The organism is Paenibacillus sp. OAE614 (genome assembly GCF_040546645.1).
In the GTDB taxonomy this organism is placed as follows: domain Bacteria; phylum Bacillota; class Bacilli; order Paenibacillales; family Paenibacillaceae; genus Paenibacillus_AQ; species Paenibacillus_AQ favisporus.
Genome location: NZ_JBEPOD010000001.1, coordinates 5,199,655 through 5,314,997, shown reverse-complemented (window position 1 = coordinate 5,314,997; position 115,343 = coordinate 5,199,655). Strand labels below are relative to the sequence as shown.

The window sequence follows — 115,343 nt, the reverse complement described above, 5'->3', positions numbered from 1 at the left end:
AACGGTTATGCCGACGGCACGTTTGGGCCAAGCCGGCTCATTACCCGGGCCGAAATGGCGGCGATGACCGTCAGGGCGTTCGGTACCGGAACACCGGGCGGTGCGGGAAGTTTGAATTTTGCCGACCGCGGTCAAATTCCGGCCTGGGCCAAGCCGTATATCGCATCAGCGGTGGAGAAAGGAGTCATGCATGGAAGAGCGGGCAGCCTGTTCGCCCCGAACGCGCACGCAACGCGGGCTGAAGCGGTTGCCGTGATCCTGTCGGTGCTTGAGCAGCGATAAGTGCTGCCGCGAGTCCGTTCAGTGCTTGCTGCAGGCTCATCAATGCCTGCCGTCTGTCATTTTAAATGGCTCGGATATACCGAAAAATGTCCATTTCCAGCCCCATATCCAAATTTTTAATCCATGGAAATAAAAAGCTATTAAAAAACTGAAACACTTTTGGATACATTTATGCTATAATGATGAAAACAATGTAAGTTGCATGAAAAAAATAAAAATAAATGAATATGGATCTTCGGGGTAAGGTGAAATTCCTGACCGGCGGTGAGCGTCTCTTCTTGTGGTGAAGACGGCGTCAAGCCCGCGACTCGCAGCTTTAGCAATAAGGCGGCGACTGACCTGGTGGAAATCCAGGGCCGACGGTAAAGTCCGGATGGGAGAAGATCAAAGAATAGGCATGTGCGAAATTTTGACATTTCCGCAAGCTTATTTGATCAACCCCCGATGTGTCGATTGATGTCGATCTCGGGGGTTTTCCAATGTTGACTCCGTATTCAGGGATAGGGGAACTGGAGTATGGAAAATGTAAGCAGCAATATCAAGGTCCGGCCCGCGGTAAGCGGGAAGGCCGAACGCAGCAAATCCGGCTTTTGGCTGGTCGTGCTGGGTGCAGCATTGTGGGGAGCGGATCCGCTGTTCCGGATCATTTTGCTCAAAGAACATATGACGGCAACGCAGATCGTGCTCATCGAGCATATTTTGCTGGTGCTGTTCGTCGCACCGATGCTGTGGAAACATCGGAGCGAGTTGAAAGGCCTGAAACTGCGCCATATCGGCGCGCTGCTCTTCCTGTCGTGGGGCGGCTCAGCGATTGCAACCATCCTGTTTACGCAGGGTCTGTCTTCCGGGAACTTGAACGCAGTCGTTCTGCTGCAGAAGCTGCAGCCGATCTTCGCCATTCTTATGGCCAAACTGCTGCTGCGTGAGAAGCTTCCGAAGCATTTCACCTGGCTGTTCATCGTGGCGCTGGCCGGAACGTATTTGTTGACCTTCGGCTTCACGTTTCCGTTCGGGCATGTAAATGATTTCGTCAAGGTCGGCAGCTTGTTCTCGCTGGGTGCCGCGGCACTGTGGGGCGGTTCCACGGTCATGGGTCGTTTGATGGTCGGAAAAATGGAGTATGAGACGGTGACTTCGCTGCGTTTCATCTTGGCGCTGCCTTTGCTGATCGGGATTACCATCAATCAGGGAGATCCTTGGCAGGTGCATACCGACGGGGGAACGCTGGCTGCAGTGTCGATCAACATGCTGGGGCAGGCGCTTCTGCCGGGACTGTTCAGCTTGATGGTGTACTATAAAGGGCTGACGACGACGAAAGCATCGGTGGCGACGCTGGCGGAACTGAGCTTCCCGATGGTGAGCGTGCTGATCAACTGGATCGTATTTCATCAGGTCGTGACGCCAACACAAGCGGTCGGATTTATCCTGATCTGGGCGGCGCTGTTCGCAATTTCCCGCAAGAGCGCGGCTTAAAGCTTACAAGCCAGTCCAGGATTTAAAGACGCAATTTCATATAGGTTTGAAAAGCGGTTCCTGCTGGTGGCAGGGGCCGTTTTTTGTTTGGAAGGGAAGGGCAAACCGTGCGAAGGATTTCAGTAACTTTTTTTCAGCACATTTAAAAAATAAATCAGTCATCATTTCCAAGCGATCCCTCATACATTTTACGGAAAGCGCTTGCAGAACACGTTTTAGCCGCATGAGTCCGTCAGCCCGCGCCGTACTTTTTCGTGAAGGGTATGCGGTTTCCTCGGAATGAAGAGGTTTGGTTTCTTCGGACCATGGGGCACGAACCTTCCGATCTGAAGACGTGAAATCTGCATCACGCTTGCATGTATATAAAATGAGCTAAAGGCGAAGTGCTGTCCCTGTCTTAGTTCAATTTATGTAGATGTGAATTGGAGGAAATGGGGGAGTTTACATGAAGCTGAAATTAGCTTCCAAGCCGCTCATGGCCCTTTTCGTGGCGGCGACCGTGATGATCGCGGGCTGCCAGACCGTGCAGCCGCCTTCCGCAACGGGAACGACAACGCCGCCGGCGCAAGGGGAAACCAAGCCGGCTGATCAGGGAGAAAAAGCAACGGAGCCCTCGACGACCGAGCCCGCGGCGAACCAGCCGGCAACGAGCGGAGACGCCAAAGAAACGCCGAGAAATGAAACCCTTTACATTAACGGAATTCAATGGGGGCCGCCATCCAACTTTAACCTGCTGAGCGGCAATCCGGCCTTCCCGATCAACTATGGTAACTCGAGAGAGCTGGTCTACGAGACGCTGTTCATGATCAACCAGCTGGACGGCAAGCTGGAGCCGCTGCTCGGCACCAAATACGAGTGGACCGACGACATGACATTGCATATCGAGCTGAATAAAGACGCCAAGTGGAGCGACGGCCAGCCGTTTACGTCCGATGACGTCGTGTACACCTACCAGCTCGGCAAAAAATACGACATCAACTGGAGCAACTACTGGGCCTACATTGCGGATGTCACAGCGGACGGCCCGAATGCGGTCAAGATCATGCTGAACAAAGACAACCCGAACCGCTTGACGGTGCTTGACAGCATCGAGCTGATCCCGATGATGCCCAAGCATATCTGGGAAGAAATCGAGAAGAAGTCAAACAACGATCTGGCGACGATCCGCAAGGAAGTCAACGCCAATCCGGTAGCCACCGGCCCTTACAAAATCTACTTCTACAACGACCAGAAAATCACGATTGTGCGCGACGACAATTACTGGGGCAAGTCGCTCTTCGGCAAGCTGCCTGCTCCGAAATATATTACGCACGTCATCTACAAGGATAACGCCGCCGGCGATTTGGCCTTCAAGAGCGGACAGGTGGACGTCTCCCAGCAGTTCATCCCGCAGGTATGGAACATGTGGAAGAACGGCGCTCCGATCAAGACCTATCTGAAAGACGCACCTTATTATGTACCGGGCTCCATGCCGTCGATCTTCTTTAATTTCTCGAAAAAAGGGCTGGATAACCCGGACGTCCGCCGCGCGATCGCGATGAGCATCGATTACAAGAAAATTTCCGACCTCGCGATGAGCGGCTACTCTGCCGCGATGCAGCCGTCCCTGACGCTGAACACGGACGCGGAGTCCAAATACGTCGATCAGGCAGCGATCAAATCGCTGCAGTGGACGACCGACGTCAAGGCGGCCAACGAGCTGCTCGACAGCATCGGCGCCAAAAAAGGCAAGGACGGCATCCGCGTGCTGAACGGTACCCGCCTCGGGCCATTTGAAGTGGAATGCCCGTACGGCTGGTCCGACTGGAATGCGGCGCTGGAGATCGTGGCCCAGAGCGCCAAAGCGATCGGCATCGAAATCCGCACGAAGTTCCCGGAAGCGCCGGTATGGACAAACGACCTGCAAACCGGCAAGTTCGACATCATCATGAACACGCCTGCGGGCGGCGTCAATCCGAGCCAGCCGTGGAGCAGAGCGCATGACATCATGTATTCCAAGGAAGTGGCTCCGCTCGGCGAAATGGCGTTCTGGAACTGGGGCCGTTACAAAAACGACAAGGCCGACCAAATTATCGACAAAATTCCGAGCGTCACCGATCAGGCCGAACTCAAAGCCTTGTACACGGATTTGACGAAAATCTGGCTGACCGACATTCCGTCCATTCCGCTCATGTACCGTCCGTGGGTGTTCCATACGGTCAATGAATCGGTATGGAAAGGCTTCCCCGTCGACGGAGACGGAAGCAACATTCCTCCGCAAATCGCCATGGACGGGGCGGGCATCCGGGCGCTGTACCAGATCCACAACTAAGCCCAAGGAAGCGGCCTGCATGGGAGGCTCCCGGCACTGCCGGAGCGCCATGCGGGCCCTCTTTTCCAAGACGCATCCACCGCCGATCCAAAGATCAAGGGAGGGACCTTCTTGAATGCCTATGCCAAATATTTCGTAAAAAAGTTGTTCTGGTACCTGGTGACGCTCGTCATTGCCGTTTCCCTGAATTTTTTCCTTCCGCGCATGATCGAGGGGAACCCCGTCGCCATGATCGTCTCACAGATGACCAAAGGGATGACGGACAGCGATACGATCAAACGGGTCTACGAGACGTTCATTCAGGAGTTTGGTGTTGACAAGCCGCTCTGGCAGCAGTTTCTGATCTATGTCCAAAACCTGTTTACCGGCAACCTCGGCACCTCGTTCGGCCTGTATCCGAAAAAGGTGACGGACATCCTGGCTTCGGCGGTGCCGTGGACGATCGGCCTGCAGCTGCCGGCGATTCTGGTAGGCTGGATTCTGGGCAACGTGCTCGGAGCCGTGGCTGCCTATAAAAAAGGCGTGTTCGACAAGGTGATTTTTCCGGTAGCCCTGTTCGTGAACTCGATTCCCTTTTTTACGCTGGCCATCATCATGCTGTACGTATTCGCCCTGACGCTGGGGTGGTTCCCGCTGTCCGGAGGGTATGATTTTCAAATGATTCCGCAGCTCAGCTTCGAATTTATCGGCTCGGTTATCCGCCATCATACGCTGCCGTTTCTCTCGATCGTGCTTGTCACCATCGGGGGCCAGGCGATCGGGATGCGGGAGATGTCCATTTACGAGCTGAATGCCGACTATGTGCTGTACAGCAAGCTGCTCGGGATCCGCGATTCGCGCATCTCCAGATACGTATTCCGGAACGCCATGCTTCCCCAAATTACCGGATTGGCCTTGTCCATCGGCACGATGGTAGGCGGTTCGCTCATCTGCGAAATCGTGTTCAGCTACCCGGGCATCGGCACCTGGCTGTTTACGGCCATCCGTCAGCTCGATTATCCGCTCATTTCCGGCTGTACGCTGCTGATCGCGCTCTCTGTTCTGCTGGCTAACTTTACGATTGATATCATTTACGGTTTTATCGATCCGCGGATCAAAGCCTCGCAAATGGAGGACCAGTAATATGAAAAACTCCTTCAACATTCTCATCAAGTCCCCAAAATTCATGTTGGGGGCGGGAATATTCATCGTTATGCTGGCGCTGGTGCTCATCTTCCCGATGATCAACAAAAAAGATCCGCTGGAGATGATCGCCCTGGCGTTTCAGCCGCCGAGTTCGCAGCTGTGGCTCGGTTCGGACAATTTCGGGCGGGATCTGTTCCTGGAGCTGATGTACGGCATCCAGACCTCGATCCGGGTCGGTCTCATCGCAGGCGTGTTCGCCACGGCCATCGGCCTCATTATCGGCCTCGCTTCCGGCTACATCGGCGGCATCGTGGATAATTTGCTGACGTCGATCACGAATATTTTTATCGTCATTCCGTCGTTTATTATTCTGATCCTCATCTCGGTCAGCATCAACTCGCGCAGCTCGCTCGTGACGGCGATCATTATCGGCATCACCAGCTGGCCGTGGACGGCCCGGGCCGTCCGGGCGCAGACCAGCTCGCTCCGCAACCGGGACCATGTTCATATCGCCAAAATTTCCGGACACAGCACGCCCCGGATCATCGTTTTTGAAATTTTGCCCTACATCGCGTCCTATGTCGTGATGGCGTTCGTGCTGCAGACCGCGTCCGGCATCCTGTCGGAGGCCTCCATTTCGATGCTGGGGCTGGGGCCGTACAACACGATCTCCCTCGGCATCATCATGAACTGGGCGCTCGTCTTCGAGGCACCGGTGGCGGGGGCATGGTGGGCGTTTATCCCCGCGGCGCTGTCAATCGCGCTGATCACGTTCTCGTTGTATATGATGAACACGGGCATGGACGAAATTTTTAATCCGAAAATAAGGAGCTAGGCCGATGACTACAAACATTCTGGAAGTTAGCGGACTGAAAACCTATTATAAAACCCGGCTTAAGGAAAAAGTGTTTGCCGTCGACGGCGTCGATTTCGTGCTGGAAGAAGGAAAGACGCTCGGCATCGCCGGCGAATCCGGCTGCGGCAAGTCGACGCTGGCGCTGAGCCTGATGGGATTTTATTTTCCGCCGCTCCATTACGGCAGCGGTTCGATCCAAATCCACGGCCGCGACATTATGAAGCTGAGCAAGGAGCAGCTGCGCACGCAAATTTCCGGGCGGGAAATCGCGTATATTCCCCAGGCCGCCATGAATGCCCTCAATCCGACGCTGCGGATCATCCGCTTTATTGAGGATATTATGAAGGAGCACCGGCCAGAGCTCACCAAGAAACAGGTGTGGGACATGGCCGTGGAGCGGTTTGAAACGCTTAATCTGTCGCCCAAGGTGCTGCGTTCCTATCCGAACGAGCTCTCCGGAGGAATGAAGCAGCGGACGGTCATTGCGATTTCCACCATTCTGAATCCGAAGGTGCTGATCGCCGATGAACCGACGTCCGCGCTGGACGTGACGTCGCAGAAGGCCGTCATCAAGCTGATGAAGGACCTGCTCGACAAGCAGTTCATCCGCTCGCTGGTATTCATCACGCATGAGCTGCCGCTCTTGTACCACGTCACCGACGACATTATGGTCATGTACGCGGGAGAAATCGTGGAGCGCGGCACGGCCGAGCAGATGATCTTTGATCCGCTTCATCCGTATACGAAAAAGCTGATGGGTTCCATCATCGTTCCGGAGGAGGGGATGAAGGGGCACAAGCTGGCGGCCATTCCGGGCACGCCGCCGAATTTGAAGCATGTGCCCGCCGGCTGCCGGTTTGCCGAGCGGTGCTCTTACGCCCAGGATATTTGCAGGGAAAACAATGTGGCGGTGCAGGAAGTGGACGGCCGCCAGTACCGGTGCCATTTTGACACAGGAACGCTGAAGGAGTGGTATGCGAATGAGCAGTCGTGACCTGTTGATCCGCGGCAGAGGCATTACGAAAGTATTCGGGTACGGGGCGGCCAAAACGACGGCGGTCGATACGGTGGACTTCGATTTTCATAAAGGCGAAATCATTTCCATCGTGGGCGAGAGCGGCAGCGGCAAAACCACCCTTGCCAAAATCATCATGGGTCTCTTAAAGGAGTCGGGGGGCAGCATCGATTACAAAGGACAACCGAGAGTGCTCCGCCGCCATGCTGACCGGAAAAAGTACTGGAAAGACATTCAGGCGATTTTTCAGGACCCGTTCTCGTCCTTTAACCTGTTCCAGCGGGTAGAGAAGCTGCTGCTCAGCTGCATCCGGCTGCAGGGGCTGAAGCTTACCAAGGATGAGCAGTTCAATAAAATGAAAGAGGCCTGCTCTTTCGTCAACCTGAAGTTCGAGGAGCTGTACAACAAGTATCCATTTGAGCTGTCCGGCGGGCAGATGCAGCGGCTCATGATCGCCCGGATTTTTATGCTTCACCCGAAGGTGCTGATCGCGGATGAGCCCACCTCAATGGTCGACGCCTGCTCCCGGTCCACCATTCTCGACATGCTGCTGAAGCTGAGGGATGAGAACGAGATGACGATTATTTTCATCACGCACGACGTTGGGCTCGCCTATTACGTGAGCGACACGATCTACATCATGGAGAAGGGCCAAATCGTCGAGAGGGGACCGGCCGAGGACATTATTCTGAACCCGCAGCACGCCTATACGAGGCAGCTGATCAGCGACGTGCCGAAAATCCATACGGCCTGGGATTTGGGCTAGGTTACATCGGCGCCGTGTAGCGGCCGCCTTCCTGCACGACGCGAAATGCGCCGCCGTCCTGCTGCAGCACGGCCAGGTTCGATCCTTCCGCGCCCCACCATTCATATCCAAGCGTATAGCCAGGCCCGGAACGGGTGACAAATAAGACGTAGAACAGCTGCGGGTCCATCTGCCCGCCGTCGTCGACGCGCCAGGTGGAGCTCGGGTCATCCGTTCCTTCAAAATCGCGAAACAGCAGCGTATCCGGGGTGATCAGCACGAGGCTGGCCAGCGGCTTGCCGCCATCCTTGTCGTACTGGACGATACCCAGCTGCACGTCAGGATCGATTTGTCCGATAAGCCCCTGGCTGTGGATGTTCCGGCCTTTGGCTTGCTTGATCCGGGCCGTTGCCTCTTCGGGCAGGCTTCCCTCCGCATGCTCCACCTGCAGAAATTCATGCCCTGCAAAAGCGTCTTTTTGTGCGAGAACGACGCCTGCGTCCGGATCCGCTGGAGTTACCGGGGAAGAGAGGCGGAACAAATCGCCTTCATCATGGTCGAAATTGTACCGGCTCTGCCTGCCGTTATCCTGATCCGACCGGGCCTGATGCTTCGTGAAGCGGATGTCGGCCAGCTCACCCGGCGCGATGACCGCTTGTGTAAACTGCTCCCGTGGTGTTTGCTGCTTGCCTTCCGGGTCGGCTCAAGAATCCTGCTGCCGGCGGCGTCCAAATAGCCGAACATCAGCTGGGAAGACTGCAGCCGCCCTGGAGTTTCTGCTTTGGCTTCGCCGTCGTGGCTGCTTGAAGGCTGATGGCTCCCGGCATCAGGGGTGGAAGCAGGGGGATCAGCTGCGGTGGCGGGAGGTTTTTCGTTGATTCCCTCCGTGGAATTCACGGTTCCGGCAGGCATTGGGTCAGCCGGTGGTGTGTTATCCGCCGAAGGCTTGTGGCTTTCGCAGCCCGTGGCGATACAGATGGACAGCAGCAGGATGCCGGCGATTTTTTTCAAATTCAATCACTTCCTTTCCGAAGCTTGGTGTGCTGGATGTTTCATCCACGCGGTTTACAGATCGCACGGATTGTTTTAAAATAAAGACGATTACAAGTTGTATACAAGTATACTTGGAGGCAGAGGCAGGTTAGAGCACAGCACAATCAAACTGGAAGCGTTTCTTTTTCGGAGAACCATAGGTCTTCGTGGTAAAAGACGCATTCCGGTTCTTCGTTGTTGCATGGTTCTTTTGAAAAACGGAAAAAATCGGATTGCGGCACACGGCTGCCGGTCAAAAGGTTGAGTGTTGAGGTCTGCGGCTGAGGCAGGCTTCCGGAGAGCAGGTCCCTAACCATGGATGCGGCGGTCGGTTGTATGATAGAATCGGTAGCGTACGTCATTGTACATACATTGATTTAGGAGAGTTGTCTCATGCTGCGTTATCCTTCATCCTGGCTGCAGGGTGTTTCCTTGGGAGAGTCGATCGCATCCGAGCTGAGGCTGCAGATTATCAGCGGCCGGATCAAGCCGGGTGAAATTATTTCAGAGAACCGGGTGGCCGCCGATTTCGGGACAAGCCGTTCCCCCGTCAGAGAAGCCTTGAAATCGCTCTCGAGCGAAGGGCTGATCCGGCTCGAACGGATGGGTGCCGTCGTCGTCGGACTGAGCCTGACCGATATTGTTGAATTGTACGATGTCCGCTTCCTGATCGAGAGCTTCGTTCAGCAGCGGCTGGCCAAGATGGACCGGGATCAGCTGCTGGTTACGCTGCGCCGGATCGTTGACCGGATGGAGCTTGCGGTAAAGCATCAGGACGCCGTCGAATTCTCGTATCAGGACTTGTCCTTTCACGAGGCGATTATTGCGGCAGCGGACCATAAGCGCATTTTGCATTTATGGAACAGCATCCGGCCGATCGTGATGACCGTCATGCTGATTACGACGGAAGAGATTTTTTCCAAAGGGGAAGCGAAGCTCGGGTCCGTGATCGGCAAGCATCAGAAAATTATGGACGGTCTGGCCTCCGGCGACGAGGACGAAATCCAGAAGCTTGTACAGGAGTATTTCGCCGATTCGCGCCAGACGCTGCACCGCAGCCTGACGGATTTTTAAAGCGCTTCGTCCGGCCTTTCATTCTGTTGTATGAACCAAAAGGGGCTGCTTGCGGGCAGCTTCCGCCTCATGTTGTCGACAAGTATGCAAGTATTTAAAATCAAAGCTTGGAATAATGGGTATCATATGTGAAAAACATCATGTACGAACAAAAGGAGGACAACCCATGTCCAGTATATTCGGTATGAGCCATAATTGGACGCTCATTGTGTGGACACTGATCGCCATTGCATTTCTTATTGTGTTTATTGCCAAATTCAAGTGGAATCCGTTTGTGACCTTGCTGTTGTCCGCCCTGCTGCTCGGATTCCTGACCGGCATGAAATCGATGGATATTATCGATTCCGTGACCAAGGGGCTTGGCGGCACGCTCGGAACGATTGCGATCGTCATCGGTCTCGGCACGATGCTGGGCAAAATGATGGCCGAATCCGGCGGCGCCGAGCAGATCGCCACAACCCTCGTGAACCGGTTCGGAGAGAAACGCGTTCACTGGGCGATGATGATCGTCGGCTTTATCGTAGGAATCCCGGTATTTTTTGAGGTCGGCGTCATCCTGCTGATCCCGATTATTTTTACCGTCGCCCGTAAAACGAAAATGTCACTGCTGCAAATCGGTATTCCGATTCTGGCCGGTCTGTCCACCGTACACGGACTTGTGCCGCCGCATCCGGCCCCGATGATCGCCATTGATGCCTATCAGGCGAATTTGGGGAAAACGATTTTGTACTCCCTGATTGTAGGCATTCCGACAGCGATCGTGGCCGGACCGCTCTTTGGTAAATGGATCGGCAGACGCATCCAGGTCGAGCCGCCTGCTGAGCTGGCGGAGCAGTTCTCCAGCAGCAGCACGCGCAAGCTTCCTGGCTTCGGCATTACGCTGCTGACGATTCTGATGCCGGTTATCCTGATGCTGATCGGTTCGATCGCCTCGATCGTTGACCCGGATGCTTCGAGCGGTTTTACGCTGTTCTGCGAATTTATCGGTAACGAAATTATTGCGCTTCTGATTTCGGTCGTGTTTTCTTTCTTCTCCCTTGGCTTCGCCAGAGGATTTACGAAAGAACAAATATCCAAGTTTACGAGCGAATGTCTGGCGCCGACAGCCACGATCATTCTGATCATCGGCGGCGGCGGGGCGTTCAAGCAGGTGCTCATTAACAGCGGCGTAGGTGACGCCATTGCCCAAATCGCAACTTCGGCTCACATCAACATTATTTTGTTTGCATGGTTCGTTGCCGCACTCATCCGTGTTGCAACCGGTTCCGCCACCGTGGCCATGACCACGACTGCGGGGATCGTCGCACCGGTGCTTGCCTTGAGCCCGGCAGCCAATGTCGAGCTCGTCGTGCTGGCGACCGGAGCTGGCTCGCTCGTCCTGTCGCATGTCAACGACGCCGGCTTCTGGATGGTCAAGGAATTCTTTAACATGTCCGTTCCGCAGACGCTGAAATCCTGGACTGTCATGGAAACGCTGTTGTCGATCGTTGCATTGATTATCATCCTGGTGCTCAGTCTGGTAGTATAAGGATATGTCTAGTGAAGAAGAAAGAAGGTTGAAACATGAGCAGTAATATGATGATCGGAATCGATATTGGAACGACGAGCACCAAGGCCGTTCTGTTCGAAGAAAACGGAAAGGTTGTGGCCAAGGGAAGTGAAGGCTATCCGCTGCTGACACCGACATCGTCCATCGCCGAGCAGGATCCGGATCTGATATTTACGGCCGTGATCCATTCGGTCAAGCAGGTGATGGATACAAGCGGAATTCGCCCGGAGCAGGTGATGTTCGTCTCGTTCAGCTCGGCCATGCACAGCGTCATTCCGGTCGGCCAGGACGGGAAGCCGCTGATGAACTGCATTACGTGGGCGGATAACCGCAGCGCGAAATGGTCCGAAGTATTGAAGAACGATATGAACGGACATGAAATTTATCTGCGCACAGGTACGCCGATCCATCCGATGTCCCCGCTGACCAAATTGATGTGGCTGCGTCATGACAATCCGGACATTTTCGAAAAGACGTCCAAGTTTATCTCGATCAAGGAGTACGTATTCGCCAAGCTGTTCAACAGGTACGTCGTCGACCATTCGATAGCCTCCTGCACGGGCCTTATGAACCTGAACAAGCTGGATTGGGACGAGGAGGCGCTGCAGGTTGCCGGTATTACGCCAAGCCAGCTGTCCGAGCTTGTTCCGACTACTTACCGCATGGATGGGCTGGATAAGACGTTTGCCGCCGAGATGGGGCTCGATCCATCCACGCCGTTTATCGTAGGCGCGAGCGACGGCGTGTTGTCCAATCTGGGCGTCAATGCGATCGAGCCTGGTGTCGTTGCCGCCACCATCGGTACCAGCGGAGCAATCCGCACCGTGGTCGATCATCCGGCGACGGATCCGAAGGGCCGCATTTTCTGCTACGCCCTGACGGAGAAGCTGTGGGTGATCGGCGGTCCCGTCAACAACGGCGGCATGCTGTTCCAATGGGTACATGATGAACTGGCCGCATCCGAGATCGAGACTGCCAAGCGTCTCGGTATCGATTCGTACGACTTGCTGACACGGATTGCGGAACAGGTGAAACCGGGATCCGACGGGCTGTTGTTCCACCCTTATTTGACCGGGGAGCGCGCACCGCTCTGGAACCCCGACGCCCGCGGATCGTTCTTCGGCCTGACGATGCACCACCGCAAGGAGCATATGATCCGCGCCGTCCTTGAAGGCGTCATTTTCAACTTATATACCGTACTGCTGGCGATGGAGGAACGCATCGGGCGTCCGGCCAAAATCCACGCGACCGGCGGTTTTTCCCGTTCCCCGCTGTGGCGCCAAATGATGGCCGACATCTTCGATCAGGAAGTTGTCGTGCCGGAGAGCTTCGAGAGCTCCTGCCTGGGCGCCGTCGTGCTCGGCCTGTATGCCATGGGCAAAGCCGATTCGCTGAGTGTCGTCTCCGGCATGGTCGGATCAACGCATCAGCATACGCCGGTGAAGGAGAACGCACAGATTTACCATCAGCTGCTGCCGATCTTTATTAAAATTTCACGCAACCTGGAAGAGGAATATAAGGCGATCGCCGATTTTCAGCGCAGCCTGTTCTAATCCAAAAGAATGCCTGTACAGCGTTTGAAACTGCTGTGCAGGCTTTTTTTGAATAAATATAGTTTACAACAGAACATATATTCGCTAATCTGGATATGGGGGTATTTTCCATTATGATACCGCCCTTACATGATCACAAGGGGATGTGTAACCATGGACCAACAAACGATGGGTATGCAGACAGAACCGAAGAAGCTGTTGGGGAAAACGATTCAAGTCAGGCTTGTCTCGGACCTGAAGCAATCGCAGTTATATTACCGGGATAGGCTCGGATGCCAAGTGGATGATTGGGGGCATGCTGAACGGGACGGTATGATTTTTATTCTGCAGCAGGCGGCCTCGCCCGAGGATGTTAAACCGAATGCGGTTTCCGCCAAACGAAGGGACTACCCTACAGAATGGCATGGGCCGGAGTATGGGTGGGATACGTTTGTACATATGGAATGGGAAGATCTGGACATCTACCTTGAAGAAGTGCGCAGCAGAGGCGCGAACGTGGCGATCGAACCGCATACCGGTTCGCACGGAGGCTTTGCATTCAAGAACGCCTGCCTTCTTGACCCGGATGGCTACAGCATCGTCCTTGGAGCGATGCGCAAAGCATAGTCTTTCCGTCGAACAAATGGCCACAGCGACTTTATAACTAAGGAGGGGCTTCATTCATGGCGTCGATGAATACAACGAATCATCAACCCGAAGGAATGAAAACAGTAAATCCCTATTTAATGGTGGAACAGGTGCAGCGTTTGGTTGAATTCATAGAATCGGTGTTCAATGGAAAACTAAAGTATAAACTCGACAGACCGGATGGATCTGTGATGCATGCTGAGATTGCACTCGGGGATTCCGTTATTATGGCTGGTGAGCCCAATGCAGATTTTGGTGCTTTTCCAGCTTCGCTGTATGTGTATGTTGCCGACTGTGACAGTGTCTATGAGCGAGCCATTCGGAATGGAGCCATATCGGTGATGGTTCCGGCCGATATGAAGCATGCCGGTGAGAGGTACGGCGGGGTCAAGGACCCCTTCGGAAACATCTGGTGGATTGCCACCCATGTTGAAGATTTGACCCCCGAGGAGCAGGCCAAGCGGATTCGGGAGATGTATAAGTAACTGCAACCAGGTGTCAATGGATTTGTCAGAGCGGTGTTTAGCAGCAGCTATAATGAACAAATTTGGTCTGGTCCTTATCAGCTTACCTTGACAAAGACTTTTCTGAAGCGTGAAATCTGCGTCCGTACACTTGGAGCTGCAGCCTCCTCCCTATTCGTTTGAAATCGCCTCATGCATACTGGCGAAGGATCTCCCGCGCCTGCTCACGAATCCCTTCTACAAGCTCGCGCGGCTCGATGACTTTAACGGTAGTACCCAGTTGAAAAAAGTAGCCGGTCACGAATTCCAACTCGCGCTGATCGATGACACTTTCAATGTAACCTTCATCCGGGCTAACCTCCACGATATAAGGCTCCAGCCATGGCTGGCTGCGGCACTGTCTCAAGCCTTCACGGGTCAGTTCTACATATAAACGGACGGGCGACTCCGGCGTCAGTGCCATGCTGCGGTTGAGCCAGTCCGGCAGTTCCATCTGTGGCTCAAACGCTTGCTTCGTTTGCTCCATGGACACGATCCGGTCTGTACGAAACAGCCGGATTTCGCCATGAGCCTGATCGAACGCGGGCATGTACCAGAAGCCGTCGCTGGCGTAAATACCGATCGGAGCCACTTCCCTCACTGTATTTTCCAGCTTCGACACATATTCGATTTTAAGCAGCCGGTGCGCGGCGGCCGCCTCGATGATTTCCTTTAGAAATGGAGACGAGACGGTCCTTTTTTGATTCCAAAAGGTGATTACCGAATCCAGGCCGTCTATTTTTCTTTTCGTATCGTCAGGCAGGCTTGCGTACAGCTTCCGGGAGACGGAATCGATATGAATATCAAAAGGAAGCGATTGATAGTACTTCAATGCCTGAAAAGCAAAAAAGATAGCAAATGCTTCTTCTTCATTAAACATGATCGGCGGCAGTGTCCGGTTGGGGAGTGCCCGGTAACCACCGCTTCTTCCTGGTTCCGTATAAAGCGGGACGCCCATATCGGCAATATCCGTAAGATAGCGGTGCGCCGTTCGGACAGAAATGCCAAATTCATTCGCGACATCCTGAGCGGTAAAACTGCGTTTGGCATTGACATACAGGATTAAATCAAACAGTAATTTGGCTTTGCTCACAAAAGCTCCTCCTCTTCACTTAACCATGACAGTTTCTGGCATGGTTTTAGCATATACTATTTTATACAAATCGCAAGAGGAGGAATCCACATGATCAAAGAAGATGACATTCGCGTCGTCGGCGGAAGAGAAAAAAATCTGAAGGGAGTTCATGTGACGATCCCCAAAAAGCAGATTACGGTATTTGTAGGCGTATCCGGCTCCGGCAAATCGGCGCTTGTTTTCGATACGATCGCAGCGGAGTCGCAGCGGCAATTCAACGAATCGTACTCCAGCTTCATCCGCAACCGGCTCCCTCATTATGGGCAACCGGAGGTGGATGCCATTGAGCATTTGCCGGCGGTGATCGTCATGAATCAAAAAAGGATCGGCGGGAATGCGAGATCTACCGTCGGCACGGTCACGGATATTTATGCGCTGCTGCGGTTGTTGTTTTCCCGGATCGGTACTCCTTTCGTCGGGTATTCCGACGTGTTTTCCTTTAACAACCCCCAGGGCATGTGCCCGGACTGCGAAGGCTTGGGGAAAGTGAAAGACATCAACGTCGGCCGGTTGATCGATAGGGAAAAATCGCTTAACGAGGGGGCTATTCTGTTCCCGACCTTCATGCCCGGCGACGTCAGGTGGAAAAGGTACGTGTGCACCGGCCTGTTCGATAACGACAAAAAGCTGAAGGATTATACGGATGAGGAGATGGATACGCTGCTCCATAAAAGCGGGTTCAAGCCGCCAAATCCAACGGAGGGGTGGCCGCCGACGTCTCTCTATGAAGGGGTCATTCCGCGCATTAAACGTACTTATCTATATAAGGATTCGAGAGATGCTAAAAGATATCAGGAGGCGATTGACCGCATCGTGAGCGAGAAGCTGTGCGCTTCATGCCGCGGCGGCCGCCTGAACCCACGCGTGTTGTCCTGTAAAATTAACGGAAAAAGCATCGCCGATTGTGCGGGTATGCAGGTTAGCGAGCTTATCAGGTTTATACGTTCCATCCGCGAGCCTGAAGTGCAGACGGTGACGGACGAAATCGTCAAGCGCCTTGGCAATTTGCTGGCGGTAGGCCTTGGCTATTTAAGCATGAATCGCGAAACACCAAGCCTGTCGGGCGGTGAATCGCAGCGGATCAAGATGGTGCGTCAGCTCGGCAGCAGCTTATCCGATTTGCTGTATATTTTTGACGAGCCCAGCATTGGACTCCATCCGCATGATGTCAACACCATCAACCGATTGCTTAAGCAGCTGCGGGATAAAGGCAACACCGTTCTGATTGTCGAGCATGATCCGGATGTGATCGAGATTGCTGACTATATTGTTGAAATGGGGCCGCGTGCCGGAACCCACGGTGGAGAGGTCGTATTTCAGGGGAGCTTTCATGAGCTGTTGTCATCCCCGACATTAACTGCGGGGTACTTAAACCGGAGCCTTGACTTCAAAAGGGAGGTCAGGAAGCCTGGCGGTTGGCTCGTCATCGAGCATGCGACTATGAATAATCTCAAAGATATTAGCGTTCGAATTCCGGGCGGCGTGATGACCGTTGTTACCGGAGTAGCGGGATCCGGAAAAAGCACGTTGATTCGTCAGGTTCTTCCGAGGTACTACCCCGAGGCGATTTTCATTGACCAAGGCGCGATCCACGCCTCCAACCGGTCCAATCTGGCCACCTATACGGACATCTTCGACACGATCAGAACTTTGTTCGCCAAGGAAAACCGCGTCAACGCTTCGCTGTTCAGCTTCAACTCCGAAGGGGCTTGTCCCCACTGTAAGGGCTTGGGGATCATATCTACCGATCTCGCCTTTATGGATACGGTCTCCAGCATCTGCGAAGCATGCGAAGGAAAGCGTTATACAGAACAGGTGCTGTCCTATCGGTTCCGCGGGAAAAGCATCAGCGACGTTCTGGCCATGACCGTGGAGGATGCGCTCAACGTGTTTCATGAAAAAGAAATTGAAACGCCGCTCAAAAGACTGAAGGAAGTAGGTCTCGGTTATTTGACCTTAGGACAACCTCTGAGTACGTTATCAGGAGGTGAATTGCAGCGGGCCAAGCTGGCCGCGGAGCTGGAGGGAGAAGGGACCCTGTATGTCCTGGACGAGCCGACCACCGGACTGCATATGTCTGATGTCGAGCTCCTGATCGGCCTCATGAACCGCCTCGTGGAGCGGGGCAGCACCTTGATCGTGATCGAGCACAATTTGCAGGTGATCCGTCAGGCTGACTGGATGATCGACCTCGGCCCTGGGGCCGGAGAAGAAGGCGGCCAGGTGATGTTTGAAGGCATACCGAAAGATAGTATCGATTGCAGCGCCTCGATCACTGGAAGGTATTTAGGGCTTTAGCGAGGATGCTTGGTTCAAAGGACGTTTGTTTCAAATGTACCGGAGAAAATTTACGGTGTAAGGGGATCCCGACGATTCTACGAATTGTCGGGATTTTTTTAGCCGGGCTTTTTAGTCGATAGACTATTTATCTTTTAGGTCTGTTTCTTATGCCAGTTGCACCAGGAGGAAAAGGGGATTGAGGCGTAAAGTTTACGTGCCGCCTTTGAATTCGTGTTGTGACCACCCAATAAAATCCCAAACAACACGAATTTAACAGCGGCTGAAGCCCAATGCCCGTTCCTCCCACGCGCTAAAAGTCGAAGTCCAGGCATCTCCACATCTCAGGTCTACCCGAGCCGAATTCAAAGCGGCTGAAGCCCATGCCCGCTCCTCCCACTCGCTAAAAGTTGAAGTCACGGCCTGTTCCACGCGCTAAAAGTCGAAGTCATGGCCCGTTCCCACGCATCAAAAGTCGAAGTCCGGGTACATTCATCCCCGCATCGTCCATCCTAAGTCCATGCGTTCCCCCTCAAAATTGGGTATATACATTCCAAGAGATTATTCATCCGTTGAACATAAAGGAGGTGCTCCTTATCCTGGCCGCTCATTGCCGCCCAAGGCACAGGGTAAGGAAATGCTGTGGAAATTGTGAAAATCATATTCGTTGTTCTGCTCATCGCATTAACCGCGTTCTTCGTCGCCTCCGAATATTCGGTGATCCGGGTCAGAGTGTCCCGCATTAACCAATTGGTGACCGAAGGCAATAAAAATGCCCGCGCGGTCAAACATATCATTTCCCGCCTGGACGAGTTTCTGTCCGCCTGCCAGCTCGGAACGACGCTGACCTCGATGGCTCTCGGCTGGCTGGGGGAATCCACCGTGGAGCGAATGATCCATCCGCTGTTTGAGCTCATGCATACGCCCGAGTCGGTGGAGAGCATCGTGTCGTTCATTATCGCCTTTTTGATACTGACCTACTTTGAAGTTGTGATCGGGGAACTCGTGCCGAAAAGCTTTGCGATCCAGATCGCTGAACCGATGGCATTGTTTTTCGCCCGTCCGCTGATTATTTTTTACAAAATCACGTATCCCTTCAACTGGATTCTGAGCCGTTCCTCGCGCGTCATTACCGGCATTTTCGGGGTTAAGCCCATATCGGAGGAAGACGCTGCATTAAGCGAAGCTGAGCTCCGTTTTGCGCTCACCGAAGGGTATCGCAGCGGCGAAATTACGCCGACCGAGTACCGCTACCTTAACAACGTCTTTGATTTCGACGAACGGGACGCACGGGAAATCATGGTGCCGCGGACTTCCATCCGTTACGTCTCCCACGATGCGACGGTCCGGGATGTCCTGGATGTCATCGAGAGCAAAACGTTCAATTACCTGCCGGTTGCGGTAGATGGAGATAAGGATCGCGTAACCGGGATTATCCACGTCAAAGAAATGCTGCACCAAGTCGTCCGGCGCGTAACCGGCGAAGACGAGAAGATTACGCCTTTTATCCGTCCGGTTCTGCAGGTGATAGAAACCGTTCAGGCGAGAGATTTGCTTGCTCAGATGCAGAAGGCGGGCATCAATATGGCGGTGCTGATGGACGAGTACGGGGGAACGTCGGGTTTGGTCACGATGGAGGATATCCTGGAGGAGATTGTGGGAGATATTCCTTCGGGCTCCGGCGGCCCGCAGCCAGCGGGATCTCTGCTGATCACGAAGCTAGAGGACAACCGCTACCGCTTTCAGCCGCAAGCCCTCATCCATGAAGTGAACAAAAAGCTGGGGACCAATATCCCGGCGGGGGACGAAGTGTACACGATCGGCGGCTGGCTGCTGTCGCAAAAGTTCGATCTTGCCGAAGGGGACGTCATCCGGCAGGACGACTGCGAATTTGCCATTCGGCGCATGGAAGGACCGATGATCCGGGAGATCGAGGTCGTTAAGCACGAACCCGAGCCGGAGCTGCCGGAAGCAGGGGAGGACTAACGGTTTGAGTTTAGGAGCTCTATACAGTGGTGAGTGGTGAGCTTGGGAGTGACGAAGACAAACGTAAGAGGGCCTTTCGGGACAGCCGGAGGCCCTTTCTTGCTCTAATAACCCTCATACACTTCTCGCACCATCTCCCCCAGCCGCTCATACGCGGCCGGACTTGCCGTATACACCATCAGCTGCAAATCCGGACTCCCCGAAGGCTGGAGGTTGATATACTCGAATTCCAGCAGGCCGATCCCGGCAACCTCCCACCGTTTGTAACAATCCGATGCCTGGCTGATGTCCTGGCGGCCCCAGTAGAACCGGAACGGTTCACTCGTTTCCAGCAGCTCCTGAATAAGCGCCTGCACATCGGGGTCTCCCGGGTAGCGGGCACAATCCGCCCGGAACCTTGCAATCATGACCTGCACCTTCTCGTCCCGCTCCGCTTCGTTCATGCGCCGGGTGGATTCAGTCAGGAACCGTATCAGCCAGTTTGGCCTGGCGGTATGGTCTGTGAACACGGGCAGATCGAATACGAGCTCGGCGGCGCGGTTCCATACGAGCAGATCCCATTTTCGGTCTATGACCAGCGCCGGATTCGGGTCTAGAGACCGGACTGTTCTCTCCAGCCCGGCAGGCAGGAGCGGTGCTTCATTCGTTCCCGCGGAATCCTGCGCTTTGACAAGTCGATGCAGATACTGCCGTTCATATTCATTCAGATTTAATGCCCGGGCCAGGCTGTCCAGCACCTGGTCGGACGGATTTGTCTGCCTGCCCTGCTCGAGAGCGGTATACCATGAGATACCGATATGCGCGAGCTGAGCCACTTCTTCGCGGCGGAGTCCCGGGGTCCGGCGCCTGCCCAGTGAGGGTAAACCCACATCCGATGGATGCAGCTGCTCCCGGCGTGCGCGCAAAAACGCGCCCAATGTGAATCCGGCCGATGCTTCATTCATGCAGCAAAACCTCCTTATCCTGACACTGCCAATGGTACGTTACGCACAGGAGGGCAGCGCTTTTTTGAATGATTCATAATGTTGGAGAACGACCTTCCGGATGCCTAGCTGGATGTATCGATCCGGGATAGGGCCCGGCGGCGTTACGACTGTAAGGAGGAATCAAGCATATGATCATGATTACCGGAGGGATGGGTTTCATCGGCCTCCATGCCGCCCGCGCCCTCCTTGATCTCGGCGAAGACGTTATCATTACCCGTTATCGGGAGGACCGCCTGCCGTCTTTTCTTGTCCCCTATTTGAACAAAAGGCTGTTTATCGAGACGGTGGACGTGCTTCAAGCGGAATCCCTGCTGGGAGCAGGAAAAAAGCACGCGGTCACCGGGCTTATGCATCTGGCGTCTCCCCGTATGAACGTGCCGCCCGCAGAGGGGACGCAGCAAACCGTGCAAAGCCTGCTCCATGTTCTGGAGTGCGGCAGCCGGTTAGAGGTGAGACGTGTCGTCCTAGCCAGTTCCATCGCGGTCTACGCGGGAGTGGAGATGCCGCTGTGGCGGGAGGGCGACGCTTTGCCGGTACAGGCTCCCTATCCGATGACGGCTTACAAGAAAGTGGCGGAGACGATAGGCGATTTTTATTCCCGGCAAGCCGGACTAGAGGTGGTCAGCGCTCGCTTTTCCGCCTTCGGCCCGCTGGCCCGCGGACTGTACTTCCTGCCGGCCCAGGCCGTTCACGCGGCCGTTAATGGCTTACCGCTGTCGTCTTATTTGCGGGGAGGACTGCTCCCCTACGAAGAAGAAGGCATGGACGTGGCCTATGTCACGGACACGGCTGAGGCGCTGGCCCGGCTGCAGACGGCCCCGTCTCTGGCCCATTCCGTCTACAACATCGGAACCGGGCAGGTAACGACCCATAAACAGATGGTCGAAGCCATTCTGCGGGTCGTACCGGACGCGATACTGGAACTGCGCCCAGGGAAGGGAGACGGACCGCAGTATCCCGCTATGGACATTTCCCGGATTTATGAGGAGCTGGGATGGCAGCCCCGATATACCCTGGACCTTGCGATTGCCGAATATGCTGCTTGGTTAAGGGAGGGTAACCCTTTTTAATCCCATAGATGTATCTATATTATATCGACGCAAAGGAGTCATGACATGAAAATTTTGATAACGGGAGCAACCGGCCGCGTTGGGAGCCGCCTGGTGCCGCGGCTGTTGGATCAAGGCTATTCCGTCAGTGTACTGGTCCGTAATCCGGAGCTTGCCCGGGACCTTCAGCGGCGAGGCGCTGAAATCATGACCGGCGATCTGCTGCAACGGCAAACGTTAAGGGAGGCTGTTACGCACAAAGATGCCATTGTCCATCTTGCGGCTGCATTCCGCGGAGTTGCCCCCGAGGTATCCCGTGCCGTGAATATGGAGGGGACGATCGCTTTGGCTGATGCGGCACTGGCTGCAGGTGTTCCGCGCTTCATTTATGCGAGTACCAACTTGGTGTACGGGCCTGGGACGGACGAACGGTATTTTAATGAAGCGGATCTTCCTGATCCCGCCGGTCCTTATCCGCTCACCAAAGCCGCTGCCGAACGCGAGTTGTTGCAGCTTCACCGCAGCCGGGGGCTGGGACTGTGCATACTCCGCCTGGCCTTTGTCTACGGAGACGGGGACCCTCACCTGGAGGAGGGGATGCGGTGGTTCCGGAACTGGCATCCGGCCCAGCGGATTCATTTGGTGCATCATGCGGATGTGGCGCAGGCCGTCATGTTGGGGATCCAATCGTCCCGGGCGAAGGGGCAGATTTTTAATGTGGCGGATGACCAGCCGGTCTCGGCGGAGGAAGTCTTGAGCATGCACAACGAGACGATGCCGGCGGATGCGTTGAGCCGAACTGTGGATCCTTCATGGCTGCAGCTTGTTGATACGGCCAAAATCCGTGAGCAGTTATTGTTTAGGCCCAATTACCCTTCGCTGTACCGTGCGCTGAATGAAGGGGCCCTTTAGTGCATGCCCCGCTTCCCCATCCCCTCGGCTTGCAATCCTCTTTTTTTGCCTATACAATAAAATTGTATTGTTATTGGAGAAATTAACCTCCATTATTTACGATTTGGGAATTTATCTCCTAAAATAAGTGCAGGTTAATAACCGCGAACCGGCTTAAAAGAGGAAGGGGAAGATACAAGTGTCCATGGTGCAGGAAATGGGAAAGACCCTGCTGAGCATCCGCAGCCATCTGAACGGACTGACGAAAACCGAGCAGAAGGTGGCCCAGTACATTTTGGAGCATGCCCAGGATATTATCTATGAATCGGTGACAGAGCTCGCCGAGAAGGCGGATGTCGGGGAAACGACGGTGCTCCGCTTCTGCCGCAAGCTGAAGTTTCAAGGCTTCCAGGACTTCAAGCTGTCTTTGGCGCAGGATCTGGTGAAGCCGACGGACCATATTCATAAAGAGATTTCCGAGGATGACGACGCGGTCACGCTCAGCCAGAAAATTATCGGTACGCACATCCAGACCCTCGACCAGACGCGCGAGCTGATCAATGGGGAGCAGCTGAGCAAGGCGATTGAGTGCCTGCTAAGCGCATCGTCCATCCACTTTTTTGGAGTGGGGTCCTCGGGCCTGACGGCGATGCAGGGGGCTCACAGCTTTGCCCGGATCGGCAAGCGGAGTACGGCGGTCGCGGATACCCATTTTCAGGCGATGGGCGCTTCGCTTATGACGAGCAGCGACGTAGCCGTAGGCTTGTCCATTTCGGGCAGCACCAAGGATACGATCGACAATTTGAATTTGGCGAAAAAGGCGGGCGCCCGCATTATTGCCATTACGAGCAACGCCCGTTCCCCGATTACGAAGGTGGCAGACATCGTATTGATCATGGTAGGCCGGGAGAATCCGCTTCAGGGAAGCTCTTTGTCGGCGAAAATGTCCCAGCTGGCCGTCATCGACATGCTGAACGTCGCTGTATCTTTGCGAATGAAGGATGAAGCGCTGAAGTACCGGGAGATCACGGCCAAAGCGACATCGGATAAATTGTACTAACCGGAAATAAAGGAGGGGATGAGGATGCCCGAGGTACCAGATCATCTCGATGATGGCTTGTCCATCCTGTTTATCGGCTTTAATCCCAGCCTGCAGTCCGGAGAAACCGGGCATCATTACGCTAACCCGCGGAACAATTTTTACCGTATTTTGCACCGCTCGGGGCTGACGCCGAGACTGTACGATGCTTCGGAGGACCAGGACCTTCTGAAGCTCGGCTACGGTTTCACAAATATTGTGGCAAGACCGACCCGGGGCGTAGACGATATCGAACGGCAGGAGTACGCGGAGGGAAGGGAGATTCTCCGGGGAAAACTGCGGCAGTACCTGCCGCGGATCGCCTGTTTTGTCGGCAAAGGCGTGTACACGGAATACAGCCGGCGCTCCAAGGTGGATTGGGGATTTCAGCCAGACCCCGTCATCCCGGAAATCCATGAGTTTGTGGCCCCCAGCTCAAGCGGGCTCGTGCGGATGCCGATGGAGGAGATCGTCGGAATCTACCGCCGGCTGGCGGAGTTTATAGAGAAGCAGGGATCCTGACTTGCACATACCCATCGAAGCAGGCGAGGCTCATTGGAAGCCCTGCTTTTTTGCGTTCAAAACCTGCGGGTAACGAGACAAATGTACATGAGAGGACACAGATAGTTCCCATTGTCCTTTCATCTACATATAAGTAGAATAAGGTGCTGAGCGTGAAGACAGCCGGCACAGCCTTTACAGCGTGACACCTCAGATAATGGAGGATTTCCAATATGTCCAAAAGGAACCTCACCACAAGGAGACTCACCAAAAGGAATGACGCCAAAAGAAAGCTTCGTCCGAAAAAGAGGCGCAGGCAGTCCGCAGAAGATCAAAAACTGAACCAACTCGCGTATACCTCGTCATTTCTTGTCGTCATTGCTTTAATTATAAAATTGATCAATATCGCGTTCTACAGTTAAAGGTCGTTTGTCCTCCGTACTTAAATTCACTAATTTACTAAACGAATTGAATCGATGCCGAATTAATGATACTCTCGAATTGGGTAATCGTGAAGCAGCTCTGTGATGAAGCTATTTTGCGGGGCTGCTTGCGGTATTGTCGTACATGATCTGACTCCAGCACATAATCGCATCATTAGAAGGCGGCATGTTCGAAATGGCCTGAAAGGAGAACGCATAAACCTTGAAGATTATTCTTGTTGATGACGAATATCTCGCTTTGAAGAAAATGGAACGGCTCCTGCAGTCGCTGGAAGGCGTAAATCTGGAGCCGCTGAATGTCCGAGCCTTCCAAAGCCCTCTTCAAGCGCTGGATGCAGCGGCGGAGGACGCCCCGGACCTTGCCTTCCTGGATATCGATATGCCGGAAATGACGGGTTTTGAGCTGGCTGACCGCTTGCTCGCCATGTATCCTGGTCTGGAGATTGTGTTTGTAACGGCCTATCAGGAGTTTGCTATAAAAGCTTTTGAGATTAACGCGCTGGACTATTTACTAAAACCGATTCATCCCGATAGACTGGCTGTCACGATGAAACGGGTGGCTTCCTCACCGCCGGCGGGTGCCCCTACGGAAGAGGGCCGGTCCGTAAACCATATGATGCTTTGCTGCCTGAAAAACCTGCACTTTCGATCCGCCGACGGTAAGCTCCATTCTTTTTCCTGGAGAACCCTGAAAGCACCGGAGCTGTTTGCGTACCTGATCTATTACCGGAATAAAACCGTAAGCAAGCAAACCCTGATCGACCTGTTATGGCCGGATTTTAACCTGAAGAGAGCGACAACCCAGCTTCACACGGCCATCTATCAAATTAGGAAAACGATTAAAACGAGCGGCATTGATCTACATATCAAGTTTCAGGATGAAGGGTACCGGCTTGAATTCGGAAATGTGACACTGGATATCGAGGAATGGGAAAAAGATCTGCGCAGCGCCTCGCCAGTGGCGCCTGAAAGCCTTCCGGAGCATATCGCCATCATGGATAAGTACCCTGGGGATTTTCTGGATGAACACGGGTACGGGTGGGCAGAGCTCGAACAAGAGCGGACCCGGCTGCTCTGGTTTGACCATGCGAAGAGAATCGCCGAATGCTGTGCTGGCCTCGAACAGCATGCGGAAGCTATCGGATTGTATCAGGAAATGATCCGAAAAATGCCTTACAGGGAAGAGGGGTACGAAGGATTAATGAAGCTGTATGCCTCCCTCAATCAACGGGTCGGAGTCCGCCGGCTGTTCCAGCAGATGACATCGGTTTTCTTGGAAGACTACGATATGGCTCCCAGTAAAGAGATCTCAGCCTGGTTCGAGGCGTGGGAGAAGGAACGCGTGCATGAGAAGGAAGAAGCAGACGTCCAATAAAGAGAGTTTAAACGTGAACTTCCGCTGTTAAGGGAAATAATTTGCGGGCTTTTGTTTTGTGGAAGCTATGTCTACGGTCTTGTATAATACTTGTTCTTTTATGAGAATCTCCTTGATTTCTGCGTTCGACATTGTACTATATTTGAGCAACGTTTCCTTGAGAATGCGCGTAACTTCCATGGATCCTCCTCAAATATCTTTATCTCTGACATATCGGTCCCAAATCTCGGGTTCCACGATATGAAGTATATGTTTGTATTATACAAAGTAGAAATGAACTTTATCTGAATATAGCATGGGAATGAAGAAGAAAACGGGTGCTGGAATAAGCATCCGTTTGTTTTTTAGAAAAGCCTAAGTGTGCTAAAGGTCTGTTTTTTATCCATATTCAGAATTTATCCAGTCCGTTATGGTTTAATCGGGGTATGTTGGGTATCAGTATATTAATGCCTGCTCCGCCGTCTCTGCGGCGAGAAGACAAATAAAAGGTTATGTGGTGATCATATGAAACTATCCGACAAACAAATGGAAGCGCTAAGCATGGCGCAACAACATGGCGGGCGGCTGCAACGCTGGAAGCATGGCGGGTATTGGACTTATGAGAGGGAGCCGGACGACTTCCGGAACCTATCGAAGCCGGGGTGGTATTGTACGACCAATACCGTTTTTGCGCTCGTTCGGCGGGGGCTTGTGAAAATGGACCACTGGGAGAGCTGCACGCTTACACCGGAACCGAAACGCGTCTTATTTGCAGGGATGGTCTGGGAAGAGAAATCCGGGAAGAAAAGCGGGTGACCACCGATTAAGATCAAACTATGGGCAGGCATCATGATTGCACTGGGCGCAGCCCTGTTCGGGTTCAGGAAGAAACAAGCAGCCCAAAAGCAGTTGTAGAATGAAGCGAATAGATTGGTGAAGGTTTCAAAAGTAGTAAGCAAGCAGCCTGCCGCATAAACGGCAGGCTGCTTTTTCATCTAAGACTCCAGCGGAGCGGATGGATCAATTCCGGAGAAACGACGTGGTAACAGCGATTGAAGGAATGAGCCGTTTGCGCAGCGGGCTTACGGGTTTGCCCCAAGCTCACATCGTTCCGCTCTGAGACGCGCCGCGTTTGTTCCGGGCCTTCCATTTGGATTCCCCGACAAGATAGACGCCGAGCGGCGTATGCATGAGGAGCCAAGTGATCAGCCAGGAGACGGCCAGCGCAGCACCCCCGCCTGCCCAGGTGAGCAGGTGATAGGCGATCGGGCCGCTCGTCATGACAAAATGCCGCCACAAGATCAAAAAGTAGGGATGAATAAAGTAAATGCCGAAGGCGCAGGATCCGAGGGAAAACAGTACTTTTTGAAGTCGAGGTTTCCCTTCCAGGACTTGAACGGACAGCACCAAAAATACACACGCAATGCTGCAGTAGGCGTAATCCGTTATAAAGTTGATGTTGGATAGAAAAGGCTGGCGAATCCAATGGGGGTTGGCCAGCTGCAGCCATTTTTGCACGATAAAGAGGATTGCGGATCCCAGAAACAGAGCCGTCCACCGGTAGTTCCATTTCGGGGTTTCATCAGAAGACACGCCCTTTAACCGTTCGGCCATGTAAGCACCCAAAAAGAAATAAACGATGTAGGTCATCACGAAGGTCCCGGTTTTATGCATATGAAGCACGTAATAATTCAGCAGATAGAAGGCGATTTGCAGCAGGGCCCCCACGAGTATGGGATGCCGCCGGACCTGCCCTATCTTTTGAAACAACAGCGATAGGAGAGGAAACAGCACATAAAACTGGGCGATGATGATCATGAAATACAGATGGTCATAGCTGCCGCCAAGCGGCAAGCCTTTAAGAAATTTGCGGAGACCGTCTGAGAATGAAATATGCTGGATATACGACAGATAAGTGGAGTAATACACGGACCAGAACAAGTAAGGCAGCAGAATCCGCTTTAAGCGTTTCCAATAAAAAAGAAGCCAATTGCCCTGAACGCCGCCGTCATAACGGTAGAACAGGACGAGCGAGCTCAAAAACAGAAACGCCGGTACGGCAAATTGAGAAGCCGCATTCAGGATAAAATAGAGCGGGTACACGGTGGAATCCATGGACAGAAAGGCTACCGGATAGGATGTCACATGGATGGTGACTACAGCCAAAATGGCAATGCCGCGCAAGAGATCCAAATAGGTGATCCTCTGTTTTTGGGCCAATACTTTGTTCGCCTCCACTGGAACGTTATTGTATTAGAACACTTGGTCGAGCCAATGGTTAGATTCGATTCTGCATAAAAACATTCCTTTTTTAACAGAAAAAAATAATACAATTAAAAAAGGCTTTCCTGACCCTTAGGATCAGAAAAGCCTTTGATATATCTTAGCTCAAGCTGAGCTTCTTACCATCCCCACAGCATCGTGAAGAGCGTGCCGAAGATCGTAACCAGTCCGACGAACAAAGCATACGCAATGTTGAAGTACAGCGTCTTTTTGTTGTCGGTCTCGCCGATGTGCATGAACAGCACGAGCTGCAGCGACGCCTGGATGAGCGCACATACGATCAGGATCCAGAGTCCGGCGGTCGGGTTCAAATCCCAGAACACCACGCCCAGTCCAACCACTGAAAGGATCAGCGAGAAGATGTATCCGATCACGTGCCGTATTGGAAATAAACGTGCCATTTTACATCAGTCCTTTCATGTAGACAAAGCTGAAGATGAAGATCCAGACAACGTCCAGGAAGTGCCAGTACAGCGAGAAGATGAACGATTTATTCGCCGTCTCATCCGTAAAGCCTTGACGGCCGACCTGAATCAGGATGCCGGCGCCCCAGAGAATACCCATCGTCACGTGAAGACCGTGAGTACCGAGCAGGACGAACAAGCTGGACAGGAACGCGCTCGTTTGCAGCGTAGCGCCTTCGTGAACGTAGTTGACGAACTCGGTGATCTCAATGCCCAGGAACCCGAGGCCCATGAGCAGCGTGATGACGAAAAAGATCATCATCGGCTTCTTCAGATTGAGGCGCATGGCGTGAATGCCAAGGCCGCAGGTGAAACTACTGGTCAGGAGCAGGAACGTCTCCCAAATGACGCCGTTCAGTTCGAACAGCTCACTCCCCGAAGGGCCGCTCCCCGTCCGGTTCCACAAGGTGAAATAGACGGCGAACAGCGTGGAGAAGAGGGCGATCTCTGCCCCGAGGAAGAGCCAGAACCCGAAGATCTTGTTGCTGTTCTCTTCCGTTCTATACTCGAGTGGCAGTGAATCATTTATTTTCATACGGAATCACCCCGCAATTTCTGTTCAGTAGCGGCAATTTCCTCCGGTGGGATGTGGTAGCCGTGGTCTCGTTCGAAGGAACGGAGGGCCAGCATTACCACGACAGCAATACCTGCGATGATCGCCGGAATGAACCAGCTGAATACCAGGAAAAAGCCAAGGAAAAACATAATGACGCCGAGAATGAACGGTTGACCGCTGTTGTTAGGCATATGAATCGGTTCGTAAGGGCCTTCCTCGTAGAGAGGCACCCCGTTGACTTTCGCTTCCCACAGTGCATCCATGGATTTGACGTTAGGTACCTTGGCGAAGTTGTACACCGGCACAGGGCTTGGCGTACTCCATTCCAGCGTACGTGCATCCCATGGATCTCCGTTTTCGTCGCGAGGGCTGTAACGGAAGCTCCAGTAGAAGTTGTAGCACAGAACGACAAAGCCGATGGCCAGGATAAAGGCACCGATCGTAGCCACCATATTCAGCGGGCCAAAGCCGGTGTCGGCCGAATACGTGTACATCCGGCGCGTCATGCCGCTCAGTCCAAGGAAGAACAGTGGCAGGAAGGCCGTATTGAAGCCGACGACGATGAGCCAGAAGGCGGTCTTGCCGAGCTTCTCGTTCAGACGGAAACCGAAAATTTTCGGGAACCAGAAGTACATGCCGGCCAGAACCCCGAAGACGGTACCCGGAATCAATACATAGTGGAAGTGGGCAACCAGGAACATCGTATTATGGTACTGGTAGTCCGCGCTGGCCATGGCCAGCATGACGCCGGTCACGCCGCCGATCGTAAAGATCGGAATAAAGGCCATGGCGTACAGCATCGGTGTCGTGAACGAAATCTTACCTTTTTGCAAGGTAAACAGCCAGTTGAATATTTTGACGCCGGTCGGTACGGCAATCGCCATCGTTGTGATGGAGAAGAAGCCGTTGACCATAACGCCCGCGCCCATCGTATAGAAGTGGTGAGCCCATACGATAAAGGACAGGAGCGAGATGACCACCATACTGGCAACCATCGATTTATAACCGTACAAATTCTTTTTCGAGAACGTGGAAATAATATCACTGAAAATACCAAAGGCCGGCAAAATAACGATATATACTTCAGGGTGTCCCCATACCCAGAACAGGTTGGCCCAGAGCATATCCATACCGCCGTTCGCCATCGTAAAGAACTGGCTGCCGAAGATGCGGTCGAACATCATCAGGGCAAGGGCAACGGTCAGAACCGGGAATGCGAACAGGATGATAACGTTCGTAATCAGGACGGACCAGGTAAACATCGGCATGCGCATCAGTTTCATGCCTGGCGCACGCATTTTCAGAATCGTTACGATAAAGTTGACACCGGTCATCAGCGTACCGATACCGGAAATCTGAAGAGCCAGAGAGTAGAAGTTGTTACCTACAGTCGGGCTGAAATCCAAGCTCGCCAGCGGGAAGTAAGCGGTCCAGCCGGCATCCGGCGATCCCCCGATGACGAAGGAAATGTTGAACAGCATCGCTCCGAAGAAGAACATCCAGAAGCTGACGGCGTTCAGTCTAGGGAAAGCTACGTCGCGCGCCCCGATTTGCAGCGGAACGACAACGTTCATAAGTCCGATAACGAACGGCATCGCCATGAACAGGATCATGATAACGCCGTGCGTTGTAAAGATTTCGTTATAGTGCTGCGCATCCAGAAACTTCATTTCCGGAGCCGCGAGCTGCGTACGCATCAGCAGGGCGTCAACCCCGCCGCGGAACAGCATGATGAGTGCGGACAGGATGTACATGACCCCGATCCGCTTATGGTCAACCGTTGTGAGCCATTCGCGCCACAGATAGCCCCACTTTTTAAAATAGGTCAGGCCGATCAGGATGGCGAGGGAAACGACGACGATACTGACCATGGCAGCATAGATCATCGGCTCACCGGTAACAAAAAATTCGTCCCATTTCATGCAGGTAGGTCTCCTTTCCAGTAGATGTTAGTTTCCATGTTCCATGGACCCCATATCTTCCATATTGCTCATATCCGAATGATCCATCGTTTCCGAGCCGGAATCTTTGTCACTGCTGCCGCTGCCGTGATGTCCTTCGGACATATCCATTTCAGGCGGCGGGTTGAACCCGAGGTGCGTGGAAGAGAAGGATTCCCGTCCAACGTAGGAGGTTTTCAGCAGCGCGTTAAATTTGTCCTCGGTTAATTGAGGCGCGGTTTTCTTCACGTCGTCGACCCATTTGCTGAAGTCTCCGGCGCTCATAGACTGTACCTCAAACTCCATCTGCGCATAGCCTTTACCGGAGAAGTTGGAGTTGCGTCCCATGAAGGAACCCGGTGTGTCGGCCAGCAGGTGAAGCGTGTTGACCATGTCGCTCATGGCGTACTTCTGTCCGCCAAGCTGCGGCACCCAGAAGCTCGTAATCGGTCCGTAAGAATACAGGCGGAACTCGATCGGCCGGTTTGTAGGAATATTCACATAGTTCACCGTTTCAACGCCTTCTTCAGGGTAACTGAAGTGCCATTTCCAGTTGGACGATGCGGCATAGATAACAAGCGGCTTCTGATCCTCGTAACCGGCAGGAACACTTTCCACCGCACTGGTCGTTTTGACCGTGACAACCGATAGAATGGCCACAATGATAACCGGAATCGCAATCCAGGTGAACTCGAGCCATTTGTTACCTTCTATATGAGGCGGGATATAATCGTCACTGGTTTTGCTTGCCCGGTATTTGGTCAGCATGATGATGTACAAGATGTAAACAACAATCAAGACGAAAGCCATCATCAGGATGGAGAAAATAATCGTGCTGGATTGTGTTTTTGCCTGCGGACCTTTCGGATCTAGCACGATGAGTGACGACGAGTCGCATCCGCTAAGCAGCAACATGATGGATACAAATAAACCAAAAAATAACCATCTTTTTTTCTTCACAGTGAGCTCCTTTCTAGCGTTACATGTAGCTGAATTGGTCTAAAATAATGAACCTTATAGCCATAGCTTAGTAATCCGGGGGAACGAAAACAAATGCAACAAAAGTAATAAATGTAAATCATTTACAGATATTCTGTGAACATCTTCACATGATTTTTAAAAAAACCTCAAATTGTGCGAAAAATCACTGTAATCGCTGAAAATCGGGGATTTTCATTTTTGTTCAAAATTGCACAAGGCTTTGTCAATGTTGCCAGTTTCGTCACAATTGAAAGGGCTTATCATAAGCCGTTAACCGGATTTTTCCCTGCTGGAACAACGGCTAAGGCGCCCGAAACGCCCGCTGTATGGTACAATATGAGGGCTAATGCGGGCAGCAGCCGGCATGTGATCGCGGACAGGCAGATGGGGGAGAACAAGAAAATGGGTGAACAACGAGCGGTATTTTTTGACGTGGACGATACGCTGTATGACCATCTGGAACCGCTGCGGCAGGCGCTCGATCGCTTGATATCGCCGCCGGACGGCTTTCCTTATGAACAAGTATACCACCGGTTCCGGCATTACAGCGACTTGCTGTCGGCCCGGCATGGACATGTGAATGATCCAGCGAATGCGGGGGATCTGGAGGACATGCGCGAGCAGCGGATTCAGCTGGCCCTTGCGGAGTTCGGCATCGACGTGGACCGGGAGCAGGCGGCTGCGATTCAGGCGGCCTATTTGGAGGGGCAGTTCGACATTCGCCTGTTCCCGGGGGCGCAGGAGCTGATCCGGGAGCTCCAGGAGCGAGGCGATGTGGTCGGCGTGATCACCAATGGACCGAAGGAACACCAAATGAACAAAGTCCGTGCGCTTAGGCTGGACAAGCTGGTAGGCTTGGACCGGGTATTTGTGTCCGGAGCGGTGGGCATGGACAAGCCGGATCCTCGGCTGTTCCGCCATGTCAATGAGGTGACGGCAACGGAACCTGGGGCAAGCTGGTACATCGGCGACTCCTGGAACAACGACGTCATCGGCGCGCTGGAGGCGGGGTGGACATCTGTCTGGTTTAACCATCGGATGGTCGAGCCGTTTGCGACCGGACATCAGCCCCATCATATTCTGGGGGGCTACGGGGAGCTGAGATCCGTTCTGCTGGGCGGTTAGCGGGTGGTTGGCTGTTTTCATGAAAAAAAGGGTGCCTGCATCCATCGGGGATGTGCAGGCACCCTTTATTTTGGAAATCGATAAGCATGGCTGCCGTGTATCGCGCCTTGAATGGAGCCGAATAACGTTCGCGCGGCGCAGTCATGGTCGTATTTATTCCGGCGGGAGCGGCGGAGTTCCCGCCGGAGGTCCCGGTGGGGCTTCGGGATCGGCCCCTTTGCGTTTGTACAAAATTCGGGAAACGGCGATCCCGGCGACGCCCAGTCCGATGAACAGGATCGCCCGCACGGCCAGCGACACGCCCGGCAGGTCGAAGAAAATGACCTTGAGCAGCGTGATCAGCAGGACGATCAGGCCGGCCAGGCGGACCATCGATTTACGCACCATGACGCCGTAAATAATAACGATGATCGCATAGAGCGCGTATTCGGCCGACAGGATCAAATGCTGAAGGTCGAACGACAGATTCCGCGTCAGAACCGAGGTTACTTCCGTCAGGAAGACGATGGACAGCAGCGCGGCGGACCACATCAGAATATCCGGTACTTTCCGCTGCCATTCTTCGGCCATATGTCTGCGGAGGACCGCCGACAAGCCTGCCAGGCTGGCCAGGAGCGCGATCCAGGACAGCGTTTCGATCGACAGGATCTCGTGAATGATCAGCTGCAGAATGCCGAGTCCCCCAAACAAATACAGGATGGCGGACGTGAGCTGCTGCATCCGGCTTCTCAGCAGGATGCCGAGGCCGAGTCCCAGGGACGCCTCGATCAGGACAGACAGCGGCAGTGCCTCCCGGCTGACGATTTCAACCAGCCAAAGGAGCCAGGCGCAGGTCGCGATCGCCATGTATTCGTGGGGAAGCCGGGCGCTCATCACCCGCCAGAGGGCGATCAGGCTGTAAATGACGGCCCAGATGATCAACATCATCGACTCGGGACCGGGGCCGCCCGCCTGATTGTACAAAGCGTAAATCCACAGCACGACCAGCCCGAAGCCGGTCATGAGCGATACCGTCTCGTCTACGCGGTGGCGGTACGGACGAACCAGCGAGAGGACGAGCAGCAGGGCGTGCTGCAGGAATACCGCGCCGAGGAAGACATGCCGGCTGCCTTCGAAATCGCCCGCCATATACAGAATCATCAGCGGCAGATGCAGCACGCCGATGGACACGAAGTAGGCGGCGCGGTAAGCATAACGGATCGACAGCGCCGTCATCGCCAGGGAAAAGACGAGCTCGAAACCTGCGGCGATCCAGGCGTTCGGCTCCGTGGATTTCACCAGGAACGGAATGAGATAACCGCCGACGGTCATGATAATCACGAGTGTCTGGGAGCGGCGCCTTACGGCGGTCCACACCCCCAGGGCGATGGACAAGATATATAATAGGAAAGCTAACCAGGACGGAATCAATTCATATAGATGATGTGCCGCAAAAAAGGTCAGCATGAGCACGGCGACGGAGCCGCCGAGCAGCACCTGCGCCAATCCTTCCCGCTGCGCCCGGACCTGCCGCTCCCCGAAGAAGTACATGGCGCCGGCGGCAACCAGGCCGAGGAGGCAGCGTACCGGCTGCGTCAGATACCCCGCCGACACGGCGGCGATAAAGCCCCACAGGACGCCGAGCAGCAGCACGACGATAAACACGCGCGGCAGCCATACCCGGGCGATGGCATGCTCCCAGTCTACGGGCGGCTTAGGCGGCTTGGGCGGCCGCTGGGCCTGCGGCCCGGCGGGACGGGGCTGGCCATAATACGGCCCTTGGCCCGGCTGGCCTTGGTTCGGGCCCGCCTGCGCCGGGTAACCTGCGGTTCCCGGCTGGCCCGGATACGGCCCCATGCCGGGACCTCCAGGGTACCCCGGCACTCCCGGCCGCCCAGGCATCGGCTGCTGGCCTGGATGCCCCTGGTAAGGCTGTGCCCCAGGCGGGTTCGGGTATGCAGCGCCCGGTGCCTGCGGCTGCACCGGCCGCTGAGCCTGGGCTCCCGGATTCACCGGGTGCTGCCGAGGATCACCCATACCCGGCCTCTCCCGTCTAAGTTCGTTCAGCTCCAGCTCCATCGCTTTCATTTTCGCTTCGAGCTGCTCAATCCTTCTTTCCAAATCCAATAGCTGTTCACCCCTAAAAATTCCATAATTATGTATTTAACCGAGATGGTACTAATATAACACATCTCGGCTGGAACAAGAGCCATAATATGGGTGGACATGGGTAAACAGGACGGCATTCCACTAAGCTTAAGGCTTGGTGGCTTGGATGACGGCCGAAACAATGTAATCCTCAATATTTGATCCTTGGACCCAATCCTTAATAAAAGCTTTGGACTCATCCTTAGGTTCAACGCTAATGTTTGTAAACCCGCTTTGTCTAAGCATCGCTTCAATTTCACGGACGGAAGAAGCTCCTGAAATGCAGCCTGAATACAACTCATCCAGGTCGTTTTTGATCTCAGGAGGTAAATCTGCTGTTGTAACGATATCCGAAATGGCCAGCCGGCCTCCGCTTTTTAGCACCCGAAAAGAATCGTGAAACACCTGCTGTTTATCTGGAGATAAATTGACCACGCAGTTCGAAATAATAGCATCAACCGTTTGATCGGCTACGGGAAGATGCTCAATTTCCCCCAGACGGAAATCGGTGTTCTTGAAATGGCCTTTCACTGCATTGCTGCGTGCACGGCTGACCATTTCGGGAGTCATGTCGACGCCGATGACTTTACCCGTATTTCCTACCTGGCGCGATGCCAGAAAACAGTCAAATCCGCCGCCGCTTCCCAAATCCAGCACGACTTCACCAGCCTTTAAAGAAGCAATCGCCTGCGGGTTACCGCATCCCAAACCAAGGTTTGCGCCTTCAGGAGCCGCATTTAATTCATCATCAGAGTAACCTAATCGGCTCGAGATCGAATTAAAATCGGAAGGCGTGCTGCAGCAGCTGGCTTGACTGTTGTCCGGTTGGCAGCAAGATCCAGCATTCATCTCGGCAACGGCAATCTGTTTATATCGGCTACGCACGTTTTGGCGGATTTCATCATTCGTTAACTTTGACATGGATAACACTCCTTAGAATGGGTTTGGATTCGATCAATGGACAGCAGCACTTCAGCAGCAAGCCTGAATGGGTGGAGAGCAGCAAGGAACTGTCTTCGCTTTACGGACAGAGTCCAGGAACTTATACCGCCCCCTTTTTGGTTTTTCTGTGGACCATTTCCAAGCTTGCCGGGCTGTTTTTTGCACTTGTTGTTCGTTCATTTTCATCAGGTACTCGGCGGTGTAAAAGTGATCGTACATTGAAGGACCTCCTTAAATGGTTGTGTATGTTGAATGACCCGCTGCGGGAGCAGCAAAACCATTTGACATCAGATCAAAGGATTGTACATGAAAAATTAATTGCAAATTGCAAGTATTTAAGGATAAAAAAAATTACCCTAACATCGGCTTGCAGCAATATTCGGATTTGGCCATCGCTTCATTCATCAATTTTATGGAACGGAGAACGGTTTCTTTCTCAAACTCGGTCATAAAAGAAAATACATCATCCAAATAAGCGTTCATTTGATGGTCAATAGTGGCAGCGACGTATTTCCCTTCAACCGTTAGAGCGAGCGTCGAAACCCGGCGATCTGTAGGATCAGGCGTCTTTTTGATCAAGTTCATTTTGATCAGGGATTGTATTTGGCGGCTGAATGTTGTGATATCGGTGCCTAATGTTTCCGCGATCTGCTGGATCGAAGGATGATGCTGGCGGTCGACCTCAAACAAAATGTGGCTTTGAACCGGTGTGAGATCGTGCCCACCTACGGTACAGCAATTTTTATTGAGTAAGCCAAAGCGGCGGGTCATGATCTGGAATAGTTCGCGAGTGCTTTCCATGGCGTTTTTTCACCTCGTGATTCATTTATACTGTATTTATTTGCAATATGCAAATGTTTTTTGGGATAAAGATGCGTTTCTATGAATTTGATTTTTATTTCTCATCATCATATCATATAATCATTCGCTTATATATCACGAAAAGGAGGGACCCTTATGGAACAAATTCGCGAAATGGCGGATAAGCTAAAGCTGCTCAGCGATAACACCCGCCTTACCATATTATCCTTACTTAAGGACCGGGAATTTTGTGTTTGTGAGCTTGTTGAGATTCTGGAGGTCTCCCAGCCTGCGGTAAGCCAGCATTTAAGAAAACTGAAATCTCAGGGACTGGTGAAGGAAAGTAAGCGTGGACAATGGGTGTACTACTCCTTAAATGTAGATGATAAACCGTATATCAAGGCTGTATTGGATCTCACGCCCGATTCCCTAACCATATTAACCGCATTAAACAAACAACATTTAACTTCCGTGTGCAAGTAAGTTTATTTGTTGATCATATAAGTACATAGTTATATAATGATTTGCGAATGTTTACAAACAAGATCAGCGACAGTTCGCACGGAGGTTTTAAATGGTAACCGTTGTATTGGCTTGCGTCATATTTTTGATCACATTAGTTCTCGTTATCTGGCAGCCCAAAAACCTGTCGATCGGGTGGTCAGCCTGCGGAGGTGCTGTTCTTGCTCTGCTCCTTGGGGTGGTCCGGTTCCAGGACGTTTGGGATGTCACGCAAATCGTCTGGAATGCTACGCTCGCTTTTGTAGCCATTATCCTTATTTCGCTTATTCTGGACAGCATCGGATTTTTCGAGTGGGCTGCGCTCCATATGGCAAGGGCCGCTCGCGGCAGCGGTCTGCGGATGTTTATTTATGTCTCGTTCCTCGGTGCTGTTGTGGCTGCATTTTTTGCAAATGACGGTGCTGCGCTGATCCTAACGCCAATCGTTCTCGCGATGATGCGGGCGCTCAGATTCGATGAAAAGAAGGTGTTCCCGTTCATTATCGCCAGCGGGTTTATTGCAGATACGACCTCACTGCCGCTGGTTGTCAGCAACCTCGTAAATATCGTGTCTGCTGACTTCTTCGGTATTTCCTTTATGGAATACGCCGGCCATATGATCATCCCGGATTTATTTGCTCTAGGAGCCAGCATCATCGTTCTCTACCTGTTCTTCCGAAAGAGCATCCCCGCGAAGTTTGATGCCGCCGATCTAAGGAACCCGGAGGATGCGATCAAGGATCCTGCAATGTTCAGATTATCCTGGGTTGTGCTTGCCATTCTGCTGGCCGGATACTTTGCGAGCGAATTTTTAAATATACCGGTATCTATCGTCGCTGGTGTAATCGCGATCTTCTTTTTGCTTATGGCAAGAAAAAGTCCAATCGTTCCGGTCAAGGATGTGGTTAAGGGGGCCCCGTGGGCCATCGTCTTTTTCTCCATTGGCATGTATGTGGTGGTGTATGGCTTGCGGAATGCCGGGCTGACGGACTTATTAGCTCAAGTCATTCAGTCGGCAGCTGATCAGGGATTGTTTGCGGCAACGATCTCTATGGGGTTTATATCTGCTGTACTGTCATCTGTCATGAACAATTTGCCTACCGTCATGATTGATGCCCTGGCCATACAATCCACCCACACAACCGATGCTATCAAGGAGGCTCTGGCGTATGCCAATGTCATCGGTTCCGACTTAGGACCAAAGATGACCCCCATTGGATCACTGGCGACGCTCCTGTGGCTTCATGTGCTGTCCGCCAAAGGGGTCAAAATCTCATGGGGGACGTATTTTAGAACCGGCATCATCCTGACGATTCCTACCCTTTTGATTACGCTGCTGGGCCTGTATTTGTGGTTGGCGATTTTATAATTTTCATATCCAAGGAGACACGCTCATATGAACAAGAAAACAATTTACTTTTTGTGCACAGGCAATTCCTGCCGGAGTCAAATGGCTGAAGGCTGGGCGAAAAAATACCTGGGTGACGACTGGAATGTGCACAGTGCGGGCATTGAAGCTCACGGGCTCAATCCCAATGCCGTCAAAGCCATGGAAGAAGCAGGGATTGATATTTCCGGTCAAACCTCTGATATCATTGATCCCGCACTCCTTAACGAGGCCGATTTCGTAGTGACCCTCTGCGGCGATGCGGCTGACAAATGCCCCGTCACTCCGCCGCAAGTCAGACGTGAGCATTGGGGATTTGACGATCCGGCGAAAGCCCGGGGTACAGATGAAGAGAAGTGGGCCGTATTTCAACGTGTACGCGATCAGATTGGCGAAAGAATCGAGCGATTTGCCAAAACGGGGGAATAGAAGCAGGGGATAGCTGGAAATGAAATAGCGACAGTCCGGGGGGATTTTTGATCCCAAGACTGTCGCTATTTATTTTGGATTGCAATGCATGACTAGAGAAGCGTTCAGCCACATTTATAAGTTTAGAACTACGGCCAGCCGGCTCAGCTGTGTCCCGACTCGGCCGCCGCTTCTTTGCTGGTGAGCACTCCCTTTTTCAAAAACCAGGTGATAACAAAGGAGACCAGGATAAACACGAACGCGATGCCGAACAAGTTTTGGAACGCGTCCACAAAGACGGTCTGCACCTTCAGCAGCAGGTCCGGTGCCAGATTTGCCGGGATGCCTCCCGTAGCCAGGTGCTCTGCGCTTCCTTCAGGAAGCTGTCCGGCAATGGAGGAGACGCCATCCTTGATATGCTTGGCGAGCAGGCTGCCGAAGACGCTGAGGCCGATCGTCGTGCCGAGCGACTGGATCAGCTGCACGGTGCCGAGCGCAATGCCGCTGTTCTCCTTGGACACCGATTCCTGCACGATCAGATTGTCGCCGCCGAACAGGGCGCCGAGGCCGAGGCCCAGAATAAAGAAGGAAGCGACGATATAGACCACGGACGTGTGAATGCCAAGCTGCGTCAGCAGATAGATGCCGATCACCGGCAGGATAAAGCAGATGATAAACAGATTGCGGTATGGAACCCGGGTGATCAAAAATCCGTTGACGATGCTCGACGGAATGGCGCCGGCCATAAACGCCAGCATGAGATACCCGGATTGCGTCGGTGTCAGCCCCATCACATTTTGGGCAAAGTACGGGAAGGTGGCGATGCCGCCCATCAGGCCCAGCATGAGAATAAAGACCAGCAGCGACAGCACGACCACATTGCGGTTACGGAACAAATGCAGCGGGATGATCGGCTCCTTGACCTTCGTCTCGATCCAGATAAACAGACCGAGCAGCAGGGCGCCGAGAACCAGCATTCCGATAATCGTTGGCGAAGACCAGGCGAGGCCTTGGTTATCGACCAGAACCGGTGACATAAGCAGGGACAGCATGCTTAAGGTAAGCACCGATGAACCAAGCCAGTCGATCGGCTTTTTCTCGTCTCCGCGCGATTCCCGCATGCCGATTCCGAGCACCAGGGCGGCGATCAGGCCAACCGGAATGTTGATCAGGAACACCCAGTGCCAGTTGACGTGACCGACCAAATATCCGCCCACCGTCGGACCCAGCAGCTGGGGAATGATCATCATGGGGCCGAACAGGCTCTGGATTTTGGCGCGTTTCTCCAGCGGGTACGAATCTCCGATGATGGCTAAGGCGATCGGCATGAGCCCCCCGGCTCCAATGCCTTGAATGCCCCGGCCGATGAGCAGCACCGTCATCGATGGGGCGAGGCCGCACACGATCGATCCTGCGATAAAGAGCGCCATGCAGCTTAAATAAACGACTTTCCGGCCGTAAATGTCGGCCAGCTTGCCGAGGATCGGCATGAAAATGGTCGCAGCCAGCATATAAATGCCGGCGACCCAGCCGTACAGCGCCAGGCCGTGCAAATCGCGGATGATGGTAGGCATCGCCGTGGACACGACGGTTTCGTCCAGCTCCGCAAAAATCAGACCGATCATCAGTCCGATCAAAATCAGCGTGTTCCGATTTGATTTCACTCCAAACTCCCTCATTTCTCTATTTGCTTTTTTGGAATGAAACCAAAATACACGATGTTTATGAACTGAATATGAACGAACCGGAAAACAAGTGAAAATAAAATACGCAAAGTCGGGTCTCCATTATCCGCCGTACTTCTACGTTACCCCAGCGCTTTAATGTGCTCCGCATCCAGCATCGAATCGGCAAACCAATTCGGGTAGAGCGGGCGCGGCTGTGTGGCTTGATCCAGCAGCAGCATCTCCTCAGCCGTCAGCTCCAGGTCGATGGCTTTCAAATTGTCCTCCAGCTGGCTCATTTTGCTGGCGCCCACCAGGACGCTGCTGACGCCGGCTTTGGACAGCAGCCAGGCAAGCGATACCTGTGCAGCCGTCACGCCATGCGCATCGGCGATGCTGTGAACGTGGTCCAGCACGGCAAAACCCCATTCCTTGTCGAACGGAATGATGTCAAAGCCGCTCAGCCGTCCGTCCGGATCCTGCAAATTGCTGCGGGAATACTTGCCGCTTAGAAATCCGCCGGCCAGCGGGCTCCATACCGTCAGCCCGACGCCTGCGTCCTTCATGAACGGCAGGATATCGTACTCGACGTCCCTGCCGACCAAGGAATAATACATCTGTCCGCTAATGAAGGTGGCCCAGCCCCGTTCGCGCTGGATTTGCACCGCTTTGGCCGCCAGCCAGGCCGGCCAGTTGGAGAAGCCGATATAGCGGACTTTTCCCTGCCGGACCAAGTCGTTCAGCGCTTCGAGTGTTTCTTCCAGCGGCGTGAAGGGATCCGTCTTGTGAACGATGTACAAATCGATGTAATCGGTGCCGAGGCGTTTCAGGCTCGCCTCTGCGGCGGCAAACAAATGCTTGCGGGACAAGCCCGACTGAACAAGCGCAGGGCCCGCACGGAAGCCGCCTTTGGTGGCAATAACCACTTCCTGCCGGCGGGAGCCGAGCAGCTGCCCCAGCATTTCCTCACTTTGCCCGTCGGCATAGCCATCCGCGGTATCGAAGAAATTGATGCCTGCCGCCAGCGCCTCGTCCACCAGCTGCCGGGCAGCTGATGGGCCTACCTTATAGACGCTTGGGAGGTTTCCCGTGCCAAAAGTCATTGCTCCGAATGCCAGTTTGGACACGATCAGTCCCGAGTTTCCGAGTCTTGCATATTTCATGCTTTAACGCCTCCATTCATGTTATAGGGTTGGTGCCCTTCTTGAACCCAAGTATAAGGGGAATCCGGGGACGGTTTCTTGAACCGGTTGATCGTCTTTTTTGAACAAAATGCTCATTTGGGCCGAAGTACCCTTTGTCAGGGAAGGAAGCAGCGTTTAGAATGGAAAAAAAAGCGTTTCATTTGCATCCAAGCGGCAGGGAGGAGAACGCATTGCCGATACGGCCAGCAGTGGGAAAGGGTGAAAACAGGATCGTGGAGAAGCCGGAGTATACGTTGTCCAGTTTGGAGCAAGTCCCCCCGCAGGAAGCCTTTGAGCCGGTATTAACGGGGCACCTCATGGTCATTCACCGTACCAAGGAGCCGGTCCGCGTATTTGAGCGGTCCGACGGATACAGCGGGGAAGGGGTGGCCTGGCCAGGACATATCAACGTATTCTCTGCAGGCGACATGTCATTGTGCCGGTGGGACAGGGAGCTAGACTTCTTCCGTCTCGACCTGAGCCCTGACCTGGTCCAAAAGGTAGCCGGTGAGCTGGAGCTCCCCGGAGGAGCCAGGCAGATCGATTTCGCGACACAGATCCGGCTGCAGGATGAACGGCTCGTCCAGCTGGTCCGCTGGCTCCACGAAGAGCAGCAGAGCGGGGTGATGGGCGGCAGGCTCTACTCGGATTCCTTGATGCGCATGCTCACCGTCCATATGCTCGACCGCTACGGTTCGGGCACCAAAGCCGGGAGCCGGGCGGCCCCGCATAAGCTGGAAAAAAATCAGCTGGATCAAGCGCTGCAGTACATCGATGCGTTTCTGGACCAGGATATCTCTCTCGAAGACCTGGCTGGAGCCGCCCATATCAGCTCGTCCCATCTGGTAAGGCTGTTTAAGCAGACCACAGGCCTGCCGCCGCACCAGTATATTATCCGGGAGCGGATCCGCAGGTCACAGCAGCTGCTGCTGTCCGGTCTTCCCGTTCACGAAGTGGCGGCAGTGCTTAACTTCAGCGACCAAAGCCATTTTCACCGGCATTTCAAGCGGGTGCTCGGCGTTACGCCGCGCCAATTCGTCCTTGGTTCCCGGTAGGGCAGGAGCAGACTTGGCCGATATATACAAAAAAATAGAGGCATTTCGCCTCTATTTCAGAACATTTTCGCCAGTGAAATTAATCCCGTAATCGTAATAATGTTAAACAGCGTGGAAATCAGGACGGTTTGCGCCGCAAAATCCGGCTCGTTGTTGTACTCTTCCGCCAAAATCGACGTGTTGACCCCAGTCGGCATGCCGGATGCGATGAGCAGCGCCTGGGCCGGAATCCCCTTCATTCCGAGCGCAAACACGAGCGTTACGCCGATGACAGGGCCAATGATGAGGCGGAGGAACAGGCTGATATATACGTCCACACGGTACAGTTTGAGCGGATACTTGACGATCTGGGCCCCCAGCGTCAGCAGGGCGACGGCCACCATCGACTGCTGGGCATAGGTGAGCGGCTGCGATACGAACAGTGGCAGCGGGGCATGCACGGCATGCAGCACGATTCCGAGCACGAGCGCATACGGGACCGGCATTTTCAGAAAACCGATAATCATGCTGCGGTAATTGCCTTTCAGCTTGGCGCCCTGGATCGATATGACTCCATAAGTGAACGTCAGGAGGCTCTGCAGCGACATGATCAGCGCCTGCATGGAGCTGGCGAGGGGGTCCCCCTTGAACACCAGGGCATTGATCGGCATCCCGTAGTTGCCCGAGTTGTCCAGCATGATGCTGTTGTTGAACGCAGCGCGCATGCTTTTGGTGAATTTCAGCGGGCGGGCGACCAAGGTCCCTATCACGTATAGAATGAATACATATAATGCGTAAAAGAGTGTCACATTCCCGAGCAGCTCGCCCGACATATCCGAATGATACATGCTCATAAAGACGGCGGCAGGGGTTATGCAGTAAAAATTGATTTTGGCCAGTGTGTACAAATCCAGGCGGAACACGCGCTGCATCCATGAACCGATTCCAATCAGCACAAAGACGGGCAGCACCACTTCCAGAAGTATGTCTCCAATCATAGCTCAGCTTCCTTTTTCGAGATCATTGTCATGATGTATTTGAAACCAACCTCTTCATTATAGCACCGTACCTGGAGCCGTGATGAAAAAAATAGGGAGGAAGCAGGAAGCGGGAGGGCCACCTTGCCATGGCGAATCCCCAATACTACACAAATTGTTGGAGAAAGCTTTTTAATATGGAAAACCCTTCATTTTGATGCAGAAAAAACCGAAATATACAACAAGGAGTGCCAGCAGTTATCAAGCCTAAAGCCCGCCACGGTCAAGATGGGAACGTTCCCGTCTTGGATGAGCGATACAGGAAGCCGCAGGCGGCAAGCACTTTCGGCAGTCTATATGCCGACACTCAAGATGAGTATGCACCCCCTTACTTCGCGCCGGCAAGCCATACCGGCTTCAGTTCCTGCAGAAGTGCTGCTCCAAGGGAGGTATGATTGGGAATGAGTCCATACACAACAAACTCGAGCCTGGTTAAAGAAAGGGAACTTAATGCGGATGGGGATCCCCTCCAGTCCGCCAAGACCCGAATTTGGAGTGAATTATCCAGGAGTCATATGAATCTGGCGATCCTGCTCAAAGACGAGGGACAGCTGCAGCCGGCACTGATTCTCGCCCATATGGCGGCGAAAACCAAGCTGAAGGAGATCGCTCTGCATCTTAGGCTCGATGTCCCTCCGGATTGCATGCCCTACGAGGACTTAATTGGCCGGGCGCGGGAAATCGCGTTAATCGATTTGGAGACGGAGCTGTTCCTGAACACGCTCAGCTATATTGCCGAGCCGGAAAATATGTCGCTTCTCAAAGATATGCATGCCGAGCATGTAGACATGATGTTGGAACGGGTTCGCGCCCTTTTGGAGGAGATGAGCTGGAAGGCCGCTCCTTCGATGATGGAATCGAAATAAGCGAGAAACTGCCTTTTCCGATAAATAAAAGAGACGGTCCCCTTTCTTGGGACCGTCTCTTTTGTCAATAAATCTATTTATTTGGCTTCGCCCACAACGGTGAACCGTTCGTTCCGATGCTGCGGATGCTCGATTTCATCAAGGACGGCAATGGCGTAGTCCGCGTAGCTGATATAGCTGCTGCCGGCTGAGTTGACGAGAAGCTGGTCCTTTCCAGCCTGGTAGGAGCCGGTTCTTGCCCCTTCGGGATCAAAAAAGGCCGACGGACTGATAAAGGTCCACTGAATCCCGCTGGACTGCTGCAGATCCTCGAGGTTTTTGCCCTGATTGGATGCCGTAGCGAAGTATTCCTTCGGAAAATCTGGCGTATCCATGACGCGGGTGGTCTGTGCTTCGTCGACAAACAGGCTGCCTGCGCCTCCCACGACGATCAGCCGGGTCGACGATGCTTCCTTCAGGGCGGAAATCAGCGATCTTCCGGCTTCGACGTGAAGATGCTCGTCCCCGGGCTTGGCCCCGAAGGCGTTGACGACAACATCAAACGGCTTCACATCTTCAGCCGTCAGGTCAAACACATCTTTCTCCAGAACGCTGACGTTCCCCGTAACGCGGCCTGCATCACGAACGATCGCCGTTACCTGGTGTCCGCGGTTCAACGCTTCCTCTACAATAAGGCGTCCAGCCTTGCCGCTGGCTCCAATAACTCCAATATTCATAAAAAAGTTCCCTCCTGGTTATCATGTCTTTTCTTGTAACTATTGTAGTTACATGTTGGGCGAATGTCAAATCAAAAAGGACGGCAAACCTTTAACACGAAAAAAACACGCCCCTCTTCCGGGTCGGGAGTCGGGGCGTGCGTTACATTTCAAGCGCTTCGATGTCTTGGATGATGTCCTGGAGCTTAACGGCAGCGAGCACGTTCTCCATCGCTTTCTGGGCGCTGGTGAACAGCGGGACGATCACCCCCTGGATGTTGCGGCCCACCGTGCAATCCGGGTTGGGAGAATCATGGACGCCGAACAGGCCATTCTCCTCCACGACGTTAACCGCATTGTAAATGTCCAGCAGCGTTATATCACTAGGATCCTTGGCCAGCTTGGCACCGGGGACCCCCGGCTTCACTTCGACCAATCCCGCCTTGCTGAGCATGCCTGTAATTCTCCGGATAACGACCGGGTTCGTGTTGACGCTCGAAGCTATAAAATCAGACGTATTGGTACCCGTCTTGTTGATTTCCAGAATCGAAAGGATATGAATAGCCACGGAAAACCGGCTGCTGATATTCATGGATTATGCCTCCTTGCCGCCGCCCTGTACTGGGAGTAATAACATTATTTTATCATAAAAGGCGTTCTGCTGCGCAGCATGGCCCGAAGGGGCCAGAAAGTTTTCAGAAGGGATGGTACAATCCGCGAATCCTTGGCCAAGGGGCTGGAATATAATGTATTGAAAAGGGAGGAATGCTCGGCTACACTATGGTTGCATCATTCAACGATAACGCTTCTAGACAGATTCGGCAGACGCACGAAAGGCTCTAACCTTCCAAGGTTCCAGCTACTTTAGAGAGATGGGGTTGTTGGCTATGGGGCTTTACCTGTTTCTTTACTTGTTATTTGTTATCGGCATCCTGTCCGGGATGGTTTTGTTCCGCAAAAATCGGGTCCCTCGCAGCGATGGCGCAGGGAAGCAGGCGGGGGCTAAGCTCTCCGTAATTATTCCGGCGCGGAATGAGGAGAAGAATCTGGCCTATCTCCTGGAATCCCTCCGGGCTCAAAGCTTGCAGCCGCATGAGATCATTGTCGTCGACGACGGCTCGCAGGACCGGACCCGGGACGTCGCCGCGGGTTTCGGGGTGACCATCTTGCAGAATCCGCCGCTTCCTCCCGGATGGACGGGAAAAACATGGGCCGTGTGGAACGGCTATCTTCATGCTTCCGGGGATACGTTCGTTTTTCTGGATGCCGACATCCGCTTGTCACCGCATGCGCTGGATTCGCTTCTGCAGCTTCGCTCCCGTACCGGTGGCGTCATTTCCGTCGTCCCCTTTCACCACACCGAGAAATTTTACGAGCGCCTTGCACTCATCCCGAATATTTTGGGCGTATTTGCGTTTACCTCCCCTTTTGAACGCCGCAATCTCCGGAAAGGACTTTACGGCTCCTGCATTTTGACAACAAGGCAAGATTATGAGCAGGTCGGCGGCCACAGCAGCATCCGGTCGGAAATACTGGATGATTTAAACCTGGGCGCCAAGTACATGGAAGCCGGGATCGGCGTAACGAATTTTATCGGCCGGGGGATGGTATCGTTCCGCATGTACCCGCACGGTATTAAGAGCGAGCTGCAGGGATTCGGCAAAGGAGCGGTGCTGAGCACGGCCAAGCTGAGTCCATGGACGATCGTGCTGATTGCGCTCTGGTTTATCGGATTGGTCTGCTCCGCAGGGGCGTTCTTTCTATGGAACACGCCATGGGGAATCCCCTTGCTCGCGGGCTACTTGCTGTACATGGCACACATCGGCTATCTGATCAAAAATGTCGGCAAATTCGGCTTCGTGATGCCTATTCTTCATATTTTATCCACGATCTTTTTCCTGGTGGTGATGCTGTATTCCGCTTACCAGGTCATGTTTCTGGGGCATGTCATGTGGAAGGACAGGGCCGTGGATGTTGGGGGTCATAGGGAACCATGATGATGATCCTGCTGCTGACGGCTGTGGAATTTCTGTGCGGCTCGCTGATGTTCTCGTATTGGCTCGGCCGGGCGGCGCACAAGGATTTGAAGGCGGTGGGAGACGGGAACCCGGGTGCGTTCAACCTCTGGAGCGCTGCGGGGTATAAGCTGGGTCTGGCGGGGGTGGCGCTGGACTTTTTGAAGGGATATTTGCCCCTGGTATGGATCGCAGGCAGCGGCACCGTGCACGGGTATGGCATGGTTGCTGTCGCCGCGGCCCCGGTTGCGGGGCATGCCTTCTCACCGTTTCTGAAGTTCAAGGGAGGCAAGGCGATCGCCGTCACCTTCGGGGTATGGAGCGCCTTGACCCGGTTTGAGGTATCGCTGGCACTGGCTGTCATTCTGGCGCTGCTGCTGATCGCCTCCAAGCTGATGAGCCGGCGGCCCTTATCCACGGAAGCGAGCGGCTTCCAGGTGGTGGCCGGCTTCATGCTCGTCTCCGTCTATCTGATCGCCCGGGGCTTCCCGGGACCATATTTGTGCATATGGCTCGTAAATCTGCTGATTCTCGTCTATACGAATAAAAGGAAGCTGGAAGTATTTTTAAAAAGGTACAGCGGGCGGCGAGGAGGTTAACATTGTGTGCTGCCTATGCTTGGTAAATTGAAACGCGGGTGGGCAGGAGGCAAGGGCGGATGCTAAATGCGGGCTTGCCTCTTAGGCAGCGGCATCGAGCTTTCACATCTGCGGCTCAGGCTTAAGCCTGGAGGTCAAAGCGGCTGGTCGCCCGCGCCTTTTTCGCTTAGCACCTGCTCCACTTTGGTGATATGGGCCTCCATCCGGGCCAAGGCCTCCTTGGCATCCTGGGTCCGGATCGCCTCGTAGATGGACGCATGCTCCTGCAGCAGCCGCTCGGCGGAGGAGCGCTCGGCATAGAACCACAAGGCGCGCATATCCTTCATGTTTTCATGCAGCTTGTTCGATAACGATTCCATCAAATCCAGCAGCAGCGGATTGTGCGTTGCCGCGGCAATTTGCTGATGGAATTTCACGTCCGCCTGCTCGCTGACCTGCTCATCGGCGGCGTTCTCCATTTCGCCCAGTATTTCCTCAAAAGCCGCCAGATCCGCTTCGCTGCGGTTCGATGCGGCAACGGAGGCGCAGCCGGTCTCCAGCACGCGCCGGACCTCAAGCAGATGGCGCAGCGAAGCCGCGCGTCCCTCCCACAGGTCCGCGTAGAGCTGTCCGGGATGTACCGGCAGCGGATCGGCGGGCGGTGTACGCACAAACGTGCCTCCGCCCTGGCGGATATCCAGCAGCCCCATCGCTTTCAGAGCGCTGAGCGCCTCGCGGATGGTCGATCTGCCCACATTGTACTGGAGCGCCAGGTCCACGACCGAGGAGAGGCGGTCTCCCGGCTGAAGCGAGCCCTCGTCCATTTGCCGCTTCAAATCATTCATTACCCACTCATATTGTTTCAACGGCCGCTGCGGATTCATCGTTCAAGCGTCCCTCCGTTTAAAGTTTCTACTAGTCATTCCTTGATCTACGAGGAATAATTGTGTCTAAAATGTGACTTTCTTGAATTCAATCTATATAGATTCATTTATTTTAGTGTATACTTGATCACAATAAAAGTCATCAGATGACCTGACTAATTTATTTTGCACTGATATCGATTATGGAATGTAAAGGAGTGTTTTCCTTGCTGCAGGAAGACGTAAAACGCGAGCTCGCCGCCATTTTGGGCAGCTCTTATGTAAAGGATGATCCCCAGTCGCTGGTCACGCATTCGTATGACGGCACGCCGATGCTGCAGTCGCTGCCAGATGCAGTCGTATACCCGGAAAATACCGGCCAGGTCTCCGAAGTGATGAAGGTGCTGAGCCGGCATAAAATCCCTGTCGTCGGCCGGGGTTCGGGAACGAACCTGTGCGGCGGCACGGTGCCCGTTCAAGGCGGCGTCGTCATGGTCATGCACCGGATGAACCGGATCCTCGAGATCGATATGGAAAATTTAACGGCGATCGTTCAGCCGGGGCTAAATACGAAACAGTTTATTACGCATGTGGAGGAGCTCGGCCTGTTCTACCCGCCGGATCCGAGCAGCATGTCGATCTCGACCCTCGGTGGCAATATCGCCGAATGCTCGGGCGGCCTGCGCGGGCTGAAATACGGAACGACCAAGGATTACGTGATCGGGCTGGAGGCCGTCCTGGCGAGCGGCGACATCATTCGAACCGGCGGCAAGCTGATGAAGGATGTGGCCGGTTACGATCTGACGAAGCTGCTGGTCGGTTCGGAAGGCACGCTGGCCATCATCACGGAGGCGACGTTGAAGCTGATTCCGCCGCCAAAGTACAAGAAGACGATGCTGGCGATGTACAAGGATTTGTACGGCGCGGCCCGTACGGTATCCAAAATCATCGAGAACCGGATCATTCCAGCTACCCTGGAAATTCTCGACCGCTCCACGATCCGGGTCGTGGACGATTATGCGAAGCTGGGGCTGCCGCTTGACATGGAAGCGATCCTGCTGATTGAACAGGACGGCGACATGGAAACCGTGGAGCGGGATATTGCGCTTATCACGGACATCTGCCGAAGCGAGCAAGCCGATCAGGTGAGTATCGCGGCGAGCGCGGAGGAGGCCGAGAAGCTGCTGACCGCCCGGCGCAGTGCGTTTACCGCGCTGGCAAGACTGAAGCCGACGACGATTCTCGAGGACGCGACGGTGCCGCGTTCCAAGATCGCGGATATGGTGCTTGAGATCAACCGCATCGCGAAGAAATATGACGTCCAAATCTGCACCTTCGGCCATGCGGGAGACGGCAACCTTCATCCGACGGCAACGACCGATGCGCGCAATCAGGAGGAAATTCACCGGGTGGACGAAGCGTTCGAGGAAATCTTCGAAGCAGCGATCCGGCTCGGGGGAACGATTACCGGCGAGCACGGGGTCGGATTGGTCAAATCGCCGTTCCTCGAATGGAAAGTCGGGGCAGCGGGGATGGAGGTCATGAAGGCGATCAAGCAGTCCTTTGATCCGCATAACCTGCTGAATCCGGGGAAAATGTTCGCAAAAGAAACAAGAAAACGGGTGGTGATCGATCGTGGGTAACACGGTGAACGTGAAGGAGCGGGCGAATCCGCTCGCCGAGACGCTCCGGCTGCGCCTCGATGAGGACCAGCTGACCAACTGCATGCGCTGCGGCTTCTGCCTTCCGGCGTGTCCCACCTTTGCCGAGACAGGCATCGAGGCCGAGTCGCCGCGGGGCCGGATCGCCTTGATGAAGGCCGTCGCGGACGGCATTATGGAGCCGGATGGGGCGTTCGAGGAGCAGATGAACCACTGCCTCGGCTGCCGCGCCTGCGAGCCGGCCTGTCCGGCGGGCGTCAAATACGGGCAGCTTATTGAACAGGCAAGGGACGCGATCGAGGATCACAAGCAGCATAAACCGCTGGTGAAGGCTGCCCGTCATGCGGCGTTCAAAACGGTATTTCCGCATCAGAAGCGGATGAAGCTCGTGGGCCGAGGCCTCGAGCTGTACCAGAAGTCGGGGCTGCGGAAGGTAGCGCGGTCCACCGGCATTATGAAGCTGTTTCCGAAGCATATCAGCGATATGGAGAAAATATTGCCCGAAGCTTCCGGCAAGGGCGTGCTGGAGAAGATCGGCGCATATCATCCCGCAAAAGGCGAGAAAATCGCGACCGCAGCGCTCTTCAGAGGCTGCATTATGGATGTGCTGTTCACGGACACGAACATTCATACCGTGGATCTGCTTACCGCAGCCGGCTTCGATGTAGTGATTCCGGCGGCACAGAACTGCTGCGGCGCCCTGCATGCGCACAGCGGCGAAGCGGAAGGAGCGCGGGAGCTCGCCCGCGGCAACATCCGCGCCTTCAAGGAGGCAAATGTGGACTATATCGTCTCCAATGCGGGCGGCTGCGGGGCGATCCTGACCGAATACGACCATCTGCTGCATGAAGATCCGCAGTGGCGGGAGGATGCAGCCTGGTTCGCCGGGCGTGTCGTCGACGTCAGCGAGCTGCTTGTCCGTGCGGGCCGAAGCTTAAACTTTGGCGCCCCTTCGGCAGGACCTGCTCCAGAAGGGGATTCGAAGGTGAGAATCACCTACCAGGATTCCTGCCATCTGCGCAACGTGATGAAATCGGCGGATGCCCCGCGCGTTTTGATGCGCCAAGTGGAGGGCGCCGAATTTATCGAAATGAAAAACGCCGATCGCTGCTGCGGCTCAGCCGGCATCTACAACGTAACGCAGCCGGAAATGGCCGGCAGCATTCTGGATCACAAGATGGAGCATGTGGAAGCGACGCAGGCCCAGTATCTGCTGACCAGCAATCCCGGCTGCCTGCTCCAGATGAAGCACGGCATCGAGAAGGAAGGCCTCAGCGGCAGCATGAAGGCCGTCCATATCGTCGATTTTCTGCATGAGCGGCTGCAGGAGCGGACGGAATAGGCAGAAGGAATCGCAAGGGGAACCGGGTCCGTTATATCGAAATTGAAATCAGAGAAATGGATCATTGAAGATTCGGATCCTATCAGAATCGTTATTTTAAATCATGCTGTCATGGATTTGGAGCGATGATGGGATTTCGCAGATATTGGAATCAGATTGGAATCAGCAGCGCAATTGAACCAGCATATGGGCTAGGGGGATATCACGATGAATCAGGAACGGAAGATCGATCAGCTGATCAAGAGCATGAGCCTGCGGCAAAAAATCGGGCAGATGTTCGTTTGCGGCTTTTGGGGGACGGAAATCAGCGAGGAGCTGCGGCAGTTCATCCGCACGCATCAGATCGGCGGCGTCATTTATTTCGCACGCAACGTGAAGACGACGGAGCAGGTGAGCAGGCTGAGCCGGGATCTGCAGCAGGCGGCCGCGACGTCGGGGACGCTGCCGTTGTGGATTTCCATTGATCAGGAAGGCGGAATGGTCGCCCGGATCACGGAAGGCGTTGCTCTGATGCCGGGAAATATGGCACTGGCCGCCGCAGGCTCGGCGGACTGGGTGTACGAGTCCGCGCGCGTCAGCGGGGAGGAACTGCGTTCCCTCGGCATCAACCTGAATTTTGCGCCGGTGCTCGACGTGAACAACAATCCGCTGAATCCGGTCATCGGCGTCCGTTCCTACGGGGAGTCCCCGGAAGCGGTGGCGGAGTACGGGACGCTTGCTTTCCGCGGTCTGCAGGACGTGGGCGTCGCGGCCACGGCGAAGCATTTTCCGGGGCACGGGGATACCGCCGTGGACTCCCATCTGGACCTGCCGACGATTACACACGACCGAGAGCGGATGGATGAGGTGGAGCTCGTTCCGTTCAGAAAGGCGTTCGCCGAAGGCATCGACGCGGTCATGTCGGCGCATATTTATTTTCCGGCGCTAGAGCCTTCCAAGCTGCCGGTAACGCTGTCGCATGCCGTGCTGACCGGCCTGCTGCGCGAGGAGCTCGGCTACGATGGTGTGGTCATGACCGACTGCATGGAAATGAAAGCGATCGCCGAGCATTACGGCACCGTCAAGGCTGCGGTGATGGCGGTCGAAGCGGGAGCGGACACCGTCCTGATCAGCCAGACCCCGCAGCTGCAGGTGGAGGCGATGGAGGCACTGGAGCAGGCGGTCCGCTCCGGCCGGATCGCGGAGAGCCGGATCGACGCCTCCGTGCGGAGGCTGCTTGCGCTGAAGGCGAAGCGCGGACTGCTCGGGAACCCGGCGGAGCTGGAGACGCTGCGGCCGGAGCTGGACGGGCAGGTTGTCGAAGACTCGCATGGGCTGCAGGACGTGCTGGCCCAGAATGGCAAACAGGCAGCGCCCGGACTGCGGGACAAGCTCCCCGGGAGCGAAGCCCACATGGATCTGGCCCGCCGGATCAGCGAGGCAAGCATTACGCTGGTGCAAGCAAGGGATGGCATCCTGCCGCTGAAACGGCAGCGCACGCTGGTCATCTCGGTCGCGGCTGCCGCGCTGACGATCGCCGACGAAGCGATCGCGAGGACGGAAAGCCTGGGCAGCGCCTTGGCCGCACAGGGGATCGACGTGAGCGACCGTCAGGTGCCGCTGGCCGAAGTGGCGGAGCAGGCGGGCCGCCTTGTGGAGGAAGCCGAAGGCGGGGAGGTGCGGCAAATCGTCGTGGGCACGTACAATGCGCAGTTTGACCCGGCGCAGATCAAGCTGGTCCAGGATTTGCTCGCGCTTGGCAAACCGGTTGTGGTGGCCGCGCTTCGCAATCCGTACGACCTGATGTGTTTTCCGGAAGCGTCTGCACTGGTTGCGGCCTACGAGAGCCGTCCGCTGGCGCTTGTGAGTACCGCCAAGGCGATCGCCGGCGCTATTCCTTTCAAAGGGCGCCTTCCGGTATCGCTCGGCGCATCGTACCCCGCCGGTTGGGGATTGCAGACGGAAACGTGAGAAGCAGGACAAAGGCATTTTAAGACGGCGTCAGCCGTCTTTTTTGTGTTCAAGCACGCCTAGTCGGGTATAGCCCGGAAAGTCGGATAACACGGGTGAAAACTTTACTTTCAAGTCAAATCATTACTATAATGATCCTGTTACGCTTATAAGCGTAAGTAGCATGAGGCATGAATCACAATGGAGGGAACACCGATATGGAACTGTTTAGCGCAATGGAACAGTACGATTATGAGCAGCTGCTTTTTTGTCAGGACAAGTCGTCCGGACTCAAAGCGATCATTGCGATTCACGATACGACGCTCGGGCCGGCACTGGGCGGGACCCGGATGTGGACTTACGCTTCCGAGGAAGCCGCGATCGAAGACGCATTGCGCCTGGCTAAGGGCATGACCTATAAGAACGCCATTTCAGGCCTGAACCTGGGCGGAGGCAAGACCGTCATCATCGGCGATCCGAAAAAGGACAAGAACGAAGCGATGTTCCGGGCTTTCGGAAGATACATACAAGGATTGAACGGCCGCTATATTACGGCAGAGGATGTCGGCACAACGGTGGTCGACATGGATATCATCCATCAGGAGACGGATTTTGTGACCGGGATCTCCCCGACCTACGGCTCGTCCGGCAATCCGTCGCCGGCGACGGCCTACGGCGTATATCAAGGCATGAAGGCCGCCGCCAAGGAAGCCTTCAGCTCCGACTCGTTGGAAGGCCGGACGATTGCGGTGCAGGGCGTCGGCAGCGTGGCGTTCCACCTGTGCGAGTATTTGCATCAGGAGGGAGCCCGGCTGATCGTGACGGATATCAACGAGGAGGCGGTCAGCCGCGCGGTGGAGAAGTATAACGCCACCGCGGTGGCGCCGGGGGATATTATCGGCGTTGATTGCGATATTTTCTCCCCCTGTGCGCTGGGCGCCATCATCAATGATGAGAGCATCCCGAAGCTGAAGGCAAAGGTTATTGCCGGCTCGGCCAACAACCAGCTGAAGGAAGCCCGGCACGGAGACCAGATTCACGAGCTGGGCATCGTCTACGCGCCGGATTACGTCATTAACGCCGGCGGCGTCATCAATATTGCCGACGAGCTGAACGGCTATAACAAGGACCGCGCCTGGAAGCAAATCAGCGGGATCTATAGCAGCATCTCCCGCATCTTCGACATCTCCCGGGAAGCCGGCATCCCGACGTATGCCGCCGCGGACCGGCTTGCGCTTGAGCGCATCGAAACGCTTAAAAATACGCGCAGTCCGTTCCTGCAAAATCCGCATCATGTGCTGAGCCGACGTTTTGGGCGTTAAGCGAGAGGGCCCGCTGGAAACTAAGCAGGGAATCGCTCAAGTTGGTGGGGAAACACACATCAAACCTGCAGGCACTAAAAGGCATATCGACGGGGATACACCCGTAATAAACACCAAAAAGCGTACCGCACGGACTTTAACCGTACGGTACGCTTTTTAACATTTCTTAAACCCTCGGGGGCCGGGAAATCAAGCGGGCTGCTGCCCGCCCCCATCAGCCCTCCAGCTTGAAGCGGTCGATTTTCTCCTGCATGTCCACCGCCATCTTCGACAGGCTGTTCGCCGAAGATGAGATTTCTTCCATGGACGCCAGCTGCTCCTGGTTCGCGGCGCTCACGCGCTCGAACGACGCGACCGTGTTGCGCGAAATGCTGGCCACTTCCTGCACGGAGGCGGACACTTCTTCGCTGCTTGCGGACATCTGCTCGGTGACGGCGGAAATGTCCTGGATCTGGTCGGTAATCTGCTTGGCGGATTTTTCGATATTGGCAAAAGCTTCGAGCGCCTCTGCCGTAACTTCCATCCCCTGATCCACATCGGACTGCACTTTATGACGCATCACGTTATACGCGTCAGTGATCAGCATCGTCATCTCCTGGATCGTGTGCTGGATTTCCTCCGCCGTGAGGTTCGACTGATCCGCCAGCTTGCGGACTTCCTCGGCGACGACGGCGAAGCCGCGTCCATGCTCGCCGGCCCGCGCCGCTTCGATCGCGGCGTTCAGGGAGAGCAGGTTGGTCTGCTTAGCCACTTCGGAGATCGCCGTGCTCATCGCGGCGATGCTTGCGCTGTGGTCGTTCAACTTCTCGATCAGCGCAGCAGACTCGTGCGTGGACTTCTTGATCGTGTCCATTTGCGTGCCGACCAGCTGAACCTTCCGGCTGCCGGCGTGCACGTCTTCTTCCGTACGGTTCGACGAATCGACGATGGTGCTGGCCGATTCGGCAATACGCTGGATACCGCTGGCCATTTCCTCCATCGTGCGCGCGCTTTCCTGCGCGGCGATGGCCTGGTTGTTGGCCTCTTGAGCTGAATCCGTCATCAGATTGGAGACGAATTCGACGCTCTGCGCGTTCTGCTCCGTACTGGCGGTCAGCTCTTCGCTCGAGGCCGCCAGCTGGCTGGAGGTTTCCGACATGTCTAGTACCATCCGGCGCAGCGAGTCGACCATGGCGTTGTAGTTATGCGCCAGGTCTCCGATTTCGTCTCGCCGCTTCGTCACGACGCGGTCGTTCAGATACCCTTCGCTCACGCGCTTCGCCGAACGGTTCAGCTGCTCGATCGGACGCGTCATGCTGCGGATGATGAAAAACATCACGATCAGAGCGGCTATAACGGCGATCACAAGAACGATGGCCGATGTCCAGAAGATCGGCGTCGTCGCCTTCGTATATTCGCTCTCCGGAAGGATGCCGACGATTTTGAAGCCGGTCAGCTCGTTGGTCACGAAATATCCGCGCTGGCCAACGCCATTGAGCGGGTTCGTATAGTTGAGCAGTCCTTCATTTTTACCCTGCATCGTTTTGAGCTGGTCGCCAACAAACTTGGCACCCACCTTCTCGGTCGGGTGCGACATCAAGAGACCGTTGCGGTCAACTAAGTAGATGTAGCCCTCGTTGCCAAGGTGAACCTGCTTCACGATGTTGTTGATGTTCCCGATGCTCAGGCTGATGTTGATAACCCCTTTGCCGTCGGGCAGCGTTTTGGAAATGGCGATCGCATAGTTTTTCGTCGTCGCCGAAATCGCCGGATCGTCGACAACCGCCTGTCCCTTGTTGTTCATGGCCAGCTTGTACCAGTTGCGGGTCCGGGGATCGAACTGCTGCTGACCGGGGTCAGGAGATTTCATCCAGGACCCGTTGTCGGTGCCGATCGAGACGATTTCGATTTCCGGATGCTGCGCTTTAAAATCGTCAATCAGGATTCGGGTCTCCACCGAGTGGTTTTCGATGTCGGCATACGTAATCTGATTGCTGAGCTGTTTCACGTTGGACAGCTGCATTTCGACCATCGTGTTGATCAGTTTGTCGAGCAGCATGACGCTTGACTTCGTGGTGTCCTCCATTTTGTCCTGAAGCTGTGCTTTGGCGCTGTTCACGGCGAAGACGGCAAGCACAACGGTCGGGATAATGAGCATGAGACAGATGAAGAGCATCAGTCTGCTTCTGAGCTTTTTAATGTTGAAAAGCCCGGATATTTGCTTGAGTAGCTTGTTCAAACGAGATTCCCCCTGCAGTCGATATAGGTCTAAAGTTCCGGCAGCACCTGTGTGAACAGGCGCAGCGCTTAAAAGAGCAGCTCCGGGCGGGCCGTATGTGCCGATCCGTGAGAATCCGTCAATAGGTATGTAATATATTTGAATGGATTCATGCGTTTCGGCGGACGGCATGCCTGAGCGGAAAGGATTCCGACCGGTTTTAGTTCCTATTCTATATTTCGACAAGTATCCCCGATATTTTCATATCTTTATTTCATAAACCGGCATTTTTTTCTGAAAAAATGAAAGGAAGAACCATTCATTTCCTGTTTTTTTCCTAGATAGGTAAGACGAACTATGCGGATTACACCGAAAATAGGGTGTATGGCGTTGGTTTTTAATGGATAACATTCGATTGTCCGATTGGCGGATAGGGCTTGCGGCGGGAAGGGGCAGGGATGGAAGCCCCTCGGAAACAACTTGTCGATATACGCGAAAAGATCATAAAAAATCAAACCCTTTTCGTCAAAATTCTCCGTTGTCAGAAGGCATCTGGCCCCCATATAATGATGGAAACAAATTATCGATAATCGATAATAGCGGGAGGGATGATGGAGCGTAAGTCAGCGAAACTATCGACCGACCGTTTTGAAAACGGTTACTTGACTGCCGTTACGTACGTGTTGGTCAAATCTGCGGTCATGGATGATCGGCGAATGGAGACTGAGAGTCATGTCAAACAGCAGTTACATCCCTTTGGGGAATTCCATCAGCGAACAGATATATTTGACGCTTAAGCGGGAAATTATCGCAGGCGAGCTGCAGCCGGGAACGCGGCTCATCGTGCTGGACATCGCGGGTAAATTTCAGGTCAGTCAGGCGCCTGTGCGCGAAGCGCTGGAGAGGATGAAGCAGGAAGGATTAATCAACGGCATTCCGAATAAAGGGTCGGTCGTTTCCAATATTACGTCGAAGGAGATCAGAGATATTTTCGTGCTTCGCGAAATTATTGAGGGTTACGCCGTGCGAACGTCTATGCCAACTCTATCGGAGAATGATTACGAGCAATTGGAAATGATTATCCGGTCGATGGAGGAAGCCGTCGAGCGCGATGACACGCTGGGCATCCTCGAGCTGGATATGGATTTTCACGGATTTTTCTACAAACGCTGCGACAATCAGGCTATTCTGGAGCTCTGGAACCAGATGAGGACGAAGGTGATGCGCTTTATGGCCATCTCCAATCGTCACCACACGACGGATTTGCTGGCCGAGTGGCATCGGCGGCTGATCACCGTCCTCCAGACAGGGGACGGGGACGCGGTTGAGGAGGCTTTTATCGAGCATATGCATGCCTATAAATTTATCCATATGGACTAGAACCATGCCTCTCGTTCGTTATCCTTTCACAAAGGGGAAATGAAGCATGTTAAATGAACGTTTCTTGTTCGATGACCAGGATGTTATGACTTGGATGAGGGACCGCCTGCTAAGGCACCTCATTTCCGGCAAAGCGAATATGAAGGGGGAACTGAAGGAAAGCCTGTCCCGGCTTCGCCTGAACCCGTACTATACGTTTCCCGCCATTGCGTTATTGGAGCCGACCGCTCCTTATGACCATGAGCATGACCGCTTGGCATATCTTGAGAACATGCGCGCCGATCTTCAGGAGCGTGTGCCGGAAGGGAGCGTCGTCTTTCTGGACGAGGAAGGGAGGATCGGACTGCTGTTCTCCTGGGTTTCCAAAGAGGTGTTGGTCCGGGTGCAATCGATGCTTCAACAGCGGTTCCCCCATCCGGTGAACATTGGAGTAGGCAAGCCATGCAGCCACTTGAGCGACATCCATCTCTCTTACCGGCAGGCTTCGGTTGCACTGAATAACAAGTTTTACCGCGGGACGGGCCAGATCATCCATTACAGCGAAATCCGCGGGATGGAGCCGGTCGGGCGCTACCCAGCCGAGAAGGAGAGAAAGCTGTACGCCAGCTTCCGCTCGGCCGCTACGGAGGCGGAGATCGCAGAAGCGGTGGACCAGTTTTATGCCGCGCTGCTGGAGAAAGGCCCGATCGACGTGACGAGCATGTATGAGCTGACGATCCGGATGCTGGTCGGTATCGAAAAAAGGGTGATTGCCGACGAGGGGAATGGAGGCGCTTACAAGCCGTTTGAAGCGACGTCGCTGGTGAAGATCGGCACGCTGGATGAACTGAAGCGCTACGTCACCCGGTTTCTGACCGGCCTGTGGGAAGTCTTTTCGCCCACGCTCAAAGAGAGCCACCGCAGCCTTATTAAAAAGACCATCCACTACATGGAGCAGGAATGCCAGTATGCTTCGCTGCAAAGCGTCGCGCAGAAGGTATTTATTACGCCGACTTATTTGAGCCTGCTCTTCAAGACGAACACCGGCAAGACGTTCATTGAGCACCTGACCGAAATCCGGATCGACAAGGCCAAGGATATGCTGCGGACCACCCATTACAAAAACTATGAGGTCGCCGAAAAAGTCGGATACCAGGATTCCCGCTACTTCAGCCAAATTTTTAAAAAGAAGGTCGGTGTCTCCCCCAGCGAGTACCGGGAGTCGATCTGCAAATAGGCAGCGAAAAAAAAAGGAAGCAGGCCATTCAGCCTGCCTCCTTTTTTCTTGGTGTGAGCCCGCTACAGCCGCACGTCGCTCCGCGGACCGTCGAGCTCGTTTTTTCGGGCTTCCTCAAGCTCGGTCTCCCAGGTCAGATGCCGATACTCGGCGGCAGCCTCGTCGCTCTCAAACCATTGGGTGAAGTCCTCCCACAGCGCTGTGGTCCAGGAGGCGTCGATCTGTGCAGTGGAGTAGACGCCTTCCTTGAGCCGGACGAAGCCGAAGATGTCCCGCACCTGCGATTTCTCCGCCTGCACGGCCGTCAGCTCGGCCAAATGGGGAGGAATGAAGATGACGCCGGCCGGCGTGCCCAGCACCACGTCGCCGGGCAGGCAGATCGCCTTGCCGATCCGGGTCGGCACGTTCATGCCCACCATGGAGACTTCACCGATGGCCGTCGGGTCGCTTCCGCGGTAATAGACGTTGATGTTCTTGATTTCGGACACCTGCTGATTGTCGCGGATGCCGCCCCAGATCACGGCTCCGCCGCGCTTTGTGCGGGTGGAGATGGCCGTCGAGAGGTTGCCGCCGACATAGGTGCCGAGGTGGACCTTGTCGAACATATCGACCACGACGACGTCATCTTCAACGAGGGAATCGATGACCCACTGGTTGAAGAAGCCGCTGCGGCCTTCCTGTTCATGACCGTAGTTCAGCAGCGTCTCGTGCAGATCCGGCCGCTGCGGTACCATGACCGCGGTGACCGCGCGTCCCACCATGACCTGGTCGGGATGCACGATTTTGAAGGCGCCTTCAAACTGGAATTTGTAACCCCGGTGCCAGAGCGGCCCCCACGCTTCTTCCAGCGTAATTTTGCGGATTCTTCTCAGCACGTCTTCGGGCACCTTCGGCCGTCCGTTCTCGAACCGCTCGCCCTTCCACTGCGGCGTTAACTGAATGATATCTTCCGGATTGTCAAATTTCATTCCAAAATCCCTCCTCAATCAATGGATGCTTTCGAACCTAGTGCTTGATTCCATTGTTAAGGACGGATTCCGTTTTGTCGATGCGACTTTTTTTAGATGATCGTTTTTATAAATTTTCAGCAGAGCTGATCCATTCGATCATCGCAAAGCTTATCTATGACACTCTCCAGATCTCAATCCAAGCGGGCGTTTCTATGACACTCTCCAGACATCAAACCAAACGGCCTATCTATGACACTCTCCAGATCTCAAGCCAAACGGGCTTTCTATGACACTCTCCAGAACTCAAACCAAACGGCCTTTCTATGACACTTTCCAGAACTCAAACCAAACGGCCTTTCTATGACACTTTCCAGATCTTAAACTGATCAACTGCTCCCCGGCACTCCGTAAATCTCAAATCATTCTGTCTTTTCTCCGCACTGTCCATTTTTGATTAGGCTTTCGCACATTCTCTGTCCTTATCCAATGGACATATTCTTGTTTTGTTTTATAAAAGATGGACACAGCACTATATACTTCTACGGACGACGTCAAAGTAGATTTCTCTACATCTTGTATTAACATCTAGATTCTAACCGATATATGGGACGAGGACTGAGAGCAAAGATAGGGTGCGTTTGTCCACCTTTTGAAAGACAAAATCGAAATCTGTTCGTTGTCAGTGAACAAACTCATGGAACACAATCTAAGTTGTGTTCGTTATGAGTGAACCAACGCCATTGAAATTTACATCTAAAGTTATTGGCGTTTCGGAGCATATCTCATTTTTACCATCTGAAGTTGAAAGAGCGGGGGGAGAAGCAGACGGATTTTAAAAAAACAAACATTATCGTAAATTCGTCGCCTTTAATCATGAAACCGCTTTCGAATAAAGTAGTACTACAATCATTTTTATGATGATGGAATGCAAGAGGGGAGGAAATGAAAAGGATGGTTGCAGAAACGAAAACGACAGCCGAAGCGGATAAGACCCGACGCGCCGTCCGAAAGCGCGCAAAGACCGGGGACACCCATTTGGCGGGTTACATCTTTATTTCCCCGTGGCTCATCGGCTTTTTGCTGCTTACGCTGTGGCCTATCGCCCAATCGTTTTATTTGTCCTTTACCGACTACTCGCTGCTGGAAGACCCGGTTTGGGTCGGAACCGAAAACTACGTCAACATTTTTACGAATGATTCGACCTTTACCAAATCGCTTAGCGTCACCTTTTTGTTCGTCCTGTTCTCCGTGCCGCTGAAGCTGTTCTTCTCGCTCCTCGTGGCTATGGCGCTGAACCAGAAGTTAAAAGGCATGAACCTATACCGGACGGCCATCTATTTTCCATCGCTGATCGGCGGAAGCATTGCGGTGGCAGCTCTGTGGCGCAACATGTTCGGCCTTGACGGCTATATCAACCAGGTGCTCGCCTGGTTCGGCATCCAGGGCGTGGGATGGATTTCCAATCCCGACACTTCGCTTGGCACGCTCATTCTTCTGAACACCTGGCAGTTTGGCTCGACGATGGTCATCTTCCTGGCCGGCCTGAAGCAGATCCCGCAGGAGCTGTACGAATCCGCAGCCGTAGACGGCGCCGCGAAGATCCGCCGGTTCATCAGCATTACGCTGCCGATGCTGTCTCCTGTCATGTTTTTTAACCTGATCCTCGGCGTCATTGGCTCCTTCCAGACCTTTACCTCCGCATTTATCATCACGAAGGGCGGTCCGGTCAACTCCACTTACGTGTATGCCTTGTATTTATACGAGAAGGCGTTCAAGCATTATCAAATGGGATATGCCTCGGCGCTGGCCTGGATCCTGCTCGCCATTGTCGCACTCCTGACCATCGTGAACTTCGCCGCATCCCGCTACTGGGTATTCTACGAATCGGAAGGAGGGGGAACGAAGTGAAGCTGAAGTCCAAGGTAACGAGTCATCTGTTTCTGTCCTTGTTCTCGCTTCTCATGTTGTACCCGGTCATCTGGTGGGTCGGCGCCTCCCTGAAAAAGACTGAAGAGCTCAGCCTGCCGACGATCTGGCCCAAGACGCCGATGTGGGAAAATTACAGTAAAGGCTGGCATTTCTCCAGCGAGTACACGTTCGCCCATTTCTTTGGCAATTCGCTCCTGATGGAGCTCGGCAACGTCGTTGGAGGGGTGCTGACCGCCGCCATCGTCGCTTACGGCTTTGGCCGGCTGAGCTTCAAGCTGCGGGGCTTCTGGTTTTCCATCCTGCTGCTGACGATGATGCTGCCCGGACAGGTAACGATCGTTCCGCAGTACATTCTCTTTAACAAGCTGGGCCTTGTGGACAGCTACGTGCCGCTGGTGCTGCCGCATTTTTTCGGCGGCGGGGCGTTCTTCATCTTCCTGCTGGTCCAGTTTATCCGGGGCATTCCCCGGGACCTCGACGAGGCGGCGAAAATCGACGGCGCGTCGGTGTACGGCATCTTCCTCCGGATCATTTTCCCGCTGATCAAGCCGGCGCTCATGACGGTCGCGATATTTACCTTTATCTGGAGCTGGGACGACTTCTTCGCGCAGGTGCTGTACATCAGTTCGGTCGAAAAATTTACGGTCGGCCTGGCGCTGCGGATGTTCATCGACCAATTCGATATCCAATGGGGACAGCTGCTCGCCATGTCGCTGTTGTCCGTCCTCCCTTCCATGCTTATCTTTTTGTTTGCGCAAAAGCATTTTGTCGAGGGGATTGCGACGACAGGCCTCAAAGGATAGTTTGGCAGCGGTAATCAGGTTCACGAAACAAAGGGCTGAAACAAAACGAAAGGGGAATCGGAAGATGATGAACATGAGACGAATGAGCCTTGTCTCTCTCCTGCTGGCGCTGCTCTTCGCGATCACGGCCTGCAGCGGCGGCGGAAAAGGAAGCGGCAGCGGAAAGACGCTGAGCATCATGTGGTGGGGCCCGGACGAACGGCACGAAGCGACCAAAAAAGCGCTGGACCTGTACACGCAGCAGCACCCGGACGTAAAATTCAAACCGGAATACATGGCTTGGGACGCTTATTGGCAAAAGCTGCCGACGTTGGCGGCATCGAAAACGATCACCGATGTCCTTCAGATGGACGCTGCCTATTTGCAGGAGTACGTTAGCCGGGGGCAGCTGGAGGATTTGTCCGATATCGACCTGACCGGTATCGTGGATCCCGGCGTCCTCGAGAATTTGAAGATCGGCGGCAAGCTGTACGGCATTCCGCTCAGCCAGAACGCGCAGGGGATCGCCTTCAACAAGGAGGATCTGGCGAAATACGGCATCCCGCTGCCGCATAAAGATTGGACGTACGACGAGTATTTCCAATGGGCGAAGGACGCGCGCGCCAAGCTGCCGGAAGGGAAGTATCCGATCGGCGACACGACGTCATGGGACGGCTTCAACTACTACCAGACGGCGATGGGCAAGCCGCCGATCATGGCTGACGGAGGCAAGACGTTCACGCTGGATAAAGACCTGTTCATGAAGTTCTACCAAACCTATGAACAGTTCCGCAAAGACAAAATCGTGCCTCCGGCGGACCAGGCGGCCTCGTTCCTGGAGAACGACCCGCAGGCGGACCCGATGGCTTCCGGTGTCGTCATGACCCGGGGAGCGACGACCGGCTCGGTCAGCGCGCTGGAGCAGCTGATGCCAGGTAAAGTGGGTGTCGTCAATATGCCGACCGGTCCGGCCGGCGGGGGCTGGGCACAGTCGACTATTTTCCTCAGCGTCAGCGCCAATTCGAAGAATAAGGAAGAGGCAAAAAATTTCGTCAAGTGGTTCGTGACGGATAAGGATGCGGGAAAAACACTCGGACTGACCCGCGGCATTCCGATCAACCCGGAAATTTACAAGGAGCTCGAGCCGAATTTGGAAGCGAAGGATAAGCTCGGCAAGGAAATTTACGATCAGTCCGTCGACAAAGCGCTGCCGTTCTACTCGCCGGCTCCCGGATTCACGGAATGGGTGGACGCCTACAAGAAAGAGATGGACGCGGTCACGTTCGGCCAACAGAGCCTGGAGCAGGCCTTCGACAAGATCGACAAGCTCGGCAAGGAACTGGCGGCCAAAGCAGGAAGCTGAGCCGGGGAATTATGCGCCTTTCGGGAAATGGAGCTCCCGAAAGGCGCCCCTGTGACCAATTTTCCTAATGTTCCGTTGAACCGGAAACAGCACGGGGCGGCAATATCAATCGGCGGGGACACCGCGTGAAAAAGCTTTTCTGTTCGTGAGATGGTGCTGCTGTTATCCTGAATTGATATCCTAATTTTTATGAGTAAGCTAATGAGAAAGAGGTGTTCATTTCTATGCAACTGGCGGAATTTTTCTCTTCGCAGCCGAACCGGCTGTGGCATTTGGCGAAGCAGATGAACGTGAACTATGCGGTTGGCGGCCTGCCGTGGGAAGAGAAGTCGGAGAAGCCGTGGGATCTGATGCCGCTAATCCGGATGAAGCAGCGGTACGCCGACTTCGGACTGACGCTGTCCGTCATCGAATCGATGCCGCCGAGCAACAACATCAAGCTCGGGACGCCCGGACGCGACGAGGAGATCGAGATTTTTCAGCAGTTCATCGTCAACATGGGCGCCGCCGGCATTCCTGTGCTCTGCTACAACTTCATGGCGCAGTTTAACTGGTTCCGCACCTCGACGACGACCCGCACGCGCGGCGGGGCGCTCGTATCAAGCTACGACCACAGCCTGATGGCGGATGCCCCGCTGACTGAGGCGGGCATCGTCACCGAGGCGCAGCTGTGGGAGAACCTGCACTATTTCCTGGAAAAAATCGTGCCCGTCGCCGAATCCGCGCAGGTGAAGCTGGCGCTCCATCCGGACGATCCGCCGATCTCGCCGATCCGCGGCGTGTCGCGGATTCTGACGAGCGCGGCCGCGCTGCAGCGGGCGATCGATCTGGTGCCGAGCGCATGCAGCGGCATGACGATGTGCCAAGGAACGCTGGCGACGGCGGGCGAGGACATTCCGGCGGTCATCCGCCAGTTCGCCGGCCAGAAGAAGCTGTTCTTCGTCCACTTCCGCGACGTGAAGGGCACGCCGGAGAAGTTCGAGGAGACCTTCCACGACGACGGCAAGACGGATATGCTCGAAGCGATGAAGACCTATTACGAGGTCGGCTTCGACGGGCCGGCGAGACCGGACCATGTCCCGACGATGGAAGGCGAGGACAATACGAACCCGGGATATGAGCTGCTCGGCCGCCTGTACGGCGTCGGCTATATCACCGGACTGATGGAAGCGGCGGCCAAGATGAGCCGGGCTTCGGTGACGTCTTAAGCTTCGTCCATTTCCAAACAGAAAGATCAATAATTATCAAGGTACGGATCCCTCCTATCCGTGCCTTTTAGTTTTGACGAGGCATGCCTTTCGTCGACAAAGGGTTCAAAAGAAAGGGAGGTCGGAGATCAGCGTCCTCTCACGCGTCAACCTGTCGTCATCCATATGAGAAAAAACCACCCGCACAGCGTTCCTCCGTGCGGGTGGTTCGTATTGCCTCCAGTCGTCAGCTCCACAGCCGGTCGTTGGAATAAAACTTGTTCCACTGGTCGGTCGACTCCCAGATTCCGCCGATCTCCGGGTGGACATGTTCGGCCAGCACTTCATCATTCAAATCGTCGATGCCGAGACCGGGCGCGTCCGTCAGCGTGATATACCCGTTCTGGACGAGTTTATCCGGCAGCCTGCTGCCGATAACGATGTCATCCCACCAATCCACTTCGCAGGAATGGTATTCGAGCGCAAGGAAGTTTTCGGTCGCGGCGGCGACATGGGCGGCCGCAAGGCAGGCGATCGGACTCTCCGCCATATGGATCGCCATCGCTACGCCGTAGTCCTGGGCCATGTCGCCGATTTTCTTCGTCTCCAGAATGCCGCCGGTAGTCAGGACGTCGGGATGGATGACGGAGACACCGCCCGCTTCGAGCAGCGGCTTAAAATTCTCCTTCAGATAGATGTCCTCGCCCGTGCAGATCGGAGTGGTGACGGCCCGGGACAGCTGGGCGTACTGCTGCGTGTACTGCCAAGGAATCATGTCTTCCATCCAGGCGAGGTTGAACTTGTCGATGCGCCGGCCCAGCTTGATGCAGTCCTGAAGCCCGATATGGCCGAAATGGTCGATGGCGAGCGGCACCTGGTAGCCGATGACGGAGCGGACGTCTGCAACGTACTGCTCGAGCATGTCGAGTCCTTTTTCCGTGACATGAATGCCGGTTAAGGGATGGGGGATGTTGTAGATATCGTAGTGGCGGTTCGTAATTTCCCGCAGCTCGTCTTCCGACAATCCGTCGAAGTTCTGATTGTAGCGGCGCTTCGACTTTTCCCTCATCTCCTCCAGGAAACCAAGCGGAGCGCTCAGCGTGCCCGATTCATTGATGATCTGTCCGATGCCGAGGTCCATCTTCAGGAAGGTGAAGCCGGCGTCCATCCGTTTCTTCAGCGCTTCGCCCATCGCCTTGCCGGTATCCTTGCCGACGACCTCCGTATCGCAGTACATGCGGATTTTATCGCGGAATTTGCCGCCAAGCATTTGATAGACCGGCACCCCGTAGGCTTTGCCGGCCAGGTCCCACAGCGCGAGCTCGATTCCGCTGACGCCGCCGCCCTGGCGGGCATGGCCGCCGAACTGCTTGATCCGCCGGAACAGCTTGTCGATGTTGCAGGGATTTTCGCCGAGCAGACGGCTCTTCAGCATGAGGGCGTATACTTTGTCCGCGCCGTCGCGGACCTCCCCGAAGCCGACGAGCCCCTGGTTGGTATACACCTTGATCAGGCTGCTGTGAAAAGGCCCCCCGACGATATCGGTGAAGCGGATGTCCGTAATTTTCAGCTCCGAGGGTCTCGAAGCCGTACTTACATGGGCCAAAGTTTGCTCGTAAGACTCTTTGTTAATCATGAAATCACTCCCCCTATTGGATGGTTCGTTACAGCAGCATGCTCCCGCCGTCCAGACGGATGGCGGAGCCCGTCAAATATGCGCTTTCGTCCGAGGCGATGAAGGCGGCGAGCCTGGCGACATCTAGCGGGACGCCGACGCGTCCCATCGGGAATTTGGCCAGCTGGCGCTTGCGCCGCTCCTCCAGCTTCTTTTGCGCATCGGGATCGTCCGCTAATATGCGCTCATATTTGCCGACGTCGACGGCTCCCGGCTCGATCATGTTCACCGTGATGCCGTACGGGGCCAGCTCGATAGCGCTTTCCCTTCCCAGCATCCGGATCGCGCCTTTCGTCATCGCGTAGACGGGATCGAAATCGGTCGGCCGCTCCGCATGCACCGAAGAGATGAGAATGATGCGGCAGGCGCCTTTCTGCTTCATGGCCGGAACGACGGCCTGAATGCACTGCCAGTAGCCCTTCACGTTCGTATTCATCATGCGGCTGAACGTCTCCTCATCATGCTTGAACAGGTCGTAGTTCAGCTGCACGGCGGCATTGTTGACCAGGATGTCGATGCCCCCGCCGCGCTGCTCGACCTCCCTTACCATCGCGATAATCTCGTCCTGCCTGGCCACGTCCGCCTGAACGATGAAGCAGTCCCCGCCGGCCTCGTCGATCCGCCGCTTCGTTTCAAGGGCGCCGGCCTCGCTGCGGTTATAGTGGACCGCGACCCTGGCGCCTCTGCGTGCGAACTCTAGCGCAATCCCCTGGCCGATGCCGGTTCCCGCTCCCGTCACCAGGGCGACTTTGCCTGCTATGCTCATGGCGAATCGCCTCCCTTTGGCCGTTTCATTTTATGGTCCATATAGTGCAGCAGGAAGCCGCCGTCCAGCCGGAGATCCGCGCCGTTCAAGTAGCGGGCTTCCGCTGAGGCGAGAAAGCCTGCGGCATGGGCGATATCCTCAGCGCTTCCCAGCTGCCCGCTCGGCACCTTGGTTTGGTAGCTGTGATAGAGCGTCGTAAGCCTGCTGTAGAAGCGTTCATCATCGCCTTCTACCGGCCCCGCTTCAATCGTATTGACGCGGATGCCGTGCCGGCCGAGCTCTAGCGCCGCTTCCTTCGCCAGCATTTTGACGGCTCCCTTGGACGCGCTGTAGACAAAGGAAGATCCGGTCGGCTTCTCGGCATGGATCGACGAAACAAAGACGATGCAGCCCGAATGCCGGGATGCCATCGCCTTTCCTGCGGCTTGTGCGCACAGAAAGGCGGACTTCGCATTCGCATGCATCACTTCTTGAAACAGCGCCTCCGAACAGGTCTCGACGGAAGCGGGGGCGAGCAGATCGTTATTGTGGACCAGGACGTCCAGTCCGCCGAGCTCCCGCTCCGCGGTCTCGACCAGCTGGTTCGCGTTTGCTCCGACGCTCAGGTCGAGGCTCGCCACGATGACGTTCGAGCCTGCGGCCCGGGCTGCAGCGATATCAGCTGCCGCCTCGGCGCCGCCGGATGCGCTGTTCAGCACGAGATGGGCGCCGCCGGCCGAAAAACGCCGGATCATGGCTCTGCCAACAGGAGTGTCTGCGTCCGTGATCAGGACGACTTGTGCAGAATGATTCATAAATCACCTCCGGATAGAGCGGTACTTATGGCTGTCGGTACGTTCAACTTCATCATAAAAGGTTGGCGCTGCCGGCTTCGAGATGTGAATCTTACGATTTTGTTTGATTTTTTTCAAAAGGGGAGGGAAGAGGGGATTGCGAAGCAGCCTGAGCGGCGGTTCTAAACCGGAAGCATGAAAAAAGCGGCTCCCGGAGCGAATGCTGCCCTGTACGGGAAGCCTACGCAAGCCGGTTGCCGCTTGTTCGGACCATGCTTTTAGCCTAGTCTAATGCCTAATTTTGGGAAGCGTCACGCTTCTATTACACCGGTTGCTTATACCGGCTGCTGCTGTTGTTGGTGCTGCTCCTTGCGCCATTCCTGGACCGCCTGGTCAAGACGGTTCATCGCTTCCTCGACCAGGGAGCGGGAGCAGGCAATGTTCAGGCGCATGAAGCCTTCGCCTTCCTTGCCAAAAGCAGAACCCTTGTTCAGGGCAAGCTTGGCTTTGTTCAGCAGAAATTGTTCCAGGTCGTCGGGTGACATCTGCAGTGCGCGGAAATCGAGCCACATCAAGTACGTCGCTTCAGGCACCCGGGTTTTGATTTCCGGAATATGTTCACCCAAATATTCACTCACATACTCCATGTTCGCTTTCATGTACACCAGCGCTTCGTCGAGCCAAGCCTTGCCGTCATTGTAAGCGGCTTGGGTAGCTGCGCTGCCGAGCGTGCTGATCGAATTGACATGATAGAGCTCAAGCGTCTTTTTGAACCGGCGCCGGATGGAATCGTTCGGAATGATGATATTCGAAGTATTCAATCCGGCAATATTAAACGTTTTGCTCGGCGCAGTACAAATGATGCAGTTCTCCTGAATCTCCTCCGACAAGCTGGCGAAGGGAATATGGGTCCCTTCTTCATAAACCAGGTCCGCATGGATTTCGTCGGACACCATCAGAATACCGCGCTCCATGCAGAGCTTCGCAACCGCCTCCAGCTCTTCGCGCCGCCATACTCTGCCGACCGGATTGTGCGGGCTGCACAGGATGAACAGCTTGACCTGATCGTCCAGGCTCTGCTCAAGCGCTTCGAGGTCCATCGTGTAATACCCGTCCTGCTCCTTCAGCGGGTTCTGCACCAGCTCCCGGCCGTGATCGGTGACGACGCTGTAAAAAGGAGGGTACACCGGCGTCTGGATGGCAACCTTGTCTCCCGGCTCGGTAAAAGCCTGCACGATGAAGCTGAGGGCAGGCACGACGCCTGGGCAGAAGACGATCCATTCCTTGTCGATGGACCACCGATGGCGGCTCTTCATCCAGTCCGCGACGGCCTGATTATACGCATCAGACTGCATCGTGTAGCCGAATACCCCGTGTTCTACGCGGCTGTTCAGCGCAGAAATGACCGAGTCGGGTGCGGCAAAATCCATGTCGGCTACCCACATCGGAAGGACGTCGGATACGCCGAAGATCCGCTTCAGGTCGTCCCATTTAAAACTATCTGTATTTATACGTTCGATTGGTTGATGAAAGTTCAAGCTGTTCTCCTCCTTGGAAGGTCATTCAAAAGTTCGTCTATCCACGAATATAATCATAACAGATACAGGCAAGTTTTTGGGTACACATCAGCTTTGAAAACCATCCTGCATCTCAAGTACAATTAACGCATGAGGAATGACGCCCACGGGTTATCCGAAAGGAGGAAGGACATGCAGCTGATCGCCATGCTGACCATGCTGATCGATCATGCAGGGATCGTGTTTTTTCCGGATCAAATTTGGCTGAGGGTGATCGGAAGGATCGCATTTCCGATTTACGCCTATGCACTCGTACAGGGACATTATTTTACCCGAAGCCGGACCAAATATTTATTCAGGCTGTTTATACTGGCTCTGCTCTCCCAAATTCCATACCAGCTGGCTCTGGACCCGGACGGGCTGAACGTTGTCGTAACGCTGTTCGTGGCAGCCGCCGTCCTGCAAATTCTGGAGCGCAATCTGTCCATGGCGGCCAAAGCCGGGATCGTTCTGGCCTTTTGCGTTCTGATGGAAGGGTTCCCGTTTGATTACGGAGCATACGGCCTGCTGCTGGTGCTTGCCTTCCGGTATGCTTCCTCCGAAAAACTGCTGGGTGCCCATCTGCTGCTGAACATACTGTATTTGATAGCATTCGGAGCAGGGGCTGTTCTGCAGATGCTGAGCTTCGTACCGACCCTGGTGATTGTATACGGGCCTTATTTATGGAAAAAGATTGAGCAGGCCAGAGTTAGGGCGTGGGTATGGCGGTCGTTTTATCCGCTGCATCTGACCGTGCTGGCTGTGCTGCAGCGGCTGGATGCTTAATGCACCAGCCTTTTTTTCGTTGGAAATATTTACAGTTATCCTATTTACAAACCGATGGTCGGTATTTATAATGGAGTTAACAAAACAAGGGAAAAGGTGAGGAAAATGGCTCCTTTGATTGGATTGATCGTTTCGCTGTTAGGCTTTCGCTTGATGGGATGGCTGGGCTGGGAGTATATGAATGACTGGATCACCAGTCTGCGCTTTGCGGTAGCCGTCATGTTTTTGCTGACCGCGTCGGCCCATTGGGGCAAACGCCGCGCGGAGCTGGTCGCCATGGTGCCGCCGCGGTTTGCGCAGCCGGGCGCGTTGGTTACGCTGACGGGTTGGCTGGAAATCGCCGGCGCCGTCGGCATGATGATTCCGATCATGGCCGAGGCGGCTTCCACCGGGCTCTTCCTGATGCTGCTGGCCATGTTTCCTGCCAACGTATACGCGGCGAATAACCGTCTGACTCTGGACGGCAGAGCGGTGATGCCGCTTGTCCCGCGAACCGTGCTTCAGGTCGTTTTTTTGGCTGCCGTACTCGCTGCGGGCTGGCTTCCGCCGGGAGCATGGGCATGACGGATTGGAACTAAATCAAAAGGAGGATGGAGATGAAACAGGAAGAAAGACGCGAGCAGACGATGAATCTGCTGCTGGATACAACCGAGGAGCTCATTTTGGAGAAAGGCTGCAACAAGACGACGCTCAGCGATATTATGGCAAGATCCGGCTTGTCCAAAGGGGCCATTTTCCATTATGTATCCGGCAAGGATGAACTGTTCGTGAAGGTGCTCGAGGCTAAGCTGGAGGAGACGAATACGAGCTTCATGGATGCCGTAGATGCCCCTGCCGTGAAGGAATTCGAAGGGCCGATGAATGCGATCGCGCAGAGTCTGCCCAAGCTGGAGAGCCGGAAAGACGTGAGCAACCTCATCATGATGTATTTGATCGGGAAAAGCGATCAGCCGGAAGCGGCCGACATCGTCGCGGACTTTTACCGGCAGGCGGTCGCCACGTCCAAGAAGTGGATCGTCACAGGCCAGGAGTCCGGAGTCATCCCTTCATCGGTCAATGCCGACCAGGCGGCGGAACTGTTTGAGCTGCTCTCCTTCGGGCTGCGGATGCGCAGCCTGATCGGAGTTCGCAGCACAGGGTTCGGCATTCAGGAGTTTTCGGAGCTGATTATGCGGACGCTGCGGCCGGACCGTCAAGGAGGTGCTCCGACGTCATGACGCTGCTCCTGTTTCTGCATATTGCCGGAAGCGTGCTTTTTTTGGGCAATATCATTACGGCTGCCTTTTGGAAAGTCCGCGCCGACGTCCGGGGCGATGCCGCGGAGATTCACCGCACTGTGAGCAATGTGATGCTCGCCGATTATGCGTTTACGCTGCCCGGGCTGCTGCTCTTGATTGTCACCGGGAGCCTTATGGCCGCCAAAGGCGGCTATTCGCTGGCAGGTCTGAACTGGCTCACGGCTTCGCTAATCCTGTTCGGGATCACCGGCGTGCTATGGCTGGCCGTACTGATCCCGCTGCAGCGGGGAATGATCCGGCTCAGCCGGCAGGCGCTCGAAAACGGGACGATCTCCGCAGCTTACAAGAAGTTGTCGGCGTATTGGGCGGTTTTCGGCATTCTTGCCACCTTGCTGCCGCTTTTTATATTGTACTTCATGGTCAGCAAGCCTTTTTAAAATGAGGCGCAAACGACCGGCCGTTATGTATAACGGCCGGTTTTTGGTTTGCTGATAAGGGGAGATAAGAGGCCATCGTCTGCAGCTGCAGGGTCCGCAAAAATGAGGGTATAGGTGCGGTTTTTATGGAAAGAAATAGAGCATACCTTAAATAAAACGCCAAAATGGCTGGGTAGAACCCAAAGCGCAGTGTCTGGGCATTTTCCGGTTCAAAGATGTACAATAAGGAAAGTGCGGATCAGACCGGAAAGATTCCTTCGACTTGATTCAGGGGAAATAAAATTCGGGAAGGCGATTTCCCTTTGGCCTGGACCTCGATGAAGTCGGAGCCGATGAGCACCAGCTTCATGTTGGAAAAGGCTTTGCCGGACTGGAATACCGTCCGGATTCCAACGTGGCGGAATAACGCCGGCGGCTTGACGTCAAAGACGCGGATGGTCTGCAGACTGAGCGGAACGAACAGCTCCCCCTGAACGCGGATAAAGCTGCTTTTATACACATGCTGCAGCCGCCCCGGCTCCAGACCCAGGCCTGCGCCGTTGATTTCCACCAGATGCCCGGTGAATTTGGCAAGACGCTCCTGCAGGGTTATATTTCTTTTAAACTTCGTGAGCAGCACTTGGATCCCTCCGATGAACGTTTACTGCATTGTATGCCCTGAACTGGGCGGGTGCTTCGATTTTTTTGAAGAGAATCACAGGCCGTTTTACGCGGATACACCAAAGACGGCTTTAGATTTGCGAAAGGAGGAACCATGAGCGAGAGCAGGGTGATATCAAGACCATGGGCGCTGGAAGGGCCCAGCATTCAAATCGACCCGCTGTTTCCTTATTATGCGGACCGCTCCGCCGAGAGCATCGCCGAAGAGATCGAGCTGTCCGGCTACCGGACGGTGCATTATTTTGTCGTGAACGAGAGCAGGGTCCGAACGGACATCATTGAGGCTTTTCACGCCCGGGATATTGCCGTATGGGCGCTTGTAATCGGGAACGGAACGTTCGCCACTGAACATCTCCCACGGGAATGGCGTTCCTGGCGGATGGGGCTGCTGAAGGAGCTGAATGACGGGTTTGAGCGGTTTTCTCCGTTCTCGGCATCTTACGTGGAATGGAAAAAGGAAGCAGTCGCCCGGGTCGTTAGGGATCATGCTTTTGACGGCATCGAGATCGCCGAGCCCTATTTTCCGGAATGGGACGGCATCCGCAGAGGGGTATACGGCGACGTCGGCCCTCACGCGAAGCAAGCGTTCCGGGACAAGTACGGCCATGATATTCCCGAATTTCTGAACAAACGGGCGGCTAACTATTATAAAAAGATACCTGACATCTACGGCAAATGGATTACTTTCCGCGTGGACGCCGTGAACGGACTCATCGATGAAATTATAAACGGCAGCGGAGGCGCAAGAAGTGTCCGCCCGGATATTGCCGTGGCGACCTGGTCGCTGGCGGTTGACGGCGGAGCGGTATCCACCCTCCGGCTGAAGGAATGGCAGGGGCTGGATGCGATTTCGATGATCGGGAAGGTCCGGCCGGATATGCACGTGCTGCAAACCCACTGGCCGGACTGGATGAAGCGCCATTTGCCGCCGCAGTACGCAGGCGGATACGAGAGCTTCGCCGCACCGATCCGGGCCGCTTATCCCGGACTTCCCCTTGGCATTCAGGCTGACATCGGCTCCCGGAGCAGCATGGTGAAGAACCGGCGCTGGCTCAATGACTTCCAGAACACGGTTTACGAGCTCGGCTACGATACGTGGACGGCGTACGAATACCATCTCGGCGGGTATATGTATGACGAACCGCCTGTCCCTGTGAAAGCGGTCATGTACGGAGAACAGGAGCTGACGGTTTCGTTCAACAAACGGATTGATCCGGATACGCTGGGAACGGTGCTGTTCTTTGCGGAGGAGAACACGGAGGCCGGGCCTCTTGACGGCATCACCATCGAGCAGAGGGCCGTCGACGGCAACCGTTTATGGCTGCGAGCTAATGGGCTTCCCCGGCGGCCTGTACTGGTCGAAGTCAGCGGGATGCGGGATACGCCGGGACTATGGCATGTGAAAGGCAAAAAGTCGGGTGAAACCCCGATCGGCCACAGGCTGAAAGTAGAGCAGGATCGTGGGTAATAGAGGAAGCTGAGCATGAAAAAAGCGTCCCGGCGGCAGCGATGCCCCCAGGACGCTTCTTTTATACATGCTGTAGTCATTATTGGGCGGTGTATCCGCCGTCTACCATCAGGCTCGTTCCGACCACAAACGAGGAGTCGTCGCTGGCCAGGAACAGGACGGATTTGGCCACCTCTTCCGCGGTGCCGAGCCGTCCGATCGGGTGCAGCTCCACGAGCTGCTGCTTGGCTTCCGGCGGAAGCGCCTTTAACAGCGGCGTATCGATATAACCCGGGCAGACGGCATTCACCCGGATGCCGTGCTTGGCGTATTCAATGCCGAGCGTCTGGGTGAGCAGCACGACGCCGCCTTTGGCCGAGCCGTAAGCGGTAACTCCCGCCTTGGCCGCATGGCCGTGGATCGAAGCGGAGTTGATGATCGCACCCCCGGTGCCCTGTCTCAGCATTTGGACTACGGCGTGTTTATCCGACAGGAAGACGCCTGTCAGATTGACGTCGATCGTGCGCTGCCATTTGTCCAGCGACAGCTGATCGGCCGGCTCATCGTTGGCCACGCCCGCATTGGCAAACATAATGTCCAGTTTTCCGTATTCCTTCACGGTCCGTTCCACGAGCGCCTGGACTTCCTCCTCCTTGGTCACATCCACCCGGACGTAAATCGAGTCGTACCCTTTTTCTTTCAAATGGTCGGACACTTCCTGGCCCGCTTCCGAGCGGTCGGCCACGACGACCTTGGCGCCTTCCTGGGCAAACAGGCGTGCGGTGGCTTGTCCGATCCCGCTGGCACCGCCCGTAATGATCGCTACTTTACCGGAAAGTTTCATACCTCGCGTCACTCCTTCTCACAGCAATTGTCCGTATCCGTCACCGGAATCGGGTTCATCTTTGTTAATTTACCCATTTTTCTGAAAATATTAGCCGAACGGCCCAAGCTTGTGAGATCGAAGCGCGGATCGCCATCCCCCGGGATGAGGTTAAGGAGCGGGCTTGATCCTATCTTAAGTGGTACAGTAAACTCTAAATCAAAGCGTTCATGACATCTGCAACTCCAGAAAATTCATGAATGAAAACGGGAATTTGGTGCGAACTACGGATAAATCATTATTTTAAATCGAGCTCTAGGAGGAGAAAGACATGTCTACAATTAAAGAAATTTCGGAAGAAACCGGGATTAGCACATATACTCTCCGTTATTATGAACGGGAAGGAATTCTGCCGGGCGTCAAGCGCGATTCGAGTGGCAATCGGTTGTACGATGAAGAAAGTATGGAGTGGCTGAATTTTGTTTTGGCGCTGCGATCGACAGGCATGCCGCTTGCGGAGATCAAGCATTATGTAGACTTATATTGGGAAGGCGAGAGCACGCTGAAGATCCGCAAACAAATGATGCTCAAGCATAAGGAAAAAGTAGAAAGGGATCTTAGAGAGACCTATAAAAATTTGGAACAGATCAATTACAAGCTGGCGTTGTACGACTTACAAGAAAAAGGGCTCAGCAAAATGCTGCCCTAAGGGGATAGACGGTTGCAGCAGATCTCTCTAAGCCGAGCGCGTTCTACGGAATGCGCTTTTTTGCCGTTTGCACTAGAGTGTACTATAAAGGATTTTCTTGTATTTATACTGCTTCCTGTGGTGTTTGTATACCTGTTCCTTTCATAAAAGCCTGTAAATTCAGTGTTTTTTGGCTTATGTACTATTTTTTTATCGAGACTTGACTTACAGCAAACTCCACTTGTTACCCTGTTATCAAGCCAAAGATGACTGGCTAAAAACGGACAAAGGGGAATTTCATATGAATAAGAAAGTAGCGATCATCACAGGCGCAAGCAGCGGAATGGGAGCGGCGACAGCCAAGCTTCTCGCTCAACATGGCATTCAAGTCATGCTTGCCGCTCGCCGGGAAGAACGTTTGCAGCAGCTGCAGGAAGAAATTCGAAAGGCGGGGGGCGAAGCCAGCTACAAAGTGACTGACGTCACCTCGCGTTCCGACGTGGAAGCATTGGCAGATGAAACCATCAGAACCTTTGGGCAAATCGACATCTTGATTAACAATGCCGGGATCATGCCGCTTTCGTTCTTCAGGAATTTAAAAGTTGATGAGTGGGAACGAATGATTGATGTGAATATTAAAGGAGTACTCTATGGGATGGCAGCAGTGTACAAGCATATGGAAGAACGCAATGAGGGGCATATTATTAACTTCTCCTCCATTGCAGGGCATATCCTCTTTCCATCGAGCTCCATTTATAGTGCAACCAAGCATGCCGTCCGGGTGTTAACAGAAGGCATGCGTACCGAACTGGGGGCCAAACAAGATATTCGGACGACCCTTATTTCCCCTGGAGCTGTGGAAACCGAGCTGTACGATACCATTACAGATCACTCGATTTATCCCGCGCTCGAGAAATTGGGCAGTCAAGAATGGAACCAACTTGACCCGAACGATATTGCCCAAACCGTATTGTTTGCTATCCAGCAGCCGACTAACGTGACGATTAACGAGTTGATTGTCCGTCCTACATCGCAAAGCTTGTAAAGCGGTCGCCGCCCAACTTCCCCAGTGGAACAGTTGGACGGCGATTTTATTTAAGAGATCAGAAAGTAAAAGTTTCGAAAAAGAGCTTGCTTTCCGGAAAAGATGGTGGTACATTCGATATATAAATTGTGTACAATTTAATTTTATAAAATACAAATAAAGTGGAGGATGGGACCATGAGTATTTATTCTTTTACAGCAAACAGCATTCGCGGCGCGGAAAAGGAACTCTCGGAATATAAAGGTGAAGTGCTTCTCATTGTCAACACGGCGAGCAAATGCGGATTCACGCCGCAGTATGCCGACCTGCAGAACCTGTACGAGAAATACGGAGACAAGGGATTCAAAGTACTTGGTTTTCCAAGCAACCAGTTCGCCGAACAGGAGCCCGGAAGCAATGAGGAAGTGAATACGTTTTGTCAAATTAATTATGGAGTGAGTTTCCCGCTGTTTGAGAAGGTAGACGTGCGCGGAGAAGACAAGCATCCGCTGTTTGCTTACTTGACGGAGCAGGCACCGTTTAAGGGGATCGGCACGGACAATTCCGAAGGGAAAATGCTGCAATCGTTCCTTGAGAAGGAGCAGCCGGAGCTTCTGGAAGGCGACGATATTAAATGGAACTTCACCAAGTTCCTGATCGACCGGGAAGGACGGGTGGTGGAGCGGTTTGAGACACCGGTCGGTCCGCTGGAGCTGGAATCGGCCATAGAGGCGCTGATCTAAAACACTAAGGATTGTTAGCGGCTATCCATTCCAGTGGCGGCGCCAAACGGCCATTTGGATAGAATTGCCTTGAATTTTAATGTATTCTGAAGGTAATTTTCAGGTGTTTTTAAGAAAACTCTCATATAATGCACTCATACCCCTTTTATATATGAATTGACCCTAGGCACGGGACTAGGGTCTATTTTTTTGTCCATTTTTCGTAAAAGGCTTCGTCCGGGGCGGATGAACGCCGTTTGTACGCCCCGTCCCCGCATAAACGCCCGGCAGCCTGGCCCCGGACTTACGGATTCTGGCGCCGTCTGCGCAATTGAAGCTGCTGCAGATTTCGCCAGGAGATCTGCAGGATGCGCTGGCTTCGCATCACTTCGCGGATCCAGGGATCGCGAAAAACCTGCAGCTCCATGCCGCGCTTCAGCCACTCATGATGGATGGCCATCAGCTCATCCGTAATGACGGCCGGATGGATATACAGCTCGCTGACTCCGGCCTGGAGCGAGCACAGCGCATCCGCCACGCTTTCCCTGAAGGCTTCGTATGTTTCTCCCGGGCGCAGAGAAAAGGGCAGCTGGATTAAGTGATCTGGAATGACGACCCCGAGCGAGTCCGCTTCACGGACCCGTGCCTTATGGATGCGCCGGGCGGCGGAAGGCAGCTGAAGCAAAGCGGGAATATGCCTTGGCAGCCGAAACGGAAGGCCGTTCTCCGCACAGACGCCAAGGACGAGGGAGAGGAAATCCCGCCCCGTTTCCAGCCCGTACAGGCTCCCCATATGATTATCGAGATGGGTCGGATTCAGCCCCATGCGCCGGGTGAGCCGGATTTGGCCGATGATTTCGGCGTGCACCTCGGCCGCCTGGGCCCTGGTCTCCACCGTGCGGCAGTCGCGGGGAAAGTATCCCTCATTCGTAATGAGGGAGGACACCGTCTGCCGGCGGGTGACCGGCCCCCAGCGGTAGTTGTTCCACTCGCTGGTAAAGGTCAAATGGACGCCGACGTCCACGTCCGGTCGCGTGGCCGCCCACTGGGCAGCCTCCTTGGCCCACGGGCACGGCATCATGATCGTAGCCGAGGAAATGGCCCCCTCGGCAAGCAGCAGCTGGATGCCCGCATTGGCCGAGTGGCACATGCCGTAGTCATCCGCATTGATGATCAGCAGCCGCTCATCCGGCGGAAAGCCCAAAGCTTGAGCGAGGTTCAAGGGACGTCACCTCCTAATTGAATAACGTATTTCCATGCAGGGAGAGGATCATTATCGAACGAAGAGGGAACCGGCGGTTCAAGTTTAGGAGAATCAAGGTCGAGGGATTCGAATCACAATAAATAACAGCGAAGAAAAGAATAAAAACTGTGAAATTTTAACCGCCAGTTTCATTTCTTCACCTAAGTCTGCTAATCCAAATAAAATATGAACTACGGACACTAAACCGGTAATGATTAAAATAATCCATGCGAGTAAATACAAAATTTCCCCTCTTTTTATATGATATGAACAATGGCTCTGGGTCGACGATCCTGTAGATCACGCACGCCATCAAGCATTTTGGCAAAAGGCGTTAAAACACTTATATTATCAATGATGTATTTTTATTTGTAAATATATGTAATATTATACGGATGGCAAGATTAAGCTCGGCAACGATAGAATTATCCTTTGGATTATCAAAACTTCAGAAACGAAAAGGACCCTTTGCGATACTCCCGCAAAGGGTCTATTTCATCTTGCTATATGCATCAGTTAGATTTTATCTGCTTATGATCGTCGGCTGTTCTTATGGGACTTATTCCCCCAGGCCTTTGCCCATGCCTTTCAGAAACCGCAACCCGAAGCCGATCGCCCGGTTCACGTCGGGATCCTTCAGGGCATTCATGAGGGAGAAGACCGTCACCTTTTTATCCTGTGGCTGATTGGCCTCCTCCAAGCCCTTGGCCACACTGCCGAGCACCTTCGCCGTCTGCTCCGGATCGATAGCGGCGAGGGCGCCGGCGGCGGCCATGCCGTTGTTGATCATGTTCGTCACTTCCGGCCGGGTGGCCTGGCCCAAGACGATTTCGGCCACTTTGGCTTTGGCCTTCAGCAGTGACTCAGCCGCTTCCAGAATGCCGCTACCGTGCAGCTCGCTGAGCACCCCGATGGCTTTTTCCAGCGCCTGCTCATGCTCGGCAATCGAATCCGTCAGCTGCTCCAGCGACTGCTGCTTCAGCTCTTCTTCCGTCAGCTCGCGTTTTTTGATGTATGAAATCGGTTGTGCCATATAGATTCCACCTTTCCTTTAATCGACGAGCGATACATAATCCGGCCGGCTCCATTTCCGGTGCACCTCGACGCCTTCCTGCGGATAGCGCTTCTTGTTGCGCGGATTGGTCAGCGGCAGCGGATTGGTACCCTTCACGTTCAGAATCTGCATCCGCACGCGCGTCTGCTTATAGGCCGGCGTATGCGTGCGCACATCGACCGCATTGCCAGTGAGCAGGTTGACCGCGTTTTCGTGGCTGACCGAGTGCATCGGCACGTACAGCTCGTTGCGGTGGACGCGGTCGGTAATGACCGCCTTCAGCTTGATCGCGCCGTAAGGCGATTCGAGCCGTACCAGGGATCCGTTCTCGACGCCCCGTTCGGCGGCCAGCTCAGGCGATACTTCCACGAACACTTCCGGCAGCTTCAGATTGATCCCGTGCGATTTGTTGGTCAGGTTGCCTTCATGGAACTGCTCCAGCAGGCGTCCGTTGTTCAGGACGAGATCGAATTCGGCCGGGTATTCCACCGGCGGAACGTAGCCGACCAGCGAGAAGCGCGCCTTTTTGTCGGGGAAGAAGAAGCCGTCCGTATAGAGCAGCGGCGTGTGTTCCCCGCTTGCCGAGCCCCAGATGAAGCTGCCCCAGCCTTCCAGCACATCATAGCTGCATTGGGAGAAGAACGGGGTCAGGCTGGCCATTTCGGCAAAAATTTCCCTCGGATGGGTATAACCCCAGTCATACCCGAGACGCTTGGCGATCTGGGTCGTGATCCACCAGTCCGGCTTAGAGTCGCCGAGCGGCTCCAGCACCTGATACAGGCGCTGAACGCGCCGCTCCGTATTGGTGAAGGTGCCTTCTTTCTCCAGTGACGGCGCGGCAGGCAGAATGACGTCGGCGAACTGGGCCGTCTGTGACAGAAATACGTCCTGCACGACGAAGAAGTCGAGCTTCGCCAGCACCTCGTGCACGTGGTTGGCGTTGGAGTCGACCCAGGCCATATCCTCGCCGACGAGGTACATCGCCTTCATGTCGCCGCGGTCGATCGCATCGATCATCTGGATGTTGTCCATACCCGGCTGCGGCGAAATCGCCACGCCGTAAGCTTTTTCGAATCGTGTCCGCGCTTCGTCGTTTGAGACGTGCTGGTATCCCGGAAGCCAAGGCGGCAGCGTGCCCATGTCGCAAGCTCCTTGCACGTTGTTATGCCCGCGCAGCGGGTAAGCTCCGGCGCCGGGACGCATGTAGTTGCCCGTAGCGAGCAGCAGGTTGGAGATGGCCGCCGACGTGTGCGATCCGGCGATGTTTTGGGTGACGCCCATGCCCCAGCAGATGACGGTGCCGTCGGCGTCGCGGATCATTTCGGCGATCGAGATGAGCGTCTCCTTGGCAATGCCGGTTTCCTGCTCGGCATATTCGAGCGTGAAGGTGTCCAGCAGCTGCTGGTATTCGGCAAACTGGTTGACATACTGGTCGATAAACGCCTGCTGGTGCCATCCCTGGTCAATCATGTATTTCGTGACCGCTGTCAGCCACACGAAGTCCGTACCCTGCTTCGGACGGATGAACAGGTCCGAGCGCTCGGCCATCTCATGCTTGCGCAGGTCGGCGACGATCAGCTTCTGGCCGTGCAGCTTGTGCGCCCGCTTGATCCGGGTCGCCAGGACCGGATGGCCTTCGGCCGGAGCGCAGCCAATCAAGATGACGAGGCCGGCTGCCGCGATGTCCTGGATCGTGCCGACGTCGCCGCCGATGCCGACCGTCGACATCAGTCCGTCCGATGCCGGAGACTGGCAGTAGCGGGAGCAGTTGTCCACGTCATTGGTTTCAAACACCTGGCGAGCCAGCTTTTGGATTACATAGTTTTCTTCGTTCGTAATTTTCGAGGAAGAAATAAAGCCGACCGAATGGTTGCCGTACTCCTTACGGATACCTCCGAGGCGTTCGGCGACCAGGTTCAGCGCCTCATCCCAGGTAGCTTCGACGAAGGCATCTCCCTGCCGGATCAGCGGGGTCGTAATCCGCTCTTCGCTGTTGACGAAATCCCAGCCGAATTTGCCTTTGACGCAGGTGGAAATCGCGTTAACCGGCGCGTCGTGGGATGGCTGTACCTTCAAAATTTTCCGGCCCTTGGTCCACACCTCGAAGGAGCAGCCGACGCCGCAGAACGTGCATACCGTTTTGGTTTTGCGCGTGCGTGTGTCCCGCATCGCCGCTTCGATTTCCGAAACGGCGAAGATGCCGCTGTATCCAGGCTCCACTTCCTTGACGAGGTCGATCATCGGATTCAGCACTTCCTCGTTGATGCCTGTCATGAAGCCGGCCTCGCCCAGCATCGATTTTTCCATGAGGGCATTGCACGGGCAGATGGTGACACATTGGCCGCAGCTGACGCAGGACGAGTCGTTGATATCGACCCCGTTGTCCCACTTGACCCGCGGGATGTCCGCTTCCCAATCGATGGAAAGGGTTTCATTCACCTGCAGATTTTGGCAGACCTCAACACACTGTCCGCAGGCAATGCATTGATTCGGGTCATATCGGTAGAACGGATGGGACATATCGACTTCCGAAGGTTCGACCTTCGGCCGGTACGGGTACTTCTGGTGCTCGATTTCCATCATTTCGGCGGTATTGTGCAGCTTGCAATTGCCGTTGTTGTTGTCGCATACGGTGCAGTAGAGCAGATGGTTTTCGAGGATCCGGTCCATCGCTTCCGTCTGTGCAGCCTTGGCGGATGCGGAAGACAGCTTGACGTTCATTCCCGAAACGGCAATGGTCGAGCAGGCGCGCGCAAGCTTCCCGTCGATTTCCACAATACATGTGTCGCACGTCTGGATCGGGTCTACCTCAGGGACATAACAAATTTGCGGATGCGTCAGGCCGGCAAGATTGATCGCCTCGAGCACGGTCATGCCCGATGTGACTTCCACCGCCTGTCCGTCGAGCGTAATGTTAACAAGATTTTGGTTCACGAACATAAAACCCCTTTTCACCCCAATGTTAAATGGAGCCGCCAAGCGTCCCGGTGATTGCAGCGCTTCGGCGGGTGTCCATAAGCTAAAGAGCAGGCCATAAAAACAAAAAAACTCCACTAAACCCGTCTCCGCTAATCATTGTGCGCGGCAGGTTGTAGTGGAGTAACCGATTAGCATTGGCCTACTAATAGATCATTCCGGCGCCTGTATGGCATAAATGTATTCTCGTCATGATTATACTACGCCCGGGCAGAAAAACAAGGTTGAATTATTCTGTACAATCCTACTAAGATTTAGTATAGTGTTAAACTTGTGATGAGGTGAGAATGGGATGAAGAAGGAAGTTGCGTTTAACGATATCATTCGCAAAGTGAGGAAAGATACGTTCGGAAAAGGTCCGGAACGCATTCATACCACGTTTGTCGAGAACATGGCGATCACCCGGATGCACGGCAATTTCACACCTACTGAAAAGTTTATTGCACAGTCCGAAGACGGCAAGAAGATGGTGCACAGCGCGAGAACACACATGATCAAGGAGCTGTACAAATCCCAGGTCCCGGAAGGGCTGGAGGAGCTGTGCGGATCGAAGCTGATCCATCTGTTTACGGATATCAAGGTGGAAGAAGACATGGCCGTTTCGGTCTTTATGTTCGAGAAAAATATAGAGCAGGGATGAAGCGATGATGGAGGCTGTGACGAGCAGGCCGGGCATGATCCGGTACGAGCAGGGAAAGATGGAGGAAAAGACCGACTTGGTCGTGAACGAGCATCCGGTAACGATCAAAATCAACGGCGAGGAATTTGCGACCCTCGTCTGTACGCCCGAATACATTGAAGATATGGCTGTCGGTTATCTCGCATCGGAAGGTGTCATTTCAAGCATTGAGGAAATCAAGGACTTATGGGTTCAGGAAGAGGAGGGGTTCGTTCACGCGTCTGTGAGCAAGTGGAGTCCACTCCATCGCCAGCTATACAGCAAAAGGTACGTCACGTCCTGCTGCGGCGCCAGCCGGCAGGGCTTTGTGTTTTTCAATGACGCGAAAACGGCCAAGGTGCTGGATCAGGCTCCGGTGGAGCTGTCCTTTGACGATTGCTTCCGGCTCGTGCGGGAGATGCAGGAGGGAGCCGAGACGTTTAACCGTACGGGCGGTGTGCATAACGCCGCTTTGTGTGACCGAAACGGGATTCTTCTGTCGAGAATGGATATCGGGCGTCATAACGCGCTGGATAAAATTTATGGTTACTGCCTGAAAAACGACATCGCGGTGGATGATAAAATTATCGTATTCAGCGGCAGAATTTCCTCGGAAATATTGCTGAAGGTGGCGAAAATCGGCTGTGCCGTCATCCTGTCCAAATCGGCGCCAACTGAGCTTGCGCTGGATCTGGCGGATCATTTGGGCATTACGGCCGTCGGCTTTATCCGCGGCCAATCCTGCAACGTGTATACCCACCCGCACCGCATTGTGGAGTGCAGGCCGCAATCCTGAGCGGCCCCAGGCGTACCTGCTGCAGCAGCACGAATTGTTTCGGGCACCAGCCCACATCAAGGGAATTTGCAGCTTCAAATGAAGGAGGGATCATCATGGAAACCCATGATCAATACAACCGTATACTCAGAGATTTGAGGCTTTCCGTGACGGACCGCTGCAATTTCCGCTGCCGGTATTGCATGCCCGAGGAAATCTTCGGCAAGGATTACGCTTTTTTGTCCAGGGAACATATTCTCAGCGTCGAGGAAACGGTGCGGATTACGCGGATTTTCACCCGCGTGGGGGCCCGCAAAATCCGCATCACCGGCGGCGAACCGCTGCTGCGCAAGGAGCTTCCGGATATTATTCGGGAGGTGTCCCGGATCCCTGGCGTGGAGGACGTTGCCTTGACGACGAACGGCAGCCTGCTCGCCCGGCACGCCCGGACGCTGCGTGAGGCGGGCTTGATGCGCGTCGCCGTCAGCCTGGATGCGCTCGATGACGACACTTTTTTGGCGATGAACGGCGGAAAGGCCAAGGTGGCGCAGGTGCTGGAGGGCATTGACGCCGCCGCCGAAGCAGGCCTGGCCGTGAAGGTTAACATGGTGGTGCAGAACGGCGTCAACGAGCATGCCCTGCTGCCTATGGTCCGCTATTTCCGCGAGCGGGGCCATATTTTGCGCATGATCGAATATATGGATGTCGGCAATACGAACGGTTGGAACTGGGATCAGGTCGTCAGCAAGCGCGAGATGCTGGAGCGGATTCACGCCGAATTTCCGCTGGCGCCTGCCGATCCCAATTATGAGGGAGAGGTGGCTTCCCGCTTCCGGTTTCTTGACGGCCAAGGCGAAATCGGCGTCATTTCATCCGTCAGCGACGCCTTCTGCTCCACCTGTACGCGGGGCCGATTATCGGCGGACGGCATGTTCTACACCTGCCTGTTCGCGACGAAGGGGCATGACCTGAGGGAATGGCTGCGTTCAGGAGCAACCGACGACGAGATCGCGGAGCATATCATGGCCATTTGGGAAGGACGGCATGACCGGTATTCGCTGGACCGCGGTAAAGCCGGCACCGGTACGGGCCAGGAAGCCAAGGTGGAAATGTCCCGGATCGGTGGATGACGGCTTGTTCCGGTCTGGCTTCCTAGAATGTCGTTGGTCATCGTTTTTTTTAAAATTGTTGACAAATTTATGAACCGGTGTTTATCATATGTATGAAATGTCATAGACAAATGGGGTGGATGTAGGGACTGCACCTGCCCTATTCGTTACGTGTCATGTGTGTTTGATCTCCCTATAGGAATCGGGTAGGGGAATTAACCGCTGTCAATCAACTTTCGGCTGCAGGGCCGGGGTTTGATTTGTGGCGGTTTTTTTGTTGTTGGAAAGAACAAGGGGAAATGGATTTTTTGCGAATCACAGGCTTTTATCGAAGAAAGTTACGAAGGAAAATGGAAGGAATGGTACGATGTCGTCTTTTTATTCACCGCAGCAAATTCGTGATATTGCCATTGAAACAGGGGAGAAGAAAGCCAAACTGCCGCTGCCTGCGGTTCTCATTCTAGGCTTCCTGGCGGGCGCGTTTATTGCGCTTGGTTTTCTGCTGGATATCCGAGTCATCGGAACGGCTCCGAAGGAATGGGGCTCGGTCGCCGGATTTCTGGGTGCAGCCGTCTTCCCGGTAGGGCTGATCCTGACCGTCCTGGCCGGAGGGGAACTATTGACGGGGAACATGATGACGCTTCCAATGGCGTGGTTTTCCCGTAAAATCGGCTTTGGCGCCGTCCTCAAAAACTGGATTCTCGTAACGGTTGCCAACTTTATCGGGGCGGTGTTCGTCGCCTATTTCTTCGGGCATGTCGCCGGGCTGACGGAAGGGGCTTTTCTGGCCAAAACTGTTGCTGTGGCCGAAGCAAAGGTGCATGATTCGTTCCTGCAGGCTTTTGTATCGGCTATCGGCTGCAACTGGCTCGTCTGCCTGGCGGTCTGGCTCGGTTACGGCGCGAAGGATGTTACCGGAAAAATCGTCGGGATCTGGTTTCCGGTCATGGCGTTTGTCGCCATCGGCTTTCAGCACGTGGTCGCGAACATGTTCGTCATTCCGGCCGCGATCTTTGCCGGTCAGATGAGCTGGAGCCAATACTTCCCGAACTTCGCAGCGGTGTTCCTGGGCAACCTGATCGGCGGAGCGGTCTTTGTGGCCCTTGCGTATTTCGCCGCTTACCGCCAGCCCGCCGGCTCCATGCTGCCTCTGGCCGAGAAGGCGAATCATAAATCGGCGTAATGCCGCTTGGCGTACTGCTCCAAAATATGCACGAATTTGAGCAGCGCCATACCGGCTGGCTGATCTTTGCCTTGAACCATCAGCAGGTCCCGGCCGAGCTTCATCCCTTTCAGCTTGACCTCGCACAGCTCGCCGCTGCCAAGCTCCTTGCGGACGACCCAGCGGGACAGGACAGCGATGCCAAGGCCCGCGGCGGCCGCTTCCTTGACACCCTGGCTGCTGCTGAAGACGAAGCTCCGCTTGACCGCAAGTCCTCCCTCCTCAATCAGCCGGTCGCTGTAGGCCCGCGTGCCCGAACCGCTTTCGCGCAAGACCCACACCTGGTCCTGCAACATGCCGGGATCAATCGATTTGTAGGCGGCGAGGGGATGGTCAGGCGACATCACCAGCACCATTTCATCCTCCATGAACGTGGTCAGCTGCACATCCCTGGCGGTCGTGCTGCCTTCAACCAGACCGATGTGAAACCGCCCTTCGCGGATATCGTGTACGATGTTGTCGGTGTTGCTGATGTGAACCTGCACATCGACGTCGGGGTACTGGTGCGCATATTCGGCGAGAACGGCCGGAAGGATGTATTCGCCGATCGTAAAGCTTGCACCGATGCTCAAGGAGCCGGTCACGACATCCCTCAGCAGATGGATCTCCTGCTGGGCCTCCTCGTACAGCGCCAGCATCTGCTTGGCCTTCCGGAACAAGATTTCGCCGGCCTCGGTCAGTCTGACCTGCTTCGGGGACCGGAGCATCAGCTTCGCGCCCAGCTCATCTTCCAAGTTCCGGATGTGCAAGCTCACCCCCGGCTGGGACAGATGGAGCAGCTTGGCGGCGCGGGAGAAATTGCGCTCTTCGGCGACGGTGACGAAGACCTTTAGTGTGTCTGTGATCATGGCGTGGACTCCTGTTCATCATTTCTTCAGCGGCAAGTGAGGCTAAGGCAGCGTTGAAGATTACACCCAGTGTAACGTGGGGGAGGGCCGCAATCAATCATAAGTTATCCTGATGATCGGGATAGCAAATCGGTATTTCCCTTCCGGAGCCGGACATTCTATAGTGAGCGTATCGATAGCCGCTTGAATGACCAGGCTACGGACGGGAGGAATGAATCATGATTGCATCTCAGGGATCGGCCCTGCCGCGCAGAAAGCGCAATTTGAACGCTTATATGCTGGGGCTCTGCCTCACGTTTGTATTATCACTGCTGGCCAAGGGGCTGGCGCTGCTGCCTTTTCTCGGCATCATGGGGCAGCTGGTGCTGGCCATCCTGCTTGGCATGGTTTACCGCGCATTCGCCGGCGTGCCGGAGTACGCGATGCCCGGCATCGCCTTTTCCAATAAAAAGCTGCTCAGGCTGGGCATTATTTTGCTCGGCATGCGGCTGAACCTGGCGGACATCGTTCATGCCGGGCCGAAGGTTCTGCTGCTGGCCGCGGTCAATATCAGCTTGACGCTGCTCGCGGTATACGGCATCGCCCGGCTGATGAAGGTCGATCCGGTCATGTCGCTGCTGGCCGCCTGCGGTTCGGCCATTTGCGGGGCGGCGGCTGTGGCCGCCATCGGGCCGCAGGTTCGGGCGAACGAGCAGGAGACGGCGGTCAGCGCCGCGGTAGTTGCCCTGCTAGGAACTTTGTTTACGCTGCTTTACGTCGGCCTGTATCCGCTGCTCGGCCTGTCGCCGGCCGGATACGGCGTGTTTGCGGGCGGCACGCTCCATGAAGTCGCCCATGCGATCGCGGCAGCAGCGCCAGGGGGCAAGGAGGCCGAAGATATGGCCGTCATCGTCAAGCTGACCCGGGTGGCGCTGCTCGTGCCCGTCGCCGTTCTCGTCGGCTTCTGGAGCAGCCGCAAGGGCGGGCGCACCGCAGCGGGGGAAAGAAGCCGTATTCCCATCCCCTGGTTTGTTCTTGGCTTCCTGGTGATGAGCGGCATCCATACGCTGGGCATCCTGCCGGAATCGGCTGCCTCGCAGATCGTCACGGCAGCTTATATGCTGATGGCCATGGCCATGGCCGGTCTTGGCCTGAACGTCGACTTCGCCGTGTTCGGGCGCAAAGGGGGTCGGCCGTTCGCCGCAGCGCTGCTTGGCTCCTGCCTGCTTGCCGGCGTCGGATATGTGCTGGTCAAGGCGCTGGGATTAGCATAAACGCCGGAACGTACCGGCCAACACCTAAAGGAGGACTCCGGCCGGGAACGGCGGAGTCCTCCTCTTTTTTACAAACTTAAATGATCGTACAGGCTACAGTTCTTCGGAATCATCGCCGTCATATCCATTGATCAGGTCCGTTCCGTGCATATCCTCCACCATGGCGATCGCGGAAGGATCGACCGGACTGTTCGCCGAAATGTCGTCCGCATCCGGAACGTCCGGCAGCTCTTCGTCCTCCGTCAGTTCATTCACGGCCGAGGATTCACCGGCGTACGCGCCGGACGTCCCGGCAGAGGCTGAAGCCGAGTCCCGGCCCCCAAGCTCAGGACTCATGTCGGACCGGACATAGAATTCCACGTCCTCCGCTTCCGGCTCACGGCTGATGCTTTGCTTGGTGTATGTTCCCGTATCCTTGAAGTCATCCCGGGGCAGCTCAAACTCGGGCGGAAGCTCGCGCTGCTGGTCGTACCGTTCATAGGTCAAATCGGCATCGCTTTTAATATTGTTATTATACTCATCAGCCATGTCATCCATCTCCTTTGGCGTATTTTCTTTCCTTACCGTTACCCGAAATGAGCCCGTATATCCGCTCCCGGATTAAAACTTAGGAAATACGTATCGGATCAAGAAGTAGAGGAAACCGAAAAAAATAATAATGTACGCTGCATATTTGATAAAAGTGGCTGCTACAAGACTGGAATCGGACTTCTGCTGAACTTCCTTATGCTCAACCTCAACGTTGTTCCGGCGGAATTCACTCATGGGTAATCCTCCTTTCAGCGCAGATCGGGAAGTCTCTGTCGTTTGCTACTTTAATAAACGTACCCGCCCAAGGTGAAACATCGTTACCATACTTAGGAAAAAGTGGTATGATTAAATAAGTCCCGGCTTGTGTAACGCCGAAGGCAGTTGCGCTCAGCTTGAAGTTAATCCGGGGATTCTTATGTTTTCAAATGCATAAATATAATAATGTCGCCAGTATACTCGAAGTTATATGTATATTTATGCAAATGATATATTTTTTGACGACGACCGAAAGAACAGGAAGGAGTGGACGATGATGATAGCGAATCTACATAACAGTTGAAAATTTACAAATATTAACTTTTGAGGTGTTTTATGAAGGGTTTCCCCAAATCCGTAATCACGAAGCTGGCTCTGATCGCTTGCCTGACCCTGCTGTTAGTGACGGTACCGGTATTTGCTGGGGCGATGCAGACGGGTGGAGAGCGTTGGATTACCGAGTGGGAGGTCAAATGGGCGGACAGCCCGGATCTTGCGGCAGTTCCCCGATCCGTAACGGCAAGTGAAGGCTGGAGCCCGAATCAATCCGGCATGGCTTTGCCGAAGAGGCCCGGAACATCATCGACATTATGGATCAGAACGAAGCTCCCTGCCTTGAACTGGGACATCCCCTCCATGCTTATCCCTAAGATATACGGACAGAACATTGCGATTTTTATCGGCACGACCCCCATCTACGAATCAAACCGCGACTATATTTACGATAACAACAAAGTGTTAACTCCCCTTCAAAGAAATGATTCCGATAAAATACTGTACATAGGCGTTCAATCCGCCAAGGACCGCATCGGACTGCGCCATGGCATTGAACTGGGCAACTATCCGGAATTGCTGGACAACTACGTCAAGAGAGACCTGATCGATATCATACTGGGCTGCGCGTTTGTCTTTATTGCGCTCGTCATGCTCATTTGCTCGGTTTTTTTGAAAAAGGAGCAGAACGCCTCCTGGATTTCACTGAGTCTGGTGATCGCCTCCGCCGGAGTGCTGGTCATCACGTATTCCCCGTTTCTTTATACCTTTTACAAGGATTACGGCAAGCTCTACACCCGCCTATGGGATGTCGCGCTGTTCGTGCTGCTTCCGTCACTAACCTATTTTATCGAACGGATCTTCGGCAGCGGGTACCGGTCGGTGATCAAGAAGCTGTTGTATTTTCAAATCGGATATTCGGCATTCTGCCTGCTCTTCATGCTGGCGAACATCGTGCTGAACGACAAACTGTTCGGTATCCATTATTTTCTGTCGGTTCGTGTTCTGGGAATCGTTATGATCGTACAAGCCGTGCTGCTCGTCAGCAATTCGATCATCCATGCCGTGAAAGGGAACCGGAGCGCCGAGATTCTCACCGTCGGTTTTGCGGTGTTTGGCTTGACGGTCATTGGCGAAATGGTCTGGTTCTATTTGAAGGACGGCAATTATGACCTGTTTCTGTGGAAGTGGGGGGCGGCTGTATTTATCATTTCCCTGATGCTGATCCTCGGCCGGAACTATACCATCAATCACGAACAGATTGTAAAATATTCAAGGGAGCTGGAAATGTTCAACAACGAGCTGCAGCGCTCCGAGAAAATGGCCATCATCAGCGAATTGGCGGCATCCGTCGCCCATGAGGTCCGGAACCCGCTTCAGGTGACGCGCGGTTTCCTGCAGGTGCTGACCAAGAAGTACAGAAACCAGGATAAAATCTATATGACGATGGCCCTGGAGGAGCTGGACCGGGCCGCAGGCATCATCACCGACTTCCTGACCTTTGCCAAGCCGCAGTTTGAACGGATTTCCGTCCTGAACGTCAAAGAGGAGCTGGGGCATGTGGAGGGCGTCATCGTACCGCTTGCGAACCTTCAGGGCGCCCAGATCGACATGCGTATTCCGGACCATCTGCAGGTGAAAGGGAACTCTTCGAAATTTAAGCAGGCTTTTATCAATATGGTGAAGAACAGCATCGAGGCGCTTAGCGGAGACGGCCAGATTAACGTATGGGCTTACGAAATGAACGAGCGGGTTGTGATCCATATTCAGGATAATGGGGAAGGGATGAGCAAGGAGGAGCTTGCCCGGCTGGGTGAGCCGTATTTCTCCAACAAGACGAAAGGGACCGGGCTTGGTCTTATGGTTACGTTCCGGATCGTGGAAGCCATGGGGGGAAGTCTTGAATTCAAAAGCGAAAAAGGGGTGGGAACCGAAGCGATCGTCTCCTTTCCATCAGCGGCTGTATAAGCCGCTTGACGGTAAGGTGGCGAACTTCGCTGTTCCCAACCCTTTCATGATAATATCAGAAAGTATAGACTCCAGAGCCATTGCTTCCTGATATTGCAAGAAAAACTTCCTTTAGACTGCGGTCCGTCTTCTTTGAAGGTACGTCGAAAGGCGTTTTTCTTATTTATGTATATTCAAGATGAGGTGTGTAATCTCAATTACCAGGAGTATTTCGGCGCCGCGGCTGCTCTGACCGTTTCTGTTGGACTTGGGGGAAGCACGAGATAAAACTCGTTGGATGATTCCTCCACTGTCTTTACTTTGATGTGTTCAGGTAAAATAATACCGAGCACTTCTTTGATTGCGGCCTTAGGGTCGGCCAGGAGTCTTTCCTTGAAACTTGGGTCTTCCCAGGCTTTTTGAATAACTTGGTTGTGAAGGATAGCTTCTGCTGTCATTAGAATCACCCTTTCAACAAAATGGTTAATATTACCTTTATAAGTATACCATGGAATAAATTATAAATCTATCATTATTTGATATGATTTAACATCCATAAACTTAATCCGCCTTTTTGCAAGGCGTTTCTCTCATCTTCGATCCGGTTTGCGTCGTCCTGAATCGACAGCAGAATATGCTCGTGAAAAGAAAGCAGCTGGGGAATGTTCAATGGGGTCTGCTTGATGTGCTCATGGTTGGCTTCCGCCACAGCGGTGTATGAACGCAGGATGCCGTGAACGGCAATATAATGCTCGACACGATCGGCAGTGAGCGGTTCGTCGGGGGCAAACTGCGACCGGATCAGCGAGAGCAGGCTGTTATAGCTGCCTTCCTCAAGATCTTCCCGCCAGTCGGCCCAATCGTCCGCCATTTGCAGTGTAGCCAGTACGTGTTCGAGCAAGTCGGTCACGGCCGGAATTTGTTCCTCCCCGCCCGACAGGAGCAGCGCTCCGGTGCTCGACAGCTTCAGCGGCGCAGCCTTGCGCGCGATGAACAGCGGATTCACGCGGAAATAGTCGGCCGTGTGCTCATTGGTAACGGCTTCCGCCCATTCATGCAGGTACTGCCTGAAATAGGACCAGAACCGGGACGCTGAGGGGAAGTAGCCGCGGTAGATGTCGAGAAACTGCAGGTACAGCAAATTTCCCAGCGGCAGCTGCTCCTTGTCCTGGGGCGTGGAGGAATCCATGCAATCGTCCTGAATGAAAAAATAGAGCATGGCGCAAACGTTGCCGATCGACAGCTTCCGGGCGTCTTCGGCCGAAAGTCCTGCCGTTTCCATCAGCCAGAAGGGCAGCAAATAGCAGATATAGTTTTTGGCGCTGTTTTCTTCGAGCGGGTTAAAATGGCTTAAATAGGAAAGGCCTTTCGTGTTCAACGGAGAGGGGAACGCGGCAATGATGCACTCGGTTTCGCGGAATACATACGACAAATCGGCTTCATAACGCTCTAACCATTCCATAAAATCACCCTTTTTAGATAGGATTGTTGTTCCAAGCGGCGGTATCCGATGCTGAAGACATCATTGAGCCGTTGACTGGTTATGAGTAGGAGGTTGTGTGTATGTTGTTATATGAAGTTTAGTTGAGGTTTTGATTAGTTTAGCATATATTTCCAATTTATGAAATCCGTAATTGAAAGAACCGGATGCGAGGCTGCAGACTGCTGGTTCCGGTACACTAACATTCGGTAGAGGTGCACATATGAAAGCTTCGAGAAAATACGGCATCATCGCGGCGGCGATATGTATAGTCATCCAGCTTGTGCTTGCCGCCTCCTGTTACGGCAGTTCCGAACCGGCTCTAAAGCCGCTGACGGACTGGCGTTTCACATGGGAGGGCGGAGGTACAGACAGCCGCAGCACGGACGGCATCGGGCCGGCTTCCGGGTGGGAGCCGTACCGGATGAAGCAGCCGCTGCAGCTAAGCACCGGGGAAGAGAAGGCGGGATGGTTCGAAACGAAGCTGCCGGCGCTCATCTGGAATACGCCTGCCATTTTGCTCAAACCGGTTTATGGAATCAAAATCGACATCTACGTCGGTCAAGAGAAACGATACGAAATCGATCGGGATTACCAGTATGATGTTCATCATATCCTGCTTCCGCTGAGCCGTGAAGACGCCGGTCAAACGCTGCTCATGAAAATTCAGGGGGGAACCGGCCGGATCGGCATGGACGGTCCCGTGTGGGCCGGCGATTACCAGACGCTGCTGACCAAGCTGATCAAGGCTAATCTGGGTGATATCGTTTTGGGAAGCTCGTTTATATTCATTGCGCTGATTATGCTGATTTCGGCTTTACTCCTGAACCGGAGCGAGCGGAACAGCTGGCTGTCACTGACGGTAGTCATTTTGTCGATCGGGCTCATGATCCTGACTTATTCTCCTTTTGTGTACAGTCTGTTCAGAAGCTATGGAGAATGGTTTCAGGTCGTTTTTGACCTTGGTCTGCTGTCGCTCTTACCGGCGATAACCTATTATTTTGAAAGAACCATTGGTCCCGGCTACATGCTGATCATTCGGATTTGCCGTAAATTCCTGGTCGGGTACTCGCTCTTTTGCCTCGGGTTTATGGTCATCAACCTGCTTAGCGGCAGCCGTTTCTCCGATATTTATTATTTCTTTTCCGTCAAGGTGCTCGGCTGCATTATGATCGTTCTGCTGATGATTTTGGCAGCCAGTGCGATATCTTATGCCGCCAAAGGAAACAGGGATGCGGCTGTGTTTGCTTCGGGATTTGCCTTGTTTGCCATCCCGGCGTTGGGTGAACTTGTCTGGTTCTATGTACGCCAGGGGGACTACGTGCTGTTCTGGTGGAAATGGGGAGTCCTTGGCTTCGTGATCAGCCTCATCATGATCCTTGGCCGGAAGTTCGCCCATAATCATCGGCAGATTGTCGTGTATTCCCGGGAGCTTGAAATGTTTAACAGCGAGCTGCAGCGGTCGGAGAAAATGGAAGTCATCAGCGAGCTGGCCGCCTCGGTTGCACACGAGGTGAGAAACCCGCTTCAAGTCACCCGCGGCTTTCTGCAGCTGCTGCAGGAGAAGTCAAGGGACCGGGAGAAGGAGTATCTCCGGCTGGCGCTTGAGGAATTGGACCGGGCATCGGGGATTATTACGGATTTTCTTACGTTTGCCAAGCCGGAGGCGGAGAAGGTCGCCCTGCTCAATGTGGGGCATGAATTCCGGCATATCGAGGGCATCTTGATCCCCCTGGCCAACCTTCAAGGCGGCCGAATGACGACGGATATTCCCCAAGACTTGTACGTCCACGGCAATTCGTCCAAGTTCAAACAGGCCTTTATCAATATGATCAAGAACAGCATTGAAGCGCTGCGGGAGGAAGGCCACATTCAAATCCGGGCTTACCGGGACAACGGCCAGGTTGTCATTCGCGTCGCCGACAATGGAGAGGGGATGGAGCCGTCAGAGGTGGCGAGGCTCGGCGAGCCCTATTACTCCAACAAATCGAAAGGAACCGGGCTCGGGCTGATGGTCACGTTCCGCATCATTGAGGTGATGCATGGAAAGATCGAGATTGAGAGCAAGAAAGGCGCCGGTACGGTGATGACCGTCCGTTTCCCGGCCGCCGCATCCGGCGAACAGGGAACGGAATGATCCCGTGATCCGCATACACTGGAACAAAAAAATGGCGCCTGCATCGGCGTCATTTTTTTGCGTTTAAAAGAGCATTTCAGGGGCGTTTCCTCCTTGAATGTCCCTCCAGGCCAGATATAAGCTGATCGCTGCGGCAATAAGGAACAAGAAAGCGGAAATAAAAGCAAGCTGCTTTCCGGTGCTTAGCGCACCCATATTCCCGCCTGCTCCCATTCCCGGGGTTGCGGAGGGGACCACTCCGCTGATTCGAACGGGCTTCGCCGGTTTTGATCTTGACTTAACCCGTTTCCCGGGCTTTGCCGATTTCACTGGTTTCACGGTAGACACTCCTTTGCGTGAGAATCCTTCATCAAGAACGATGGCAGGGTACTTTAACGAACTCACAGTAAGTTATGTTACTGCAGTTCGGGCCGTTCCGAGGCCAAGAGAAAATAGACTGGGGAAAGAAACCGATGTATGTTCGATCATCTGAAATAGATTTATACAGCTTGTCGCCGCAGCTGAAGCTCGAGGTCTTATTGCAGTGTATGATGGGGCGGCAGAGATGTTATCGCAGGAGCAAAAAAATAGGGTCCCGGCTTGACCTCGTGCCGTCCCTTCCCGGGTGATCCGAATATGTCGAAAACATCCGGCTGGTGAGAAAATGAGCATTTACTAGATTGTTAGTTTTGTTATAATAAATTATGCTAACTTTCTTTGGACAATACGAGCAATGGCAGGAGGATATCATGGACAAAACGCAATGGAGCATCAGCAGCTGGAGCTTTAAGGCTTGCAAGGACCAGGAATGGATGGAGGCGAAGGTACCGGGCTGTGTGCATACGGATCTGCTGGCCAACGGCAAAATTCCGGATCCGTTCTACGGAACGAATGAGAAGGAAGTACAGTGGATCGACAAGCAGGATTGGGAATACGAAAGCCGGTTCGATTTGCCGGAAGAGCTGCTGTCCCTTCCGCATCTGGAGCTCGTATTTAAAGGGCTTGACACCTATGCGGACGTCGCCGTGAACGGCAAGCCTGTTCTTCAGGCAGATAATATGTTCCGCACATGGAAGGCCGATGTCAAGGATGTGCTGAAGCCGAAGGACAATACGGTCCATGTTCGTTTCCGCTCGCCGGTCCAGGAGGATCTTCCCAAGCTGGAGCGCCTCGGCTACGATTTGCCGGCAACGAATGACCAGTCGGATGTCGGAGGACTTGGAGACCGGAAAATCAGCGTATTCGCCCGCAAGGCGCCGTATCATTACGGATGGGACTGGGGTCCTCGATTCGTGACCAGCGGCATTTGGCGGGATGTCTATATTGAAGGATGGGATTACAGCCGGATTCAGGATGTATACATCGATCAGACGGAGGTTACGGCAGCGTCCGCCAAGTTAACGGCCGTGATCGAGCTGGAGTCAGACCTGGAAGGGGAAGCGGTGGTTCGCCTGAGCGCGGACGGTCAGGCCTGGGACCAGAAGGTCCAGCTGTCACAAGGCGCCCAAACGGTGGAACTCCCGCTGGTGATTGACAATCCGAAGCTGTGGTGGTGCCGCGGACTCGGTGAGGCGAATTTGTATGAGTTCCGTGCGGAGCTGATCGTTGACGGCGGCGTGGCAGCCGAGAAAAGCGTTAAAACGGGCCTGCGCTCGGTCAGGCTGGTCCGCGATAAGGACGAGGCCGGCTCCACTTTTTATATCGAGCTGAACGGAGTACCGGTGTTCGCCAAGGGTGCCAACCATATCCCGAACGACAGCTTTATTACCGAAGTAACCTACGAACGCTACCGTCATGAGATTGCCAGCGCAGCAGCCTCCAACATGAATATGCTTCGCGTCTGGGGCGGGGGGATTTACGAGCAGGACGCTTTCTATGAGCTGTGTGACGAATACGGCCTGATGGTATGGCAGGATTTCATGTTTGCCTGCAGCATGTACCCCGGCGACGAAGCATTTTTGGAAAATGTGCGGCTGGAAGCGGAGGAGAACGTCAGACGTCTCAGAAATCATCCTTCGATTGTTTTATGGTGCGGAAATAACGAAATCGATACGGCCTGGTCCCACTATTCCGAAAATACCGGCTGGGGCTGGAAGCAGCAGTATACTCCGGAGCTCCGCGAGCGCCTGTGGCAGGATTACGAAGCGATCTTCCACCGGATTTTGCCGGAAGCGATTACCCGTTATGCGCCGCAGGCCGATTACTGGCCGTCTTCGCCGATGATCGAGCTGACCGGGGACATTCGTCAGCATGCGACGAACAGCTCCACCGGCGGGGACATCCATTACTGGGGCGTATGGCACAATGTGGAGCCGTTTGAAAATTATAACGTGTACATCGGGCGTTTCATGAGCGAATACGGTTTTCAGTCGTTCCCGGAATACAAATCGGTTCGCCGTTATGCCGAAGAACATGATTTGGCCCTGGAATCGGAAGTGATGCTGGCCCACCAAAAGAACGGGCAGGGCAACCGCCTGATCAAGCAGTATATGGATATGTACATGAACGAGCCGAAGGATTTTCCGTCCTTCCTGTATATGAGCCAGGTGCTGCAGGCGGAGGCGATGAAGATGGCGATTGAGGCGCATCGCCGCAAGAAGCCTTACTGCATGGGGACGCTGTATTGGCAGATGAACGACTGCTGGCCGGTGGCTTCCTGGGCGGGGATGGATTATTTCGGCCGCTGGAAGGCACTCCAGTATTACGCCAAACGCAGCTTCCGCGACATTGCCGTTTCTATCGACGGTACGCGCGGCGATGAATTGGACATTTACGTCCTTTCTGATGTGCTTCAGCCGCTGTCCGGAAGTCTTCGCCTGCAGGTCATGGACCTGAAAGGGAACGTCCTGCAGGAAACGGCGGAGAGCTTCAGCATAAGCGCCAACACATCGGAAAAGGTGCATACCTGCTCCGTGGAGCAGCTGCTGGGCGGAAGCCGCCCTCAGGAAACGTTTCTGCTCGTCCAGCTCGAGGTGTCCGGACAGGTGGTGGACAGCAAGGAGCATTATTTTGTGCCGGCTAAGGAGTTTGCGTTCGCCAAAGCGAATATCACGGTACGGGAAGAAGAAGGCAGCCAGGGTCATACGCTGATCCTTACAACGGATACGCTGGCCAAACAAGTATGGATTTCCAGCGAGGCGGAGGGCAGCTTCAGCGACAATTTCTTCGATTTGATCCCGGGCAGGGAGCAGCGCGTACAGTTTTACGCCCGTTCGGAAGGGGAAGAGCCGTTCATCCCGGCCAGACCGGGCCGGATCGAAGTGAAATCGATGGCGGACTTTATCGTAAAGTAGGATATTTGCATACAAAGGAGCCGTCCGGGTATACCGGGACGGCTCCTTTTCTTTGGGGTGGATGCGTATGCACCAGCGCTGTAGTCACTGCTGTTAAATATAATGCAGTCCGGATAAATAAGGCAGAGGTATCGTACAGAAATCCTCAGGAGCCCCCGCCAGGTGGGGAGACTCGGGATCAAACAGCAGCGACAGCAAACCGCTGTCATCCAGCACGAGTTCCTGTCCCTTGTTTGTGACCGTGTATGATCTGCCGCCGGCTTTATCGATGCGGATATAGGATTTCCAGTCCACCTTGAGCAGCGGGGAACACTGCGTGAGCAGGCTGTGGGCGTCCGCGATCCATACGGTACCGCTGTTCGGGCCGGATTGGACCGCGGCGCCGGCCTGCTGCAGCAGTTTCAGCAGGGCTTGCTCCTGCCAAGGCACCGGAACCTCCAAGCGCTGAACCTGGTGGCGCTGGAGCATTTCGGCCAGCAGCCGGGCGACGGCCACTGGATGGCCTCCCCACTCGACGGCCTTGGCCGGCTCTCCGGACGGCGAGGATTCAGGAGCCGTTGGCACGGCAGCGGCCAGAAAGGCTGCGATCGCGCCGTCTTTGCGAGCGGTGAGCGTCTCTTGGCGCATCATGGTGATGTCCGCGATGGCGCTGCTGCCCAGCAGCGTGAGCAGCTGTGCGGGGCCCTGCTCATAGGCCGGGGAAGCGCCGGAGAGGATCGCCGAGATGCTGAACGTATCCTCCGGCCGCATAGGGCTAATGCTCCATTCATCTGTATCCGGTTGCAAAAGGGCTGCCGCGCTGCCGCTATCCAGCATGGCATAATGGACTCTGCCAAAATCGTAGCAGCCTGCACGGCGGTACAGGGAACGGCCGCCGGATACGAATACGAGGGAAGCTCCGGAGCGGCGTGCATGATCCATGCATTCCGCCAGAAGCGTGCTGGCCAGATTTTGCCCGCGGAAGTCGGGGTGTGTGCATACCGAACCGATGCTGAACACGTTCAACCTGGCTTCCCCGATCCGCACCACGTCCGGCGCCAGTCCCATGAACGCCACCAGTTCGCCATCATCGGTGAATGCGCCATATGAATGGCTGACACCCGGATGAAACAGGGCCGGAAACGATTTGCCCATAGAGGGCTGGCCGGGCTTGCCAAATACAAGGTCCGACAGGTCTGCGGCCTGTTGTAATTCATTTGAATAAAGCAGCCGAATCTTCAAGTTATACATGCCTCCTCATCCGTCATGCTTGTTGTCTAGGTCGAGAATAAGTATAGCCCTCTAACGGGATAAAGTGAAGATGGGCGAACCATTTCCTCTATTGAAAAAAACAGATGCCCGGAAAGCCGTTGTCTGCTCCAACGTTACAAAAAAGTGCTTAAATGACTTTGAAGTGCGTACTTCCCGAAGGAGCCATCCGGGTGCACAATAGAGCCATCACCAAGCACAATATTCGAGGGAGCTGACATTCCATGAATGATCATAAATCGGTTAAGGAAGAACGGAAAGTGGCATTGGTCGTCGGGGCCAATGGGGTGATTGGACGCAATCTCATCGACTATTTGCTGACGCTGCCGGATTGGGAAGTGATCGGGGTATCCCGAAGAGGAGGAGAGGACCGGGAGCGGGTCCGCTATATCGCGGCGGATCTGCTGGACCCGGAAGATGCCCGGCGCCGCCTGGGTGCGCTTCCCGAGGTGACGCATCTTTTCTACGCCGCTTATCAGGACCGTCCGACCTGGGCCGAGCTGGTGGCGCCGAATTTGGCCATGCTGGTCAACAGCGTCGAGGCGGTCGAAGCGGGATCGCCGGGGCTGCGGCATGTCAGCCTGATGCAGGGGTACAAAGTGTACGGTGCGCATCTCGGCCCGTTCAAAACCCCGGCCAAGGAATCGGATGCCGGTCATATGCCGCCCGAGTTTAATGTGGATCAGCAGCAGTTTTTGGAGAAATGGCAGCAGGGGAAGGCATGGACGTGGTCGGCCATTCGTCCTTCGGTGGTAGCGGGTTTTGCATTGGGCAATCCGATGAATCTGGCCATGGTCATCGCCGTGTACGCGTCCATCTCCAAGGAACTGGGCATTCCGCTCCGTTTTCCGGGGAAACCGGGGGCCTATCATACGCTGATGGAGGTTACTGATGCCGGGCTTCTTGCCAAAGCTACCGTGTGGGCCGCAACCGATCTGCGGTGCGCGAATCAGGCGTTCAATATCAACAACGGGGATTTGTTCCGCTGGAACGAGATGTGGCCGAAGATCGCCGCTTACTTCGGAATGGAGACGGCGCCGCCCCTTCAGATGTCCCTGGACGTCGTTATGGCCGACAAGGAGCCGTTGTGGAATGACATGGTCCAAAAGCACGGGCTTGCCCCGCATTCTTATCAAGAGGTATCTTCCTGGGGCTTCGGCGATTTCGTCTTCTCCTGGGATTACGATTTTTTCGCCGACGGGACCAAAGCCCGCCGCTTTGGCTTCCATGAGTACGTGGATACAGAAGAGATGTTCATGAGCATTTTCGATGATTTGCGCCGGCGTAAGGTCATTCCGTAACGTGTGGGTTTGGCCGTCATGCCTAAGATATCCCCAACGTAAAAAAAAGAGAGGCTGTCCCTGATCTTGCAGGGATGCAGCCTCTTTGCTTATATATGCTTCTGATCCGTCCGAGTTATGCCGCAGGATGATCTCTTGACGCCGCAGGTGCTTACAAAACACGGATTCGCCGATGATCAGGCTTGGGCCTGCCGTTGCAGCCGGTCGACCTGCTTGTTTACGGCGCAGACTTCAAGCGGGAGTTTTCTCTGATGGCCGCCTTTCCGTGGTACTTTTTATCGACATGCATTTCTCCCCATCGGCACATCATGTGCAGCAGCTCCTTCATGCTCCAGCCGTATTCGGTCAGTTCATACTCGACCTTGGGAGGAACCTCATTGTAGATGATGCGTTGAATGATGCCCTCGTCTTCCAGTTCGCGCAAATGCTGGGTCAGCATTTTCTGGGTAATGGAAGGAATGAGATGCAGGAGCTCGTTGTTCCGCTTTTTGCCGAAGGTCAGATGAAACAGGATGACCGGCTTCCACTTGCCACCGATCACCTCCAGGGTTACTTCCACCGCCGTATTGTATATTTTCACCGGTTGATCCATACGTTCGCACCTCCGTAAGTAAGGGTCTGTTCGCCGCCGTCTTCAAGTCATCTCTACGGTTAGGATAACCTGGGGCCGTAGGGAGCGATAATCGGTCTGATTATTTCCAATATAGCATGACTGGTTGCGATCCGCATAACAGGCGACGGGAAATTGGAGGGCATTTCATTTTTATTCTTGAATTTAATATATGTATGCGATATATTGCATACATAAGATAAAGGAGTGAGCGATCATGCCGATCCCTAAAAGTTATTCCTCGCCTGTGCGCATGACCGCTAAGGAGCGGGCCTTCAGCCAAATTCAGAGATGGATTATCGACGGCACCCTTCAACCGGGAGAAAAACTGGTGGATGCCGAGTTGGCGGAGGCGCTTGGGGTTTCCCGCACCCCCGTACGCGAGGCGCTGCAGCTGTTGGAAGTTCAAGGGCTGGTAGAAATGCATCCGGGAAGGGATACGCGCGTTCAGACGGTCGAGAAGGATGACATTCTGAAAATGTACGCTACCCTGGCTGCTTTGCATTCCCTGGCGGCTGAAACGGCTGCGACTCATATTTCGGCGGAGCAGATCGAACAGCTGAAGGGGCTTAACGCCGATTTCGCCACCGCGATCAAGCAGGGGCAGCCGTACCAGGCGATGGAGCTTGACGAGCAGTTTCATAACCTGATCGTGGACGCCTCTGATAATGCCTACGTTGCATCCTTCAGCGCCTCGCTGCAAATCCATATTCGGAGGTTCAAGTATGTTTTTCTGGCTCAGCCGGTGTCGGCAACCGCTGCCTCGGCAGAAGAGCATGCCCGCATCATTGAGGCGTTCGAGAAGAAGGATGCGGCGCTGGCCGCCTCGGTGATGAAGCAGAATTTGCTGAGACCGATGAATGAGCTGTATGCATTCATTCAAAACCACTCGGAAGGAGACGATTCGAAATGACGAGTCAAGATCGACCTGATCTGCGGATTCGCAGCAAAGTCATCAGTGAGGGCGTAAACCGGGTCCCGAACCGGGCCATGCTCCGTGCGGTCGGATTTAAGGATGAGGATTTCAAGAAGCCGATGATCGGCGTGGCCAGCACCTGGAGCGAAGTGACACCTTGCAATATGCATATTGATGAATTGGCAAGGGAAGCCAAGAAAGGCGCTCAGGCCGGCGGCGGGGCTCCGCTCATATTCAATACGATCACCGTTTCCGACGGCATTTCGATGGGGCATGAAGGCATGCTGTTTTCGCTGCCCAGCCGGGAGATTATTGCCGATTCGATCGAAACCGTCGTGAACGCCGAGCGTTTTGACGGCCTGGTAGCGATCGGCGGGTGCGACAAGAATACGCCGGCCTGCCTGATGGCGATCGGACGCATGAATCTTCCGGCTGTATACGTTTACGGAGGCACGATTCAGCCTGGATCGCTGAACGGCCGGGACGTAAATATCGTGACGGCCTTCGAAGCTGTCGGGCAGTATCATGACGGCAAAATGACTCCCGAGGAGCTCCATCAAATCGAGTGCCACGTTTGTCCGGGTGCCGGAGCCTGCGGGGGAATGTATACGGCCAACACCATGGCTGCGGCCGCGGAAGCGATGGGCATGAGCCTGCCTGGTTCCTCATCGACGGCGGCCATCGCAAGCGGAAAAGCCGATGAGTGTGCGAGGGCGGGAGAAACGGTGATCCAGCTTCTCGAAAAAGGGATTTATCCAAGAGACATTATGACGAAAAAGGCATTCGAGAACGCCATTACCGTCGTCATGGCTCTGGGAGGATCGACCAACGCCTTTTTGCATCTGCTGGCCATCGCCCATTCCGTTCAGGTCGATCTGACCATCGACGACTTCGAGCGGATCCGCAAGAAGGTGCCGCATCTTGCCGATTTGAAGCCGAGCGGCCGGTATATGATGCAGGATCTGAGCGATGCCGGGGGTGTACCTGCGGTCATGAAGCTGCTGCTTGAAGCGGGCCTGCTTCACGGCGATTGCATCACCGTAACCGGGCATACGATCGCGGAAAATTTGGCAGCGGTGCCCCCGCTGCGGAGCGGCCAGAATGTCGTCAGACCGCTGGATCAGCCGCTGAAGCCTACAGGGCCGCTTGTTCTGTTAAAAGGTAATTTGGCCCCAGAAGGGGCCGTGGCCAAAATGTCCGGCCTGAGCAGGCTGTCCTTTACCGGGCCTGCCCGCGTATTTGACAGTGAAGAAGAAGCCACGGAAGCGATCGTGGGCGACCGGATCCGGAAGGGAGACGTCGTCGTCATCCGCTACTGCGGACCGAAAGGCGGTCCCGGCATGCCGGAAATGCTGTCCGTCACCGCCATGATTGTGGGCAAAGGACTGGGCGGTGACGTGGCGCTTCTGACCGACGGCCGGTTCTCCGGCGGCTCGCACGGTTTTGTGGTGGGACACGTGGCTCCGGAAGCTCAGGTCGGCGGTCCGATTGCCCTCCTTCGGGAAGGAGATATCATTACCATCGACAGCGAAACCCAGGAAATCAATATGCATGTCAGCTCAGAGGAGCTGGAGGAGAGAGCGAAGCAGTGGTTCCCGCCGCAGCTGAAGCATTCCGCCGCCGTGCTGCGGAAGTATGCGCGGCTCGTATCCTCGGCATCCAAGGGAGCCGTCACGGATGAGGACGTTTAAATTGTAAGGAGGGGGCACCGCGATAAAAGCGGTGCTCCCTTTTTTATTTACCATGATCCGCTTATGTCCAATAACCCCGCATAATCCCGCCTTTATTTGGAAAATGTAGACCCATGATTCCCCTTTTCAGAGGGCTGTTCTCACCGCCAATTGACGGCCCTAAAGGGGGAGGGGACATACCGCTTTTGTTTGTAACGTTAGTTGCTTGGTTTATATATAACTAGGGCAATTTTCTTGTTCGCAACCGAAATCAAGGCGTGTTTACATTCCATTTTAAAGAGGCGAGGCTGTTTGGATTCCACAACACTGGTTAATTCACTTGTTCTATTAATGGCCGGCCTGCTGCTCGTCGGCGTACTGACCACCAAATTTTCCTCGAGATTCGGCATGCCGGCCCTTGTGCTGTTTATCATCGTCGGCATGCTGATTACGCGGTTCGTGTATTTCGATAACGTCCTCATCACCCAGATCGTCGGGATTTTGGCCCTGATTGTCATTTTGTTCGAAGGGGGCATGCAGACGAAGTTTGACGATATCAAGCCGGTCATCAAGCCTGCTTTGTCGCTGGCGACGGTGGGAGTGCTGCTGACGACCTTTATCGTTGGCGTCTGCGCCAAGTATATTTTGGGCGTGTCCTGGGTGGAAGGCTTTCTCTTCGGTGCCATCGTCGGATCGACGGATGCGGCCGCGGTGTTCTCGGTGCTTGGAGGGAAAAATATCAAAAAGCGTCTGACCTCCACCTTGGAAGCCGAGTCCGGCAGCAATGACCCGATGGCCGTCTTTCTTACCGTCTCCCTGATCGAATATGATCAGCATCCCGATGCGGAAATCTTCCAAATGATCCTCTCGTTTTTCTGGGAAATGGGCATCGGCCTGGTCATGGGGCTGCTCATCGGCAGGCTGGCGGTTTACGTCATCAACAAGATCAATTTCGATTCGTCCGGACTGTATCCCGTGATGGCGCTCGGATTCGCCATTCTTGCGTACAGCGCTACCTCGGTGATCCATGGCAGCGGGCTCCTCGCCGTCTACGTGACGGCCATCGTCATGGGCAATTCCGATTTGGCCTATGGGCGTTCGATCATGCATTTTAACCAGGGATTCGGCTGGATGATGCAGATCGTCATGTTCGTGCTGCTCGGCCTGCTTGTCTTTCCAACCGAGCTGCCGGGTATCGTCGGGGAAGGTCTGCTGCTCTCCCTGATTCTGATGCTGATTGCAAGGCCCGTGGGCGTCTTCCTCAGCACGCTTGGGATGAAGTATTCTTTCCGGGAAAAGCTGCTCATTTCCTGGGCCGGCCTGCGCGGAGCCGTACCGATCGTGCTGGCGACTTATCCGATGCTGGCGGAAATGGAGCACGGGCGGCTATTTTTTAACGTGGTGTTTTTCGTCGTACTGACTTCGGCTATTATCCAAGGGGCGACGATTTCCCCGTTTGCCGGGAAGCTGGGGCTGGCGGGAGAAATCAAACCGTCCAACCCTTCGCTCCTGGAGCTGACAGCCTTAGGCAAAGCCAAATCGGAAATCAACCACGTGGACGTCAACGAGACGATGGCGATCGCCGGCAAGGAAATTTCCGAGCTCGACCTGCCGGAGGACATTTTGTTTACGGCGATCATCCGCCACGAACAGATCATCGCTCCGCGCGGGAACACGAGGATCGAGTCCGGAGATACGGTGTATGTGCTGAGCCCGAAGGCGAAGCGGAAGCAGGTGAAGGCGATTCTGACTTCCCCGGCACTTCCGGTGGTTCATCTCAACGAGGTGAAGCAGAAGCCGGAAGAAGCCACCAACATCATACCGCCTAAAGACCCGGACGACCCTCCGGAACAGGAAACTTAACACAAAAGCCCTGCCTTCTTTGCGAAGAAGCAGGGCTTTTTGGAATGCCGGAGGTTCAGGCTTTTCCCAGGATAAAGCTGATGATCAGAATCAGGAGGACCAGGGTGGTAATCCCCGTATACAGCTTGTCGCCTTCGCGCACAAATACCCAGATGGAGATAGCGACGCGTAGTACAGGGGTCAGAATGAGAAGGATCAATCCGGCCGTGATGACGGCGTAGGGCTTGAATGACGCGATTCCGCTCACAATATCGGGGAGGCTGTGCGGGTAAGAGCTGCCGGGGTATCCGCTGCTTCCCTCCATAAAAAAGAGCACCAATCCAACGATGATGACGGCTGCGCTCAGCACGACGCCGACCCGGAGCCAGCGGCTGACGGCCAGCTCCACCTCCAAAATATCTTTCTGCTGCCGCTCTTGACGTTGCTCGTTCGGTTCGCTCATTTCGGCAGTCCCACTCCTTCCCAAATCATCTGCACGGCCACGTACGCCAGCACCGGAATGAACAGCAGGCGGATCGTCTTGCTCTTGAGGCGCTGCATAATTTGCGCACCAATGGTCGCTCCGGCCAGAACGCCGAGAGCCACCGGTCCGGCGATATGCGGATCGATATCCCCGCGCAGCAGGTAGACTCCCGCGCTGGCCGCCCCGGTCACGCCCATCATGAAGTTGCTGGTAGCGGTCGAGACCTTCAAAGGAAGCTTCATGAACACGTCCATGGCCAGCACTTTGAAGCTGCCGCTGCCGATGCCGAGCAGGCCGGATACGATTCCCGCGCCGTACATGACGGAGAAGCTTCCGTAGACGTTTCCGGCATGGTAAGGGACGTCCTGCTTAATGGCTTTATCATAATAGCTTCCTTCAAGCCGGAGCTTCTTGGCAGCCGGGCTCATGCTGACCTCACCGGCGGCACCTTCGCTCTTCTTCTTGATCATATTAAACGCGGAGTAGATGAGCAGCAGCCCGAAGATGATATAGAGCAGATTAGGGGCGATGATGCCGCCGATAAACGCTCCGGTGATCGCCCCGATGGTCGTGGCGATTTCCAGAAACATCCCGACCCTCATATTGGTGATGCGGTCGCGGATGTATGCGATGGCGGAGCCGCTTGAAGTGGCGATGACGGATATGATGCTGGCGCCAATGGCATGCTCGATGCTGACCCCGAATAGAAGCGTCAGCGCCGGCGTGACGATGATGCCGCCTCCGAGCCCCAGCACCGATCCGACGATGCCGGCCAGAACGGAGATGAGCAGAATTTCCAAAGATAACGTAATCACATGAGTACACCTGCCTGTGTCAGAAAATAAGAGTCCGGATTGCGCTCTTCCGCCGTGTCCCTGTACACTAAAAACACGGGGCTTATCGCATCCGGATGCCGCGGAACGGATTCATTATACACCGTTTGTATAATATTAACCATACAAACGGACGATATTAATGCATTATATTTTTACAATGTAAAATACAACGAAGCAATGAAGCTTATGCCGGGAGAGGAAGAAAGCAATGAAATTCAAACACTTGGACGAAAAAGACAATATGATTTTGGATCATCTGCTCGATAACGGCAGGCTCAGCCATGCCGAGCTCGGCCGTTTTGTGAACCTGACGCGGGCTGCCGTGCGGGAACGGGTCAATGGCCTCATGGAGCAGGGAATCATCGATAAATTTACGGTGATTGTCAACCCGCTGAAGGCCGGAAAAAGCATGTCGGTGTACTTCTTGATCGAAGTGGAGTGGAACCTGCTTGAGACCGTTGCCGAGACGCTGCTTGCGGATGATGAAATCACGAGCGTCTACCAGATGAGCGGCGGCCCGCACCTGCATGTCCATGCACTGATGGATGACCAGGAGCATGTGGAGAAATATTTGCGGAAGCTCCAGACGGTGGAGGGCATCACGAACGTGCACAGCGAGTTTCTGATCCGCCGGTTCAAAGAGCGGGAAGGCATACAGATTTAAGATGTCCTTCATGCAGCTGCATCCATGCGGTCTTTCTTGTTTTATCATGCCTATCTTTGTATGTGGGTAACCGGATCGCGAGGAAGGCGTATCGGGGCCATGTTAGATGAACAACCAATTTTGGGAGGTGTCTGGACAGATGGAGACCAAAGATCAGCTAGAGCAGGAATTAAGGCGGATTGAAAAATGGGAGAAGGATCAGAAAAGCGCGTGGTTTTGGGAAAAATGGAGCCGGCTGCCGTTTATGCTGTTGGACCGGCTGACGCCGAAAGTGATTCAGGATAAGCTGGCCGAAGGGCTTGGCGAGGTCGGACGGTTTCTGCAGACCGGCGGGCAGTATTTGGTGCAGCGCAGATCCATTCTCAAGCGGCTTGAGCGGACGCATTCGCTTATGGGAAGCGGTCCGGAGGGAAGCAGAGCGCCGGAACCGGCGGATGGGCATGACGGCGGGGATGGAGCCGGTCTGACGCTCGCCGAGGCGGCGGATCTGCCGCTTGCGGTCATGGACAGCGTGGCGGATGAGCTCACCGCGAGCCGCGCCAAGCTTGCTGCTGCCCAAGGGGCGACAACGGGCATCGGCGGCGTATTGACGCTGGCCATCGACATCCCTGCGGTGCTGGGCCTCTCTTTGAAGGTGCTGCAGGAGATCGCCGTTTGCTACGGATACGATCCGAGGGATGAGAAAGAGCGCCTGTTTATCGTCAAGTGCCTGCAGTTCGCATCGGCCGACATCGTCGGCAAAAAGGCGGTGCTGGACGAGCTTGGGCAGTTTGACGGAGAGCACGCGCCGGCCCAAGTCATGTCGCAGATTCAGGGCTGGCGGGAAGTGGTGCAGACGTACCGTGACAGCTTCGGATGGAAAAAGCTGTTCCAGCTCGTGCCGATTGCCGGGATTTTCTTCGGCTCCATCAGCAACAAGGGCACGATTGAGGATGTGGCCGAAGCCGGAAAAATGCTGTACAGGAAGCGCCGGATTGTGACCAAGCTGGGCTCGAAGCAGCCGGACGGTGAGGCATAGGGCCGGCAACTTAAAAGGACCGCCACCAGGCTTATTATAAAGCCCAGGGCAGTCCTTTTTTTCGGATCGATCGCTTTGACGCACAACAACTCTGATCAGGCTTCCGTTCCTTCGGACCACCGGTTCAGCAGCTTGTCGGAAGGAAGCAGATAAGTCAGAATGCCAAGCAGCGGCAGGAAGCTGCATATCTGCATGACGGTCGTAATGTCTACGATATCGGTCCATTTACCCAGCACAAGTGCGCCAAGGCCCCCCATCCCGAAAGCCAGGCCGGTAATGAGGCCGGAGACGGTTCCGATTTTGCCGGGGAACAGCATTTGCGCATACACGACCGTCACCGAGAAGCTGGAGAAGACGATCAGGCCGATGATCGACAGCAGCACGCCGGACCAGAACAGATTCGCATAAGGCAGAAGGATGGCCAGCGGAGCAGCAAGGATCATCGAACAGAAGATCATGTTCCGTTTGCCGAACCGGTCGGCCAGTGGACCGCCAAAGAACGTGCCGACGGCGCCTGCTGCAAGGAACAGGAAAATGTAAACCTGCGCGTCGCTCACGGAAAGGTGGAAATTCTCCATGAGATAAAATGAAAAAAACGTGCTGATGGACGAGCTGTACCAGGAACGGACGAACACGAGCAGCACCAGCAGCACGATCGCGAAACGGACGCGGGAGCGAACCTCCAGACGCAGCTGGCGCGCCTGCGTTTTCTTCTTCTGGTACGCCCCGGTGCGCAGGCGGTTGCCGTACCATCTGGCAATAAAGATTTGGACCGCAATGCCGGCCGCGGCGACGATGGTAAACCAGATCGAGCCAAACAGGCCGAGCGGGATGAAAATCCACATCGTCAGCACGGGAGCCAGGGACTGCCCGGCGTTGCCGCCGACCTGGAAGATCGACTGGGCCAGCCCGCGGCGCGTTCCGGAGGCCATGTGGGATACCCTCGAGCCTTCCGGATGAAAGGCGGCCGAGCCCAGGCCCACAAACACGACGGCCAGCAGCACGGCCGGATAGGTTGTGGCGAAGGCCATCAGCAGCATCCCGGTGAAGGTGAAGCCCATCCCGATCGGGAGCAGCGCGGGCGTCGGCTTGCGGTCGGCGAACCATCCGACCACCGGCTGCATGATGGAGGACGTAAAGTTGATCGCAAAAGAAATGACCCCGATCTGCGTATAGGTCAGGTGCATGGACGACTTCAGAATCGGGAAGATCGCCGGGACGACCGATTGGATCGAGTCATTAAACAGATGCACGAGGCTGATGGCGATGAGGATCCGGTAGACCGTGGCCGACATATCCGGCTGCGTCAGCGGCTGCTGTCCACTTGGCGGCGAAGTCTTGGTCATCGTTTGAACGGACATGTTACCTCCTTGTGTTTGAACTTAAGACGGATCGGCTATGTACATGTCAGGTCCTCTTTCGTTCGGAATATTTAAGGAGATTATATGTCAGATTCAGGCAAACCGTATACCCCTTACTTGATAAAAACTCCCCCGAACGGAATGATCTCCCGCAGTACCCGCTTGATCAGCCCGTCGTTGTTCAGGTCCTTCTCCAGGTGGCTGCTCCGGTGTCCGGCCTGAAACAGCACCGTTCCCACACCCGTCATTTTAAAATGATAATTCATGTGCTGGCTGGCCAGCGTATTGCCGTAAACCGTCAGGTCGAGCTTGGCATTCTCGGGGTAAGCGATCACGCTTCCCGCGTCAACGTACAGCGGCTCGTCCGGATGAAGCTCCGCTTCCAGGACCATACCTTCGGTCAGGACGCCGATCGTGCCCGTCCCGGCAAATTTCACCTTGACGGCGTCACGGGTAATCAGCATATTTTTCGCGCTCAGAATCCGCGTTTTCATAGTGATGCCGGAGCTGTAAAAAAATAAATGCCGCAGGTCGTACAGCAAATCGCTGCCGCCGGCAAGCTCAATCGGCTTGACGCTGTAGCCGGGAGGCAGCGCTGCGGTAAAACTGCAGCTCCCCCGCATATCCGCCTGAATCAGTTTTTTCTTCCGGTACATCCCCTTGATGTTCATCAGCCGGTCGCTCCGCCCGTCGGACGGTCCCCTGTAGGCGATGATCTGCTCCGGATGCAGGAAGTGCATCTCTTCCCCTTGTTCCAGCAGGAAGGTCACGGCTTGTCCGCTGTCCGGGCTTGCATGTTCCTGTATCGACAGATTCAATGGCTATTCCTCCTACTTCGGACTCCGGGATTGTCGCTATATCCGGTTTGCTCTGCGCATGAAGTAACGCATAATGCGGATAAAAACAAAATACCCGGCGGCAAGAGCAACCACAGTGACCAGCATGACTTTCAGCTTATGCTCCCTGGCTGCTCTGGCCTGATTGGTTTCCTGCAGCGCCTGAACGGTTTCGGACAGCTCCTTGTTCTGAGCCATCAGCTCGGCGTTCTGCTCCTGGTACTGCTTCGCGTCGGCTTGAGCCCGGTCGAGGTCGTCCAAGGTTTCCCGGTAGCTCTCCTTCAGCCGGTTGACTTCGCTGGGGAGGCCGGAGAACGTCTCCACCCCTTTATAAAAATCGTCGAAATAATTCGCTTTGACGGAAGTCTTGAACAGCATCGTGCCGCATATGACAATCATCACCGCGCATAATAGGCGGATCAGCGATAAGTTCCGGTTCATAAAGCAACAACCTCCTGCATAGAGTTATAGAAAGTGAGGGTTGTCCATCACGCAGGACAGGCCGGAGCCGTCCATAGAATATACTCGAAAACCGGCGGATAAGTTCCACTTTCGTCCATTTTTGCCGGACCGGTTTCAAATGGCGCCCAAAGCGGGTAAATGAAAAAGGAAGCCGGATGACGTACCAAAAGGCGGACAGAAGAGCCAGTCCCAGGAATAGAAGAAGCCCTCTCAAATATACGAATATATACGACATGAAAAGGAGCAATGAATGATGCGTGAAACAGAACAACAATATAAAAAGATTATGATTACCGTTAACGGCGAGCCTTTGGGCAAGGAGCTGTGGATTGACAAAGTTACGTATGCACCGGTCCAAATCCGCGAAACGGCCGGTCCAACCGAAACCAAAATGAATGCAATTGTCAGTTAATGTCTAAATAATACCATATTTCAAAACACAAAAGACCTGGAATCCTTCGAGATTCTGGGTCTTTTTTCGCATGGGCGAAATTTATGCCGATAAAAAAAGTTTGCCGCTTCGAATCTACACTACACGTTTCGACATTTATTTCAATTTCGTTCTTTTATACTAGTTTAGGACAAATCGTAGGACTTTTTACATAAAGATGCATTGAAGTGAAAAAGCCGCGATAAAGGGAGTGGTTTACTCAAAAAAAAGGAAGAATCAGGTAGAAAATAGTGGAATGTTGTGATATTATTTACAAATATATGAATGCGAACGTATGTTCCGTGACAAGATGCTGTCAGCCAACATTGGTACGATATAAAGATGATGAATTAAGATAGGGGTGAACATCCATGCAGTCAGGTATACAGGATCAATTTACATGGAACCGCAATCATATTTTTGCCAGCGGAATGAATAAGGCTATTCTACTAGTCGAGTGGTACGGAGGGACACTGCGTCCTGCCCGGAGGCGAACCTCCCCTAAGCTTATCGCCCGGGATGTGGAGCTGCACTTGTGGCTGGAACCGCATGTGACCTTGCTGCGTATTTACGGGGCAAAGGCAAGAAGAGGACTGAATCATTCATTGATCGTGCCGCTTGGGCATCTGCAGGACGGAGTCAAGCAGTTCTTTGCGATCGAGCTTGCCCTTGAGCCGCAAAGTCCAGGTCTTCACGGCGTTATCTCGGCCCAGTGGCGTTACAAGGAGCGGAACAAGGAGCGGATCAAGGAGCTCCCCGTCAGAGAACTTTATATGAATTACACGTATCACATGGGGCTTTTGCGTCAGCCGGAGGATTTCCACGTCCATAAGCATGTGAAACTTCTGGAAACACCGGGAGTAGTCAAGGAAGCCATCAGGCTGTTCGAATTCGGCGATATTGAGCATGGGGAATGGGTGCTCCGCCGCAAGGGGGACGAGCTGCTGATCAGCGCGGCCCGGAACGCAGACGGCCGTTTGCTGGCCGAGGCCGACATGCTGTACCAGCTCAGCGAGCACTATGTAGGAACTTACATGAATAGGAATACTTCTTTGGTCAAAAACGGGTAAGGAGTCGCATGTATACCCTGCCATATCGAGTACATATTTTTTAAGAAAAAATAGCAAAAACGAAGGGGATGGTCTTTGGAACATGAAAGCAGGATTCACTTTGCTACAAGTCGAATGGACTACTTCGAAAGTTGAGATATGAGTCTAATTTACTATACGAGCTAGGAGAATCCACATGACAGACAGACTGATCCGACTAATGCGCATTATCACCCTGGTTCAGGCCAAGCCCGGCATTCTGGCGAGGGAGCTTGCGGAGCGCTGCGGCACCAGCGAGCGGACGATATATCGCGATATGGATGCCCTGAGCGCCATGCACATTCCGATTACCCATCAGGGGCATGGCAAGGGGTACAGGTTCATCGGGGATTTTGCCTTGTATCCGCTGGATTGGACGGAAGAGGAAACGTCCG

Annotated in this window: 106 protein-coding genes and 1 riboswitch (2 of these 107 only partly in view); of the genes, 64 read left to right on the top strand and 42 right to left on the bottom strand. The window is 54.4% G+C overall.

Annotated features, from left to right (window positions below; genetic code table 11):
* From ABIE48_RS24555 to ABIE48_RS24525, 7 genes are all read left to right on the top strand, one after another.
* Positions 1–282 carry the 3' portion of an S-layer homology domain-containing protein gene (locus ABIE48_RS24555; RefSeq protein ID WP_192717394.1) on the top strand. It extends 825 nt beyond the left edge of the window, so only the last 282 of its 1,107 coding nucleotides appear in the window; its start codon lies beyond the left edge, outside the window; its stop codon occupies positions 280–282.
* Between the two features lie 227 nt (positions 283–509).
* Positions 510–671, top strand: a riboswitch (FMN riboswitch).
* Positions 672–798: 127 nt separating this feature from the next.
* Entirely contained in the window at positions 799–1,755 is a 957-nt protein-coding gene (locus tag ABIE48_RS24550; RefSeq protein ID WP_145029507.1) for a DMT family transporter, read from the top strand.
* A gap of 445 nt (positions 1,756–2,200) precedes the next feature.
* Complete coding sequence (locus ABIE48_RS24545) at positions 2,201–4,066, top strand: ABC transporter substrate-binding protein (RefSeq protein ID WP_192717393.1); 1,866 nt, start codon at positions 2,201–2,203, stop codon at positions 4,064–4,066.
* A 111-nt stretch (positions 4,067–4,177) separates the two neighbouring features.
* On the top strand, positions 4,178–5,188 hold the full coding sequence (locus tag ABIE48_RS24540; RefSeq protein WP_076173597.1) for an ABC transporter permease: 1,011 nt from the start codon (positions 4,178–4,180) through the stop codon (positions 5,186–5,188).
* A gap of 1 nt (position 5,189) precedes the next feature.
* Positions 5,190–6,026: an ABC transporter permease gene (locus tag ABIE48_RS24535; RefSeq protein WP_089548533.1), complete on the top strand. Its 837-nt coding sequence runs from the start codon at positions 5,190–5,192 to the stop codon at positions 6,024–6,026.
* A gap of 4 nt (positions 6,027–6,030) precedes the next feature.
* Complete coding sequence (locus ABIE48_RS24530) at positions 6,031–7,041, top strand: ABC transporter ATP-binding protein (RefSeq protein WP_192717392.1); 1,011 nt, start codon at positions 6,031–6,033, stop codon at positions 7,039–7,041.
* Positions 7,028–7,828 carry an ABC transporter ATP-binding protein gene (locus tag ABIE48_RS24525; protein WP_076173600.1) on the top strand — a complete coding sequence of 267 codons (801 nt, stop codon included), beginning with the start codon at positions 7,028–7,030 and terminating at the stop codon, positions 7,826–7,828. The genes ABIE48_RS24530 and ABIE48_RS24525 overlap by 14 nt, the downstream gene beginning before the upstream one ends.
* A gap of 1 nt (position 7,829) precedes the next feature.
* Here the strand turns inward: ABIE48_RS24525 and ABIE48_RS24520 are convergent, their stop codons facing one another.
* Both ABIE48_RS24520 and ABIE48_RS24515 read right to left on the bottom strand, forming a co-directional pair.
* A complete protein-coding gene (locus ABIE48_RS24520; protein WP_354519818.1) occupies positions 7,830–8,348 on the bottom strand; it encodes a hypothetical protein in 519 nt (172 codons plus the stop codon).
* The gene (locus tag ABIE48_RS24515; RefSeq protein ID WP_354519816.1) at positions 8,324–8,818 is read right to left on the bottom strand and encodes a hypothetical protein; all 495 of its coding nucleotides are present in this window, start codon (positions 8,816–8,818) and stop codon (positions 8,324–8,326) included. The genes ABIE48_RS24520 and ABIE48_RS24515 overlap by 25 nt, the downstream gene beginning before the upstream one ends.
* 417 nt (positions 8,819–9,235) lie before the next feature.
* Between ABIE48_RS24515 and ABIE48_RS24510 the strand changes: the two genes are divergently transcribed.
* The 5 genes from ABIE48_RS24510 (at position 9,236) to ABIE48_RS24490 (ending at position 14,127) form a co-directional block, all read left to right on the top strand.
* Positions 9,236–9,913 carry a GntR family transcriptional regulator gene (locus ABIE48_RS24510; RefSeq protein WP_076173742.1) on the top strand — a complete coding sequence of 226 codons (678 nt, stop codon included), beginning with the start codon at positions 9,236–9,238 and terminating at the stop codon, positions 9,911–9,913.
* A 166-nt stretch (positions 9,914–10,079) separates the two neighbouring features.
* Entirely contained in the window at positions 10,080–11,441 is a 1,362-nt protein-coding gene (locus ABIE48_RS24505) for a GntP family permease (protein WP_076173603.1), read from the top strand.
* A gap of 35 nt (positions 11,442–11,476) precedes the next feature.
* Entirely contained in the window at positions 11,477–13,015 is a 1,539-nt protein-coding gene (gene gntK / locus ABIE48_RS24500; protein ID WP_192717389.1) for a gluconokinase, read from the top strand.
* 153 nt (positions 13,016–13,168) lie between these two features.
* The gene (locus ABIE48_RS24495) at positions 13,169–13,621 is read left to right on the top strand and encodes a VOC family protein (protein ID WP_192717388.1); all 453 of its coding nucleotides are present in this window, start codon (positions 13,169–13,171) and stop codon (positions 13,619–13,621) included.
* Positions 13,622–13,677: 56 nt separating this feature from the next.
* Complete coding sequence (locus tag ABIE48_RS24490; RefSeq protein WP_192717387.1) at positions 13,678–14,127, top strand: VOC family protein; 450 nt, start codon at positions 13,678–13,680, stop codon at positions 14,125–14,127.
* 169 nt (positions 14,128–14,296) lie between these two features.
* Here the strand turns inward: ABIE48_RS24490 and ABIE48_RS24485 are convergent, their stop codons facing one another.
* A complete protein-coding gene (locus ABIE48_RS24485) occupies positions 14,297–15,238 on the bottom strand; it encodes a helix-turn-helix transcriptional regulator (protein ID WP_192717386.1) in 942 nt (313 codons plus the stop codon).
* Between the two features lie 93 nt (positions 15,239–15,331).
* On the opposite strand from ABIE48_RS24485, the gene ABIE48_RS24480 reads away from it, so the two are divergent.
* Together ABIE48_RS24480 and ABIE48_RS24475 are read left to right on the top strand one after the other, a co-directional pair.
* On the top strand, positions 15,332–17,578 hold the full coding sequence (locus ABIE48_RS24480) for an ATP-binding cassette domain-containing protein (protein ID WP_354520701.1): 2,247 nt from the start codon (positions 15,332–15,334) through the stop codon (positions 17,576–17,578).
* A gap of 621 nt (positions 17,579–18,199) precedes the next feature.
* On the top strand, positions 18,200–19,543 hold the full coding sequence (locus ABIE48_RS24475; RefSeq protein ID WP_192717384.1) for a hemolysin family protein: 1,344 nt from the start codon (positions 18,200–18,202) through the stop codon (positions 19,541–19,543).
* A gap of 104 nt (positions 19,544–19,647) precedes the next feature.
* Here ABIE48_RS24475 and ABIE48_RS24470 read toward each other — a convergent pair whose 3' ends face one another.
* Positions 19,648–20,487: a helix-turn-helix transcriptional regulator gene (locus ABIE48_RS24470; protein ID WP_192717383.1), complete on the bottom strand. Its 840-nt coding sequence runs from the start codon at positions 20,485–20,487 to the stop codon at positions 19,648–19,650.
* A gap of 170 nt (positions 20,488–20,657) precedes the next feature.
* On the opposite strand from ABIE48_RS24470, the gene ABIE48_RS24465 reads away from it, so the two are divergent.
* The 6 genes from ABIE48_RS24465 to ABIE48_RS24440 all read left to right on the top strand — a co-directional run bounded on the left by ABIE48_RS24465 (position 20,658) and on the right by ABIE48_RS24440 (position 26,661).
* Positions 20,658–21,599, top strand: a complete 942-nt coding sequence (locus ABIE48_RS24465) for an NAD-dependent epimerase/dehydratase family protein (protein ID WP_192717382.1) — start codon at positions 20,658–20,660, stop codon at positions 21,597–21,599.
* 45 nt (positions 21,600–21,644) lie between these two features.
* Positions 21,645–22,490, top strand: coding sequence for an NAD-dependent epimerase/dehydratase family protein (locus ABIE48_RS24460; protein WP_192717381.1), 846 nt, complete (start codon positions 21,645–21,647; stop codon positions 22,488–22,490).
* A 184-nt stretch (positions 22,491–22,674) separates the two neighbouring features.
* Complete coding sequence (locus tag ABIE48_RS24455; RefSeq protein WP_089550357.1) at positions 22,675–23,529, top strand: MurR/RpiR family transcriptional regulator; 855 nt, start codon at positions 22,675–22,677, stop codon at positions 23,527–23,529.
* 24 nt (positions 23,530–23,553) lie between these two features.
* Positions 23,554–24,069, top strand: a complete 516-nt coding sequence (locus tag ABIE48_RS24450) for a mismatch-specific DNA-glycosylase (protein ID WP_089548523.1) — start codon at positions 23,554–23,556, stop codon at positions 24,067–24,069.
* Between the two features lie 624 nt (positions 24,070–24,693).
* Positions 24,694–25,866 (top strand): response regulator, encoded by a 1,173-nt coding sequence (locus tag ABIE48_RS24445; protein ID WP_192717380.1) that lies wholly within the window; start codon positions 24,694–24,696, stop codon positions 25,864–25,866.
* Between the two features lie 540 nt (positions 25,867–26,406).
* On the top strand, positions 26,407–26,661 hold the full coding sequence (locus ABIE48_RS24440) for a hypothetical protein (protein ID WP_186326173.1): 255 nt from the start codon (positions 26,407–26,409) through the stop codon (positions 26,659–26,661).
* A gap of 285 nt (positions 26,662–26,946) precedes the next feature.
* Here ABIE48_RS24440 and ABIE48_RS24435 read toward each other — a convergent pair whose 3' ends face one another.
* The 5 genes from ABIE48_RS24435 to qoxA all read right to left on the bottom strand — a co-directional run bounded on the left by ABIE48_RS24435 (position 26,947) and on the right by qoxA (position 32,048).
* Positions 26,947–28,065: an acyltransferase gene (locus tag ABIE48_RS24435; RefSeq protein WP_192717379.1), complete on the bottom strand. Its 1,119-nt coding sequence runs from the start codon at positions 28,063–28,065 to the stop codon at positions 26,947–26,949.
* Positions 28,066–28,247: 182 nt separating this feature from the next.
* Positions 28,248–28,529: a cytochrome aa3 quinol oxidase subunit IV gene (qoxD, locus tag ABIE48_RS24430; protein WP_145029478.1), complete on the bottom strand. Its 282-nt coding sequence runs from the start codon at positions 28,527–28,529 to the stop codon at positions 28,248–28,250.
* Position 28,530: 1 nt separating this feature from the next.
* Positions 28,531–29,127, bottom strand: a complete 597-nt coding sequence (gene qoxC, locus ABIE48_RS24425; RefSeq protein WP_192717378.1) for a cytochrome aa3 quinol oxidase subunit III — start codon at positions 29,125–29,127, stop codon at positions 28,531–28,533.
* Positions 29,124–31,070, bottom strand: a complete 1,947-nt coding sequence (gene qoxB, locus ABIE48_RS24420) for a cytochrome aa3 quinol oxidase subunit I (protein WP_192717377.1) — start codon at positions 31,068–31,070, stop codon at positions 29,124–29,126. Before qoxB ends, qoxC begins: the two co-directional genes overlap by 4 nt.
* A 27-nt stretch (positions 31,071–31,097) precedes the next feature.
* Positions 31,098–32,048 carry a cytochrome aa3 quinol oxidase subunit II gene (gene qoxA, locus ABIE48_RS24415; protein WP_373309628.1) on the bottom strand — a complete coding sequence of 317 codons (951 nt, stop codon included), beginning with the start codon at positions 32,046–32,048 and terminating at the stop codon, positions 31,098–31,100.
* Positions 32,049–32,471: 423 nt separating this feature from the next.
* Here qoxA and ABIE48_RS24410 point away from each other — a divergent pair, with 423 nt between their 5' ends.
* Positions 32,472–33,194: an HAD family hydrolase gene (locus ABIE48_RS24410; RefSeq protein ID WP_145029739.1), complete on the top strand. Its 723-nt coding sequence runs from the start codon at positions 32,472–32,474 to the stop codon at positions 33,192–33,194.
* Between the two features lie 153 nt (positions 33,195–33,347).
* On the opposite strand, the gene ABIE48_RS24405 is transcribed toward ABIE48_RS24410, so the two are convergent.
* The 3 genes from ABIE48_RS24405 to ABIE48_RS24395 form a co-directional block, all read right to left on the bottom strand.
* Positions 33,348–35,300, bottom strand: coding sequence for a DUF2339 domain-containing protein (locus ABIE48_RS24405; RefSeq protein WP_192717376.1), 1,953 nt, complete (start codon positions 35,298–35,300; stop codon positions 33,348–33,350).
* A gap of 129 nt (positions 35,301–35,429) precedes the next feature.
* A complete protein-coding gene (locus ABIE48_RS24400; RefSeq protein ID WP_192717375.1) occupies positions 35,430–36,242 on the bottom strand; it encodes an arsenite methyltransferase in 813 nt (270 codons plus the stop codon).
* 372 nt (positions 36,243–36,614) lie between these two features.
* Positions 36,615–37,064 (bottom strand): MarR family winged helix-turn-helix transcriptional regulator, encoded by a 450-nt coding sequence (locus tag ABIE48_RS24395; RefSeq protein WP_116234052.1) that lies wholly within the window; start codon positions 37,062–37,064, stop codon positions 36,615–36,617.
* Between the two features lie 156 nt (positions 37,065–37,220).
* On the opposite strand from ABIE48_RS24395, the gene ABIE48_RS24390 reads away from it, so the two are divergent.
* From ABIE48_RS24390 to arsC, 3 genes are all read left to right on the top strand, one after another.
* The gene (locus ABIE48_RS24390; RefSeq protein ID WP_192717374.1) at positions 37,221–37,547 is read left to right on the top strand and encodes an ArsR/SmtB family transcription factor; all 327 of its coding nucleotides are present in this window, start codon (positions 37,221–37,223) and stop codon (positions 37,545–37,547) included.
* A 91-nt stretch (positions 37,548–37,638) separates the two neighbouring features.
* Positions 37,639–38,934 carry an arsenic transporter gene (locus ABIE48_RS24385; RefSeq protein ID WP_089548514.1) on the top strand — a complete coding sequence of 432 codons (1,296 nt, stop codon included), beginning with the start codon at positions 37,639–37,641 and terminating at the stop codon, positions 38,932–38,934.
* Positions 38,935–38,961: 27 nt separating this feature from the next.
* On the top strand, positions 38,962–39,381 hold the full coding sequence (arsC, locus tag ABIE48_RS24380) for an arsenate reductase (thioredoxin) (protein ID WP_192717373.1): 420 nt from the start codon (positions 38,962–38,964) through the stop codon (positions 39,379–39,381).
* Between the two features lie 143 nt (positions 39,382–39,524).
* On the opposite strand, the gene ABIE48_RS24375 is transcribed toward arsC, so the two are convergent.
* Entirely contained in the window at positions 39,525–41,024 is a 1,500-nt protein-coding gene (locus ABIE48_RS24375) for an MDR family MFS transporter (RefSeq protein WP_354519807.1), read from the bottom strand.
* Positions 41,025–41,167: 143 nt separating this feature from the next.
* Positions 41,168–42,187, bottom strand: coding sequence for an aldo/keto reductase (locus ABIE48_RS24370; protein WP_192717371.1), 1,020 nt, complete (start codon positions 42,185–42,187; stop codon positions 41,168–41,170).
* A 161-nt stretch (positions 42,188–42,348) separates the two neighbouring features.
* On the opposite strand from ABIE48_RS24370, the gene ABIE48_RS24365 reads away from it, so the two are divergent.
* The gene (locus ABIE48_RS24365) at positions 42,349–43,263 is read left to right on the top strand and encodes a helix-turn-helix transcriptional regulator (protein ID WP_192717370.1); all 915 of its coding nucleotides are present in this window, start codon (positions 42,349–42,351) and stop codon (positions 43,261–43,263) included.
* A 56-nt stretch (positions 43,264–43,319) separates the two neighbouring features.
* On the opposite strand, the gene ABIE48_RS24360 is transcribed toward ABIE48_RS24365, so the two are convergent.
* Complete coding sequence (locus ABIE48_RS24360) at positions 43,320–44,240, bottom strand: AEC family transporter (RefSeq protein ID WP_076173632.1); 921 nt, start codon at positions 44,238–44,240, stop codon at positions 43,320–43,322.
* 123 nt (positions 44,241–44,363) lie between these two features.
* On the opposite strand from ABIE48_RS24360, the gene ABIE48_RS24355 reads away from it, so the two are divergent.
* Together ABIE48_RS24355 and ABIE48_RS24350 are read left to right on the top strand one after the other, a co-directional pair.
* On the top strand, positions 44,364–44,684 hold the full coding sequence (locus ABIE48_RS24355; protein ID WP_192717369.1) for a hypothetical protein: 321 nt from the start codon (positions 44,364–44,366) through the stop codon (positions 44,682–44,684).
* 110 nt (positions 44,685–44,794) lie between these two features.
* Positions 44,795–45,145 carry a hypothetical protein gene (locus tag ABIE48_RS24350; protein ID WP_186326171.1) on the top strand — a complete coding sequence of 117 codons (351 nt, stop codon included), beginning with the start codon at positions 44,795–44,797 and terminating at the stop codon, positions 45,143–45,145.
* A 77-nt stretch (positions 45,146–45,222) separates the two neighbouring features.
* Here ABIE48_RS24350 and ABIE48_RS24345 read toward each other — a convergent pair whose 3' ends face one another.
* Both ABIE48_RS24345 and ABIE48_RS24340 read right to left on the bottom strand, forming a co-directional pair.
* Positions 45,223–45,861, bottom strand: coding sequence for an NAD(P)-dependent oxidoreductase (locus tag ABIE48_RS24345; RefSeq protein WP_192717368.1), 639 nt, complete (start codon positions 45,859–45,861; stop codon positions 45,223–45,225).
* 142 nt (positions 45,862–46,003) lie between these two features.
* Positions 46,004–46,432: an Rrf2 family transcriptional regulator gene (locus tag ABIE48_RS24340; protein WP_145029450.1), complete on the bottom strand. Its 429-nt coding sequence runs from the start codon at positions 46,430–46,432 to the stop codon at positions 46,004–46,006.
* Positions 46,433–46,727: 295 nt separating this feature from the next.
* Here ABIE48_RS24340 and ABIE48_RS24335 point away from each other — a divergent pair, with 295 nt between their 5' ends.
* Together ABIE48_RS24335 and ABIE48_RS24330 are read left to right on the top strand one after the other, a co-directional pair.
* Positions 46,728–47,837: a glycosyltransferase family 2 protein gene (locus tag ABIE48_RS24335; RefSeq protein WP_192717367.1), complete on the top strand. Its 1,110-nt coding sequence runs from the start codon at positions 46,728–46,730 to the stop codon at positions 47,835–47,837.
* Positions 47,834–48,454 (top strand): glycerol-3-phosphate acyltransferase, encoded by a 621-nt coding sequence (locus ABIE48_RS24330; protein ID WP_354519803.1) that lies wholly within the window; start codon positions 47,834–47,836, stop codon positions 48,452–48,454. Before ABIE48_RS24335 ends, ABIE48_RS24330 begins: the two co-directional genes overlap by 4 nt.
* A 134-nt stretch (positions 48,455–48,588) precedes the next feature.
* Here ABIE48_RS24330 and ABIE48_RS24325 read toward each other — a convergent pair whose 3' ends face one another.
* Positions 48,589–49,317 (bottom strand): FadR/GntR family transcriptional regulator, encoded by a 729-nt coding sequence (locus tag ABIE48_RS24325; protein ID WP_192717366.1) that lies wholly within the window; start codon positions 49,315–49,317, stop codon positions 48,589–48,591.
* Positions 49,318–49,523: 206 nt separating this feature from the next.
* Here ABIE48_RS24325 and ABIE48_RS24320 point away from each other — a divergent pair, with 206 nt between their 5' ends.
* The 4 genes from ABIE48_RS24320 to ABIE48_RS24305 all read left to right on the top strand — a co-directional run bounded on the left by ABIE48_RS24320 (position 49,524) and on the right by ABIE48_RS24305 (position 55,550).
* Positions 49,524–50,939 (top strand): FAD-binding oxidoreductase, encoded by a 1,416-nt coding sequence (locus ABIE48_RS24320; RefSeq protein ID WP_145029446.1) that lies wholly within the window; start codon positions 49,524–49,526, stop codon positions 50,937–50,939.
* Positions 50,932–52,299 carry a (Fe-S)-binding protein gene (locus ABIE48_RS24315; RefSeq protein ID WP_354519800.1) on the top strand — a complete coding sequence of 456 codons (1,368 nt, stop codon included), beginning with the start codon at positions 50,932–50,934 and terminating at the stop codon, positions 52,297–52,299. Before ABIE48_RS24320 ends, ABIE48_RS24315 begins: the two co-directional genes overlap by 8 nt.
* A gap of 207 nt (positions 52,300–52,506) precedes the next feature.
* Complete coding sequence (gene nagZ / locus ABIE48_RS24310) at positions 52,507–54,249, top strand: beta-N-acetylhexosaminidase (RefSeq protein WP_192717365.1); 1,743 nt, start codon at positions 52,507–52,509, stop codon at positions 54,247–54,249.
* Between the two features lie 197 nt (positions 54,250–54,446).
* Positions 54,447–55,550 carry a Leu/Phe/Val dehydrogenase gene (locus ABIE48_RS24305; RefSeq protein WP_192717364.1) on the top strand — a complete coding sequence of 368 codons (1,104 nt, stop codon included), beginning with the start codon at positions 54,447–54,449 and terminating at the stop codon, positions 55,548–55,550.
* Positions 55,551–55,764: 214 nt separating this feature from the next.
* Here ABIE48_RS24305 and ABIE48_RS24300 read toward each other — a convergent pair whose 3' ends face one another.
* Complete coding sequence (locus ABIE48_RS24300) at positions 55,765–57,768, bottom strand: methyl-accepting chemotaxis protein (protein WP_354519797.1); 2,004 nt, start codon at positions 57,766–57,768, stop codon at positions 55,765–55,767.
* Between the two features lie 711 nt (positions 57,769–58,479).
* Between ABIE48_RS24300 and ABIE48_RS24295 the strand changes: the two genes are divergently transcribed.
* Positions 58,480–59,127 carry a GntR family transcriptional regulator gene (locus tag ABIE48_RS24295; protein WP_192717363.1) on the top strand — a complete coding sequence of 216 codons (648 nt, stop codon included), beginning with the start codon at positions 58,480–58,482 and terminating at the stop codon, positions 59,125–59,127.
* 46 nt (positions 59,128–59,173) lie between these two features.
* Entirely contained in the window at positions 59,174–60,343 is a 1,170-nt protein-coding gene (locus ABIE48_RS24290; protein WP_192717362.1) for a helix-turn-helix domain-containing protein, read from the top strand.
* Between the two features lie 62 nt (positions 60,344–60,405).
* Here ABIE48_RS24290 and ABIE48_RS24285 read toward each other — a convergent pair whose 3' ends face one another.
* Positions 60,406–61,311 (bottom strand): RraA family protein, encoded by a 906-nt coding sequence (locus ABIE48_RS24285; protein WP_192717361.1) that lies wholly within the window; start codon positions 61,309–61,311, stop codon positions 60,406–60,408.
* A gap of 924 nt (positions 61,312–62,235) precedes the next feature.
* Here ABIE48_RS24285 and ABIE48_RS24280 point away from each other — a divergent pair.
* The 4 genes from ABIE48_RS24280 to ABIE48_RS24265 all read left to right on the top strand — a co-directional run bounded on the left by ABIE48_RS24280 (position 62,236) and on the right by ABIE48_RS24265 (position 66,575).
* Positions 62,236–63,201 carry a carbohydrate ABC transporter permease gene (locus ABIE48_RS24280; RefSeq protein ID WP_483312667.1) on the top strand — a complete coding sequence of 322 codons (966 nt, stop codon included), beginning with the start codon at positions 62,236–62,238 and terminating at the stop codon, positions 63,199–63,201.
* Between the two features lie 53 nt (positions 63,202–63,254).
* A complete protein-coding gene (locus ABIE48_RS24275) occupies positions 63,255–64,025 on the top strand; it encodes a carbohydrate ABC transporter permease (RefSeq protein WP_116234251.1) in 771 nt (256 codons plus the stop codon).
* A 64-nt stretch (positions 64,026–64,089) separates the two neighbouring features.
* Positions 64,090–65,367 carry an ABC transporter substrate-binding protein gene (locus ABIE48_RS24270; protein WP_354519794.1) on the top strand — a complete coding sequence of 426 codons (1,278 nt, stop codon included), beginning with the start codon at positions 64,090–64,092 and terminating at the stop codon, positions 65,365–65,367.
* Positions 65,368–65,591: 224 nt separating this feature from the next.
* A complete protein-coding gene (locus ABIE48_RS24265; RefSeq protein WP_192717358.1) occupies positions 65,592–66,575 on the top strand; it encodes a mannonate dehydratase in 984 nt (327 codons plus the stop codon).
* Positions 66,576–66,801: 226 nt separating this feature from the next.
* On the opposite strand, the gene ABIE48_RS24260 is transcribed toward ABIE48_RS24265, so the two are convergent.
* The 4 genes from ABIE48_RS24260 to ABIE48_RS24245 all read right to left on the bottom strand — a co-directional run bounded on the left by ABIE48_RS24260 (position 66,802) and on the right by ABIE48_RS24245 (position 71,306).
* Positions 66,802–68,190 (bottom strand): mandelate racemase/muconate lactonizing enzyme family protein, encoded by a 1,389-nt coding sequence (locus ABIE48_RS24260; protein WP_145029430.1) that lies wholly within the window; start codon positions 68,188–68,190, stop codon positions 66,802–66,804.
* 28 nt (positions 68,191–68,218) lie between these two features.
* Complete coding sequence (locus ABIE48_RS24255) at positions 68,219–68,995, bottom strand: SDR family NAD(P)-dependent oxidoreductase (protein ID WP_192717357.1); 777 nt, start codon at positions 68,993–68,995, stop codon at positions 68,219–68,221.
* Complete coding sequence (locus ABIE48_RS24250) at positions 68,992–69,789, bottom strand: SDR family NAD(P)-dependent oxidoreductase (RefSeq protein WP_192717356.1); 798 nt, start codon at positions 69,787–69,789, stop codon at positions 68,992–68,994. Before ABIE48_RS24250 ends, ABIE48_RS24255 begins: the two co-directional genes overlap by 4 nt.
* 314 nt (positions 69,790–70,103) lie before the next feature.
* Positions 70,104–71,306, bottom strand: coding sequence for a MalY/PatB family protein (locus tag ABIE48_RS24245; protein ID WP_145029424.1), 1,203 nt, complete (start codon positions 71,304–71,306; stop codon positions 70,104–70,106).
* A gap of 171 nt (positions 71,307–71,477) precedes the next feature.
* On the opposite strand from ABIE48_RS24245, the gene ABIE48_RS24240 reads away from it, so the two are divergent.
* The 4 genes from ABIE48_RS24240 to ABIE48_RS24225 all read left to right on the top strand — a co-directional run bounded on the left by ABIE48_RS24240 (position 71,478) and on the right by ABIE48_RS24225 (position 73,785).
* Positions 71,478–72,110 carry a TraX family protein gene (locus ABIE48_RS24240; protein ID WP_192717355.1) on the top strand — a complete coding sequence of 211 codons (633 nt, stop codon included), beginning with the start codon at positions 71,478–71,480 and terminating at the stop codon, positions 72,108–72,110.
* A 105-nt stretch (positions 72,111–72,215) separates the two neighbouring features.
* Positions 72,216–72,674 carry a DoxX family protein gene (locus tag ABIE48_RS24235; RefSeq protein ID WP_192717354.1) on the top strand — a complete coding sequence of 153 codons (459 nt, stop codon included), beginning with the start codon at positions 72,216–72,218 and terminating at the stop codon, positions 72,672–72,674.
* 32 nt (positions 72,675–72,706) lie between these two features.
* On the top strand, positions 72,707–73,327 hold the full coding sequence (locus ABIE48_RS24230; protein WP_192717353.1) for a TetR/AcrR family transcriptional regulator: 621 nt from the start codon (positions 72,707–72,709) through the stop codon (positions 73,325–73,327).
* Positions 73,324–73,785 (top strand): DUF2269 family protein, encoded by a 462-nt coding sequence (locus ABIE48_RS24225; protein ID WP_145029416.1) that lies wholly within the window; start codon positions 73,324–73,326, stop codon positions 73,783–73,785. Before ABIE48_RS24230 ends, ABIE48_RS24225 begins: the two co-directional genes overlap by 4 nt.
* 238 nt (positions 73,786–74,023) lie before the next feature.
* On the opposite strand, the gene ABIE48_RS24220 is transcribed toward ABIE48_RS24225, so the two are convergent.
* Positions 74,024–74,404, bottom strand: a complete 381-nt coding sequence (locus ABIE48_RS24220; protein ID WP_244364495.1) for a hypothetical protein — start codon at positions 74,402–74,404, stop codon at positions 74,024–74,026.
* Positions 74,405–74,539: 135 nt separating this feature from the next.
* On the opposite strand from ABIE48_RS24220, the gene ABIE48_RS24215 reads away from it, so the two are divergent.
* Complete coding sequence (locus ABIE48_RS24215; RefSeq protein ID WP_192717352.1) at positions 74,540–75,913, top strand: N-acyl-D-glucosamine 2-epimerase; 1,374 nt, start codon at positions 74,540–74,542, stop codon at positions 75,911–75,913.
* 79 nt (positions 75,914–75,992) lie between these two features.
* On the opposite strand, the gene ABIE48_RS24210 is transcribed toward ABIE48_RS24215, so the two are convergent.
* Entirely contained in the window at positions 75,993–76,736 is a 744-nt protein-coding gene (locus ABIE48_RS24210; RefSeq protein WP_145029409.1) for an SDR family NAD(P)-dependent oxidoreductase, read from the bottom strand.
* 310 nt (positions 76,737–77,046) lie between these two features.
* Here ABIE48_RS24210 and ABIE48_RS24205 point away from each other — a divergent pair, with 310 nt between their 5' ends.
* The 3 genes from ABIE48_RS24205 to ABIE48_RS24195 all read left to right on the top strand — a co-directional run bounded on the left by ABIE48_RS24205 (position 77,047) and on the right by ABIE48_RS24195 (position 79,170).
* The gene (locus ABIE48_RS24205) at positions 77,047–77,424 is read left to right on the top strand and encodes a MerR family transcriptional regulator (protein ID WP_089548493.1); all 378 of its coding nucleotides are present in this window, start codon (positions 77,047–77,049) and stop codon (positions 77,422–77,424) included.
* A 280-nt stretch (positions 77,425–77,704) separates the two neighbouring features.
* Positions 77,705–78,448: an SDR family oxidoreductase gene (locus ABIE48_RS24200; RefSeq protein ID WP_192717351.1), complete on the top strand. Its 744-nt coding sequence runs from the start codon at positions 77,705–77,707 to the stop codon at positions 78,446–78,448.
* Between the two features lie 176 nt (positions 78,449–78,624).
* Complete coding sequence (locus ABIE48_RS24195; RefSeq protein ID WP_192717350.1) at positions 78,625–79,170, top strand: glutathione peroxidase; 546 nt, start codon at positions 78,625–78,627, stop codon at positions 79,168–79,170.
* Positions 79,171–79,453: 283 nt separating this feature from the next.
* Here ABIE48_RS24195 and ABIE48_RS24190 read toward each other — a convergent pair whose 3' ends face one another.
* The 3 genes from ABIE48_RS24190 to fdhF all read right to left on the bottom strand — a co-directional run bounded on the left by ABIE48_RS24190 (position 79,454) and on the right by fdhF (position 84,380).
* The gene (locus ABIE48_RS24190) at positions 79,454–80,371 is read right to left on the bottom strand and encodes a polysaccharide deacetylase family protein (RefSeq protein WP_192717349.1); all 918 of its coding nucleotides are present in this window, start codon (positions 80,369–80,371) and stop codon (positions 79,454–79,456) included.
* A 580-nt stretch (positions 80,372–80,951) separates the two neighbouring features.
* Entirely contained in the window at positions 80,952–81,425 is a 474-nt protein-coding gene (locus tag ABIE48_RS24185) for a helical membrane plugin domain-containing protein (RefSeq protein WP_145029399.1), read from the bottom strand.
* 18 nt (positions 81,426–81,443) lie between these two features.
* Positions 81,444–84,380 (bottom strand): formate dehydrogenase subunit alpha, encoded by a 2,937-nt coding sequence (gene fdhF, locus ABIE48_RS24180; protein ID WP_483312666.1) that lies wholly within the window; start codon positions 84,378–84,380, stop codon positions 81,444–81,446.
* A 334-nt stretch (positions 84,381–84,714) separates the two neighbouring features.
* On the opposite strand from fdhF, the gene ABIE48_RS24175 reads away from it, so the two are divergent.
* From ABIE48_RS24175 to ABIE48_RS24160, 4 genes are all read left to right on the top strand, one after another.
* On the top strand, positions 84,715–85,062 hold the full coding sequence (locus ABIE48_RS24175; RefSeq protein ID WP_076173660.1) for a Na-translocating system protein MpsC family protein: 348 nt from the start codon (positions 84,715–84,717) through the stop codon (positions 85,060–85,062).
* Between the two features lie 7 nt (positions 85,063–85,069).
* The gene (gene fdhD / locus ABIE48_RS24170) at positions 85,070–85,876 is read left to right on the top strand and encodes a formate dehydrogenase accessory sulfurtransferase FdhD (RefSeq protein WP_192717347.1); all 807 of its coding nucleotides are present in this window, start codon (positions 85,070–85,072) and stop codon (positions 85,874–85,876) included.
* A gap of 95 nt (positions 85,877–85,971) precedes the next feature.
* Entirely contained in the window at positions 85,972–86,985 is a 1,014-nt protein-coding gene (moaA, locus tag ABIE48_RS24165; protein ID WP_192717346.1) for a GTP 3',8-cyclase MoaA, read from the top strand.
* 346 nt (positions 86,986–87,331) lie between these two features.
* A complete protein-coding gene (locus ABIE48_RS24160) occupies positions 87,332–88,147 on the top strand; it encodes a formate/nitrite transporter family protein (protein ID WP_116234255.1) in 816 nt (271 codons plus the stop codon).
* On the opposite strand, the gene ABIE48_RS24155 is transcribed toward ABIE48_RS24160, so the two are convergent.
* On the bottom strand, positions 88,132–89,034 hold the full coding sequence (locus ABIE48_RS24155) for a LysR family transcriptional regulator (RefSeq protein WP_145029389.1): 903 nt from the start codon (positions 89,032–89,034) through the stop codon (positions 88,132–88,134). The genes ABIE48_RS24160 and ABIE48_RS24155 overlap by 16 nt on opposite strands.
* A gap of 218 nt (positions 89,035–89,252) precedes the next feature.
* Between ABIE48_RS24155 and ABIE48_RS24150 the strand changes: the two genes are divergently transcribed.
* Entirely contained in the window at positions 89,253–90,287 is a 1,035-nt protein-coding gene (locus ABIE48_RS24150) for a putative sulfate exporter family transporter (RefSeq protein WP_192717345.1), read from the top strand.
* 93 nt (positions 90,288–90,380) lie between these two features.
* Here ABIE48_RS24150 and ABIE48_RS24145 read toward each other — a convergent pair whose 3' ends face one another.
* Together ABIE48_RS24145 and ABIE48_RS24140 are read right to left on the bottom strand one after the other, a co-directional pair.
* On the bottom strand, positions 90,381–90,815 hold the full coding sequence (locus tag ABIE48_RS24145; protein WP_145948696.1) for a hypothetical protein: 435 nt from the start codon (positions 90,813–90,815) through the stop codon (positions 90,381–90,383).
* 72 nt (positions 90,816–90,887) lie between these two features.
* Positions 90,888–91,052 carry a hypothetical protein gene (locus ABIE48_RS24140; RefSeq protein ID WP_167372908.1) on the bottom strand — a complete coding sequence of 55 codons (165 nt, stop codon included), beginning with the start codon at positions 91,050–91,052 and terminating at the stop codon, positions 90,888–90,890.
* A 357-nt stretch (positions 91,053–91,409) separates the two neighbouring features.
* Here ABIE48_RS24140 and ABIE48_RS24135 point away from each other — a divergent pair, with 357 nt between their 5' ends.
* The gene (locus ABIE48_RS24135; protein ID WP_145948695.1) at positions 91,410–93,314 is read left to right on the top strand and encodes a sensor histidine kinase; all 1,905 of its coding nucleotides are present in this window, start codon (positions 91,410–91,412) and stop codon (positions 93,312–93,314) included.
* Positions 93,315–93,511: 197 nt separating this feature from the next.
* Here ABIE48_RS24135 and ABIE48_RS24130 read toward each other — a convergent pair whose 3' ends face one another.
* Both ABIE48_RS24130 and ABIE48_RS24125 read right to left on the bottom strand, forming a co-directional pair.
* Positions 93,512–93,751 (bottom strand): NHLP leader peptide family RiPP precursor, encoded by a 240-nt coding sequence (locus ABIE48_RS24130; protein WP_076173667.1) that lies wholly within the window; start codon positions 93,749–93,751, stop codon positions 93,512–93,514.
* Positions 93,752–93,825: 74 nt separating this feature from the next.
* Positions 93,826–94,755, bottom strand: a complete 930-nt coding sequence (locus ABIE48_RS24125) for a class 1 isoprenoid biosynthesis enzyme (protein ID WP_192717344.1) — start codon at positions 94,753–94,755, stop codon at positions 93,826–93,828.
* Positions 94,756–94,996: 241 nt separating this feature from the next.
* Here ABIE48_RS24125 and ABIE48_RS24120 point away from each other — a divergent pair, with 241 nt between their 5' ends.
* Positions 94,997–96,910, top strand: a complete 1,914-nt coding sequence (locus ABIE48_RS24120) for an ATP-binding protein (protein WP_192717343.1) — start codon at positions 94,997–94,999, stop codon at positions 96,908–96,910.
* A 63-nt stretch (positions 96,911–96,973) separates the two neighbouring features.
* Here ABIE48_RS24120 and ABIE48_RS24115 read toward each other — a convergent pair whose 3' ends face one another.
* On the bottom strand, positions 96,974–97,228 hold the full coding sequence (locus tag ABIE48_RS24115) for a hypothetical protein (RefSeq protein WP_145163299.1): 255 nt from the start codon (positions 97,226–97,228) through the stop codon (positions 96,974–96,976).
* 410 nt (positions 97,229–97,638) lie between these two features.
* Between ABIE48_RS24115 and ABIE48_RS24110 the strand changes: the two genes are divergently transcribed.
* A complete protein-coding gene (locus tag ABIE48_RS24110; RefSeq protein WP_192717342.1) occupies positions 97,639–100,182 on the top strand; it encodes a beta-mannosidase in 2,544 nt (847 codons plus the stop codon).
* A gap of 93 nt (positions 100,183–100,275) precedes the next feature.
* Here the strand turns inward: ABIE48_RS24110 and ABIE48_RS24105 are convergent, their stop codons facing one another.
* On the bottom strand, positions 100,276–101,403 hold the full coding sequence (locus ABIE48_RS24105) for a GNAT family N-acetyltransferase (RefSeq protein WP_192717341.1): 1,128 nt from the start codon (positions 101,401–101,403) through the stop codon (positions 100,276–100,278).
* A gap of 251 nt (positions 101,404–101,654) precedes the next feature.
* On the opposite strand from ABIE48_RS24105, the gene ABIE48_RS24100 reads away from it, so the two are divergent.
* Positions 101,655–102,731, top strand: a complete 1,077-nt coding sequence (locus tag ABIE48_RS24100) for an SDR family oxidoreductase (RefSeq protein ID WP_192717340.1) — start codon at positions 101,655–101,657, stop codon at positions 102,729–102,731.
* Between the two features lie 217 nt (positions 102,732–102,948).
* Here the strand turns inward: ABIE48_RS24100 and ABIE48_RS24095 are convergent, their stop codons facing one another.
* Positions 102,949–103,323: a winged helix-turn-helix transcriptional regulator gene (locus ABIE48_RS24095; protein ID WP_192717339.1), complete on the bottom strand. Its 375-nt coding sequence runs from the start codon at positions 103,321–103,323 to the stop codon at positions 102,949–102,951.
* 235 nt (positions 103,324–103,558) lie between these two features.
* On the opposite strand from ABIE48_RS24095, the gene ABIE48_RS24090 reads away from it, so the two are divergent.
* From ABIE48_RS24090 to ABIE48_RS24080, 3 genes are all read left to right on the top strand, one after another.
* On the top strand, positions 103,559–104,254 hold the full coding sequence (locus ABIE48_RS24090) for a GntR family transcriptional regulator (RefSeq protein ID WP_192717338.1): 696 nt from the start codon (positions 103,559–103,561) through the stop codon (positions 104,252–104,254).
* Positions 104,251–105,948, top strand: coding sequence for a dihydroxy-acid dehydratase (gene ilvD, locus ABIE48_RS24085; RefSeq protein WP_192717337.1), 1,698 nt, complete (start codon positions 104,251–104,253; stop codon positions 105,946–105,948). The genes ABIE48_RS24090 and ilvD overlap by 4 nt, the downstream gene beginning before the upstream one ends.
* A 291-nt stretch (positions 105,949–106,239) precedes the next feature.
* Positions 106,240–107,790, top strand: a complete 1,551-nt coding sequence (locus ABIE48_RS24080) for a potassium/proton antiporter (RefSeq protein WP_145948686.1) — start codon at positions 106,240–106,242, stop codon at positions 107,788–107,790.
* Positions 107,791–107,845: 55 nt separating this feature from the next.
* Here ABIE48_RS24080 and ABIE48_RS24075 read toward each other — a convergent pair whose 3' ends face one another.
* Positions 107,846–108,232, bottom strand: coding sequence for a DUF1634 domain-containing protein (locus tag ABIE48_RS24075; RefSeq protein ID WP_116234098.1), 387 nt, complete (start codon positions 108,230–108,232; stop codon positions 107,846–107,848).
* Positions 108,229–109,068, bottom strand: a complete 840-nt coding sequence (locus tag ABIE48_RS24070; protein ID WP_192717336.1) for a sulfite exporter TauE/SafE family protein — start codon at positions 109,066–109,068, stop codon at positions 108,229–108,231. The genes ABIE48_RS24075 and ABIE48_RS24070 overlap by 4 nt, the downstream gene beginning before the upstream one ends.
* Positions 109,069–109,297: 229 nt before the next feature.
* On the opposite strand from ABIE48_RS24070, the gene ABIE48_RS24065 reads away from it, so the two are divergent.
* Positions 109,298–109,753, top strand: a complete 456-nt coding sequence (locus tag ABIE48_RS24065) for an Lrp/AsnC family transcriptional regulator (RefSeq protein WP_089548473.1) — start codon at positions 109,298–109,300, stop codon at positions 109,751–109,753.
* Between the two features lie 139 nt (positions 109,754–109,892).
* Positions 109,893–110,771 (top strand): EcsC family protein, encoded by an 879-nt coding sequence (locus ABIE48_RS24060; RefSeq protein ID WP_260866984.1) that lies wholly within the window; start codon positions 109,893–109,895, stop codon positions 110,769–110,771.
* Positions 110,772–110,866: 95 nt separating this feature from the next.
* Here ABIE48_RS24060 and ABIE48_RS24055 read toward each other — a convergent pair whose 3' ends face one another.
* The 3 genes from ABIE48_RS24055 to ABIE48_RS24045 form a co-directional block, all read right to left on the bottom strand.
* Positions 110,867–112,132, bottom strand: a complete 1,266-nt coding sequence (locus ABIE48_RS24055) for an MFS transporter (RefSeq protein WP_192717335.1) — start codon at positions 112,130–112,132, stop codon at positions 110,867–110,869.
* A gap of 113 nt (positions 112,133–112,245) precedes the next feature.
* A complete protein-coding gene (locus ABIE48_RS24050; protein WP_181909247.1) occupies positions 112,246–112,872 on the bottom strand; it encodes an AIM24 family protein in 627 nt (208 codons plus the stop codon).
* A 114-nt stretch (positions 112,873–112,986) separates the two neighbouring features.
* Positions 112,987–113,409, bottom strand: coding sequence for an MreC domain-containing protein (locus ABIE48_RS24045; protein ID WP_192717334.1), 423 nt, complete (start codon positions 113,407–113,409; stop codon positions 112,987–112,989).
* A gap of 274 nt (positions 113,410–113,683) precedes the next feature.
* On the opposite strand from ABIE48_RS24045, the gene ABIE48_RS24040 reads away from it, so the two are divergent.
* From ABIE48_RS24040 to ABIE48_RS24030, 3 genes are all read left to right on the top strand, one after another.
* On the top strand, positions 113,684–113,842 hold the full coding sequence (locus ABIE48_RS24040) for a hypothetical protein (RefSeq protein WP_186326169.1): 159 nt from the start codon (positions 113,684–113,686) through the stop codon (positions 113,840–113,842).
* A 389-nt stretch (positions 113,843–114,231) separates the two neighbouring features.
* A complete protein-coding gene (locus ABIE48_RS24035; protein WP_145029351.1) occupies positions 114,232–114,930 on the top strand; it encodes a hypothetical protein in 699 nt (232 codons plus the stop codon).
* A 175-nt stretch (positions 114,931–115,105) separates the two neighbouring features.
* Positions 115,106–115,343: the 5' end (the start) of a helix-turn-helix transcriptional regulator gene (locus tag ABIE48_RS24030; protein WP_145029350.1), read on the top strand. It continues 722 nt past the right edge of the window; only the first 238 of its 960 coding nucleotides appear in the window; it begins with the start codon at positions 115,106–115,108; the stop codon falls past the right edge of the window.

Bases quoted from the DNA above. Each gene is read 5' to 3' on its own strand.
- ABIE48_RS24550 (WP_145029507.1), top strand. From the start codon at position 799: ATGGAAAATGTAAGCAGCAATATCAAGGTCCGGCCCGCGGTAAGCGGG.
- ABIE48_RS24545 (WP_192717393.1), top strand. From the start codon at position 2,201: ATGAAGCTGAAATTAGCTTCCAAGCCGCTCATGGCCCTTTTCGTGGCG.
- ABIE48_RS24535 (WP_089548533.1), top strand. From the start codon at position 5,190: ATGAAAAACTCCTTCAACATTCTCATCAAGTCCCCAAAATTCATGTTG.
- ABIE48_RS24530 (WP_192717392.1), top strand. From the start codon at position 6,031: ATGACTACAAACATTCTGGAAGTTAGCGGACTGAAAACCTATTATAAA.
- ABIE48_RS24525 (WP_076173600.1), top strand. From the start codon at position 7,028: ATGAGCAGTCGTGACCTGTTGATCCGCGGCAGAGGCATTACGAAAGTA.
- ABIE48_RS24505 (WP_076173603.1), top strand. From the start codon at position 10,080: ATGTCCAGTATATTCGGTATGAGCCATAATTGGACGCTCATTGTGTGG.
- gntK (WP_192717389.1), top strand. From the start codon at position 11,477: ATGAGCAGTAATATGATGATCGGAATCGATATTGGAACGACGAGCACC.
- ABIE48_RS24495 (WP_192717388.1), top strand. From the start codon at position 13,169: ATGGACCAACAAACGATGGGTATGCAGACAGAACCGAAGAAGCTGTTG.
- ABIE48_RS24490 (WP_192717387.1), top strand. From the start codon at position 13,678: ATGGCGTCGATGAATACAACGAATCATCAACCCGAAGGAATGAAAACA.
- ABIE48_RS24470 (WP_192717383.1), bottom strand. From the start codon at position 20,487: ATGAATGAAGCATCGGCCGGATTCACATTGGGCGCGTTTTTGCGCGCA.
- ABIE48_RS24465 (WP_192717382.1), top strand. From the start codon at position 20,658: ATGATCATGATTACCGGAGGGATGGGTTTCATCGGCCTCCATGCCGCC.
- ABIE48_RS24460 (WP_192717381.1), top strand. From the start codon at position 21,645: ATGAAAATTTTGATAACGGGAGCAACCGGCCGCGTTGGGAGCCGCCTG.
- ABIE48_RS24455 (WP_089550357.1), top strand. From the start codon at position 22,675: ATGGTGCAGGAAATGGGAAAGACCCTGCTGAGCATCCGCAGCCATCTG.
- ABIE48_RS24450 (WP_089548523.1), top strand. From the start codon at position 23,554: ATGCCCGAGGTACCAGATCATCTCGATGATGGCTTGTCCATCCTGTTT.
- ABIE48_RS24440 (WP_186326173.1), top strand. From the start codon at position 26,407: ATGGCGCAACAACATGGCGGGCGGCTGCAACGCTGGAAGCATGGCGGG.
- qoxD (WP_145029478.1), bottom strand. From the start codon at position 28,529: ATGGCACGTTTATTTCCAATACGGCACGTGATCGGATACATCTTCTCG.
- qoxC (WP_192717378.1), bottom strand. From the start codon at position 29,127: ATGAAAATAAATGATTCACTGCCACTCGAGTATAGAACGGAAGAGAAC.
- qoxB (WP_192717377.1), bottom strand. From the start codon at position 31,070: ATGAAATGGGACGAATTTTTTGTTACCGGTGAGCCGATGATCTATGCT.
- ABIE48_RS24410 (WP_145029739.1), top strand. From the start codon at position 32,472: ATGGGTGAACAACGAGCGGTATTTTTTGACGTGGACGATACGCTGTAT.
- ABIE48_RS24400 (WP_192717375.1), bottom strand. From the start codon at position 36,242: ATGTCAAAGTTAACGAATGATGAAATCCGCCAAAACGTGCGTAGCCGA.
- ABIE48_RS24395 (WP_116234052.1), bottom strand. From the start codon at position 37,064: ATGGAAAGCACTCGCGAACTATTCCAGATCATGACCCGCCGCTTTGGC.
- ABIE48_RS24390 (WP_192717374.1), top strand. From the start codon at position 37,221: ATGGAACAAATTCGCGAAATGGCGGATAAGCTAAAGCTGCTCAGCGAT.
- ABIE48_RS24385 (WP_089548514.1), top strand. From the start codon at position 37,639: ATGGTAACCGTTGTATTGGCTTGCGTCATATTTTTGATCACATTAGTT.
- arsC (WP_192717373.1), top strand. From the start codon at position 38,962: ATGAACAAGAAAACAATTTACTTTTTGTGCACAGGCAATTCCTGCCGG.
- ABIE48_RS24370 (WP_192717371.1), bottom strand. From the start codon at position 42,187: ATGAAATATGCAAGACTCGGAAACTCGGGACTGATCGTGTCCAAACTG.
- ABIE48_RS24365 (WP_192717370.1), top strand. From the start codon at position 42,349: ATGGAAAAAAAAGCGTTTCATTTGCATCCAAGCGGCAGGGAGGAGAAC.
- ABIE48_RS24360 (WP_076173632.1), bottom strand. From the start codon at position 44,240: ATGATTGGAGACATACTTCTGGAAGTGGTGCTGCCCGTCTTTGTGCTG.
- ABIE48_RS24350 (WP_186326171.1), top strand. From the start codon at position 44,795: ATGAATCTGGCGATCCTGCTCAAAGACGAGGGACAGCTGCAGCCGGCA.
- ABIE48_RS24345 (WP_192717368.1), bottom strand. From the start codon at position 45,861: ATGAATATTGGAGTTATTGGAGCCAGCGGCAAGGCTGGACGCCTTATT.
- ABIE48_RS24340 (WP_145029450.1), bottom strand. From the start codon at position 46,432: ATGAATATCAGCAGCCGGTTTTCCGTGGCTATTCATATCCTTTCGATT.
- ABIE48_RS24335 (WP_192717367.1), top strand. From the start codon at position 46,728: ATGGGGCTTTACCTGTTTCTTTACTTGTTATTTGTTATCGGCATCCTG.
- ABIE48_RS24330 (WP_354519803.1), top strand. From the start codon at position 47,834: ATGATGATGATCCTGCTGCTGACGGCTGTGGAATTTCTGTGCGGCTCG.
- ABIE48_RS24325 (WP_192717366.1), bottom strand. From the start codon at position 49,317: ATGAATCCGCAGCGGCCGTTGAAACAATATGAGTGGGTAATGAATGAT.
- nagZ (WP_192717365.1), top strand. From the start codon at position 52,507: ATGAATCAGGAACGGAAGATCGATCAGCTGATCAAGAGCATGAGCCTG.
- ABIE48_RS24305 (WP_192717364.1), top strand. From the start codon at position 54,447: ATGGAACTGTTTAGCGCAATGGAACAGTACGATTATGAGCAGCTGCTT.
- ABIE48_RS24295 (WP_192717363.1), top strand. From the start codon at position 58,480: ATGTCAAACAGCAGTTACATCCCTTTGGGGAATTCCATCAGCGAACAG.
- ABIE48_RS24290 (WP_192717362.1), top strand. From the start codon at position 59,174: ATGTTAAATGAACGTTTCTTGTTCGATGACCAGGATGTTATGACTTGG.
- ABIE48_RS24285 (WP_192717361.1), bottom strand. From the start codon at position 61,311: ATGAAATTTGACAATCCGGAAGATATCATTCAGTTAACGCCGCAGTGG.
- ABIE48_RS24280 (WP_483312667.1), top strand. From the start codon at position 62,236: ATGAAAAGGATGGTTGCAGAAACGAAAACGACAGCCGAAGCGGATAAG.
- ABIE48_RS24275 (WP_116234251.1), top strand. From the start codon at position 63,255: ATGTTGTACCCGGTCATCTGGTGGGTCGGCGCCTCCCTGAAAAAGACT.
- ABIE48_RS24270 (WP_354519794.1), top strand. From the start codon at position 64,090: ATGATGAACATGAGACGAATGAGCCTTGTCTCTCTCCTGCTGGCGCTG.
- ABIE48_RS24265 (WP_192717358.1), top strand. From the start codon at position 65,592: ATGCAACTGGCGGAATTTTTCTCTTCGCAGCCGAACCGGCTGTGGCAT.
- ABIE48_RS24260 (WP_145029430.1), bottom strand. From the start codon at position 68,190: ATGATTAACAAAGAGTCTTACGAGCAAACTTTGGCCCATGTAAGTACG.
- ABIE48_RS24255 (WP_192717357.1), bottom strand. From the start codon at position 68,995: ATGAGCATAGCAGGCAAAGTCGCCCTGGTGACGGGAGCGGGAACCGGC.
- ABIE48_RS24250 (WP_192717356.1), bottom strand. From the start codon at position 69,789: ATGAATCATTCTGCACAAGTCGTCCTGATCACGGACGCAGACACTCCT.
- ABIE48_RS24240 (WP_192717355.1), top strand. From the start codon at position 71,478: ATGCAGCTGATCGCCATGCTGACCATGCTGATCGATCATGCAGGGATC.
- ABIE48_RS24235 (WP_192717354.1), top strand. From the start codon at position 72,216: ATGGCTCCTTTGATTGGATTGATCGTTTCGCTGTTAGGCTTTCGCTTG.
- ABIE48_RS24230 (WP_192717353.1), top strand. From the start codon at position 72,707: ATGAAACAGGAAGAAAGACGCGAGCAGACGATGAATCTGCTGCTGGAT.
- ABIE48_RS24225 (WP_145029416.1), top strand. From the start codon at position 73,324: ATGACGCTGCTCCTGTTTCTGCATATTGCCGGAAGCGTGCTTTTTTTG.
- ABIE48_RS24215 (WP_192717352.1), top strand. From the start codon at position 74,540: ATGAGCGAGAGCAGGGTGATATCAAGACCATGGGCGCTGGAAGGGCCC.
- ABIE48_RS24210 (WP_145029409.1), bottom strand. From the start codon at position 76,736: ATGAAACTTTCCGGTAAAGTAGCGATCATTACGGGCGGTGCCAGCGGG.
- ABIE48_RS24205 (WP_089548493.1), top strand. From the start codon at position 77,047: ATGTCTACAATTAAAGAAATTTCGGAAGAAACCGGGATTAGCACATAT.
- ABIE48_RS24200 (WP_192717351.1), top strand. From the start codon at position 77,705: ATGAATAAGAAAGTAGCGATCATCACAGGCGCAAGCAGCGGAATGGGA.
- ABIE48_RS24195 (WP_192717350.1), top strand. From the start codon at position 78,625: ATGAGTATTTATTCTTTTACAGCAAACAGCATTCGCGGCGCGGAAAAG.
- ABIE48_RS24185 (WP_145029399.1), bottom strand. From the start codon at position 81,425: ATGGCACAACCGATTTCATACATCAAAAAACGCGAGCTGACGGAAGAA.
- ABIE48_RS24175 (WP_076173660.1), top strand. From the start codon at position 84,715: ATGAAGAAGGAAGTTGCGTTTAACGATATCATTCGCAAAGTGAGGAAA.
- fdhD (WP_192717347.1), top strand. From the start codon at position 85,070: ATGGAGGCTGTGACGAGCAGGCCGGGCATGATCCGGTACGAGCAGGGA.
- moaA (WP_192717346.1), top strand. From the start codon at position 85,972: ATGGAAACCCATGATCAATACAACCGTATACTCAGAGATTTGAGGCTT.
- ABIE48_RS24160 (WP_116234255.1), top strand. From the start codon at position 87,332: ATGTCGTCTTTTTATTCACCGCAGCAAATTCGTGATATTGCCATTGAA.
- ABIE48_RS24155 (WP_145029389.1), bottom strand. From the start codon at position 89,034: ATGATCACAGACACACTAAAGGTCTTCGTCACCGTCGCCGAAGAGCGC.
- ABIE48_RS24150 (WP_192717345.1), top strand. From the start codon at position 89,253: ATGATTGCATCTCAGGGATCGGCCCTGCCGCGCAGAAAGCGCAATTTG.
- ABIE48_RS24145 (WP_145948696.1), bottom strand. From the start codon at position 90,815: ATGGCTGATGAGTATAATAACAATATTAAAAGCGATGCCGATTTGACC.
- ABIE48_RS24140 (WP_167372908.1), bottom strand. From the start codon at position 91,052: ATGAGTGAATTCCGCCGGAACAACGTTGAGGTTGAGCATAAGGAAGTT.
- ABIE48_RS24135 (WP_145948695.1), top strand. From the start codon at position 91,410: ATGAAGGGTTTCCCCAAATCCGTAATCACGAAGCTGGCTCTGATCGCT.
- ABIE48_RS24130 (WP_076173667.1), bottom strand. From the start codon at position 93,751: ATGACAGCAGAAGCTATCCTTCACAACCAAGTTATTCAAAAAGCCTGG.
- ABIE48_RS24125 (WP_192717344.1), bottom strand. From the start codon at position 94,755: ATGGAATGGTTAGAGCGTTATGAAGCCGATTTGTCGTATGTATTCCGC.
- ABIE48_RS24120 (WP_192717343.1), top strand. From the start codon at position 94,997: ATGAAAGCTTCGAGAAAATACGGCATCATCGCGGCGGCGATATGTATA.
- ABIE48_RS24110 (WP_192717342.1), top strand. From the start codon at position 97,639: ATGGACAAAACGCAATGGAGCATCAGCAGCTGGAGCTTTAAGGCTTGC.
- ABIE48_RS24100 (WP_192717340.1), top strand. From the start codon at position 101,655: ATGAATGATCATAAATCGGTTAAGGAAGAACGGAAAGTGGCATTGGTC.
- ABIE48_RS24095 (WP_192717339.1), bottom strand. From the start codon at position 103,323: ATGGATCAACCGGTGAAAATATACAATACGGCGGTGGAAGTAACCCTG.
- ABIE48_RS24090 (WP_192717338.1), top strand. From the start codon at position 103,559: ATGCCGATCCCTAAAAGTTATTCCTCGCCTGTGCGCATGACCGCTAAG.
- ilvD (WP_192717337.1), top strand. From the start codon at position 104,251: ATGACGAGTCAAGATCGACCTGATCTGCGGATTCGCAGCAAAGTCATC.
- ABIE48_RS24075 (WP_116234098.1), bottom strand. From the start codon at position 108,232: ATGAGCGAACCGAACGAGCAACGTCAAGAGCGGCAGCAGAAAGATATT.
- ABIE48_RS24065 (WP_089548473.1), top strand. From the start codon at position 109,298: ATGAAATTCAAACACTTGGACGAAAAAGACAATATGATTTTGGATCAT.
- ABIE48_RS24060 (WP_260866984.1), top strand. From the start codon at position 109,893: ATGGAGACCAAAGATCAGCTAGAGCAGGAATTAAGGCGGATTGAAAAA.
- ABIE48_RS24055 (WP_192717335.1), bottom strand. From the start codon at position 112,132: ATGTCCGTTCAAACGATGACCAAGACTTCGCCGCCAAGTGGACAGCAG.
- ABIE48_RS24050 (WP_181909247.1), bottom strand. From the start codon at position 112,872: ATGCACTTCCTGCATCCGGAGCAGATCATCGCCTACAGGGGACCGTCC.
- ABIE48_RS24045 (WP_192717334.1), bottom strand. From the start codon at position 113,409: ATGAACCGGAACTTATCGCTGATCCGCCTATTATGCGCGGTGATGATT.
- ABIE48_RS24040 (WP_186326169.1), top strand. From the start codon at position 113,684: ATGCGTGAAACAGAACAACAATATAAAAAGATTATGATTACCGTTAAC.
- ABIE48_RS24035 (WP_145029351.1), top strand. From the start codon at position 114,232: ATGCAGTCAGGTATACAGGATCAATTTACATGGAACCGCAATCATATT.